The 112,933-nt window shown below is 60.1% G+C and carries 113 protein-coding genes and 1 pseudogene (1 of these 114 cut by a window edge); 43 read left to right on the top strand and 71 right to left on the bottom strand.

The window, feature by feature from the left end:
* The 11 genes from PH562_RS11835 to PH562_RS11785 all read right to left on the bottom strand — a co-directional run.
* Positions 1–658: the 5' portion of a class I SAM-dependent methyltransferase gene (locus PH562_RS11835; protein WP_285173185.1), read on the bottom strand. It extends 173 nt beyond the left edge of the window; the window shows 658 of its 831 coding nt (coding positions 1–658); it begins with the start codon at positions 656–658; its stop codon lies beyond the left edge, outside the window.
* Between the two features lie 41 nt (positions 659–699).
* On the bottom strand, positions 700–1,743 hold the full coding sequence (locus PH562_RS11830) for a Gfo/Idh/MocA family protein (RefSeq protein WP_285173184.1): 1,044 nt from the start codon (positions 1,741–1,743) through the stop codon (positions 700–702).
* A gap of 8 nt (positions 1,744–1,751) precedes the next feature.
* On the bottom strand, positions 1,752–2,537 hold the full coding sequence (locus tag PH562_RS11825; protein ID WP_285173183.1) for a ThuA domain-containing protein: 786 nt from the start codon (positions 2,535–2,537) through the stop codon (positions 1,752–1,754).
* Between the two features lie 164 nt (positions 2,538–2,701).
* Positions 2,702–3,043, bottom strand: coding sequence for a DMT family transporter (locus tag PH562_RS11820; protein WP_285173182.1), 342 nt, complete (start codon positions 3,041–3,043; stop codon positions 2,702–2,704).
* Positions 3,044–3,062: 19 nt separating this feature from the next.
* Positions 3,063–3,626 carry a TetR/AcrR family transcriptional regulator gene (locus PH562_RS11815; RefSeq protein WP_285173181.1) on the bottom strand — a complete coding sequence of 188 codons (564 nt, stop codon included), beginning with the start codon at positions 3,624–3,626 and terminating at the stop codon, positions 3,063–3,065.
* Between the two features lie 95 nt (positions 3,627–3,721).
* Positions 3,722–4,810: an ABC transporter ATP-binding protein gene (locus PH562_RS11810; protein ID WP_113230011.1), complete on the bottom strand. Its 1,089-nt coding sequence runs from the start codon at positions 4,808–4,810 to the stop codon at positions 3,722–3,724.
* Positions 4,811–4,902: 92 nt separating this feature from the next.
* Positions 4,903–5,778 (bottom strand): carbohydrate ABC transporter permease, encoded by an 876-nt coding sequence (locus PH562_RS11805; protein WP_113230010.1) that lies wholly within the window; start codon positions 5,776–5,778, stop codon positions 4,903–4,905.
* A gap of 1 nt (position 5,779) precedes the next feature.
* Positions 5,780–6,685 (bottom strand): carbohydrate ABC transporter permease, encoded by a 906-nt coding sequence (locus PH562_RS11800; protein ID WP_285173180.1) that lies wholly within the window; start codon positions 6,683–6,685, stop codon positions 5,780–5,782.
* Between the two features lie 71 nt (positions 6,686–6,756).
* The gene (locus tag PH562_RS11795; protein WP_285173179.1) at positions 6,757–8,025 is read right to left on the bottom strand and encodes an ABC transporter substrate-binding protein; all 1,269 of its coding nucleotides are present in this window, start codon (positions 8,023–8,025) and stop codon (positions 6,757–6,759) included.
* Positions 8,026–8,262: 237 nt separating this feature from the next.
* Positions 8,263–9,156: a sugar phosphate isomerase/epimerase family protein gene (locus PH562_RS11790; protein ID WP_069611663.1), complete on the bottom strand. Its 894-nt coding sequence runs from the start codon at positions 9,154–9,156 to the stop codon at positions 8,263–8,265.
* 4 nt (positions 9,157–9,160) lie between these two features.
* Positions 9,161–10,204, bottom strand: a complete 1,044-nt coding sequence (locus PH562_RS11785) for a Gfo/Idh/MocA family protein (protein ID WP_285173178.1) — start codon at positions 10,202–10,204, stop codon at positions 9,161–9,163.
* Between the two features lie 136 nt (positions 10,205–10,340).
* Here PH562_RS11785 and PH562_RS11780 point away from each other — a divergent pair, with 136 nt between their 5' ends.
* The 3 genes from PH562_RS11780 (at position 10,341) to PH562_RS11770 (ending at position 12,248) form a co-directional block, all read left to right on the top strand.
* Entirely contained in the window at positions 10,341–11,384 is a 1,044-nt protein-coding gene (locus tag PH562_RS11780) for a substrate-binding domain-containing protein (protein ID WP_285173177.1), read from the top strand.
* Between the two features lie 89 nt (positions 11,385–11,473).
* On the top strand, positions 11,474–11,863 hold the full coding sequence (locus PH562_RS11775) for a group II truncated hemoglobin (RefSeq protein ID WP_285173176.1): 390 nt from the start codon (positions 11,474–11,476) through the stop codon (positions 11,861–11,863).
* A 7-nt stretch (positions 11,864–11,870) separates the two neighbouring features.
* Complete coding sequence (locus PH562_RS11770) at positions 11,871–12,248, top strand: DUF423 domain-containing protein (protein WP_285173175.1); 378 nt, start codon at positions 11,871–11,873, stop codon at positions 12,246–12,248.
* 9 nt (positions 12,249–12,257) lie between these two features.
* Here the strand turns inward: PH562_RS11770 and hmuQ are convergent, their stop codons facing one another.
* The 5 genes from hmuQ to PH562_RS11745 form a co-directional block, all read right to left on the bottom strand.
* On the bottom strand, positions 12,258–12,572 hold the full coding sequence (hmuQ, locus tag PH562_RS11765) for a heme-degrading protein HmuQ (protein WP_285173174.1): 315 nt from the start codon (positions 12,570–12,572) through the stop codon (positions 12,258–12,260).
* Positions 12,573–12,590: 18 nt separating this feature from the next.
* The gene (locus tag PH562_RS11760) at positions 12,591–12,869 is read right to left on the bottom strand and encodes a hypothetical protein (RefSeq protein ID WP_285173173.1); all 279 of its coding nucleotides are present in this window, start codon (positions 12,867–12,869) and stop codon (positions 12,591–12,593) included.
* A complete protein-coding gene (locus PH562_RS11755; RefSeq protein ID WP_285173172.1) occupies positions 12,866–13,264 on the bottom strand; it encodes a DUF2325 domain-containing protein in 399 nt (132 codons plus the stop codon). Before PH562_RS11755 ends, PH562_RS11760 begins: the two co-directional genes overlap by 4 nt.
* Positions 13,265–13,386: 122 nt before the next feature.
* Positions 13,387–14,607, bottom strand: a complete 1,221-nt coding sequence (locus PH562_RS11750) for a TonB family protein (protein ID WP_285173171.1) — start codon at positions 14,605–14,607, stop codon at positions 13,387–13,389.
* Positions 14,608–14,637: 30 nt separating this feature from the next.
* Positions 14,638–15,090: a hypothetical protein gene (locus PH562_RS11745; protein WP_285173170.1), complete on the bottom strand. Its 453-nt coding sequence runs from the start codon at positions 15,088–15,090 to the stop codon at positions 14,638–14,640.
* A 191-nt stretch (positions 15,091–15,281) separates the two neighbouring features.
* Here PH562_RS11745 and hemP point away from each other — a divergent pair, with 191 nt between their 5' ends.
* The 7 genes from hemP to PH562_RS11710 all read left to right on the top strand — a co-directional run bounded on the left by hemP (position 15,282) and on the right by PH562_RS11710 (position 20,303).
* On the top strand, positions 15,282–15,455 hold the full coding sequence (gene hemP / locus PH562_RS11740) for a hemin uptake protein HemP (RefSeq protein ID WP_113230000.1): 174 nt from the start codon (positions 15,282–15,284) through the stop codon (positions 15,453–15,455).
* Between the two features lie 9 nt (positions 15,456–15,464).
* The gene (locus tag PH562_RS11735) at positions 15,465–16,520 is read left to right on the top strand and encodes a hemin-degrading factor (RefSeq protein ID WP_285173169.1); all 1,056 of its coding nucleotides are present in this window, start codon (positions 15,465–15,467) and stop codon (positions 16,518–16,520) included.
* Positions 16,521–16,529: 9 nt separating this feature from the next.
* Positions 16,530–17,465, top strand: a complete 936-nt coding sequence (locus tag PH562_RS11730) for a heme/hemin ABC transporter substrate-binding protein (RefSeq protein WP_285173168.1) — start codon at positions 16,530–16,532, stop codon at positions 17,463–17,465.
* Between the two features lie 19 nt (positions 17,466–17,484).
* Positions 17,485–18,576: a FecCD family ABC transporter permease gene (locus PH562_RS11725; protein WP_483315342.1), complete on the top strand. Its 1,092-nt coding sequence runs from the start codon at positions 17,485–17,487 to the stop codon at positions 18,574–18,576.
* Positions 18,577–18,583: 7 nt separating this feature from the next.
* Positions 18,584–19,375: a heme ABC transporter ATP-binding protein gene (locus PH562_RS11720; RefSeq protein WP_285173167.1), complete on the top strand. Its 792-nt coding sequence runs from the start codon at positions 18,584–18,586 to the stop codon at positions 19,373–19,375.
* A 163-nt stretch (positions 19,376–19,538) separates the two neighbouring features.
* Entirely contained in the window at positions 19,539–19,889 is a 351-nt protein-coding gene (locus tag PH562_RS11715) for a glycine zipper domain-containing protein (RefSeq protein ID WP_285173166.1), read from the top strand.
* 9 nt (positions 19,890–19,898) lie between these two features.
* Positions 19,899–20,303, top strand: a complete 405-nt coding sequence (locus PH562_RS11710) for a hypothetical protein (protein ID WP_113229994.1) — start codon at positions 19,899–19,901, stop codon at positions 20,301–20,303.
* Positions 20,304–20,401: 98 nt separating this feature from the next.
* On the opposite strand, the gene PH562_RS11705 is transcribed toward PH562_RS11710, so the two are convergent.
* On the bottom strand, positions 20,402–20,953 hold the full coding sequence (locus tag PH562_RS11705; RefSeq protein WP_004107036.1) for an RNA polymerase sigma factor: 552 nt from the start codon (positions 20,951–20,953) through the stop codon (positions 20,402–20,404).
* A 12-nt stretch (positions 20,954–20,965) separates the two neighbouring features.
* Entirely contained in the window at positions 20,966–21,172 is a 207-nt protein-coding gene (locus PH562_RS11700; RefSeq protein WP_113229993.1) for a NepR family anti-sigma factor, read from the bottom strand.
* A gap of 260 nt (positions 21,173–21,432) precedes the next feature.
* On the opposite strand from PH562_RS11700, the gene PH562_RS11695 reads away from it, so the two are divergent.
* The 4 genes from PH562_RS11695 to preA all read left to right on the top strand — a co-directional run bounded on the left by PH562_RS11695 (position 21,433) and on the right by preA (position 26,571).
* Positions 21,433–22,227: a response regulator gene (locus tag PH562_RS11695; protein WP_069611680.1), complete on the top strand. Its 795-nt coding sequence runs from the start codon at positions 21,433–21,435 to the stop codon at positions 22,225–22,227.
* 147 nt (positions 22,228–22,374) lie between these two features.
* Positions 22,375–23,406, top strand: a complete 1,032-nt coding sequence (locus PH562_RS11690) for a sensor histidine kinase (protein WP_113229991.1) — start codon at positions 22,375–22,377, stop codon at positions 23,404–23,406.
* Positions 23,407–23,885: 479 nt separating this feature from the next.
* Positions 23,886–25,244, top strand: coding sequence for an NAD(P)-dependent oxidoreductase (locus PH562_RS11685; RefSeq protein ID WP_285173161.1), 1,359 nt, complete (start codon positions 23,886–23,888; stop codon positions 25,242–25,244).
* 13 nt (positions 25,245–25,257) lie between these two features.
* Positions 25,258–26,571: an NAD-dependent dihydropyrimidine dehydrogenase subunit PreA gene (preA, locus tag PH562_RS11680; RefSeq protein WP_285173159.1), complete on the top strand. Its 1,314-nt coding sequence runs from the start codon at positions 25,258–25,260 to the stop codon at positions 26,569–26,571.
* Positions 26,572–26,719: 148 nt separating this feature from the next.
* Here the strand turns inward: preA and PH562_RS11675 are convergent, their stop codons facing one another.
* Positions 26,720–27,364 carry a TetR family transcriptional regulator C-terminal domain-containing protein gene (locus PH562_RS11675; RefSeq protein ID WP_015340820.1) on the bottom strand — a complete coding sequence of 215 codons (645 nt, stop codon included), beginning with the start codon at positions 27,362–27,364 and terminating at the stop codon, positions 26,720–26,722.
* A gap of 308 nt (positions 27,365–27,672) precedes the next feature.
* Between PH562_RS11675 and PH562_RS11670 the strand changes: the two genes are divergently transcribed.
* The 3 genes from PH562_RS11670 to hydA all read left to right on the top strand — a co-directional run bounded on the left by PH562_RS11670 (position 27,673) and on the right by hydA (position 31,227).
* Positions 27,673–28,926 carry a Zn-dependent hydrolase gene (locus tag PH562_RS11670; RefSeq protein ID WP_285173156.1) on the top strand — a complete coding sequence of 418 codons (1,254 nt, stop codon included), beginning with the start codon at positions 27,673–27,675 and terminating at the stop codon, positions 28,924–28,926.
* A gap of 206 nt (positions 28,927–29,132) precedes the next feature.
* Positions 29,133–29,564: an endonuclease domain-containing protein gene (locus PH562_RS11665; protein ID WP_483315341.1), complete on the top strand. Its 432-nt coding sequence runs from the start codon at positions 29,133–29,135 to the stop codon at positions 29,562–29,564.
* Positions 29,565–29,772: 208 nt separating this feature from the next.
* Positions 29,773–31,227, top strand: a complete 1,455-nt coding sequence (hydA, locus tag PH562_RS11660; protein WP_113229986.1) for a dihydropyrimidinase — start codon at positions 29,773–29,775, stop codon at positions 31,225–31,227.
* A 135-nt stretch (positions 31,228–31,362) separates the two neighbouring features.
* Here hydA and PH562_RS11655 read toward each other — a convergent pair whose 3' ends face one another.
* Entirely contained in the window at positions 31,363–31,776 is a 414-nt protein-coding gene (locus PH562_RS11655) for a cupin domain-containing protein (protein ID WP_285173153.1), read from the bottom strand.
* A gap of 124 nt (positions 31,777–31,900) precedes the next feature.
* Here PH562_RS11655 and PH562_RS11650 point away from each other — a divergent pair, with 124 nt between their 5' ends.
* The 7 genes from PH562_RS11650 (at position 31,901) to PH562_RS11620 (ending at position 41,022) form a co-directional block, all read left to right on the top strand.
* Positions 31,901–32,692, top strand: coding sequence for an ABC transporter ATP-binding protein (locus tag PH562_RS11650; RefSeq protein ID WP_113229984.1), 792 nt, complete (start codon positions 31,901–31,903; stop codon positions 32,690–32,692).
* Positions 32,693–32,701: 9 nt separating this feature from the next.
* A complete protein-coding gene (locus PH562_RS11645) occupies positions 32,702–33,037 on the top strand; it encodes a hypothetical protein (protein WP_113229983.1) in 336 nt (111 codons plus the stop codon).
* A 2-nt stretch (positions 33,038–33,039) separates the two neighbouring features.
* Positions 33,040–33,927 carry an ABC transporter permease gene (locus tag PH562_RS11640; protein WP_285173148.1) on the top strand — a complete coding sequence of 296 codons (888 nt, stop codon included), beginning with the start codon at positions 33,040–33,042 and terminating at the stop codon, positions 33,925–33,927.
* Entirely contained in the window at positions 33,924–35,057 is a 1,134-nt protein-coding gene (locus PH562_RS11635) for an ABC transporter permease (protein ID WP_285173147.1), read from the top strand. Before PH562_RS11640 ends, PH562_RS11635 begins: the two co-directional genes overlap by 4 nt.
* A 55-nt stretch (positions 35,058–35,112) precedes the next feature.
* Positions 35,113–36,081 (top strand): ABC transporter substrate-binding protein, encoded by a 969-nt coding sequence (locus PH562_RS11630; protein WP_285173145.1) that lies wholly within the window; start codon positions 35,113–35,115, stop codon positions 36,079–36,081.
* 391 nt (positions 36,082–36,472) lie between these two features.
* Positions 36,473–37,663 (top strand): efflux RND transporter periplasmic adaptor subunit, encoded by a 1,191-nt coding sequence (locus PH562_RS11625; RefSeq protein ID WP_285173142.1) that lies wholly within the window; start codon positions 36,473–36,475, stop codon positions 37,661–37,663.
* A 14-nt stretch (positions 37,664–37,677) separates the two neighbouring features.
* Positions 37,678–41,022, top strand: a complete 3,345-nt coding sequence (locus PH562_RS11620) for an efflux RND transporter permease subunit (protein WP_285173140.1) — start codon at positions 37,678–37,680, stop codon at positions 41,020–41,022.
* A 39-nt stretch (positions 41,023–41,061) separates the two neighbouring features.
* Here PH562_RS11620 and ureG read toward each other — a convergent pair whose 3' ends face one another.
* The 24 genes from ureG to PH562_RS11500 form a co-directional block, all read right to left on the bottom strand.
* Positions 41,062–41,673: an urease accessory protein UreG gene (gene ureG, locus PH562_RS11615; protein ID WP_285173138.1), complete on the bottom strand. Its 612-nt coding sequence runs from the start codon at positions 41,671–41,673 to the stop codon at positions 41,062–41,064.
* Positions 41,674–41,779: 106 nt separating this feature from the next.
* Positions 41,780–42,466 (bottom strand): urease accessory protein UreF, encoded by a 687-nt coding sequence (locus PH562_RS11610; protein WP_285173136.1) that lies wholly within the window; start codon positions 42,464–42,466, stop codon positions 41,780–41,782.
* 6 nt (positions 42,467–42,472) lie between these two features.
* Positions 42,473–42,982, bottom strand: coding sequence for an urease accessory protein UreE (gene ureE / locus PH562_RS11605; RefSeq protein ID WP_285173134.1), 510 nt, complete (start codon positions 42,980–42,982; stop codon positions 42,473–42,475).
* A gap of 78 nt (positions 42,983–43,060) precedes the next feature.
* Positions 43,061–43,921: a GGDEF domain-containing protein gene (locus tag PH562_RS11600; protein WP_285173127.1), complete on the bottom strand. Its 861-nt coding sequence runs from the start codon at positions 43,919–43,921 to the stop codon at positions 43,061–43,063.
* Between the two features lie 272 nt (positions 43,922–44,193).
* Positions 44,194–45,906: an urease subunit alpha gene (ureC, locus tag PH562_RS11595; RefSeq protein WP_285173125.1), complete on the bottom strand. Its 1,713-nt coding sequence runs from the start codon at positions 45,904–45,906 to the stop codon at positions 44,194–44,196.
* A 3-nt stretch (positions 45,907–45,909) separates the two neighbouring features.
* Positions 45,910–46,533, bottom strand: a complete 624-nt coding sequence (locus PH562_RS11590) for a Urease operon accessory protein (RefSeq protein ID WP_285173328.1) — start codon at positions 46,531–46,533, stop codon at positions 45,910–45,912.
* A gap of 17 nt (positions 46,534–46,550) precedes the next feature.
* Positions 46,551–46,982: a lysozyme inhibitor LprI family protein gene (locus PH562_RS11585; RefSeq protein ID WP_483315340.1), complete on the bottom strand. Its 432-nt coding sequence runs from the start codon at positions 46,980–46,982 to the stop codon at positions 46,551–46,553.
* 15 nt (positions 46,983–46,997) lie between these two features.
* Positions 46,998–47,303: an urease subunit beta gene (locus tag PH562_RS11580; protein ID WP_285173120.1), complete on the bottom strand. Its 306-nt coding sequence runs from the start codon at positions 47,301–47,303 to the stop codon at positions 46,998–47,000.
* 10 nt (positions 47,304–47,313) lie between these two features.
* Positions 47,314–47,568 (bottom strand): DUF1272 domain-containing protein, encoded by a 255-nt coding sequence (locus tag PH562_RS11575; protein ID WP_285173113.1) that lies wholly within the window; start codon positions 47,566–47,568, stop codon positions 47,314–47,316.
* Between the two features lie 7 nt (positions 47,569–47,575).
* The gene (locus PH562_RS11570; RefSeq protein WP_113229970.1) at positions 47,576–47,878 is read right to left on the bottom strand and encodes an urease subunit gamma; all 303 of its coding nucleotides are present in this window, start codon (positions 47,876–47,878) and stop codon (positions 47,576–47,578) included.
* Positions 47,879–47,909: 31 nt separating this feature from the next.
* The gene (locus PH562_RS11565) at positions 47,910–48,731 is read right to left on the bottom strand and encodes an urease accessory protein UreD (protein WP_285173109.1); all 822 of its coding nucleotides are present in this window, start codon (positions 48,729–48,731) and stop codon (positions 47,910–47,912) included.
* Between the two features lie 225 nt (positions 48,732–48,956).
* Entirely contained in the window at positions 48,957–49,652 is a 696-nt protein-coding gene (locus PH562_RS11560) for a class I SAM-dependent methyltransferase (RefSeq protein ID WP_285173107.1), read from the bottom strand.
* A gap of 121 nt (positions 49,653–49,773) precedes the next feature.
* Positions 49,774–50,742: a 2-hydroxyacid dehydrogenase gene (locus PH562_RS11555; RefSeq protein ID WP_285173104.1), complete on the bottom strand. Its 969-nt coding sequence runs from the start codon at positions 50,740–50,742 to the stop codon at positions 49,774–49,776.
* A gap of 146 nt (positions 50,743–50,888) precedes the next feature.
* Positions 50,889–52,010 carry a branched-chain amino acid ABC transporter substrate-binding protein gene (locus PH562_RS11550; RefSeq protein ID WP_095435602.1) on the bottom strand — a complete coding sequence of 374 codons (1,122 nt, stop codon included), beginning with the start codon at positions 52,008–52,010 and terminating at the stop codon, positions 50,889–50,891.
* Between the two features lie 185 nt (positions 52,011–52,195).
* Positions 52,196–52,549: a DUF6867 family protein gene (locus PH562_RS11545; RefSeq protein WP_113229966.1), complete on the bottom strand. Its 354-nt coding sequence runs from the start codon at positions 52,547–52,549 to the stop codon at positions 52,196–52,198.
* 24 nt (positions 52,550–52,573) lie between these two features.
* Entirely contained in the window at positions 52,574–53,302 is a 729-nt protein-coding gene (locus PH562_RS11540; RefSeq protein ID WP_069611708.1) for an ABC transporter ATP-binding protein, read from the bottom strand.
* Positions 53,302–54,174: an ABC transporter ATP-binding protein gene (locus tag PH562_RS11535; RefSeq protein WP_285173097.1), complete on the bottom strand. Its 873-nt coding sequence runs from the start codon at positions 54,172–54,174 to the stop codon at positions 53,302–53,304. The genes PH562_RS11540 and PH562_RS11535 overlap by 1 nt, the downstream gene beginning before the upstream one ends.
* A complete protein-coding gene (gene livM, locus PH562_RS11530; protein ID WP_113229965.1) occupies positions 54,174–55,598 on the bottom strand; it encodes a high-affinity branched-chain amino acid ABC transporter permease LivM in 1,425 nt (474 codons plus the stop codon). Before livM ends, PH562_RS11535 begins: the two co-directional genes overlap by 1 nt.
* Before the next feature lie 4 nt (positions 55,599–55,602).
* Positions 55,603–56,505, bottom strand: a complete 903-nt coding sequence (locus tag PH562_RS11525) for a branched-chain amino acid ABC transporter permease (RefSeq protein ID WP_095435606.1) — start codon at positions 56,503–56,505, stop codon at positions 55,603–55,605.
* 307 nt (positions 56,506–56,812) lie between these two features.
* A complete protein-coding gene (locus PH562_RS11520; RefSeq protein WP_285173093.1) occupies positions 56,813–59,239 on the bottom strand; it encodes a GcvT family protein in 2,427 nt (808 codons plus the stop codon).
* Between the two features lie 217 nt (positions 59,240–59,456).
* Positions 59,457–60,011, bottom strand: a complete 555-nt coding sequence (locus PH562_RS11515; RefSeq protein WP_285173092.1) for a sarcosine oxidase subunit gamma — start codon at positions 60,009–60,011, stop codon at positions 59,457–59,459.
* A 7-nt stretch (positions 60,012–60,018) separates the two neighbouring features.
* Positions 60,019–62,976, bottom strand: a complete 2,958-nt coding sequence (locus tag PH562_RS11510; RefSeq protein ID WP_285173091.1) for a sarcosine oxidase subunit alpha family protein — start codon at positions 62,974–62,976, stop codon at positions 60,019–60,021.
* A complete protein-coding gene (locus PH562_RS11505; protein WP_285173090.1) occupies positions 62,973–63,248 on the bottom strand; it encodes a sarcosine oxidase subunit delta in 276 nt (91 codons plus the stop codon). Before PH562_RS11505 ends, PH562_RS11510 begins: the two co-directional genes overlap by 4 nt.
* Before the next feature lie 13 nt (positions 63,249–63,261).
* The gene (locus PH562_RS11500) at positions 63,262–64,515 is read right to left on the bottom strand and encodes a sarcosine oxidase subunit beta family protein (protein WP_285173089.1); all 1,254 of its coding nucleotides are present in this window, start codon (positions 64,513–64,515) and stop codon (positions 63,262–63,264) included.
* A 328-nt stretch (positions 64,516–64,843) separates the two neighbouring features.
* On the opposite strand from PH562_RS11500, the gene cysQ reads away from it, so the two are divergent.
* From cysQ to PH562_RS11485, 3 genes are all read left to right on the top strand, one after another.
* Entirely contained in the window at positions 64,844–65,638 is a 795-nt protein-coding gene (cysQ, locus tag PH562_RS11495; RefSeq protein WP_113229960.1) for a 3'(2'),5'-bisphosphate nucleotidase CysQ, read from the top strand.
* A gap of 302 nt (positions 65,639–65,940) precedes the next feature.
* On the top strand, positions 65,941–66,216 hold the full coding sequence (gene sciP, locus PH562_RS11490) for a CtrA inhibitor SciP (protein WP_004107124.1): 276 nt from the start codon (positions 65,941–65,943) through the stop codon (positions 66,214–66,216).
* Between the two features lie 241 nt (positions 66,217–66,457).
* Complete coding sequence (locus tag PH562_RS11485) at positions 66,458–66,739, top strand: GNAT family N-acetyltransferase (protein WP_285173088.1); 282 nt, start codon at positions 66,458–66,460, stop codon at positions 66,737–66,739.
* 243 nt (positions 66,740–66,982) lie between these two features.
* On the opposite strand, the gene PH562_RS11480 is transcribed toward PH562_RS11485, so the two are convergent.
* On the bottom strand, positions 66,983–67,339 hold the full coding sequence (locus tag PH562_RS11480; protein ID WP_075851407.1) for a flagellar export protein FliJ: 357 nt from the start codon (positions 67,337–67,339) through the stop codon (positions 66,983–66,985).
* 441 nt (positions 67,340–67,780) lie between these two features.
* Between PH562_RS11480 and ctrA the strand changes: the two genes are divergently transcribed.
* Entirely contained in the window at positions 67,781–68,482 is a 702-nt protein-coding gene (ctrA, locus tag PH562_RS11475; RefSeq protein ID WP_069611718.1) for a response regulator transcription factor CtrA, read from the top strand.
* 140 nt (positions 68,483–68,622) lie between these two features.
* On the opposite strand, the gene PH562_RS11470 is transcribed toward ctrA, so the two are convergent.
* Together PH562_RS11470 and chpT are read right to left on the bottom strand one after the other, a co-directional pair.
* On the bottom strand, positions 68,623–68,982 hold the full coding sequence (locus PH562_RS11470; RefSeq protein WP_285173087.1) for a response regulator: 360 nt from the start codon (positions 68,980–68,982) through the stop codon (positions 68,623–68,625).
* Positions 68,983–69,183: 201 nt separating this feature from the next.
* Entirely contained in the window at positions 69,184–69,834 is a 651-nt protein-coding gene (gene chpT / locus PH562_RS11465) for a histidine phosphotransferase ChpT (protein ID WP_113229957.1), read from the bottom strand.
* 299 nt (positions 69,835–70,133) lie between these two features.
* Between chpT and PH562_RS11460 the strand changes: the two genes are divergently transcribed.
* Positions 70,134–70,745: a DUF1134 domain-containing protein gene (locus PH562_RS11460; protein WP_095435615.1), complete on the top strand. Its 612-nt coding sequence runs from the start codon at positions 70,134–70,136 to the stop codon at positions 70,743–70,745.
* A gap of 187 nt (positions 70,746–70,932) precedes the next feature.
* Positions 70,933–72,138 (top strand): coiled-coil domain-containing protein, encoded by a 1,206-nt coding sequence (locus tag PH562_RS11455; RefSeq protein WP_285173085.1) that lies wholly within the window; start codon positions 70,933–70,935, stop codon positions 72,136–72,138.
* A gap of 19 nt (positions 72,139–72,157) precedes the next feature.
* Here PH562_RS11455 and PH562_RS11450 read toward each other — a convergent pair whose 3' ends face one another.
* Positions 72,158–72,988: a TrmH family RNA methyltransferase gene (locus PH562_RS11450; protein WP_285173084.1), complete on the bottom strand. Its 831-nt coding sequence runs from the start codon at positions 72,986–72,988 to the stop codon at positions 72,158–72,160.
* 10 nt (positions 72,989–72,998) lie between these two features.
* Positions 72,999–73,376, bottom strand: a complete 378-nt coding sequence (locus tag PH562_RS11445) for a hypothetical protein (RefSeq protein WP_106998644.1) — start codon at positions 73,374–73,376, stop codon at positions 72,999–73,001.
* 49 nt (positions 73,377–73,425) lie between these two features.
* On the opposite strand from PH562_RS11445, the gene PH562_RS11440 reads away from it, so the two are divergent.
* Entirely contained in the window at positions 73,426–74,451 is a 1,026-nt protein-coding gene (locus PH562_RS11440; protein WP_285173079.1) for an RluA family pseudouridine synthase, read from the top strand.
* A gap of 366 nt (positions 74,452–74,817) precedes the next feature.
* Positions 74,818–75,726, top strand: coding sequence for an RNA polymerase sigma factor RpoH (rpoH, locus tag PH562_RS11435; protein WP_015340865.1), 909 nt, complete (start codon positions 74,818–74,820; stop codon positions 75,724–75,726).
* An 83-nt stretch (positions 75,727–75,809) separates the two neighbouring features.
* Here the strand turns inward: rpoH and PH562_RS11430 are convergent, their stop codons facing one another.
* The 4 genes from PH562_RS11430 to PH562_RS11415 all read right to left on the bottom strand — a co-directional run bounded on the left by PH562_RS11430 (position 75,810) and on the right by PH562_RS11415 (position 81,599).
* The gene (locus PH562_RS11430; RefSeq protein ID WP_285173077.1) at positions 75,810–78,191 is read right to left on the bottom strand and encodes a chromosomal replication initiator protein DnaA; all 2,382 of its coding nucleotides are present in this window, start codon (positions 78,189–78,191) and stop codon (positions 75,810–75,812) included.
* A gap of 61 nt (positions 78,192–78,252) precedes the next feature.
* Positions 78,253–79,548, bottom strand: coding sequence for an adenylosuccinate synthase (locus tag PH562_RS11425; RefSeq protein ID WP_113229952.1), 1,296 nt, complete (start codon positions 79,546–79,548; stop codon positions 78,253–78,255).
* A gap of 204 nt (positions 79,549–79,752) precedes the next feature.
* Positions 79,753–80,550 carry a class I SAM-dependent DNA methyltransferase gene (locus tag PH562_RS11420; RefSeq protein WP_285173075.1) on the bottom strand — a complete coding sequence of 266 codons (798 nt, stop codon included), beginning with the start codon at positions 80,548–80,550 and terminating at the stop codon, positions 79,753–79,755.
* Positions 80,551–80,741: 191 nt separating this feature from the next.
* Complete coding sequence (locus tag PH562_RS11415) at positions 80,742–81,599, bottom strand: GNAT family N-acetyltransferase (protein WP_285173074.1); 858 nt, start codon at positions 81,597–81,599, stop codon at positions 80,742–80,744.
* Between the two features lie 328 nt (positions 81,600–81,927).
* Here PH562_RS11415 and PH562_RS11410 point away from each other — a divergent pair, with 328 nt between their 5' ends.
* The 3 genes from PH562_RS11410 to PH562_RS11400 all read left to right on the top strand — a co-directional run bounded on the left by PH562_RS11410 (position 81,928) and on the right by PH562_RS11400 (position 85,104).
* Positions 81,928–83,250, top strand: a complete 1,323-nt coding sequence (locus tag PH562_RS11410; protein WP_285173073.1) for a UDP-glucose dehydrogenase family protein — start codon at positions 81,928–81,930, stop codon at positions 83,248–83,250.
* A gap of 71 nt (positions 83,251–83,321) precedes the next feature.
* Complete coding sequence (locus tag PH562_RS11405; RefSeq protein WP_285173071.1) at positions 83,322–84,326, top strand: NAD-dependent epimerase; 1,005 nt, start codon at positions 83,322–83,324, stop codon at positions 84,324–84,326.
* 4 nt (positions 84,327–84,330) lie between these two features.
* On the top strand, positions 84,331–85,104 hold the full coding sequence (locus PH562_RS11400) for an alpha/beta fold hydrolase (protein WP_285173070.1): 774 nt from the start codon (positions 84,331–84,333) through the stop codon (positions 85,102–85,104).
* Between the two features lie 73 nt (positions 85,105–85,177).
* On the opposite strand, the gene PH562_RS11395 is transcribed toward PH562_RS11400, so the two are convergent.
* The 5 genes and pseudogenes from PH562_RS11395 to PH562_RS11375 form a co-directional block, all read right to left on the bottom strand.
* Positions 85,178–85,717, bottom strand: a complete 540-nt coding sequence (locus tag PH562_RS11395; protein WP_285173068.1) for a flavin reductase — start codon at positions 85,715–85,717, stop codon at positions 85,178–85,180.
* A 181-nt stretch (positions 85,718–85,898) separates the two neighbouring features.
* Positions 85,899–86,626: pseudogene (locus tag PH562_RS11390) on the bottom strand (class I SAM-dependent methyltransferase).
* Between the two features lie 117 nt (positions 86,627–86,743).
* Positions 86,744–87,250 (bottom strand): VOC family protein, encoded by a 507-nt coding sequence (locus tag PH562_RS11385; protein ID WP_285173067.1) that lies wholly within the window; start codon positions 87,248–87,250, stop codon positions 86,744–86,746.
* Positions 87,250–87,639, bottom strand: coding sequence for a RidA family protein (locus tag PH562_RS11380; RefSeq protein ID WP_285173066.1), 390 nt, complete (start codon positions 87,637–87,639; stop codon positions 87,250–87,252). Before PH562_RS11380 ends, PH562_RS11385 begins: the two co-directional genes overlap by 1 nt.
* A gap of 61 nt (positions 87,640–87,700) precedes the next feature.
* Positions 87,701–88,597: a DMT family transporter gene (locus PH562_RS11375; RefSeq protein ID WP_113230130.1), complete on the bottom strand. Its 897-nt coding sequence runs from the start codon at positions 88,595–88,597 to the stop codon at positions 87,701–87,703.
* 246 nt (positions 88,598–88,843) lie between these two features.
* Between PH562_RS11375 and PH562_RS11370 the strand changes: the two genes are divergently transcribed.
* On the top strand, positions 88,844–89,269 hold the full coding sequence (locus tag PH562_RS11370; RefSeq protein WP_113229944.1) for a hypothetical protein: 426 nt from the start codon (positions 88,844–88,846) through the stop codon (positions 89,267–89,269).
* A 50-nt stretch (positions 89,270–89,319) separates the two neighbouring features.
* On the opposite strand, the gene PH562_RS11365 is transcribed toward PH562_RS11370, so the two are convergent.
* Together PH562_RS11365 and PH562_RS11360 are read right to left on the bottom strand one after the other, a co-directional pair.
* Positions 89,320–89,931 (bottom strand): alpha/beta hydrolase, encoded by a 612-nt coding sequence (locus tag PH562_RS11365; protein WP_285173065.1) that lies wholly within the window; start codon positions 89,929–89,931, stop codon positions 89,320–89,322.
* Between the two features lie 14 nt (positions 89,932–89,945).
* Positions 89,946–90,878: a VOC family protein gene (locus PH562_RS11360; protein ID WP_285173064.1), complete on the bottom strand. Its 933-nt coding sequence runs from the start codon at positions 90,876–90,878 to the stop codon at positions 89,946–89,948.
* 219 nt (positions 90,879–91,097) lie between these two features.
* Here PH562_RS11360 and PH562_RS11355 point away from each other — a divergent pair, with 219 nt between their 5' ends.
* Both PH562_RS11355 and PH562_RS11350 read left to right on the top strand, forming a co-directional pair.
* Entirely contained in the window at positions 91,098–91,352 is a 255-nt protein-coding gene (locus PH562_RS11355; RefSeq protein ID WP_285173063.1) for a type II toxin-antitoxin system Phd/YefM family antitoxin, read from the top strand.
* Positions 91,352–91,762 carry a type II toxin-antitoxin system VapC family toxin gene (locus PH562_RS11350; protein ID WP_285173062.1) on the top strand — a complete coding sequence of 137 codons (411 nt, stop codon included), beginning with the start codon at positions 91,352–91,354 and terminating at the stop codon, positions 91,760–91,762. Before PH562_RS11355 ends, PH562_RS11350 begins: the two co-directional genes overlap by 1 nt.
* Here PH562_RS11350 and ung read toward each other — a convergent pair.
* A complete protein-coding gene (gene ung, locus PH562_RS11345; protein ID WP_112415417.1) occupies positions 91,756–92,457 on the bottom strand; it encodes a uracil-DNA glycosylase in 702 nt (233 codons plus the stop codon). The two genes, PH562_RS11350 and ung, sit on opposite strands and share 7 nt — an antisense overlap.
* A 65-nt stretch (positions 92,458–92,522) precedes the next feature.
* On the opposite strand from ung, the gene PH562_RS11340 reads away from it, so the two are divergent.
* Positions 92,523–93,227 carry a P-loop NTPase family protein gene (locus PH562_RS11340; protein WP_285173060.1) on the top strand — a complete coding sequence of 235 codons (705 nt, stop codon included), beginning with the start codon at positions 92,523–92,525 and terminating at the stop codon, positions 93,225–93,227.
* 47 nt (positions 93,228–93,274) lie between these two features.
* On the opposite strand, the gene PH562_RS11335 is transcribed toward PH562_RS11340, so the two are convergent.
* Together PH562_RS11335 and PH562_RS11330 are read right to left on the bottom strand one after the other, a co-directional pair.
* Positions 93,275–95,722, bottom strand: a complete 2,448-nt coding sequence (locus PH562_RS11335; protein ID WP_285173059.1) for a GcvT family protein — start codon at positions 95,720–95,722, stop codon at positions 93,275–93,277.
* A 9-nt stretch (positions 95,723–95,731) separates the two neighbouring features.
* On the bottom strand, positions 95,732–96,610 hold the full coding sequence (locus tag PH562_RS11330; protein ID WP_285173058.1) for a choline/ethanolamine kinase family protein: 879 nt from the start codon (positions 96,608–96,610) through the stop codon (positions 95,732–95,734).
* 313 nt (positions 96,611–96,923) lie between these two features.
* Between PH562_RS11330 and PH562_RS11325 the strand changes: the two genes are divergently transcribed.
* Positions 96,924–97,733 (top strand): DeoR/GlpR family DNA-binding transcription regulator, encoded by an 810-nt coding sequence (locus PH562_RS11325; protein WP_113229936.1) that lies wholly within the window; start codon positions 96,924–96,926, stop codon positions 97,731–97,733.
* A 21-nt stretch (positions 97,734–97,754) separates the two neighbouring features.
* Here PH562_RS11325 and PH562_RS11320 read toward each other — a convergent pair whose 3' ends face one another.
* Positions 97,755–98,636: a LysR substrate-binding domain-containing protein gene (locus PH562_RS11320; protein WP_285173057.1), complete on the bottom strand. Its 882-nt coding sequence runs from the start codon at positions 98,634–98,636 to the stop codon at positions 97,755–97,757.
* 116 nt (positions 98,637–98,752) lie between these two features.
* Between PH562_RS11320 and PH562_RS11315 the strand changes: the two genes are divergently transcribed.
* Positions 98,753–99,775, top strand: coding sequence for a YeiH family protein (locus PH562_RS11315; RefSeq protein ID WP_285173055.1), 1,023 nt, complete (start codon positions 98,753–98,755; stop codon positions 99,773–99,775).
* 26 nt (positions 99,776–99,801) lie between these two features.
* On the opposite strand, the gene PH562_RS11310 is transcribed toward PH562_RS11315, so the two are convergent.
* The 6 genes from PH562_RS11310 to PH562_RS11285 form a co-directional block, all read right to left on the bottom strand.
* Positions 99,802–101,571, bottom strand: coding sequence for a bifunctional diguanylate cyclase/phosphodiesterase (locus tag PH562_RS11310; RefSeq protein WP_285173053.1), 1,770 nt, complete (start codon positions 101,569–101,571; stop codon positions 99,802–99,804).
* 145 nt (positions 101,572–101,716) lie between these two features.
* Positions 101,717–103,501 carry an IlvD/Edd family dehydratase gene (locus PH562_RS11305; protein WP_285173327.1) on the bottom strand — a complete coding sequence of 595 codons (1,785 nt, stop codon included), beginning with the start codon at positions 103,499–103,501 and terminating at the stop codon, positions 101,717–101,719.
* Between the two features lie 7 nt (positions 103,502–103,508).
* The gene (locus PH562_RS11300; protein WP_285173052.1) at positions 103,509–104,393 is read right to left on the bottom strand and encodes an NAD(P)-dependent oxidoreductase; all 885 of its coding nucleotides are present in this window, start codon (positions 104,391–104,393) and stop codon (positions 103,509–103,511) included.
* A 273-nt stretch (positions 104,394–104,666) separates the two neighbouring features.
* A complete protein-coding gene (locus PH562_RS11295) occupies positions 104,667–107,864 on the bottom strand; it encodes an efflux RND transporter permease subunit (protein WP_113229931.1) in 3,198 nt (1,065 codons plus the stop codon).
* Positions 107,865–107,984: 120 nt separating this feature from the next.
* A complete protein-coding gene (locus PH562_RS11290) occupies positions 107,985–109,175 on the bottom strand; it encodes an efflux RND transporter periplasmic adaptor subunit (RefSeq protein ID WP_285173049.1) in 1,191 nt (396 codons plus the stop codon).
* Between the two features lie 170 nt (positions 109,176–109,345).
* Positions 109,346–110,158 carry an alpha/beta hydrolase fold domain-containing protein gene (locus PH562_RS11285; protein ID WP_113229929.1) on the bottom strand — a complete coding sequence of 271 codons (813 nt, stop codon included), beginning with the start codon at positions 110,156–110,158 and terminating at the stop codon, positions 109,346–109,348.
* 231 nt (positions 110,159–110,389) lie between these two features.
* On the opposite strand from PH562_RS11285, the gene PH562_RS11280 reads away from it, so the two are divergent.
* Positions 110,390–111,301 (top strand): LysR family transcriptional regulator, encoded by a 912-nt coding sequence (locus tag PH562_RS11280; RefSeq protein ID WP_095435644.1) that lies wholly within the window; start codon positions 110,390–110,392, stop codon positions 111,299–111,301.
* 53 nt (positions 111,302–111,354) lie between these two features.
* Here PH562_RS11280 and PH562_RS11275 read toward each other — a convergent pair whose 3' ends face one another.
* Positions 111,355–111,813: a carboxymuconolactone decarboxylase family protein gene (locus PH562_RS11275; RefSeq protein ID WP_285173047.1), complete on the bottom strand. Its 459-nt coding sequence runs from the start codon at positions 111,811–111,813 to the stop codon at positions 111,355–111,357.
* 134 nt (positions 111,814–111,947) lie between these two features.
* Between PH562_RS11275 and PH562_RS11270 the strand changes: the two genes are divergently transcribed.
* Positions 111,948–112,832 (top strand): sigma-70 family RNA polymerase sigma factor, encoded by an 885-nt coding sequence (locus tag PH562_RS11270; protein WP_285173045.1) that lies wholly within the window; start codon positions 111,948–111,950, stop codon positions 112,830–112,832.
* The last annotated feature ends 101 nt before the right edge of the window (positions 112,833–112,933 follow it).

Genomic DNA, 112,933 nt, shown 5'->3' with positions numbered 1-112,933 from the left:
CGAGAGCACTACGATCCTGCTCAAGCTCAACCGTGAAGCCGGCTTCGTCAAGCAGATGGCGATATATATCGGGGCTGCGGACGAAGCTCGTTTCCAACTCCATAGCCCAGGGCATCGGAAAGGGGAGCGTTCCCTCGCGCATCTGCATGATCTCATAAAGCCCGAAACGACCGCCGGGCTTGAGAATGCGCCTGACCTCGGAAAACAGTCTCGCCTTGTCCTCTATATTCATGCCGACGTGAATGAGCGTCGCACGATCGAAACTGCCGCTCTCGAAAGGCAATGCCAACGCGCTGCCCTGCCGGAAGGAAACCAGATCCTCCAGACCGCAGCGGGCCGTCAGCGAATTGGCGACCTGAACGAATTCTTCGGTGAGATCGACGCCCGACACGATGCATCCGTAGGAGTCGGCAAAATGGCGGGCAGGCCCGCCGAGTCCGGAGCCGATATCGGCAAGACGCAGGCCGGCGGAAAGATCCAGATCCCTTGCGAAATCCACTGTGGCCGCGTGACGACCCAGATGGAATTCATCGACATCAGCCAGATCGCGGATGCGAAGATTATCGATATCCTTACCATCGGCGGCAAGCGTTTGCAGGATCGCCGTTTCCAGCGATCCGTGCGTATAGTGGCTGGCAACTTTTTCCTCGGTAGACATGCGTGCACTCCCAAGGCCTTGCCTGAAGGCTGCCTATGATATCAGACCTTCAGTTCGCGCCGTTCAACTTCAGTCACCATGGCAAGATCCAGCACGCGCTGCAAGTTCGCAGCGTGTCTGAAGCTCGGGTCCTGGCTGCTGCCGGTCATGACAGCATCAGCAAAGCGCTGATAGTTGGTCTGGACCGGCGGCACATCGAGAACACGCCACGTCGCCGTTTCCGTGTCATCGCCGAGGCAACCGCGCAGTTCGGAACCATTCGGGCTATGCGACACTTCCAGGCCACCGCGCTCGCCATAGATGCGCAGCTTCAGCTCGTTCAGGTGCCCCGTCGCCCAGCGGCTCGCATGCACGACTCCGAGCGCGCCGTTGGCGAAATCGACCGACATCGAGAAGCTGTCATTCGCATCGAGCGTATATTCGCCGATGCGCTCGCCGGGAGCCTTCGCGAAGGTCTTGAGACGGGCAAAGACGTGATCGATATCGGTCGCGGCGCCATAGGCGGCGAAATCGAGGATATGGATGCCGATATCACCGAGAACGCCGTTCGAGCCGTGGCCCGTCGACAGACGCCAGAGCCACTTGGACTCGCTGCGCCAGTCGCCCCAGGCCTTGGAGACGAGCCAACTCTGGAGGTAGGACGCCTCCACGTGCTTGACCGTGCCGATCTCGCCCGAAATCACCATCTCGCGCGCCTTCTGCAGCTGCGCGACATTGCGATAGGTCAGGTTGACCATGTTGACGACCCCTGCCCTTTCGGCAGCTTCCGTCATTTCAAGCGCCTTTTCATAATTCTCCGCGAGTGGCTTCTCGCATAGAACATGCTTGCCTGCGGCAAGCAGCGGCAAGGTCGTCGGATGGTGCGCCTTGTCCGGCGTGACGTTGGTCGCCGCATCGAACTCACCCCAGGTGAGCGCCTCGTCGAGCGACGAGAAGCGCTTCTTGATATCGAACGTGTCGCAGAAGGCGGTGAGCCTCGTCGCATCCGTATCGACGGCGCCGACGATTTCGACGCCAGGAATGCGGGCGAAATGCTCCACATGGTTCTTCGCCATGCCGCCCGTGCCAACTACTATGAGACGCATCTGATACCTCAGCGATAACCGGCTTCGCCGGCCTGGTGCAGTTTCGGGCCGCGTTCGACGATCGGCTCCAACGCTTTTTCAACCGGCACATTCGGCGCATCATGGATGCTGGCCTGGGTACCGAGCGGGTTGTGGGCCCACTTCACGGAATTGATCAGGACCTTCTGAACGGTGCCGTTGTGATAGGTCGGGTAGGTCTCGTGGCCCGGACGGAAATAGAAGATGTTGCCGGCGCCGCGACGCCAGGTCATGCCCGAACGGAAGACCTCGCCACCCTGGAACCAGGAGATGAATACGGTTTCCAGTGGCTCCGGAACGGAGAACTGCTCACCGTACATCTCCTCGTTCTCAAGCTCGAAATGCTCGCCGAGGCCGGCTGCGATCGGATGGCGGGGGTTGATGACCCAGAGGCGCTCCCGCTCGCCGGCTTCGCGCCACTTCAGTGCGCAGGGCGTACCCATTAGGCGCTTGAATACCTTGGAGAAATGGCCCGAATGCAGGACGATGAGGCCCATACCCTCCCAAACACGCTTGGCGACGCGCTCGACGACCTCGTCCTTGACGGCGCCGTGATCCTTGTGGCCCCACCACAGAAGGACGTCGGTATCCTTCAGACGGGCTTCGCTGAGACCATGCTCCGGCTCCTGCAACGTTGCAGTGGTTGCCTCGATACTGGGATCGGCATTCAGCGCCTTGGCGATGGTGTTGTGCATGCCTTCCGGATAGATCTCGGCGACGACCTTGTTTGTTTGCTCATGAATGTTCTCGCCCCAAACGACGGCACGAATAGTCATTACGGCACTCCTCTAATACCATTAGGATTGAATAGGTTATGCGATCCAAAGCGCTTTGGGAAAGCGCCGCATTTCAAGCCTTCATCAGCCCGTTGGACCCAAGACATAATGGGTTCAAAGCGATTTGACAAAGGCAAAAACGACCATGAACAACACCTCTGTTTTCAGTGCGACACGGACTTTGAAAAGAGGTTGACGACGAGCACTCCGGCGATGATCAACGCAAGACCGATGATCGCGGCGAGATCGAGCTTCTGCCGGAAAAGCACGACGCCCACCATCGAAATCAGCACGATGCCGAGTGCGCTCCAGATAGCATAGGCGATGCCCACCGGAATGACCCGCAACGTTACCGAGAGGCAATAGAACGCCGCCGTATAGCAGATCACCAGAACGACCGTCGGGCCGAGGCGCGTAAACTGCTGCGACATCTGCAATGCCGTCGTGCCGATCACTTCAAGCACGATCGCGACCAGCAGCATTGCATAGACCGATGCGTTCGCCATTCCATTATCTCCGATAGGGCTAGAGCTGAGTGAGCTCGATCAGCCGGTCGATCAGCCTTTGACGGGCACTCTCGTCCATGTCGTGGCTGCCGAGCAGGTCGGCAAGCCAGATCCCATCGGCCGCCAATCTGACGATCGCCGCATCCACCGAGGAGTCCGTGCCGACATATTCTTCGCTGCGCTCGCGTACCCATGCGTGCCACCGCTGCCGCAATTGCGGTTCGGTGAGCAGCACCATCGTCACCTGTGCCCAATCCTTGGTGCCCTGCGGTTGGTCCCGCAGCGCCAGGCAGGCATGCAGATAAGCGCGTGTAAAGCGGCCATGCGGCAACGGATCGGCCCGCATTGCTTCCTCGATTGCAGCGTCCAACCGCTCCAGCAGGCTGTCGAACAACGCTTCCAACAGCATGTTCTTGCTGGGGAAGTGATGCAGCAATCCACCCTTGCTGACACCGGAGGCGCCGGAAACGGCATCCAGCGTCACCGCCGTCATCCCTTTTTCGGAAGCAAGCCGTGCGGCGACTGCCAGCAACTGCTGACGGACGAACAAAGGTTGCTTCTTCCTATGGTGCGCAGTGGACATGGCGACATAACATACCAGTTGGACGGTTTCGTCAACGCTCTAATCGATAGTGTCTAGGCCTAATTGTTTGTGGATGATCTCGTGTTGTTTCCTCCTCAGTTTACGGAATGATGAGCCGCATCCTTTTCATCGAAGATGCTGACCTTCGTTGCCTCCACCACGAAAGCGATCGGCGAGCCGGTGGTGATCGTCGTCATGCCGGGATCGGTACCGATGATCTTCGAACCATCCTTGAGCCGGACGTGAACGAGCGAACGGTCGCCCAGGCGCTCCACGGTTTCGACTTGGCCGCCGATATCGCCCTTTTCGGCCGTCGTAACGACCAGATGCTCCGGCCGGATGCCGAGCGTCAGTCCTGAATTCGAGAGACCATTGAGCGCTATCGCCGTTTTGATGACAGAGCCATCCGGCAGCGTTGCCGTCGCCAGCCCGCCTGCCTCGCCAACGCCAGCTATGTTGATAAAGTTCATGCCGGGTGAGCCGACGAACTGGGCGACATAGCGCGTTGCAGGGCGCGTATAGATCTCGACGGGGGTCGCCACCTGCTCGATCTTCTTGTTGTTCAAGAGCACGATACGGTCGGCGAGTGTCATCGCCTCAACCTGGTCATGCGTCACGAACACCATCGTTGCGCCCAGCCGCTCGTGAAGCTGCGCCAGTTCCACGCGCGTACGTGTGCGCAGGCCGGCATCAAGGTTGGAAAGCGGCTCGTCGAACAGGAACACATCCGGCTCGCGCACGATGGCGCGGCCGATCGCGACGCGCTGCCGCTGGCCGCCCGAGAGCGCCGAAGGCTTGCGATCCAGCAGATGCGGCATTTCCAGGATCTTCGCGGCTTCCTCGATGCGTCTTGCGATCTCGTGCTTGGGCGTTTTGATATTTTTCAAGCCGAAGGACATGTTGTCGCGAACCGTCATGTGCGGATAGAGCGCGTAGGATTGAAAGACCATCGACACTCCGCGCTCACCGGGCGGCAGCTGATCGACTCGGCGGCCGCCGATCCAAATCTCGCCGCTGGTGATGGTCTCGAGACCCGCAATCATGCGCAGCAAGGTCGACTTGCCGCAGCCCGAGCCTCCAAGGAAGACGACGAACTCGCCGCGCTCGATCGTCAGATCGATGTCGTTCAGAACCTGCACGGCACCGAAATGCTTGGTGAGGGATTTGATATTGATACCTGCCACGTTACGCCTCCTGCGGAAAATCGAATTTATCGAACTTGCCATTCGTCGCGCCCCCGCCCGACGGCTTTCGCCGAACGGGGCTTCCGCATTGGTTATTTGACGGCACCGACCGCGACACCGCGCGTGAGGGTCCGTTGGAAAATAAGGAAGAAGATGATCGTCGGCGTTATGCCGAGCAGCGAAGCCGCGGCAATTGCCGTCGGGTCCTGGGTATTGGCGCCCGACAGCACGCCCATGGCGACGGAGACCGTCTGGTTGTTGTTGGAAACGAGGAATACCAGCGGGATCAGGAATTCGTTCCAGGTCCAGATGAAGAAGAAGGTTGCAAGCACCGCAAGCGTCGGCCTCAGCACCGGCACGATCACCATCCACAGGATCTGCCAGCGGCTGGCATTGTCGATCTGCGCCGCCTCGATGATCTCGCGCGGGAAGGTCGCCAGCACCGAAGACAAAAGATAGGTTCCGAATGCGGTATGCAGCACGCCGATGATCAGGATAACCGAGAGCATCGAGTCGAACAGGCCGACCTGCTTCGACATATAGTAGAGCGGATAGACCAAAGCCTCCTGCGGCGCCATGATGGATATTAGCAGCAGGACGAGAAGCCCTTGCCCGCCGCGCACCCGGCCTATGCCGATGGCATAGGCATTCAGGAGACTTAGGACGACGGCCAGAATGGCTGTGCATCCGCTGATGAGAACGCTGTTGAAGAGCTTCCGGGGAAAATCGACGGTCGCCCAGAAGTTCTTGAGTGCCGTCAGATCGAAGCTGTGCGGAAGAGCAAGCGGGCCATTGGCGGCATAATCGGAGGGTGTCTTGATGGCGTTGACTGCCGCGAGAAAGAACGGAAAGAGAGTGCCGGCAAGGAAAACCAGGAGAATGCCCAGAACGACCCAGCGGCCGAATCCGCTTCTTACGCGATGCTCCGCCGAAACGGTGCTTGTGGAAATCGAGGATGCCGTGGCCATCTCAATGTCCTCCTTCGGCCTGCTTCGACTGCATGCGCAGGAAGAGGATGCCGAGTATGATGGTCATGACGGTCTGCAACGTCGCGATGGCTGCCGCATATCCGACGCGGTTCGTCGTGAAGAAATGGTAGTATGACAGATAGGATGGAACCGTCGTCGCATTATCCGGCCCACCTGACGTCAGAACATAGATCGGCGCAAAGACCTTGAGCGCCGCAATTAGTGTCGTGAGTGCAACGACAAAGATTTCGGGCATTAGCATCGGAATGGTGATGGCGCGGAAACGCGCGAACCAGCTCGCATTGTCGAGCTCGGCGGCCTCGTAGAGCGAAGGATCGACGCGTGCCAATCCGGACATGAAGACGACCAGGCAATAACCGACCTGCACCCAGACGATGACGGCCGAAACCGCCCAGAGCGCATAGCTTGCATCCCCCAGCCAGTTCTTAGCCATGAAATCGAGGCCGATCGCCTTCAGCACCGCATTGATGATGCCGATAGGATTGAGAATCCATGCCCACAGCACGCCGGCTGCGGTCAGCGGCAGGATCTGCGGCAGGTAGAAGCCTGCGCGAAAGAAGCTCGACCATGTCTCGCCGAATTGCGCACTGATATAGTCGAACAGCACGGCCGCCAGCACGAGGCCCAAAAGGATGGGCACGATCGTCATCGAGATGATGAACAGAAGCGTATGCTGAATGGAGCCCCAGAAAGCGGTATCCTGAAGCAGCCTGGCATAATTTTCCAGACCGACATAACGCGGCGGGATGACGCCGCCCTTCCACGTGGTGAAGCTGATCGCGAAATTGGCAATCAGCGGAACAAGCACGATAAGAACAAACCCCAGCACGCCCGGGATCATGTAGAGATAGTACCCCGCCCTGCCGGCGCTCTTCGACTTATCCATCGAAATCCTCCAGTCCGATACGGCAAGGCGGCATGAAAGCCGTCTTGCCGTTGTGATTGTCGCCGATGGTGCTATTGCGCTGCCTGCACGTCGTCGTAAGCCTTCTTCAGGCGCGCCACGAACTGGTCAGGCGTGGTCGAGCCGTTCACCAGGCCGGTGGTCGCCTGGATCAGCAGTTCGTAGTAGCCGGGCACCGGCCAGTCCGGGTAGAAGCCGAGACCGCCCTTGCTGGAGATCTGGTTGAAGAGTTCGACATTGCGCTTGCCGACTTCGTCGGTGACCGTGGCCGGATCGGCGGCGATGGCAACGCCACCGAGATTGGCCTGCAGGTTCTGGTTTTCCTTGCTCAGGACGAGATCGATGAACTCGTAGGAGAGATCCTTGTTCTTGGCACTCTTCGGCACCATGAACAGGTTGCCGGTCGAACCCACGCTGTACTTCGGGGTCGGGAAGATGAACTGGCTCCACTTGAAGGTCTTGATCGAACTTGCGAAGTTGCCGTTATTCCAGGTGCCGCTGACAAACATCGGAGCTGTGCCCGAGGAGAAGAGATTGTCAGCGCCGCCGGTACCCTTCAGGCCGGTCGAATCCTTCGAAATATAGCCTTTGCTCACCCAGTCGGCGATCTTCCGGGCGGCGAACAGGAAGGGTTTGGTATCGAGCGGTGCCTTGAGGCCCTGATAGTTCTTGACCCAGGTGTCGTCAGCCTGCGTCAGCGCCAGCGTATAGACCAGATGCTGTGCGTTGGAATCCACCGTACCATAGGCAAGCGGCGTAATGCCCTTCTTCTTGAAAGTGTCCAGCGCAGCTTCGAACTCGTCCAGCGTGGTCGGCACTTTCACGCCATTGGCCTGGAACATGTCGATATTATAGAAAACCGAAACGAATTCGCCGTAGACGGGAATGCCGATGATCGGGCCGGAACCGTAGATGCCGTTCCCATCGTATTTGCTGAGCTGGCTGTTGGTTTCGTTGAGGATCTTGTCCCAGCCGCGCGATTTGAATTGATCGTCGAGCGGCGTCAGCAGGCCCTGCGAGGCGACGAGACCTGCAGTGGCATTGCCCTTGTTGTATTCAAGCACATCCGGCGCCTGATCCGAATTGAGGATGAGGCTGCCAGCCTTCTGCAATTGCTCGAATGTCTTCTGTTCGAAATTGATCGTGACGTCGGGATGCTTGGCTTTCAGCTCTTCGAGCGCCTTGGTCCATGCCTTGGCCTGCGAAGTGTCCGGCAGTTCGAACCACCAGACGTTAAATGTCTTGCTCTGGGCTTGCGCCACACCGGCAGCCAACAGAAGCGACATGCCGGCTGTGATCGCCAGCTTCGAAAAAATATTCATATATTCTCCTCCACCATGCGAACCGTGACGGTATCTGTCCGATGACATGGCCCGCGCTGCCATCGGCGTTTTCCTCTTATCTGCACCAAGCGCCCGCCTGTCACATGGGACAAGGAGCGGACGCTCGGCAGTTCCTCCGTTTGGGTACCCGTCCTGCCCGAAAACATCAGACGCTCCGGGCACTTCATTAACGCACAACTCGCCTCCTAAATCGATGCAGATTCGCAAATGCGCGCTTTACTCGACGAAATCACCACCCCGGCTTGCCTTGAGATAGTTCAGGCCGTGAACCTGGCCAGTCATTTCGAGCGCATCGCGATAAACCGGGTCATGCCAGCCCTCGATATCGATGGAACCGGACCAGCCGGCCAAGCGCAGCTCGGAAATGATGTCGGTCCAGTTACTGTCACCAAAGCCCGGCGTGCGCATGAAGACGAATTTCTCCTTGCCGAAGATGCCGTGCTCCTTGATGACATCCCAACGGATCGTCGCATCCTTGCCGTGGACGTGGAAAATCTTTTTCGCCCATTTGCGGATCTGCGGCAGCGGCTCGATCAGATAGACCATCTGATGGCAAGGCTCCCATTCCAGGCCGAGATTGTCGTCCGGGGTTTCGTTGAACATCAGCTCCCAGGCGTCGGGATTATGCGCGATGTTCCAATCGCCGGTTGCCCAGTTGCCGTCCATGGCGCAATTTTCGAAGGCAATCTTGATGCCCTTGTCGGCGGCCCGCTTGGCAAGCTCGCTCCAGACCTGCTTATAGCGTGGCAGACTATCGGTGAGTGGTTGGTTGCGGATACGGCCGGTGAAGCCGGCAACGCAGGTCGCACCAAAATGATGGGCGTTGTCGATGCAATCCTTCCAGCCCTGCAACGTCTGCAGGTCCATCTCGCGCTCTTCAAGCGGATTGCCGAACATGCCGAGAGTAGAGATCGTGATGTCGCGGTCGCCGATGGCCTCGCGGCAGCGCTTGCCGAGCTCCGCAAGATTCTGGCCGTTGGTGCTCTGCCAGAAGAAGGGCTCGAAGCTTTCGAAGCCGAGATCGGCGATCTTGGCGATGTTCTGGGCGGCATCCTCGTTCGTTGCCCTGATCATCGTGCCGATGCGGATGGCCTTTGCCGGATTTGTCATGATGTCACTGTCCTTGTGCTGAAATGTCGACGCGCCGGCCGGTCTTAGCGCTCTCGATGGCGCCTAAGACCATGGCAAGGCTGCGAATGTTGTCGGAGCTCGCCGTTTCCGGCGTCTTGCCGGTTTTGATCGCTTCGATGAAGGAGGCGATAACGCTGGCGTGGCCATGCGTCTCCTCCTCATGCTTCGGTCCGGGAACCTCGATCGGCGTGAAACCATGCAGCAGCCCCGGCTCGTTGCCGGCAACACCAGCCTCGAAATTGTCCTCGCCGTCCCAGGTCAGCATGCCCTTGCTGCCGGTGAGCCGCCATTGGCTCTCCCAGCTCGTGCGCCGACCCTCGGCACACCAGGAGCCGCGATAGCTGAAGACGACATCATCGGAAAAGTCGAAGAGCGCATGCGCCGATGCGCCATGCTTGTACCAGGAGCCTACCGGATTCTTTTCGACGCAATAGACCGAAAGCGGCACCTTGCCGGAGACGAAGCGGGCGGCATCGAAGGTGTGGATCGCCATATCGAGCAGCAGAACATTGTCCATTTCCTCACGGAAACCACCGAAATGCGGACCGAGGAAGAAATCGCAATGAACGCCTGTGAGCGCGCCGATCGCCCCCTCCTCCACGAAACGTCGCAGACGACGGATGCCGGAGATGAAGCGGCGGTTCTGGATGATAGCATGGACCTTGCCAGTTTTAGCGGCTAGCTCGATCAGCGCAGCGCCCTCGGCGAGCGACGTCGCCATCGGCTTTTCGCTCAAGACATGGCAGCCAGCCTTCAACGCTGTCGACACGACATTAAAGCGTGCAGCGGGAATGACGATATCGAAGACGAGATCCGCTTTGGTCGTCGCAATGACCTCGGCGAGATCGGAGCCGATGATGGCGCCTTCGAGAGAGAATTCTTTCGCAAGATTTTCCGCGGTCGCTCGGTTGAGATCGACCAGACCGACAATCTGAATAGATTCGGCAAGCGCCGGCGTCGAGGTGATGGCCCTGAGCCAGCCCTTGGACATAGCTCCGCACCCGCACAAAATGGCATTAAATTTCACGATGTCCTCCAGCGGGCGGTGCGTAAACCCCTCATGACACGCGCTCCGTAAACGTTTACGATACTATGCGAAAAGATTTTCCTGTGTCAATAGAGGAGGACTCTGGAAAATGGCGCATGGAGGAAAACTGCGGCCGATGAAGGGAATTCGTCAGCTTGCCGAGCATCTCGATATCTCGATCGGCACAGTATCACGCGCGTTGAACGGCAAGCCTGATGTCAACGAGGAGACCCGCAAGCGCGTTCTCGCCGCCGCCGAGCAGCTCGGCTATGTCGCCAACCAATCCGGCCGCAGCCTGCGGCAGGGCACAACGAATGTCATCGGCCTGATGATCCAGTCCAGCCGTGAGACGGTCGAAAACAGCGACAATTTCTTTCTGACGGTGACGGGTGGGCTGCAGAGCGTATTCTCCCGCCACAAGCTCGATCTCATCATGCTCCCTTGCCCGCATGACGAGGACCCTTACGAATATCTGAAGCGCATGGTGGCGAGACGGATCGTGGATGCGCTGATCATTTCGGAGACGCAGCGCGTCGACAAGCGCTTCGACCTGCTTGCCAAGGCGAAAATCCCCTTCGCAGCGCTTGGCCGCAGCCTGTCAGGCACCCAGCATCCCTGGGCCGACCTCGATTTTGACGGCGTCGCCAATGCCGCCGTCGACCGGCTCGTCGCGCATGGACATCGCCGCATCGCGGTCAGCGCACCCTCAAGCGACATCAATCTCGGCTTCATCTTCGTCGACGGCTATCGCCGGGCGCTGGAGCGGCATGGCATCGCCTATGATCCCGCGCTCGTCATTCGTGCCAAATCGAGCGAACAAGGCGGCTATCAGGTTGCCGACGAGTTGCTGGGCCTTGAAAACGGGCCGACGGCTGTGATCCTCATCTACGAATTGATGGCGATCGGCTTCTACCGGCGCGTGATGGAAGCCGGCATCATCCCTGGGCGCGATATTGCGGTCGTCAGCTTCCGTGAGGCGCCGCGCGCCAAATTCCTGCAACCGGCGCTGACCTGCTTTCGTACCTCGGTGCACGATCTTGGCGTCGAACTGGCGGAAATCCTGCTTTCCAGCATGCCCGCCTATAGTCAGGAATACCCCAGGAAGACACGCCAAACGGTGTGGCCGCTCGAGCTCATTCCTGGGGAAAGCGACGCTTTCCACCTGAAGACCGCAAAATAGGCAGCGCCGAAACGCCGCACCGGCCACTCCGACGGTTGCGACACCACCCATCAATTGCCATGTAGGACATCGCAAACAGGAACCCGGGCTTGAGCGAAGAAACCATCACACTTTACGAAGCGATCGGCGGCGACCGCACCGTGCGGACGCTGACATCGCGTTTTTATGAACTGATGGATACGCTGCCGGAGGCGGCCAATTGCCGTGCCGTGCATCCGCCGAGCCTCGAAGGCTCGCAGGAAAAATTCTACGAGTATCTGACCGGCTATTTCGGCGGGCCGCAGCTCTATATCGAGAAGCGCGGCCATCCTCGCCTGCGCAGCCGGCATTTCGCCGCCGCCATCGGCCCGAAGGAGCGCGACGAGTGGTTGCTATGCTTCCGCCGCGCCATGGAAGAAACCATCGAGAATGAAAAGCTGCGGGCCATCATATGGGAGCCGGTCGAGCGTCTGGCTTTCCACATGCAGAACCGCGAATGAGGAAAACATGAGCATCGGCTCCATAATCCGTCCGGCCACCCTGTTTATCGCCGGCATTCTCGGCGGAGGCGGTGTCGCGCTGGCCGCAGCCGCAACTCATGGCGGCGACACGCATTTCCTCGGTGCAGCCTCCACCATGAGCCTCGCTCACGCCCCTGCCCTCTTGGCGCTCTATGCCGGTTACGGCCGTATCCGCACCGCACCGATCGCGGCTGTCTTGTTGGGATTGGGAACGCTGATCTTCGCCGGTGATCTCATCAACAGGCATTTCGGCGGCGGCTCGCTCTTTCCGATGGCCGCTCCGACGGGCGGAATCGGCATGATCGCCGGCTGGACGGCGATAGCGCTCGGTGCCTTTTTCAGGACGAGTTCGGCAAAGGTGTGACCCTGGCGCCTAAATGCCGGGAACGACGGCGAAGCCCTCGAATTGCGGCGGCCCCCAATAAAGCCGCTTGTTATCGGCCGCATTGCGATGCGCCATGCGAAAATGCTCGGATTTCGTCCAGTTGATGAACGCCTCTTCGCTGTGCCAGGTCGTGTGCGAGGAAAACAGCGTATAGCCCTCCTCTACGCTTGATTTTCCGCGCAGGAGACGGAACTCGAGAAAACCCGGCACCTCCGATAGGCGGGAATCGCGCCCGCGCCAAACCTCTTCGAATTCGCCCTCCAAACCGATGACGACCTTGAAGCAGTTCATGGCGATGTACATGGCAACCTCGTTCGACGATCAGACCTTCTTGCGACGGGCGACAGTCTTATCCGCGTCGGGCGCAAAGGCAACGACATTTGCGCCATTGCGGCTCGCTGCGTCGAGCGGCTGCTCCGGCGCCTCCCCCGGCAGCCGCGTCTTCCAAGCCGGAAATGTCGCGACATTGGCCGCCCGCCGTTGTTCCTCGGCGCGACGCATCAGCAATTCATAGAGTTCGGGCACGAGCCCGTCACCGTTCTGTGCGGCCAGCTTGTGCAGGCCGATCAGCATAAACCCGTCAGGGCCGTTATCGATCATTTTGAAGCGTCTCGTTCTTTCATGGTCTGCAGCGCCCGCTCGAGGCTGGATTTGCTGCCATTGCGCAAGGGAATGAAGGCCTTTCCGAACTTCTTGCAGCCCGTCTTCACGCGCAGGCAGGCATCATGGCTGATGCAATCGATCGGGCAGAACACGCAGTCGACCGATGGCAGCACGGTGTCGATGCGAGAGACCGCCTCGCGAAGGCCGCCATCGTGGTGGATCAGTTCGGCACCGAAGTTGCTGGCGATCTGGCGAAGATGCGCCACCTGGCAATCACGGCCACCCACATAAAGGAAGCTGCGCACGTCGAGAGTGGATTTTCCGGAACCCTGCGCCGGTGTCTGCGCTTCGCGGCTCTCGCGGTCAAAATCCTTCTTCCCCTTACGCGCCATGCATCACCCGTTTGCTGATTGCTCTTCCACGCTCGATTCCATCGAGCGTGAAGCGACCTTAGTAAACATGAGTTTTGTAGTAAAGTATAAAGTTGATAATTTTTATCATATTTTATGGCCAGTCAGCCACGTATCAAGAATGGGATCGTAAATGGCATGCTCGAAACACCAAACTCGCTAGGAATGGGAGAGCACGACCCAACACCCCGCAACGCGACGAGCACCGCCTGGTCGACATTCGAATTGCCCGAGCTGACTGAAATTGTGGGAGACGACACGCGACCAGATGCATCAACCCTGAAGCGCGTTACCACCGTCGCATTGTTGCCTCTGGCTGAAATCCCTCTGATTGCGCGCCTGATGCAAGCTTGTATTTTGCCCGCATAGTCGGATCTGGCAGCGCTACCTGCACCGGCACGCCGCGCGCTTGCCTGTGAATTATTATCCGATTGCACCGCTTCGGTCCCGTCGACAGAGCCCTTCTTCGAATTCTCGGCGCTCTCGCCTTGCGATCCCGATTTCACCTTCCCGACTTTTGCGACCGGCTTCTTCACTTCCTTCGGCCGTTCAACTGGCTTCGGCTTCTCCACCGGCGTCACAACCTCAGGCGGAGGCTCTATCGGCTGAGCTTCGGCAACCTGACTATCAACAGGGCGCACCGGTTCGGCGGGCTGGATGACCGCCGTCTCGGCCGGCGCCTGCGTCGCCAAAATCTGCGGCTGCTCGGGTGCGACTGCAGTGGGCTGGGTCTGCTCAATGGGCTCGACGGGCTCGGCCGTTTGAACCTGCTGCGTCTCCACTGCTTGCGGCTGAACGACATCCGGCTGCGGCGGTTGCGCCTGTTCGGGCGTGACTTCGGTCGGCTGCACCGTCTGCGGCTGCACGGCTTCGGCGGTCACCTGTTCTGGCTCAGTCTGCGGGGTTTCCTCACCCGCAGCCATCTGATCGGCATCGGAATTGCCGATCATGATGACACTGACGGTATCGCCCGCCTCTTCCTGCGCTTCTTCCGGCGTGGCGACGAAGGTAAACAGCAGCGCAATAACGATAACGGCATGGAACAGGCAGGATCCCACGCCGGAGAAAAGCAGCGACGTCTTGCGCTCGGCAACCGTTTCTCGCGCCCTCTCAGGCAGCGCGTCCATCGGCAGGTGCTCCGCCGCCTCAACCGGCGAAGCCTCCGCCGGATGATCCGGATAGGAGCTGATCTGAGTGAAACGACTGTAATGCGCCACAACCTCGGCCGCCGGTGGTCGGGGCACGCCCTCGAGGCCGGTCAGTTCGTGGCCCGGCAGCACGCTCGGATAGTTGTCATTCAAGCCGCCGTTGGCACGGCGTTCCATGGAAACTTTCGCCGAGCGCATTGCCATGGTTCAGCCTTCGAAAGGAACAGATGTCTGCGAGCGCGTAGCTAGAGCGGCCTTGCACTCACCCGCCGCCGGACCATCGCAGACCGGCGTGTCATTGATGATGATGCGGGAAACCGTTTCGCACTTGACGCCCGGCATATCGAATTGCCGCACCCGCTTCTTGCCGAGTGGCAGGTCGCGGAAATCAAGCACCGTAACCCGGTCGACGGCATTCTTGTCGTTGAAGAAAGCAAGCTCGAAAGAGATCTTGGTGATCGGCGTCGCCATATCGTTTTCGGCAACGAATGTCATCATGCATCCCTTCGGCGAGGGAGCCAATGCATTGAGCTCGACGGTGAGCTTGGGCGCAGTCGATGTGGGTGCCGCGGAACTTGCATCCTGAGCAAAAGCAGAAACAGAAGATGCCGCGGCAAACAGCCCGGAGGCGACGAGCGCCAAGATCGTTTTCGTCAGCATCGACATGTCTCCTGTATGTGTTGACGCCGCTAGCCCGACCAGCGTGGCCTTGGCGTGTATCGTCGAAATTTTAAACTTGACTCTTTAGGTATCCTATTGTGTGTTTATGAAACCATGAGTAAGAGAGTCAAGATAAATTTGGCCGCACGACGGTTCGGCCCCCGATGAATTTTCAGGCAAAACTAAACAGGATGATTGCTGAGAAGACCCCTACGCCGCCGGTACAGTGCACGGCCGCACCGCAGGTAAGAATTGTCGAGAGCACGGATATTTTCCGGGGCCAGACCGAAATCATGATCAAGCATGATGGCGTCATCTATCGCATGAAGATTACGCGCCAAGGCAAGCTGATACTCAACAAATAGGCATGACAGATGAATAAAACGACCCGCCCGACCCCCGCCGAAATTCGCGCTTTCCGCGCCGAGAACCCGAAGATGCGCGAGCGCGACATCGCTGCTCGCCTCGAGATTTCCGAAGCGGCGCTCGTCGCGGCCGAAGTCGGCATTTCGGCCGCCCGCATCGATGCCAGCGTCGATCGCTTCCTGGAGCGGATCGCTTCGCTCGGCGAGATCATGGCGCTGTCGCGCAACGAAAGCGCCGTGCATGAGAAGATCGGCATCTATGAAAACATGAAATTCGGCGCGCAGGCGGCGATCGTGCTCGGCGAGAATATCGACCTGCGCATCTTCCCGAAGCGCTGGGTTCATGGCTTTGCCGTCACCAAGACGGATGGCGACCAGAAGAGGCTCAGCCTGCAATTCTTCGACAAGGCCGGTGATGCCGTCCACAAGGTACATCTGCGCCCCGATTCGAATGTCGAGGCCTATCACGCCATGGTCGCCGAGCTGCGCATCGAAAACCAGTCTCAGGAATTCGCCGAGGATCGTTCAGGTTACGACAATGGCGCGACGGACGGCGATGTCAGCCGCGACGAGCTGCGCGACCATTGGAGCCGGATGACCGATACGCACGAATTCTTCGGCATGCTGAAGAAACTGAAGATCGGCCGCCAGGACGCGATCCGTACCGTCGGCGACGATTATGCGTGGAAGCTGGATACCGGCGCCGTCGCAGAGATGATGCATGCCTGCGTGCGCGAGGGTCTGCCGATCATGTGCTTCGTCGCCAACGAAGGCACCGTGCAGATCCACTCCGGCCCGATCTACAACGTGCAGACCATGGGTCCCTGGATCAATGTCATGGATCCGACCTTCCATCTGCATCTGCGTCAGGACCACATCGCCGAGACATGGGTCGTGCGCAAGCCGACCAAGGATGGCCACGTCACCTCGCTCGAGGCCTATAATGCCAAGGGCGAGATGATCATCCAGTTCTTTGGTAAGCGGAAGGAAGGCTTCGATGAGCGCCGCGATTGGCGCGCTATCCTGGAAAACCTGACGAGATCGGGCGCCAGCGTCGCCGCATAAGAGATGCTCATGACGATGTTTAAGAACTTGAAGCACATCAGGCCGGGGGAAATCGCCCTGACCATGGTGGTGATGGCCTTGCCGCTCATGCCTGCCAATCCGATCGCCGGGCTCGGCAGCTTCGTGCGGCACGCACACGCTGCCGAGGCGGCACCGAAGATCGATACCTCGCGCCTCGTCTCCATCGGCGGCGATATCACGGAAATCGTCTATGCGCTCGGCGAGGAAAAGCGGCTCATCGCCCGCGATTCCACCAGCCTTTATCCGAAGGAAGCGACCAAGCTGCCCGATGTAGGCTATATGCGCGCGCTATCGCCGGAAGGCATTCTGGCCGTCAATCCCACAGCCATCATCGCGGTGGAAGGTTCCGGCCCGCCGGAAGCCTTGGCCGTGCTGCGCAATGCCAGCCTCCCTTTCGAGACCGTGCCGCAGACCTACGATCGCGACGGCATCCTGAAGAAGATCGAAGTCGTCGGCGCGCTGCTTGGCGTGCCGGATAAGGCCAAGGTCCTGGAAAGCAAAGTCGCCGCCGATCTCGACGCAGCCATCAATGATTCCGCCAAGCGCCCGGAGGCCGAGCGCAAGCGCGTCCTTTTCGTGCTCAGCAACCAGAACGGCAAGATCATGGCTTCGGGCAGCGACACGGCCGCCGACGGCATCATCAAGCTGACAGGCGCCATCAATGCGATCAATGGCTTCTCCGGCTACAAATCGGTGACGGACGAAGCGATCATCGAAGCCAAGCCTGACGTCATCCTGATCATGGATCGCGAGGGTCCGCTGTCGATGTCGAACGAGGATCTCCTGAAGCAACCCGCCATTTCGCTAACGCCGGCCGCGAGCCACAAGGCAGTCGTGCGCATGGACGGCCTGCATCTGCTCGGCTTCGGACCGCGTACGGCCAGCGCGATCCGCGAGCTGAACGCGGCGATCTACGGAGGCTGACGTGGCATTCAACGATGCCATGGCCGGGCTGAAGCAAATGTCGCAAACCACAGCACGCCGCCACGAAGGGGATCGCACCGCACTTGCGATCCTCGTCATCGCCAGCCTCGTCGCGATTTCGGCCGTTGCCTTTCTGTTTTCGATCACGACAGGCGCGTCGAATGCTTCGGTCATCGACCTAATAGCGGACATGGTGAGCGGCAGCGCGGAAAGCACGCTCAGCATCCGCGACCGCATCGTCATTTTCGATATCCGCCTGCCCCGCGCCGTCCTCGGCTTCCTGATCGGCGGCGGGTTGGCGGTTTCGGGTGCTGTCATGCAGGGCCTCTTCCGCAATCCGCTCGCGGATCCCGGCCTGATCGGCGTATCTGCGGGTTCCAGCCTCGGCGCCGTTGCCATGATCGTCCTGGGCGGTGGCGTGCTTGCTCCTGTCGCGCACCTCCTCGGCATCTTCGCTCTGCCCGTCGCCGCCTTCATCGGCGGCCTGGCAACGACGATATTGCTTTATAAGGTCGCGACCCGGTACGGACAGACATCGATCGCAACCATGCTGCTGGCCGGCATCGCGCTCGGTTCGCTTGCGCTGGCGGCAACCGGAATCCTCGTCTACATGGCGGACGACCGGCAGTTGCGCGACTTGACCTTCTGGAGCATGGGATCGCTGGCGGGCTCGACCTGGAGCAAGGTCGCAGGTGCCGGCCCGATCATCGCCCTTTCGCTTCTTCCCCTTCCCTTCATGGCGCGCGGACTGAACGCGCTGACGCTCGGCGAGGCGACCGCTTTCCACATGGGGATATCAGTGCAGCGGCTGAAGAATATCGCCATCGTCAGCGTGGCCGCGGCGGTCGGTGCATCGGTCGCCGTCAGCGGCGGTATAGGCTTCGTCGGCATCGTCGTCCCGCATATCCTGCGCATGGTCATCGGCCCCGACCACCGTTTCCTGCTGCCGGCTTCGGCACTGCTCGGCGGCTCGTTGCTGGTCGTTGCCGATGTGGTTGCCCGCACCATCGTTTCCCCGGCGGAGTTGCCGATCGGCATTCTGACGGCAGGTGTTGGCGGTCCCTTCTTCCTGTGGATGCTGCTCAGGCAGCGCTCGCGCCTCAGCCTGTGAGCTTGCGATGATTAATGTTTCCAATCTGAGCGTCCGGCTTGCCGGTAAGCCGGTCGTGCAGGATATATCCTTCACGGCCGAGGCTGGAACGCTGACTGCCATTTGCGGGCCGAACGGCTCCGGCAAGACTACGACGATGAAAGCCGTGTCGGGCGAACTGACCTATAGCGGCTCCGTGCATATGAACGGCGCCGAAATCGGCAGTCTGGTGCCCTGGCAGCTTGCCGAAATGCGTGGTGTCCTGCCGCAGGCGAGCTCTATATCCTTTCCCTTCACCGTCCGCGAGATCGTTCGCATGGGCCTTGCAAGCGGGCGCAACCGTCATCCGGAGCAGGCCGACCGCACCGCGACCGAGGCGCTCGCTGCCGTCGATCTCGGCGGCTTCGAAGGCCGCTTCTATCAGGAGCTTTCCGGCGGCGAACAGCAGCGCGTCCAGCTCGCCCGTGTGCTCTGCCAGATTTCCGAGCCTGTCATCGAGGGCAGGCCCTGCTGGCTGCTGCTCGACGAACCTGTTTCCAGCCTCGATGTCAGCCACCAGCTCACCATCATGACGCTTGCACGGCAATTCTGCCGGCGTGGCGGCGGCGTCATCGCCGTTATGCATGATCTCAACCTGACCGCGCTTTTTGCCGACCGGATGGTCCTGCTCAAGAACGGCCAGCTGCAGGCCACGGGATCGATCAAGGACGTGCTGACGGACCAGAACCTGCAGCATGTCTTTGGCTGCAACCTGCGCGTCAACCGCGTTCCCGCCAATGGCGCTCCCTTCGTTCTCGCCCATAGCGCGCTGGCCGACTGACGCCGCACCTGCCCCATATCCGGAACTTTTTGTTGCATCCGCGCGTTGAGATGAAGCGATCGGAATCGATGTTCCGAGCGTGGAGTGTTCTGGTGTGTCGGAGAATTTCCGATCATCACAAAAACAGGTGCCCCAGGGGCGTCCAAGCGAAAGGGAGCTGAACATGGCCACATCCTTCCTCCATTCGACGCGCGGCAAGCGTAATGGCGGCAGCCTGCACGATGTCGAAGCAACCATCGAAGAACAGATCGAGTCGCTACGCGAAGAAGTTGCGGCCTTTGCCAAGCTGATCGGCGAGAATGGCGCAAAGCAAGGCAAGAAATGGCGCGCAAGCGCCGAGTCGGGACTTGATGATCTCGCGGTCCGTGGCGAAGAATTGCTGCAGGATCTGCAGCGCGGCTATGCAAGGGGCTCGCGTGAAGTACGCAGAACCGTACGCCAGCATCCAGTCGCCACCATCGGCGCGGCTGCAGCCTTCGGCCTTGCCGTCGCCCTGCTGCTGTCTCGCCGCTAGGGTGGTGGGATGATCGCTCCGATCCTCGGCCTGCTGCTGTCAGGCACATTCAACCGTACCGTTGCGCGGACCAAGCGCAACGGTATTTTCATTGCGATTGCCGTCCTTCTGCTGCTGACGGCCTATGCTTTCGCCTTGATCGCGGCTGCCATCTGGCTTGCGACGATCTACGGCGCTGCGGTTTCGGCGTTGCTGATAGCGGCAGGCGCGCTCTTGCTCGGCCTGATCGTCCTCGTCATCATGGCAATCATCGACAAGCAGGAACAGCGCAGAGCCCGCGAACGTCGATTGGCAATGGAATCGATGGCAGCCGCTGTCTTCGGCCTCGTGCGCAAGCAGCCGCTGATGACCGCCGCCGTTGCCGCCGCCCTCCTCTTCGGCAACCTGTTTTCATCGAGTGACGAAGAGGATTGAGCCGCTGGGCGTGAACAAACGGCCGTGCCGCGACTGACAAAAGAGAAGCGGCACGGATTGTTGATTGAAAAGCCTGGTCGAAAGACCGGGCTTCTTTGTTAGAAGGCGAATGCCTTTGATGTCAGTGGCGCCGAAGTGGCATCCGGGCCAAAATCGGCCTCACCGGAAATATCCAGCAATTCCTGCAGCCGCTGGCGCGCGCGGTTGACGCGGCTCTTGATGGTGCCGACTGCGCAGCCGCAAATCTCGGCTGCCTCCTCATAGGAAAATCCGGATGCACCCACCAGAATGATGGCTTCGCGCTGATCGGGCGGCAGCTGGTCCAATGCCTTGCGGAAGTCCTGCAGGTCGACGGCGCCATATTGCGAGGGATGCGTCGCCATCGATTCGGTGAACACGCCGTCGCTGTCCTGCACTTCACGGCCGCTCTTGCGCATCTGGCTATAGAGCTCGTTGCGCAGGATGGTGAAGAGCCAGGCCTTCATATTGGTGCCCATCTCGAAATGGTCCTGCTTCGCCCAGGCCTTCATGATCGTATCCTGGACAAGATCGTCCGCCCGGTCATGACGACCGGTCAGCGAAATGGCAAAAGCTCGGAGGCTTGGCAGTGCGGCGAGAAGTTCGCGCTTGAAGCTCGTTTGCGTTTCCATGGCGCGCACCTCCTATTCGGAGACCTTTGCCGAGGCCAGACTCTCAGCCCGATCGAGCTTCTCTAAAAGGTCGAGAAAGCGATCGGGAATGGCCTCGTCCTGCACGGCGGCATAGAACGAGCGCAATCGGTTGCCGATCTGATTGTTGGGGTCGAGGATATCCATCGCGCGCAGATCAGAAGTCTTCTTGTCTGCATCCTCGTGATTCTGGATAGTCATTTGGCCTGCTCGCTTCTCAATTGTCTCGCGTTCATGGATAAGGGGCGCCCTTGCCTCCCGTCCGGGAGAGCGGTTGACCTCATTCAAAACAGTTGCCTAACGAATCGTAAAGGTTGAAGTCGACCGATTGTAAGCATTGTAATGCGACTGCCTAAAAAAAGTTCCGACAAAGAGGAACTTTTTTACTCAACTGACGTTTGTTAGTCATTGCGGCCTCTGGGCTGTATTTAATTAGAATTTGATAAAGGCGGGAGCCATTGATGACACTTTCCACACGCATTGCGCCGCATCTTCCTTATTTGCGGCGTTATTCACGTGCTTTGACCGGAACGCAGACGTCGGGGGACGCCTATGTTGCTGCGGTTTTGGAAGCCATCATCGCCGACATATCCATCTTTCCGGACACGGACAGCGACCGCGTCGCCCTCTATAAACTGTTCACGAAGCTGTTCGGTTCCGTGACACTTCAGATTCCTGAACCGGCCTCTCCTTTCGCCTGGGAACAGCGCGCATCCGTAAACCTTTCCAAGGTCTCGCCGCTTGCACGACAGGCTTTCCTGCTCGCATCTGTCGAAAGTTTCCGCCTCGGCGAGATCGCCGATATCCTCGATGTCTCCGAAAGCGATGCCATGCACCTGCTCGATACCGCCTCCCAGGAAATCTCGCGCCAGGTGGCAACGGATATCATGATCATCGAGGACGAGCCGCTGATCGCCATGGATATCGAGCAGATGGTGGAAAGCCTCGGCCATCGCGTCACCGGCATCGCGCGCACGCATGCCGAGGCGGTCGCGCTCTACAATGCGACAAAGCCGAGCATGGTGCTTGCCGACATTCAGCTTGCCGACGGCAGCTCGGGCATCGACGCCGTCAACGACATCCTCAAGACCGCCAGCATCCCGGTGATCTTCATCACCGCCTTCCCCGAGCGGCTTCTGACCGGTGAACGGCCGGAGCCGACCTTCCTCGTGACCAAGCCTTTCAATCCAGACATGGTGAAGGCTCTCATCAGCCAGGCACTTTTCTTTAACGAAACCACAAAGGTGGCCGCCTGATTCAAGTGAAAACCCCGTGGCGGAACAAAGACTTTAACCGGGCGTTTGGGTTCGAAACGGCCGGTTTACCGACTGTTATCCGGGGCGATTCTATAGGTCGGTTCAAGTTGTTACGAGTGAGAATGCCCTATCGGCGGGGTTCTCGAAATGCGTGTGAAAGGCAAGCCGGTGAATACGTCTGAACCATTACCCGGCGCGCCTTTGAGTTTGGAAGGCAAAGCCGCTCTGATGGAGCGGGCGCTTGCGAGCGCCAGTGTGTCCATCCTGTTCCAGGATGTAAATCTTTCGATCCGCTATGCCGACAATCTGCCGGACCACCTGCAGTCGTCTGTCGTCATAGGCGGCAATGACTCGCATCTCTTTGGAGAAAAGGATGGCGAGCATCTTTTGCGTTTGAAGCGGGGCGTGCTCGAAAGCGGCAAGCCGGCAACCGCCGAGGTTGAGATCGCCAGTGGGGACGGCGCACGCGTCTACGAGCTGAAAATGGAGCGCATCGGCGGGCGCAAGCCGCAGGGCGTGTTGTCCGTTATCTCCGAAATCACCGAGAGCCGCCACCGCGAAAAAGTGCTGAAGTCGCTGCTGCGCGAGCTGTCGCATCGCTCCAAGAACCTGCTCGCCATCATTCAGGGCATCGCCACGCAGACTGCCCGCCACACGCTTTCCGTCGATAATTTCCTCATCAAATTCCGCGGCCGCCTGCAATCCCTGTCTAATTCGCAGGATCTCATCACTGATTCCAGCTGGCGCGGTGCATATTTGTTCGAACTGGCGGAAAAGCAGTTCGCCCCCTATTGGCCCGATGCAGGCGTGCCCATGCCGATCTATGGCATCAATGCGCATCTGACACCCAATGCTGCCGTGCATTTGGGGCTTGCTCTGCATGAGCTCATCGTCAACTCCGCCTCGCATGGCGCCATCTCGACCGGCGCCACCAGCATCACGCTGAATTGCAAGGAAGCGGAGCTCGACGGCAAGAAGGCGATTGAAGTCGCCTGGTCTGAACGTTTCTACGCGCCTGCTGACCATGAATTCGAGGACAATAGTTTCAGCCGCACGGTGCTCGAGCGCGTCGTGCCGACGTCCATGAATGGCCGTGCAGACTTTGCCATTGACGACGGCAGCATCGGCTATCGGCTCACCATTCCCGAAACTGAATATGAAATCCTGAGACGCCGCTGAAGCGGGCGGCGAGAACAAAATAAAACAGCCAGTGCGAGGGCGGCGCACTGGCTGCTTTGCACTCATCGGGAGGGGACCGTGAGTAGAGTCCTGAGACGTATTGGGCGTGCATCAGGAGATGCGATCATCATCAGGACATCGACATAACGATGCTGCAAAGCCTTGGTTCCACCCAGATTCAAAAAAATTCATCGGCTTTTTACATTTCAGCGCAACCTCTGACATGGCGGCCCTCCGATCGCAGCCGGGCGCTCGCAGTCATTGTGAGGTTTCAAGCCCTTGCGAGCCTTCTACAGAGAAGAAGAAAAACTATTTAAATCATAGCTTTAAAACAAAAACGCCAGCGACGAAAATGTTCTCGTTCCCCAACAGGAGGGCGTATCGAAGCACGCTTTGCGATCAAAATTTTACCGTTTGATAAATTTTTTAAGCTGAGTTACCGTTCCAGCACTAGCCGTTTACTATAAGAGGGAACTTCAATGGGACGACTGGAAACTGGGATTCATAAAGGCAGGCTCACGCCCGCCGAATATGATGCAAACTTTTCCGATCTTCATCCGCGCCTCAACAAACACGAGGCGCTGGTTGCATCCGACCGATGCTATTTCTGCTACGACGCGCCGTGCATGACGGCGTGTCCCACCTCCATCGACATTCCGATGTTCATCCGCCAGATCTCGACGGGCAATCCGATCGGCTCGGCCAAGACGATCTTCGATCAGAACATCCTCGGCGGCATGTGCGCCCGCGTCTGTCCCACCGAACAGCTCTGCGAGCAGGCTTGCGTGCGCAACACCGCCGAAGAGCGTCCGGTCGAGATCGGTCGGCTTCAGCGCTATGCAACCGACACGGCGATGGCTGAAAACAAGCAGTTCTATACGCGCGCCGCTTCCACGGGCAAGAAGATCGCCGTCATCGGCGCCGGTCCGGCCGGACTTGCCTGTGCGCATCGTCTCGCCGTCAACGGTCATGACGTCACCATCTTCGATGCCCGCGAGAAGGCCGGCGGCCTGAACGAATACGGTATCGCCACCTATAAGGCAGTCGACGATTTCGCGCAGAAGGAAGTCGACTACGTGCTCGCCATCGGCGGCATCGAGGTGAGGAACGGCCACGCGCTCGGCCGCGACTTCAGCCTTTCCGATCTTTCTCAGCAATATGACGCCGTATTCCTCGGCCTCGGGCTTGCCGGCGTCAACGCGCTGCGTGCCGAAGGTGAGGATCTCGATGGCGTCGCCGATGCTGTCGCCTACATCGCCGATCTGCGTCAGGCTGGCAGCAAGGCCGATATCGCCATCGGCCGCCGCGTTGTCGTTCTTGGCGGCGGCATGACCGCGATCGACGCAGCCGTGCAGGCAAAACTGCTTGGCGCCGAAGAGGTGACGATCTGCTACCGCCGCGGCAAGGAACACATGAACGCCTCGGAATTCGAGCAGGATTTGGCCGCCTCCAAGGGCGTCATCATCCGTCATTGGCTCGCCCCGAAGCGCATCCTCGAAAAGGACGGCAAGGTCGCGGGTATCGAGGTCGAATATACCGAACTGCGTGACGGCAAGCTTGTTGGCACCGGCGATGTCGGCGTCATCGTCGCCGACCAGATCTTCAAGGCGATCGGCCAGACGTTCGAAGCATCGGGCCTCGGCGCGCTGCGTATGGAATCCGGCCGTATCGCCATCGATGGCGAAGGCCGAACCTCGATCGACGGCGTATGGGCCGGCGGCGACTGCGTGCTTGGTGGCGACGACCTGACGGTCTCGGCCGTGGCACAGGGTCGCGACGCGGCCGAATCCATCAACCGTGCGCTCGCTGCCGCCACGCCGGCCGCTGCAGTCGCCTGAAAGGAGAACCGATATGGCTGATCTCCGCAATAATTTCGTTGGCATCAAGTCTCCGAACCCGTTCTGGCTGGCCTCCGCGCCGCCGACCGACAAGGCCTACAACGTCGAGCGCGCTTTTAAGGCGGGCTGGGGCGGCGTCGTCTGGAAGACGCTCGGCGAAGAAGGACCACCCGTTGTCAACGTCAACGGCCCACGCTACGGGGCGATCTGGGGCGCCGACCGCCGTTTGCTCGGCCTCAACAACATCGAGCTGATTACCGACCGCGACCTCTATACCAACCTGCGGGAAATGAAGCAGGTGAAGATGAACTGGCCGGATCGCGCCTTGATCGCCTCAATCATGGTGCCTTGTGAGGAACAGGCCTGGAAGGCAATCCTGCCGCTGGTCGAAGAGACAGGCGCCGACGGCATCGAACTCAACTTCGGCTGTCCGCATGGCATGTCCGAACGCGGCATGGGCTCCGCGGTCGGACAGGTGCCGGAATATATCGAAATGGTTGTGCGCTGGTGCAAGCAGTACACCCGCATGCCCGTCATCACCAAGTTGACGCCGAATATCACCGATATCCGCAAGCCCGCCCGTGCCGCCAAGGCCGGCGGCACGGATGCAGTGTCGCTGATCAACACGATCAACTCGATTGTCTCGGTCGATCTCGACAACTTCGCCCCGAACCCGACCGTCGGCGGCAAGGGCAGTCACGGCGGCTACTGCGGCCCGGCCGTCAAGCCGATCGCGCTGAACATGGTGGCCGAGATCGCCCGCGATGCGGAAACCTATGGCCTGCCGATATCAGGCATCGGCGGCGTCACGACCTGGCGCGATGCGGCGGAATTCCTGGTGCTCGGCGCCGGCAACGTGCAGGTCTGCACGGCGGCCATGACCTACGGCTTCAAGATCGTTGAGGAAATGATATCAGGCCTTTCTGATTGGATGGACGAAAAGGGCCACCGCAGCCTGGACGACATCACCGGCCGCGCCGTACCGAATGTCTCCGACTGGCAGTACCTTAACCTCAACTACATCGCTAAGGCCAAGATCGACCAGGACGCCTGCATCAAGTGCGGCCGTTGCTATATTGCCTGCGAGGATACCTCGCATCAGGCAATCACCAATATGGTCGACGGTGCAAGACATTTTGAGGTGATGGACGAGGAATGCGTCGGCTGCAATCTCTGCGTCAGCGTCTGTCCCGTCGAGAACTGCATCACCATGGAAGAACTGCCGGCAGGCAGCCTCGACAAGCGCACCGGCAAGATCGTCGACCCCAACTATGCCAACTGGACGACCCATCCGAACAATCCGATGGCACGTCAGGCGGCGGAATAACTGCGGCAATATCGGCAAGCATTCAAAAGGCGGTCGCAGCTTGCTGCGGCCGCCTTCTTCGTAACCGAGATCTGCACGATCGAATTAGAGAACTTTAACTCGTTCACCTGCGATATGCAGCGCTATGCTTCCGAGATCGCGCCACCGTTCAGCTATGACGAATCCGAAGCCCGTCGACGAAAAGCTGCTCCAGGTAGCGGGCGGCGTCCTCGAAGCGTCCCTCACCCGAATGCTCGTCGCCAAGCACGGCGCGCACCTGCACATCAAAGTCGGCGTAATGCTGCGTGGTAGACCAGATCGAAAAGATCAGGTGATAGGGATCGCATTTGGCGATCTTGCCGGCTTTTGCCCACGCGCGGATAACTTCCACCTTCTCGTCGACGAGCGCCTTTAGAGGTCCGCGCAGCTCGTCCTCCACATGCGGCGCCCCCTGCAGCATTTCATTGGCAAAAAGCCGGCTTTCGCGGGGAAAATCTCGTGCCATTTCGAGCTTGCGGCGGATATAGGAACGGATCTCGCTTTCGGGGTTGCCGTTGGCATCGAAAGCGCGCAACGGCTCCAGCCAGGTAAACAGCACCCGGTCGATCAAAGCCCGATGCATCGCCTCTTTTGTGCGGAAATAGTAGAGCAGATTGGGCTTCGACATGCCAGCGACTTCGGCGATCTGATCGATAGTCGAGCCGCGGAAACCGCTGACGGAAAATACATCCAGCGCGGCTTCCAGTATGATTTCCTCTTTCTCTTCCTGGATTCGGGTGCGGCGCTGTGTCCTGGCGGCTCTGGGGATGGCCATGTCTGCTCTGTTTCTCCTTGAAATCCAAGCCTTTCGGCCGTTCCCTCATTCACCCTGTCGATGCATCCGATTTGGGCAATCGCCTGAAATTTTATCGGAATTTTTCGTGCTTTTCGTCTTGAGCCGCGCCACGGAAGTTGTAATGTTTACCAATCGGTCAAATTATCCGTCAGATGTTCGCTAAAGGCAACTGGCGATTTCCGGGCAAGAAAAACAAGACGACGCTCCGGAATTTGAAATAAGGCCAACGGGAACAATTTCGGGCATGCACCTTGCATGCCCCAGGACAAACAGGTGAGGATTGCATCATGGTGGCAGCGCCAGGAGAAAACATGCGTATCAATGGCGATCGCCTTTGGGATACGCTGATGGACATGGCGAAAATCGGCCCCGGCGTTGCCGGCGGCAACAATCGCCAAACGCTGACCGATGCCGATGCCGAAGGGCGCAGCCTTTTCAAGAGCTGGTGTGACAAGGCCGGCCTGACCGTCGGCGTCGACAAGATGGGCACGATGTTCGCGACCCGCCCCGGCACCGACCCGGATGCGCTGCCCGTCTATGTCGGTTCGCATCTCGACACCCAGCCGACCGGCGGCAAATATGACGGCGTCCTCGGCGTGCTCGCGGCGCTCGAAGTCGTCCGCACGATGAACGATCTCGGCATCAAGACCAAGCACCCGATCGTCGTCACCAACTGGGCCAACGAGGAGGGTGCGCGCTTCGCACCCGCCATGCTCGCCTCCGGCGTCTTTGCCGGCGTGCACACACTGGACTACGCCTATGGCCGCAAGGATCCGGACGGCAAGACCTACGGTGACGAGTTGAAGCGCATCGGCTGGCTTGGCGACGAAGAGGTCGGCGCGCGCAGGATGCATGCCTATTTCGAATACCACATCGAGCAGGGCCCGATCCTCGAGGCCGAGAACAAGACTATTGGCGTCGTCACGCACTGTCAGGGCCTTTGGTGGCTGGAATTCACGCTGACCGGCAAGGAAGCGCATACCGGTTCGACGCCGATGGCCATGCGTGTCAATGCCGGCCTCGCCATGTCACGGATCATCGAGACGGTGCAGAGCGTCGCGATGGAAAACCAGCCGGGCGCCGTCGGCGGCGTCGGCCAGGTCTTTTTCTCGCCAAATTCGCGCAACGTGCTTCCCGGCAAGGTGGTTTTCACCGTCGACATCCGCACGCCCGACAAAGAAAAGCTCGATCGCATGCGCACCAAGATCGAAACCGAAGGCAAGAAGATCGCCGATGCCCTCGGCGTCGGCTGCTCGGTCGAAGCCATCGGCCATTTCGAACCGGTCACCTTCGATCCGAAGCTCGTCACCTCCGTGCGCAACGCGGCCGAGAAACTCGGCTACAGCCACATGAACATCATCTCCGGCGCCGGTCACGATGCCTGCTGGGCCGCCAAGGTCGCCCCCGCCACCATGGTCATGTGCCCCTGCGTCGGCGGCCTCTCCCACAATGAGGCCGAAGAAATCTCCAAGGAATGGGCAACCGCCGGCGCGGATGTGCTGTTCCACGCAGTCGTCGAGACAGCGGAGATCGTGGCTTGATCACGGCTCGCGCCCAATCATCCCCCTCATCCGCCCTTCGGGCACCTTCTCCCCGAGGAGAGAAGGGGGAATTTGCTGCGATTGCCGACACGACATACGCGATCCTGGCTGAAAAGCTATCGTTTCACATGGAAGGTGCGGCAGGAATCCCCTTCTCCCCTCGGGGAGAAGGTGGCCCGAAGGGTCGGATGAGGGGGGCGGCACGGATGCCGGACAACGACGACATCACCAAACGCCGCCCCGGCAAAACCCAGCAAGCTCGCCGCCTTCGAAAAACCAACACCGAGGAAGAATATCGCCTCTGGAGCGATCTGCGTGACCACAGGCTGAATGGACACAAATTTGCAAGGCAGATCCCGCTCGGACCCTACGTGGTTGATTTCCTCTGTCGCGATAAATCGCTGATCGTCGAGATCAACGGCTTCCAGCATGCCAGATCCCCTTCTGACGCCATTCGTACGCGTTGGCTCAACATGCATGGCTATTCGGTGCTGAGATTTTGGAATCATGAGATCACCAGCGAGCGGCGAGCGGTTCTTGAGACGATTTTGGCTGCACTTGACGGGCGGATATTCGAAAGAGACGACATTCTGCGCTTCTATCCTGCGATCAAGCCGACGGGGGAAATAAGCGAGTGACATATTCGAACCATGCCCCCTCATCCGCCCTTCGGGCACCTTCTCCCCAAGGGGAGAAGGCGGGAACAACGGTCTTCGCTGATCGGCTCTTGTTTGACATCAAAGGTACGGCAGAAATCTCCTTCTCCCCTCGGGGAGAAGGTGGCCCGAAGGGTCGGATGAGGGGGCGCCGAGGATGTCAGAATCTCAAAAACAGGGAACAAACACCATGAGCACAGTCATCAAGGGTGGAACCATCGTCACGGCCGACCTGACCTATAAGGCGGATGTGAAGATTGAAGGCGGCAAGATCGTCGAAATCGGGCAGAATCTCTCGGGCAAAGAAGTGCTGGATGCTTCCGGCTGCTATGTCATGCCCGGCGGCATCGATCCGCATACGCATCTCGAAATGCCATTCATGGGTACCTACTCCTCCGACGATTTCGAGAGCGGCACCCGGGCGGCCCTTGCCGGCGGTACGACGATGGTGGTGGATTTCGCACTCCCCTCGCCCGGCCAGTCGCTGCTTGAAGCCCTGACCATGTGGGACAACAAATCCACCCGCGCGACCTGCGACTACTCCTTCCACATGGCGATCACCTGGTGGGGCGAACAGGTCTTCAACGAGATGGAAGCCGTCGTCCGCGACAAGGGCATCAACACCTTCAAGCACTTCATGGCCTATAAAGGCGCGCTGATGGTCGATGACGACGAGATGTTCTCCTCCTTCCAGCGCTGCGCCGAACTCGGCGCACTGCCACTCGTCCACGCCGAAAACGGCGACGTCGTTGCGCAGATGCAGGCAAAGCTGCTGGCCGAAGGCAATAACGGCCCGGAAGCGCATGCCTATTCCCGCCCGGCCGAGGTCGAAGGCGAGGCAACGAACCGCGCCATCATGATCGCCGACATGGCCGGTTCGCCCGTCTATATCGTCCACACCTCCTGCGAACAGGCGCACGAAGCCATCCGCCGTGCCCGTCAGAAGGGCATGCGTGTCTATGGCGAGCCGCTAATCCAGCACCTGACGCTGGACGAAACCGAATATGCCAATGCGGATTGGGACCATGCCGCCCGCCGCGTCATGTCGCCGCCCTTCCGCAACAAGCAGCATCAGGACAGCCTCTGGGCCGGCCTGGCCTCCGGCTCGCTGCAGGTGGTCGCGACCGACCACTGCGCCTTTACGACCGAGCAGAAGCGCTTCGGCCTCAACGACTTCACCAAGATCCCGAACGGCACCGGCGGCCTTGAGGATCGCCTGCCGATGCTCTGGACCTATGGCGTCAACACCGGCCGCCTGACGATGAACGAATTCGTCGCCGTCACCTCGACCAACATCGCCAAGATCCTCAACGTCTATCCGAAGAAGGGCGCGATCCTCGTCGGCGCCGATGCCGATATCGTCGTCTGGGATCCGAAGCGTTCTAAGACCATCGCCGCCAAGACGCAGCAGTCGGCGATCGACTACAATGTCTTCGAGGGCAAGGAAGTCACCGGCCTGCCGCGCTATACGCTGACGCGTGGCGTCGTTGCCATCGAGGAAGGCACGGTCAAGACCAGGGAGGGCCACGGCGAGTTCGTCAAGCGCGAACCTTTCACCGCCGTCAACCGGGCGCTTTCCACCTGGAAAGAAGTCACCGCACCACGCAAGGTGCAGCGCAGCGGCATCCCCGCCAGCGGGGTATGACGCTTGGGCACGGCGCTTCGGCTCATCGGCCGCCTAGAGCAATTCCAGGAAAAGTGCGTAGCGGTTTTCCGTCCGGAATTGTATAAAAACAAAGAGATAGAGCATTTTTGCGATTCGAAGAAAAGCGAAACAGCTCTAGCGCGGCACATACCGCTCCAGATCGGGCAGCAGCACGACGCTTTCCTGCTCGTTCGGGTCGGTGCGGGCGATGACCGCCGTCGCCGGCCGGTCGCTGAGATTGGCGGGAAGATGCGGAACGCCGGCCGGAATATAGAACATCTCGCCCTCGTGCACGATGACATGCTCTTCCAGCTCGTCGCCGTACCAGCAATGCGTCTCGCCGGAAATCGCGTAGATCGCCGTCTCATGCGAGGCGTGAAGATGCGCCTTGGCGCGGGCGCCCGGCGGGATGGTCAAAAGATGCATGCAAATCCCCGTCGAGCCCACTGTCTCGGCGGCAATCCCTTCGAAATAGCTGAAGCCCTGTTTTCCGGCATAGGTGCCGCCGGGCCGCACGATACGGCAGGTGGGCTTCGATGAGACACTCATGGCATTGCTCCCCTCGGTCCAGCAGCCACAAGGCGCCCTCGCCTTTCCGGACTGCGGCAATGCCAAACAGGATAACACGCAATCCGCCCCAACCATGCGGCGAAAACAGGACTGGTAGGTGTTAATGACGTCATCCGCTTCCTCCGTCGTCTCCGCGCGGAATCTCTGTCTCACCTACAATACGAACGACGGGCCGGTGCATGCGCTGAGCAATGTCGATCTCGATGTTCGCAAGGGCGATTTCGTCTCCTTCATCGGCCCTTCCGGCTGCGGCAAGACCACGTTCCTGCGCGTCATCGCCGATCTCGAGCGCAAGACATCGGGCGATATCAGCGTCAATGGCATGTCGCCGGAAGATGCCCGCAAGGCTCGTGCCTACGGCTACGTCTTTCAGGCCGCAGCCCTCTATCCCTGGCGCACGATCGAGAAGAACATCGCCCTGCCGCTCGAGATCATGGGTTATGACAAGCAAGAGCAGGCCAAGCGCATCGCCCGGACGCTGGAACTCGTCAATCTTAACGGCTTCGAACATAAATTTCCCTGGCAGCTTTCCGGCGGCATGCAGCAGCGTGCCTCGATCGCCCGTGCGCTTGCCTTCGATGCCGATCTGCTGCTGATGGACGAGCCCTTCGGCGCGCTTGACGAAATCGTCCGCGACCACCTGAACGAACAGCTTCTGAAGCTGTGGAAACAGACGAACAAGACCATCTGTTTCGTCACCCACTCCATACCGGAAGCGGTCTACCTCTCCACCAAGATCGTGGTGATGTCGCCGCGACCGGGCCGCGTCACCGATGTCATCGAATCGACGCTTCCGGCGGAGCGACCGCTCGGCATTCGCGAAACACCGGAATTTCTCGAAATCGCCCACCGCGTCCGGGAAGGCTTGCGGGCCGGACACAGCTACGAGGAATAGGATTAAGCCATGAACCCGCAATTCCTCCTCTGGCTTTTCGGCGCGATGGCGATCTTCATCAGCGGTGCAACCGCCTCGCGCGCCTATATCGCCAACAACAACATGTTGGTGCTGGTCCTGTCGCTCGCGCTCTATTGCGTCGGCAATCTGATGATGGTGCGGCTGATGCGCGAAGGTGGGCTTGGCCTGGCGATCTCTGCCTCTTCGATCGCGCAGCTCGTCGTCGTCAATGTCATCGCCTTCATTGTGTTTGGCGAACGGCTGAGCCTGCAGCAGCTTGCCGGCGTGGGTCTCGGCATCATCGCCATGATCCTCATGCTGCTTCCCGCGCAAGGAAGGGCATGAGCATGGAAAAGGAACAGTTCTTCAGGCACAAATTCCTGCCGGTCACGGCGATCGTCCTGGCGATCATCGTGCTCTGGTACCTCTTCGCTATTATCCTCAACGCACCATTCCAGCGCGATCTCGACCGGCGCGGCAATGTCAACCCGACGACGTTGGAATTCATCGGCAAGACGCTGACGCAGCCGAAGCCGACCCTGCCGGCTCCGCATCAGGTTGCGCAGAATGTCTTCGAAAACACCTTCCTGCGAGTACCCACCAGCAATCGCAGCCTCGTCTATAATGCGTGGGTGACGCTGGCGCCGACGGCGGTCGGTTTTGCCTTCGGAACGATTCTCGGCGTCCTCTTTGCAGTCGGCATCGTTCATCTCGTGGCGCTCGACCGCAGTCTGATGCCCTGGATCATCGCGTCGCAGACGATTCCGATCCTCGCCATCGCGCCGACGATCATCGTCGTCTTCAGTGCGCTTGGCATAGACGGGCTGATCCCCAAGGCGCTGATTTCCACCTATCTGTCGTTCTTCCCCGTCACCGTCGGCATGACGAAGGGCCTGCGCTCGCCGGAGATCATGCATCTCGACCTGATGCGCACCTATAACGCCAGCAGCTGGCAGACCTTCTGGAAGCTGCGCGTGCCGGCTTCGATCCCTTTCCTCTTCACCTCCATGAAGGTCGCGATCGCCGCAAGTCTCGTCGGAACGATCGTCGGCGAGCTGCCGACGGGCGCGGTCGCCGGCATCGGCGCAAAGCTGCTCGCCGGCTCCTATTACAGCCAGACGATCGATATATGGGCCGCTCTCGTCGCAGGCTCTGTGCTCGCGGCCGTTCTCGTCGGTATCGTCGGCATTGCTGCCCGCATCGTCGAGCGCTCGATGGGAGGCAGAACGGCATGAGATCCTTTCATTTCTCCTGGCAGGGCGTGCTTGCCATTCTTCTCTGTCTGTTGGCGGTCCCCGCCTTGCCGCTGCTTGCGGCGGATGCCGCGGCACCCGTCAGCAGCGGAACGACCTTCGTCATCTTCATTCTGATTGCCGCAGCGGCCGCCCTCTCCTTCATGCGCCTATCTGCGGACCTGAGCGCGGCGACCCTCTTCTTCGGCGCGCATGCGGCGGCATGGCTGCTGCTTGCCGGCATTTCCGGCAATGAAGGCAAGGCGCAAGTGTCCTTCTTCATTCTGATTGCCGCTTCATGGTTGCTGGCTTGGCGCTGCGTTTCCGTCCTGTCGTCGATGCGTTCGCATTCGACCGCCGGCAACTATACGCTGCGGCTGCTGATCCCGGCGATCTTCGGCATATGGATATTGATCATCTGGGAAGCCGTCACTCGCGGCGCCGGCGTTTCTCTGGTTCTGCTGCCGCCGCCGAGTGCCATCGGCTCCAGGATCGCCAATTCGATTCCGACATTGTGGATCGATGTCCGCCAGACGATCCTCACCGCTGTCCTGATCGGCTACATCATCGGCTGCGCCAGCGGCTTCATCGTCGCCATTCTCGCGGACCGCTTCGCGTTCCTGCGCCGCGGTCTGCTGCCCATCGGCAATTTCGTTTCGGCCTTGCCGATCATTGGCGTCGCTCCGATCATGGTCATGTGGTTCGGCTTCGACTGGCAATCGAAAGCAGCCGTCGTCGTCATCATGACCTTCTTCCCGATGCTGGTGAACACGGTGACGGGCCTTGCCGCTGCCGGCAACATGGAGCGCGACCTGATGCGCACCTATGCATCGAGCTACTGGCAGACGCTGTTCAAGCTGCGGCTTCCGGCCGCCGCCCCCTTTATTTTCAACGCGCTGAAGATCAACTCGACCCTGGCGATGATTGGTGCCATCGTGGCGGAGTTCTTCGGTACGCCCATGTCGGGCATGGGTTTTCGTATTTCAACCGAAAATGGCCGGTTGAACCTCGATATGGTCTGGGCCGAGATCGCGGTTGCCGCGATCGCCGGCTCCGTCTTTTACGGTATCGTCGCCATCATCGAACGAATGGTGACGTTCTGGCATCCGTCTATCCGTGGTGGGCAGACGTAATCCAGGATCTCTTTCAAGGGATCAAGGCATAACTTCAGAGGGAAAGGGTGAAGACATGAAAAAAATAATGTTTGCATTGATGGCAAGTGCCATGACGCTTGCCGCTACCCAGGGCGCGATGGCGGCGGATAAGTTGACGCTGCAGCTGAAATGGGTGGCCCAGGCTCAGTTCGGCGGCTATTTCGTCGCCAAGGACAAGGGCTTCTACAAGGAAGAAGGCCTCGATGTCGATATCAAGGCGGGCGGGCCTGATATCGCTCCGGAGCAGGTGATCGCCGGCGGCGGCGCCGACGTGATCGTCGATTGGATGGGTGGAGCGCTGGTCGCCCGCGAAAAGGGCGTGCCGCTCATCAACATCGCGCAGCCCTTCGAAAAATCCGGTCTGGAGCTGATCTGCCCGAAGGACGGCCCGGTCAAGACGGAGAAGGATTTCAAGGGGCACACCCTCGGCGTCTGGTTCTACGGCAACGAATATCCCTTCTTCGCCTGGATGCACAAACTCGGCCTGAAGACCGACGGCGGCAAGGATGGCGTCAACGTGCTGAAACAGAGCTTCGACGTGCAGCCCCTCGTCCAGAAGCAGGCCGATTGCATCTCCGTAATGACCTATAACGAATACTGGCAGGCGATCGATGCCGGCTTCAAGGCCGAAGACCTGACCGTCTTCAACTACACCAAGCTCGGCAACGACCTTCTGGAAGACGGCCTTTACGTCAAGGAAGACAAGCTGAAGGATGCGAAGTTCAAGGCCGATATGGTGAAGTTCGTCCGCGCTTCGCTGAAGGGCTGGAAATATGCCGTCGAGCATCCAGATGAGGCCGCGGAAATCGTCATGGACAATGGCGGCCAGGATGAAAACCACCAGAAGCGCATGGCGGGCGAAGTCGCCAAGCTGATCGGCAACGGCAAGCTCGACATGAAGACCTATGACCGCACCGTCGAAGCCCTGCTCGATCAGAAGATCATCAACAAGAAGCCGTCCGGCGCCTATACGCATGAGATCACGGACGCTGCTCTGAAATAAGCTCGGAGCACTCACAGAGACGAAAACGCGCGAGGTTTCCGGCCTCGCGCGTTTTTTTCATTTTGTAACAGCGGCAACAAAAGGCTGGCTTTCTCGCAGCAATTGCCTGAAAAGCCCTCGGCTATCAATTATTCGAATGCTGACATCACAATGCCGTGATTGCTTCGCATGGTTGTAAACGATAGAAGTGCCCGCGAAATCATTTTCTCGTGATCTTGCGAGAATTGAAAACCGCTCCCATCTACTAGGGCAATTTTAGGATGAGGATCTGCAAGGCATGACAGACGGATATTGATCCGCCGGGGGAAGCCGGCTCGCATGCAGTGATTCCCCGTGTTCGCGACGGAAAACAGCGAAATCCCTTTGACAATACCGAACTGGAACTGGACGCATGGCCCTCACGCCGTTTAGACTTCTGAGCACGACTGCCATCCTGCTTTCCCTGCTGGCCGCACCGGCCGCCCTGGCAGAAGAGCCACCGGTTACCACGCCGAAGCAGAACCTGCCCGCAATCGTCATCACCACCGCCACGATGCGCCACCTGACCGACAAGGTCGTCGCAACCGGCACGGTGAAGGCCGTCGAGGAGGTCTACATCCAGCCGCAGGTGGACGGCCTCTCGATCCGCTCGCTCAATGCAGATGTCGGTGACAAGGTGACGGCGAACAGCACTCTTGCCACGCTGAACGATGATGCTCTGGTTCTGCAGAAGAGCCAGATGCAGGCGACGCGGGCCAAGGGCGAGGCAAGCCTTGCGCAATTGCACGCACAGCTCACGGAAGCCCGCGCCAATGCCGAAGAGGCCGAATTGCAGCGTGTTCGCGCCGTCACGATGGGCGCCAAGGGCACGATGTCGACCTCCTCGGTGGAACAGGCGAATGCCGCCGCCGCTGCCAACAAAGCGCGCGTCGTTTCCGCCGAGCAGGCGATCGCCGTTGCAGAAGCCGATCTGAAGGTTACCGACAGTCAGATCGCCGATACCGACCTGAAGCTTGCCAGAACTGGCATCAAGACCCCCGTCGCCGGCACTGTCGCCTCGCGCAATGCCCGCGTCGGCGCCATCGCCAACGGCAATGGCGATCCGCTCTTCACCATCATCCGCGACAGCCAGCTCGAACTGGTGGTCGATGTGTCCGAGAGCGATATCACCAAGATCACGAACGGACAGAAAGCCTTGATCGCGCTTTCCGGCCGCCGCGAGAAACTCGCCGGAACTGTCCGTCTCGTCGCCCCGATCGTCGATGCCGTCACCCGCCTCGGCGCGGTGCATATCACGATCGACGATGGCGAGAAGGCTCGTGCCGGCATGTATGGAAGCGCCGAGATCATCATTCGCCAGGAGGATGGCGTCGCGCTGCCGCTGACGGCAGTCAACAGCGAGGAAAACGGTTCTTCCGCCCGCAAGGTCGAAAACGGCGTGGTCAAGTTCGTGAGCGTTGAAACCGGTATCCAGGATGCAGGCTATGTCGAGATCCTCAAGGGCCTGAAAGCCGGTGATGATGTCGTCGCCAAGGCCGGCGCCTATGTTCGCGACGGCGACCACATCACGCCGGTTCGCGATACGTCGCAAGCCTCCAACTGAGCGAGAACGACAAGATGAACTTCTCCGCCTGGTCCATCCGAAATCCGGTCGCCCCGCTCCTCGGCTTCTTCCTGCTGATGGTGGTGGGCGCGCACGCCTTCTTCAATCTGCCCATCACCCGCTTCCCGAATATTGACGTGCCGATCGTCAATGTCACCGTGACGCAGAGCGGCGCCTCGCCGGCCGAGCTCGAAATGCAGGTGACGAAGGAGATCGAAGACGCCGTTGCCAGCATCAACGGCATCGACGAGATACAATCGACGATCACCGACGGCCAATCGCAGACTGTCGTCGTCTTCCGATTGGAGGTGCCGACTGAGCAGGCCGTTCAGGACACCAAGGACGCCATCGACCGCATCCGCGGCAACCTGCCATCGACCATCGATGAGCCGATCGTCTCCAAGGTCGATGTCGTCGGCCAGGCGATCCAGAGCTTCGCCGTGTCTTCGCCGAACATGACGCTCGAAGAACTGTCCTGGTATGTGGACGATACGGTCAAGCGCGCGCTGCAGGGCAAGGCGGGCATCGGCCGCGTCGACCGCTACGGCGGCGCCGACCGTGAAGTGCGCATCGAGCTCGATCCCAACAAGCTGAACGCCTATGGCATAACAGCGCTTTCGGTGAGCCAGCAGCTTCGCAGCACCAATATTGACCTCGGCTCCGGCCGCGGCCAGGTTGCAGGCAGCGAGCAGGCGATCCGCGTGCTCGGTGATGCCCGCAATGTCGCCCAGCTCGCCGATACAACGATCGCGCTCACCAACGGCCGTTTCGTCAAGCTCTCGGACCTTGGCGCCATCAAGGATACCTATCAGGAACCGAAGTCCTTTTCGCGGTTCAACAGTGCTCCCGTGGTCACCTTCGGCGTATTCCGCGCCAAGGGTGCCAGCGAGGTGAGCGTCGCCCAGACTGTTACCGACACGCTCGACAAGGTGCGTGCCGAAAACCCGAACGTGTCGATCGAGATGATCGACGACTCCGTCTACTACACCTATGGCAACTACGAATCGGCGATGCACACGCTGATCGAAGGCGCCATACTGGCCGTCATCGTCGTCTTCCTGTTCCTGCGGAACTGGCGCGCAACGCTGATATCGGCGGTTGCTCTGCCGCTCTCCGCGATCCCGACATTCTGGATCATGAACCAGATCGGCTTCTCGCTGAACCTCGTCAGCTTCCTGGCGCTGACGCTGGCGACCGGTATTCTCGTCGATGATGCCATCGTCGAAATCGAGAACATCGCCCGCCACATCAAGATGGGCAAGACGCCTTATCGCGCCGCCATCGACGCCGCGGACGAAATCGGTCTGGCCGTTATCGCGACGACTTTCACCATTATCGCGGTCTTCGTGCCCGTCTCCTTCATGCCGGGCATTCCGGGCCAGTATTTCATTCAGTTCGGCCTGACGGTCGCCTTCTCGGTGTTCTTCTCGCTGCTGGTAGCGCGTCTGATAACCCCGATGATGGCCGCCTATCTGATGCGCGCCGAAGATGGCGTCGACGACCATCATGACAATGACGGCCGTTTCATGCGCGGCTATAGCTGGCTGGTGCGGCTGACGACGAAGAAGTGGTACACGCGTTATCCGACGCTGCTTGCCGCCTTCGCCTTCTCGATCGCCTCGGTCTTCGCTCTCATCATGTTCGTCCCCGGCAGCTTCATCCCGCCGGAAGACTCCTCGCGCATCGTTCTGTCGGCGGAACTGCCGCCGAACGCCCGGCTCGATGATACGGAACAGGCGACCAACGAGATCTATCGGCGCGTGAAGGGTATCGATGGCGTTGAAAGCGTCTTCGTGCTCGGCGGTGCCTCGCCGAAAGGCGATCTGGAACTGCGCCGCGCCACCGTGACGCTGACACTCGGCAAGCTCGACCAGTCGCTGACAAAGAAGCTGGTGAACGACGTCCTCGGCTCGATCCCGGTCATCGGCCCTCATCTGCCGAAGGTCGCCGTCCATGGCCGCGTGCGCCCACAATGGGACATCGAAAAGGAAGTCTTTGCCAAGCTGCGCTCGATACCCGACGTCCGCATCACCAAGCTGAACGATCGTGGTGACCGCGACCTGACCTATAACTTCCTCTCGCGCAACGAAAAGGATCTCAATCAGGCAGTCGGCATTCTAGAAGCCAAGCTGCGCGCCGATCCGGCGCTTGCCAATGTCAGCGCCGATGGCGCGCTGCCGCGGCCCGAGCTGCAGATCTTCCCGCGCAAGGATGAGGCGGCACGCCTTGGCATCACGCCACAGATGATTTCGGATACGATTCGCGTAGCGACCATTGGCGATATCGACGCTTCACTTGCGAAGATCTCGCTCGATGATCGCCAGATCCCGATCCGCGTTCAGGCCTCGCTCGGCATGCGCCGAGATCTGGCAGCGATCCGCGCGTTGCGCATCAAAACGTCCATGGGCACCACCGGCCAGGCATCCGCCGGCACCACCGTGCCGCTGTCGAGCGTGGCAGACATCGACTATTCGGAGGGCCTCTCCTCCATCAAGCGCAACAACCGTTTCCGCGTCGTCGCGATCGGTGCCGACCTGCCGCAGGGTGTGGCGTTGGATACGGCATCCGAACACTTCCTCAATATCGTCAACAACGCCAAGATCCCGGCAACCGTGCATCTGGCCGAAAGCGGCGATACCAAGGTTCAGAAGGAGATGCAGCAGAGCTTCGGCAATGCCATGCTGCTCGGCCTCATGCTTGTTCTGACCGTGCTCATCCTGCTGTTCAAGGATGTAATCCAGCCCTTCACAATCCTGCTCTCGCTCCCATTGGCGATCGGCGGCGTGGCGCTGGCCTTGATCATGACCGGCAATGCGCTGTCCATGCCCGTCATGATCGGCATTCTAATGCTGATGGGTATCGTGACGAAGAACGCCATCCTGCTCGTCGATTTCGCCATCGAAATGATGCACCAGGGCATGCCGCGACTGGAAGCGGTCGTCGAGGCCGGCCGCAAGCGTGCCCGTCCGATCATCATGACCTCAATCGCCATGTCGGCCGGCATGTTGCCATCCGCGCTCGGCGTCGGCGAAGGCGGCTCCTTCCGTGCACCGATGGCAATTGCCGTGATCGGCGGCATCATCGTCTCCACGGTGCTCAGCCTTGTGGTCGTGCCGTCCTTCTTCCTGATCATGGACGACCTGTCGCGCCTGCTTGGCTACCTCTTCGGCAGGCTTGTCGGCAGCAAGGATGCGGATGACGAGGTGGTGACCAAGGAAGGCCTGGCGGCGGCCCTTAATGAAAACCGTCAGTCGCTGACCACCCTGGAAGAGCGGCTTGAAGCCATCGAGAACAAGGATGGCAGAAGCAGGTCCGTGGGCACGAACGTGCTAAAGCTGCCACCCTTCGCGGCAGAATAAAACAGTCTCAGCGGATATGGGAAATAAGGACGGGGCGGCTCAGAGGCCGCCTTGTTCCTTCAGGAAATCGACGATCTTGCTGACGCCCTCGCCCCGCTTCATGTCGGAAAAGACGAAGGGGCGAGCCTGACGCATCCGGGCGGCGTCGCGATCCATCACCTCGAGATCGACCTCGACGAAAGGCGCCAGATCCTTCTTGTTGATGACGAGCAGATCCGATTTTGTGATGCCGGGGCCGCCCTTGCGCGGGATTTCCTCGCCCTGGCATACCGAGATCACGTAGATGGTGATATCGGCAAGATCGGGTGAAAAGGTTGCCGCCAGATTGTCGCCACCGGATTCGATGAAAACCACGTCGAGATCAGGAAGCCGCTCGTTCAGGGCGGCAATGGCCTGCAGATTGATCGTTGCATCCTCGCGGATCGCCGTGTGCGGGCAGCCGCCCGTTTCGACGCCGACGATGCGATCCGAAGGCAGCGCCTGCATGCGCACCAGCGCTTCCGCATCCTCGGTCGTATAGATATCGTTGGTGACGACGGCGACGGAATAGTCATCACGCATCGCCTTGCACAGCTTCTCCGTCAACGCCGTCTTGCCCGAACCGACGGGGCCGCCGATGCCGACGCGCAAGGGTCCATGTCTCGATTTCATGCTCGCAACTCCGATAAAGTGATAGCATAGCTAAGCGTCGGGCGGCCGCACAGCGGCGAATGACGTAGGCCATGCTTCGATTGCAGTATTTTTCCGATGGCGCCCATCATGACCTGAAGAGGCGCGTGCCTTGGGTCTCATGGCGCAGGCTCGCAATATCCGCGTGCACGGTCGCCGCCCCAAGATCGTCGAGGCTGGATTGGGCTGCCCGCCGCGCGACATCTGCAAAGACACCTTCCAGCCGCGCCAGAATGGCGACACCATCTTTTTGCCCGCTGACGCCGAGCCGAATGCCGGCAGATACCATCTGCGATGCCAGCGCATGCAGGAAGGCGGCAGCCGCCTTCTCGGCGGCGATGCCATGCGCACCTGCGACAGCGCCAATCGCAACCGGATAGGCTGTCCTTGCCGGGAGCATGGAAAAGATCGCATGCGGCCAGGCGGCTGCGGCCGAAAGAAAGGCATCTCCAAGCAGCATGGTCTCGTTGTGGCGCTCCTTTGAGCCGGCCAGCGCCTCGGCAAGCTCTGCGACGGCCGCAAGCCGCGGCCCATCCGCGTCAGCCCGATGCGCCTCGACCAGTAGCACTGCATCATTCCACGCGGAGCCATGCTCGATGAGCGCAGCAATCCACTCGCTGAGGCCGGTGCTGTCGCGCACCAGCCCATCGTGCACCGCACGCTCCAGACCGCCGGAATAGGCGAACGATCCCACCGGAAACGCCGGCGACAACCAGGCCATCAGCCGCAGGAGCGCCTGCAGATCGCCGTCATCCGAAACCGCATTGCCGGTCATCACGGTTCAATCATGCGAATGATTGTGATGATCGTGTCCGTGGTCATGACCATGATGATGGTCGTGGCCATGCGAATGGCTGCCATGGGAGTGATAGGCGCCGCGCGCCGGCTGGAAAGGCTCGCTGACTTCGGTCACGACAGCCCCCAACCCCTCGAGCATGGACCGGATCACATGATCGCGCAGGATCAGGATACGCTCCTCCTCGATCTGCGCGGAAAGATGGCGGTTGCCGAGATGCCAGGCGAGCTCGATCAGATACCTGCGATCACGCGGGCGGATCTCGAAAAGCTTTTCGTCTGCTGCAACGATCTCGATCAGCTCGCCATCCTCGCGCACCAGCAGATCGCCGCTGGCAAACAGCACGGGTTCCTTGAGGTCGAGCATGACCATCTCGCCATTTTCAAGATGCAGGAGCTTGCGGCGCAGATGCCTGAGATCATGCGGCAGGACGACACGATCGATTGGATTGGAGGAAGGGGTGCCGGCCGGCAGATAGGAAGTGACGCGTAGCATGACTGTTCCAGTTTAATACTTTCTCAGAGCATGCAAAATAGTCGCCTCCCGCGCAAGCATCAATGGCGCGTGAACGCTTCACATCCGCTGCACATAGCGCTGCAATTCCCTGACATCCGTCGTTGCCTCCTGTTCCTGCTCCGTGGCGCAGCGATGCCAGACCTGCGACAGACGCTCGCGCTCGTGCATGACACGGTTGCGGCCAAGCGTCTTGGCAAGATAAAGTGCCTTGTCGGCGGCAGCGTAAACGGTCTCCGTCTTGCGATCCCCGCCGATGTCGGCAATCCCGGCGGAAATGGTGATCTTCACCGATCCGCCTTCAATGGCGATCGAATGTTCGGCGATCTGCTCCTTGATCTCCTCAACGCGCGCGATACGCTCGGCCGTATCGCCGCCATGAATGATGACGCCGAATTCCTCACCGCCAAGCCGTGCAATCACGTCTTCTCCGGTGAAGGCAGCGGAAAATAGCCGCGACACCGCAACAATCACCGCATCACCGGATGCATGTCCGAAACGATCGTTGATCGCCTTGAACCGATCCAGATCGAAAATCACCAGAGAAGCGCCGTCTCCGGCCATATTCAACGCCTCGGTGAAAGCACGGCGATTGAGCAGGCCGGACAGCATATCGGTGCGGCTCAACCGCTCGAATTCGGCACGGGAGACCGCGAGCCTGTGGATGGAAAAACCTGCCAGCACCGCGAGCGCGCCGGACACGGTGCCGCCGATGATCCATGCCAGCAAAACACCAAAGCGCATCGCCTCGAAAATCGGCAGCGGCAGAAGATCAAACCATTGCATCACCAAAAGCAGCACCAGGATGATGGCAAGCGACATGATGACCGCGACGAAACTCATCTTAAGCGCGAAAATAAAAATCGCACGTCGCTGCTGAAAGTTACCGAGTTCGGCCTGCAGCGAAATCCATTGCTTCATGCGATTCACCTTCCTCAGCCCACTATTTCAATCATGTGAGATAGGGGTGAAGACGCTTCCAGGTCTTTAATGGAATGATTAAAATGCGGTGCATTTCCCAAGTTGTGAACAGCCGAAGGTACATCCACAAAATCCGGATTGCCGGCAGAAATGCGCGATGGCGGCGCCACCCTCTCATGTCATTGATATTGCTGCGCCTAGTACGCAGCATGAGAAAACCCCAGAAAAACCGGGGCTTTCATATCTGCTGATGATCGGCGTCCGAAATATCCTCAGAAAAGAAAATAGCGCTGCGCCATCGGCAGCACGGTTGCCGGCTCGCAGGTCAGAAGCTCGCCATCAGCACGCACTTCATAGGTTTCCGGGTCCACCTCGATGTGCGGCGTCAGGCTGTTGTGGATCATCGATGCCTTGGAAATGCCGCCGCGCGTGTTCCTGACGGGCAGCAGCGTCTTGGCGACACCAAGCTTGCCGGCAAGCCCGGCATCGAACGCCGCTTGCGAAACGAAGGTCACGGAGGAATTCGTCCGGTTCTTGCCATAGGCGCCGAACATCGGCCGGTAATGCATCGGCTGCGGCGTCGGGATCGAGGCATTCGGATCGCCCATCGGCGCTGCGGCGATCGAGCCGCCGATCAAGACCATTTCCGGCTTCACGCCGAAGAAGGCCGGGCTCCAGAGCACCAGATCGGCACGCTTGCCGACCTCGATCGAACCGACCTCATGGCTGACGCCGTGCGCGATTGCCGGGTTGATCGTATATTTGGCGATGTAGCGCTTCGCACGGAAATTGTCGTTGTCGCCGGTCTCCTGCGCCAGGCGGCCGCGCTGGCGCTTCATCTTGTCGGCGGTCTGCCAGGTACGGATCGCCACTTCGCCGACACGGCCCATGGCCTGGCTATCGGATGAAATGATCGAAAAGGCACCGATATCGTGGAGAATATCCTCCGCGGCGATCGTCTCCTTACGGATGCGGCTTTCCGCGAAGGCAATATCCTCAGGAATCGACGGCGACAGGTGATGGCAGACCATCAGCATATCCAGATGCTCTGCGATCGTATTAACCGTATAGGGCCGCGTCGGATTGGTCGAAGACGGGATGACGTTCGACTGGCCGCAGATCTTGATGATATCAGGCGCATGGCCACCGCCCGCGCCTTCCGTGTGGAAGGCGTGAATGGTGCGACCCTTGATGGCGCCGATCGTATCCTCCACGAAGCCGCTTTCATTCAACGTATCCGTGTGGATCATCACCTGCACATCATATTCGTCGGCAACGCTGAGGCAGCAGTCGATCGCCGCCGGCGTCGTGCCCCAATCCTCATGCAGCTTAAGCGCGCAGGCTCCGCCGAGCACCATTTCCTTCAGGGCGGCAGGCACAGACGCATTGCCCTTGGCGGACAGGCCAATATTCATCGGAAAAGCATCGAAGGATTCGATCATGCGTGCCAGATGCCATGGCCCCGGCGTGCAGGTCGTTGCCAGCGTTCCATGCGCCGGCCCCGTGCCTCCACCGAGCATGGTGGTGACGCCCGACATCAGGGCTTCCTCGATCTGCTGCGGGCAGATGAAATGGATATGGCTGTCCATGCCGCCGGCAGTGACGATCTTGCCCTCGCCGGCGATTGCTTCCGTGCCGGGTCCGACGATGATGTTGACACCGGGCTGCATGTCCGGATTGCCGGCCTTGCCGATTGCGACGATGCGGCCGTCCTTCAAGCCGATATCCGCCTTCACGATCCCCCAATGGTCGAGGATCAGCGCATTGGTGATGACGGTATCGACCGCGCCATTTGCTCTCGTCACCTGGCTCTGCCCCATGCCGTCGCGAATGACCTTGCCGCCGCCGAACTTCACCTCCTCGCCATAAGTGGTGAAATCCTTCTCCACCTCGATGAACAATTCGGTGTCGGCCAGACGCACTTTGTCGCCGACGGTCGGTCCGAACATGCTGGCATAGGCGGCGCGGGAAATCCTGTAGGGCATCAATCAATCTCCTTGGGAGGCAGAGAGGAGGTTCGTGTCGGCAAGTCGCCTCAGGCGGCCGAGGGATATGTAAGCGTCCACCAGCCGTTTTTCGGCGGCGAAGGGATGCTCTTCCCAGCCCGTGTGGCCGAAACCGGTAATGGCGATATCGTCGTCAGGATGGCGCGCCATCACCTCGGCAATCACGATCAGGCCGCTGCTCGGCACCACGTAAGAGCCGGGCTCATGTTCTGCGAGTGCAGCATCGACACCTTCGTGAATGGATTGACCGATCACGACATGTCGCTTGCCGGTTGCCTGACAGAAGGCGGTGAACTGGTCGGTATAGTCGTCACAGAAATCGTCGAGTTCCGGATGTGAGATCGCAAGCGGCGCACGCAGCGCCGCGAATTTGATCGGATCGCGCACGCTCCATATCTCGGATGCGGAAGCAACGGCGGGGCTCTTGCGCCATTCTGCCGAGCCGAGCATGGCGCGCGCCGGCCGGCCGGTGTTGCACACTGCAACGACGTCGGTCCGGCTGCCGCCGGCCCCCATCGAGCGGCAATCGTTGAAACGGATCACAAGATCGCCAGCATCGATGACAGCTGCGGCACCTGCCGCAACCTCACCATTGCCGACGATCATCACGCTACGCCTGGAACTCACTGATTGCCCTCCGGTCCATCGGCGAGATCCTTCAATTCCTTGGTGCGCTTCTTCGTCAGGTCCGCCTTGCAACCGGAGACGAGCATGGGCTCCATCGAGCCGCCCCGCGCCTGGAACCCTTGGGTCTCGCATTCGCCGTCGCGATAATCCACCCAGGCTCGCTGCGCCTTGATAAGCGCCTTTTCGGCGCCCTTCATGTCGTTGTCGAGATCCGCGTCGATGGCGACCATCGCCGCGCGCGTTTTCTTGTATTGCGCATTCAACGCCTTGTCGGCCTCACCGAATTCGAGCACAGCGCAGACGTTCATGTCCGTCTGCGTCTGTGCATTGGCGCAATCGCCCCCGGATCTGCTCACGGTTTTCTGCGCAAAAACTGGGCCGCAAACGAGAACGGCGACAAGAGCGGCAGCGGACGCAAGCAATTTCATCGACATCCCCCAGAACTAAAGCTTGCCCATGACCTGCTGACGGAAGCCGTAGACCTCGCGCTTGCCCGACAGCGGGATCAGGGTGACGGAGCGCGTCTGCCCTGGCTCGAAGCGCACGGCTGTTCCGGCGGGAATATCGAGCCGCATGCCCCTTGCCTGGTCGCGGTCGAAAGAAAGCCCGGCATTGGTCTCGGCAAAATGATAATGGCTCCCGACCTGCACCGGCCGATCGCCGGTATTGGAAACCTCAAGCGTCACGGTCGGCGCTGCGGCATTGAGTTCAATGTCGCCACCTGCGGCGATGATTTCACCTGGGATCATGGTTCTCTCCTCATGCGGCCCGGACGGGCGCGCATCCCTCAGCTTTCAGAACACGCTTGGTCGAAGCGGGATATTTGACGAGCAAGGCTGCCGGGCGGATTGGACGCCGCGCGAAGTCACCGCCACAGTTCGGGCAGACACCGTCCAGCACCGTATTGGCACAATCGGCGCAGAAGGTGCACTCGAACGTGCAGATCATCGCCTCTTCGCTATCCGGCGGTAAATTCCTGTCGCAGCATTCGCAATTGGGTCTCAGTTCCAGCATTTCAGCCTCACCGGATGGGCTCGTGGACGGTCACGAGTTTGGTGCCGTCGGGAAATGTCGCTTCGACCTGAACATCATGGATCATCTCGGCGACGCCTTCCATCACTTGATCGCGGGCGATGACATGGGCGCCAGCCTCCATCAGCTCGGCGACAGGAAGGCCGTCGCGCGCACCTTCGACCACGAAATCCGTGATCAGCGCGATGGCTTCGGGATGATTGAGCTTGACGCCACGCTCCAGCCGCCGCCGCGCCACCATCGCCGCCATGGAAATCAGCAGCTTGTCTTTTTCTCTCGGAGTGAGGTTCATCGCCTACCTATGTGATTGCTGTTTGCTCAATTTACAGGTTCCAGACTTTCGGCACAGGCGCTCCATTGCGCAAGGCGGAAATGATCGGGATGAGGATTTTTCTGAGTGCGAACCCGTCGGCAGCGACTAGGCGCACGACGAGCTTCTCGCCCCAGTGGCTGGCACCCCCCATATGGGTTTCGAGGAGGGGCCTGATTCGGCCGAGATAGGTTTCGGCCAGCGGGCCGACATAGAGCAATGTCGCGAAAGCAACCTGGCCGCTCAGAGCAGCCGCCTTGCCCGTCAATGCAGCCACATCGCCGTCCAGACGCAGCTCCTCGGCATGAACCAGCCGTCCGCCGCGGCGGATGCGCCAACGATCGCGAAACAGCCCCTGCTCCATCGCTTCGCCCATGGCTTTCCGCCCGAGCAGGATCGCCTCGACGGCAAGGAACTCGGCCGTTTCGTCAAGCTCGACATTCAATGCCCGTGAAAGCGAGGCGCGATCGAACAGGATTGTCTCCTGCGGCAGCCAATCGACCCGAGCGTCGCGACCGATCCTGATCGAGGTTTCAACCTCGGCCGTACCCATCGAAGCCTTGTAGATTTTCTCGCAAGCCTGTGTCGTTACATCGATGCGCGTGCCCGGCCCGGCAACGACACTCCAATCCATCCGGTCGCCGCCGGTGAGACCGCCGGCGGTGTTGATGATGACCGCCTCCATCGAATGATCGAAGGTTTCCGGCAGCCTGATCTTGGCCGCCCCTTCCTGGAAGAGCTCGGCAAGACGCGTGCGGCCGCCAAGCGACTTCGCCGCAAGATGGCCGCGACCCCGCGCCCGCTGCGGTCTCGTGCCTGCCGCCATCATTGCCATCAGCCTCTCCACGCATCACATCATTCCAAAGCCGACCATTGAAGCCCGGCAAGGAATAAATGCAAGCAATTCCTGTGCCTTATGCGATCTCCCGCGATATTGGCCTGCAACTAGCCACATCAGCTGCATTTTCCGTCAAATGCCGAAAAGAAAGGCAGTAAATTTCAAATGGGTCGAACAGGTATCGGAAACAGGTCTACAGAAAGCTCCGCCCGCGAAGCGCATCTATCCCTTCACTGCCGAAAAGAAGAGGAAGCGCGGCTTGGTCGTCAGGCTCTGGTATGCCTCCGGGAAAAGGCTGCTGACCTTGGGATCCGGCTGCGGCTCGCTCACGAGATCGATCCGAAATCCAGCTGATTTCAGCGCATCAAACATGGCATGGAGCGGCCGGTGCCAAAATCGCATGGTGATGTCCTTGCCGCCTCGGTGCCACGTCTCGCTGAAGTTATAGGTCTCGAAATAGTTTTCTCCGCTGGCCGGATCATGATCCATGAACGGATGATGCGTTGAAAAAATCAGGCGGCCGCCATCGGACAAGACACGCCTGAATTCCGAAAGAGGGCGTGACCAATCGTGCAGATAATGCATGACCAAGGAGGCCATGACCAAATCGAAAGCGCCGTCTTCGAAAGGCAATCGCTCGTTCAAATCGGCCAGCAACAAATGTGCCCGTCCTTCTAGGCGGCACCGCGCGATTTCGAGCAAGCCCGCGCTCGCATCGACGCCGGTCAGGGCCGCTCCCCGATCGACGAGGGCTGCGGCATGAGCCTCGCCTCCGCAACCCGCATCGAGAACCCGAAGTCCGGCAACGTCACCGGCGAGCGAGAGAATTGCAGGTCGCTCGTAATAAGCATTCCAGGCATTGTTCTCATTGTCGGCCTGATAGGCGGCTGCGAACGCATCATAGTCATTCTCAGACACTGTTCCTCCTTGCCGGAAAACGGCTCACATGATGGCACTTCAAGTGGTTGACGCCGCCACCTCATGGACGCGCCGCCTATCCGGCAACGACGTATCGCAGTCTGGGTTTCTGTATTTCTGCCTAGACCACGCGGTCCGGCGGCTCTCTCCCGGCAAAGAAGGCAGTGATATTATCGACGACTTTCATGCCCATGGCCGTGCGCGTCTCTTCCGTGGCGCTGCCGAGATGCGGCAGAAGCACGACATTCTCCATGTCCCGCAGCCGTTCGGGAACATGTGGCTCCGCTTCATAGACATCGAGACCGGCGCCGCGGATCGTTCCCCCCTCCAATGCCGATATCAGCGCCGCCTCGTCGACCACATCGCCCCTTGCCGTGTTGATCAGGAAGGCCTCTGGTTTCATGGCTGCAAGGCGAGCCGCATTCATCAGATGGCGGTTCTCGGCACCGCCCGGGCAGTGCAGCGAGACGAAGTCGGAGACTTCCAGAACATCCTCGACGGTCTGCAATTGCATGGCGCCATAGCGCGAAGCTTCCATCGGATCTATTGCCGAGCGATTATAGAAGACGACATCCATGCCGAAGCCGAAATGACAGCGCTGCGCGAAGGCACGACCGATACGGCCGAAGCCTATGATGCCGACAGTCTTGCCCGTCACCTTGGTGCCGACGAGATGCGTCGGCCGCCAGCCGGTCCAGGCGCCGGCTCTGACCTCCCGCTCGCCTTCGCCGCCGCGTCGGGCAACGGAAAGGAGCAGCAGCATGGCAATATCAGCCGTGCAATCCGTCAGCACGCCCGGCGTGTTGGTGACGGCTATGCCTTTTTCCTTGGCCGCGGCGATATCGATGTGGCTGAAGCCGACACCGAAATTACCGAGGATCTTTGAGCGGATCGCTCCCTCGAAAAGCGCGGCCGGAAGCTTGTCGGAAACGGTCGGCAGGACGGCGTCATAGGTGAGCAGCGCCTCGCGCAGCTGCCCCGCATCGAGTGCTGCGTCATCCCTGTTCAAAGTGGTGTCGAAACGCTCCGAAAGTACCGCCTCAACCGCCGATGGCCAGCGCCGCGTCACGAGAATACGGGGTCTGCTCATGCTGTGATCCTCCTGCCGATATCAGGCAGATTTAAAGCAGCCTCGGCATGAAGGAAATGGCGAACCGATATCGCGGATGTGAAAAAGCCCGGCCGATGGCCGGGCTCCCTAATCTTGACTATGCCGGAAAACCGGCGTCGCAAAGCTTACTTCGAAATTTCGGCGTAGTTGTACTTGCCGTCGGAACCCTTGGACCACTTGTACATAACGTAGTCCGGACGGGTGATGTCGCCCTTGGCGTTGAAGCCGAGGTCGCCGATAGCGGTCTTGAACGGACCCTTTGCCTTCAGCGCATCGGCAACAGCCATCGGATCGTTGGAACCGGCAGCCTTGGCGGCGGCAGCGATAACCTGCAGAGCCGAGTAGGAGTAGAGCGTGTAGCCTTCCGGCTCGTAGCCGGCGGCGCGGAACTTGGCGACGAGATCGGCGGAAGCCGGGTTCTTGCGCGGATCCGGTGCGAAGGTCATCAGCGTGCCGTCGACGGCGTCGCCGGCGATCGATGCCAGCTCGTTCGAGACGATACCGTCACCCGACATGAAGTGAGCCTTCACGCCCTGGTCGGCCATCTGGCGCATGATGAGGCCAGCTTCCGTGTGCAGACCGCCGTAATAGACGAAGTCGACACCAGCCTGCTTCATCTTGGCGATGAGGGCCGAATAGTCCTTGTCGCCGGGGGTGATGCCTTCATAAAGAACTTCCGTCACGCCAGCGGCATTGAGGTTCTTCTTGGTCTCGTCAGCCAGGCCCTGACCATAAGGGGTCTTGTCATGAACGACGGCAACCTTGGCGCCCTTGAAATTATCGGCGATGTACTTGCCGGCAACTTCACCCTGCTGGTCGTCACGGCCGCAAGTACGGAACGTGTTCCACAGGCCGCGTTCGGTGAACTTCGGGTTCGTCGAAGCCGGCGTGATCTGCAGAATACCGTTTTCGGCGTAGACTTCCGAAGCCGGAATGGAAACGCCCGAGTTGAAGTGACCGACCACGAACTTCACGCCGTCAGCAACGAACTTGTTGGCGACCGAAACACCCTGCTTGGCATCGGAGACGTCGTCGCCGAGTTCGATCTTGATCTTTTCGCCATTGATACCGCCGGCCGCATTGATGTCTGCAGCTGCTTGCTCTGCACCCTTCTGAAGCTGCGCGCCAAACGCAGCATTCGGGCCCGTCAACGGACCACCGACGCCAACGATAATGTCGGCCTTCGCAACGCCGCCGAAAGCGATCATCGCCGACAAAGCCACCGCCGACAGAAGATACTTCTTCATATTATTACTCCCAATTTTTAAGCGGGTTCCGTTTGATCTGCCCTGCGCGATACCCACCAATCATCACGCCGGTAACGCTTGCATTCCGAACTCTGGAAGCATGACCCCTGCCCGTTCCCGTCTGTTTTTATGGGCTGGGTGACGCTCTTGGTTGTACGCAGACTGTGCCTAGTTTAGGCGCACTGTCAATTCTTCTTCTTCCAGGAAAAGGCCGAGGTCTTTTCATAAAGCCAGTAATAATTATTCACCATCTGATCGGTACGTCGATACCGGTATCCCGCCGTCGCAAAAACAAGCAGAAGCGCGACATCGATGATGTAGATGGTGACGTCGAAAACCGGGCCATTGAACAGCGCATGGTGCAGAAACTGCAGGCCAAGGCCGATCAGAAAGCTGTAGATAACGACAAGCGGATAGGTTTCCCAGCTGGAGGCAACGGCGCGGCCAGCGCGCCATGCGGTCCAGAAACCGAGAATGACGATAACAGCGCGGATGACCATGCGGCCGCCGGTATCGGTGTCGAAGAGAAGTCCCTGCATCTCAAATTCTCCGCGAAACGAAACTCAATGGTGACCGCCTTCAAGATAGGCGGCGCGCACCTCCGGATTGGCGAGCAGTTCCTTGCCGGAACCGCTCATCGTCACCCGGCCATTGACCATCACATAGGCGCGGTCGGAAAGCTTGAGTGCCGCAAAAGCATTCTGCTCGACGAGGAACACGGTCAGCCCCTGGGTCTGGTTCAGGACCTTGATCGCCTCGAAGATGCCCTTGACGATCAGCGGCGCCAGGCCAAGCGACGGCTCGTCGAGGAGCAGCAGCTTGGGACGCGCCATCAGCGCGCGGCCGATCGACAACATCTGCTGCTCGCCGCCCGAAAGCGTTCCGCCGCGCTGCGACTGGCGCTCCTTCAGGCGCGGGAAGAGCGTGAAGATCTTCTCGACGTCCTCGTTGAAATATTTGAGCTTGTCGAGACTCGCGCCCATCTGGAGGTTTTCATAGACGGTCATGCGCGGAAAGATGCGCCGACCCTCGGGCGACTGCGCGATGCGAAGCCGCGCGATCTCATGCGTCGGCATGCGCGTGATATCGCGACCGTCGAAGGTGACCGAACCGGTGCGCGCCTGCGGGCTGCCGCAGATCGTCATCATCAGCGTCGATTTGCCGGCGCCGTTGGCGCCGATCAGGCTGACGATCTCGCCGCTGTTGACTTCGATATCGACGCCGGCAAGAGCGCGGATATTGCCGTAATAGGTTTCGACACCCGCAACTTTGAGAAGTGGTTGCCCCGCCATCAATGTTCACCCTCTTGGAGGTGCTCGACTTCGGCAATCACCTCTTCCACTTCCTCATCCTCGACGCCGAGATAGGCGGCGATCACGCGAGGATCATTCTTGACCTCATCCGGCGTGCCATCGGCGATCTTCTGCCCATATTCGAGCACGATGACATGGTCGGAAATTTCCATGACCACGGACATGTCGTGTTCGATCAGCAGGATGGATGTGCCGGTGTCCTTGCGGATACTGCGAAGGAATTCGTTGAGGACCAGAGACTCGCGAGGATTGAGACCGGCAGCCGGCTCGTCCAGGCAAAGCAGTTCCGGCCCCGTGCACATGGCGCGCGCGATTTCCAAGCGGCGTTGCGCGCCGTAAGGAAGATCGCCTGCAGGATCGTCGGCGCGATCGATGAGATCGGCCTTTTCGAGCCAGAAGCGCGCCAATTCGATCGCATTCTTGGCCTCGGAACGATAGCGACCGATGCCGAGCAGGCCGAGGATCGTGTAGCCGGAGGCACGCATTAGCTTGTTGTGCTGCGCCACCAGCAGGTTTTCGAGCACCGTAAGGCCCGAAAACAGGCGGATATTCTGGAAGGTACGCGCCACCTTGGCTTCGCGCGTGATCCGAAAATCCGGCAGCCGTTCCAGGAGATACTCCTTGCCGCTCTTCTGCTGTAGCGTAAGCATGCCCATCGTCGGCTTGTAGAAGCCGGTGATGCAGTTGAACACGGTGGTCTTGCCGGCGCCGTTCGGCCCGATCAGCGCGGTGATATCGCCACGCTTGGCCTCGAACGAGAAGTCGTTGATGGCCATCAGGCCGCCGAACTTCATCGACAGGTGATCGACCTTCAAGAGGACGTCGCTGGGGTTTGCGGTCACAGCGTTCATCAGCCGTGGCCCTCCTTGGTAAAGCTGCCTGAAACCGCTTTTCGCTCCTTGAGGAAAGCGGTCGGCTCGCGCGTGCCGACAAAGCCGCGCGGCTTGAAGATCATCACCACTACCATGGCAAGACCGAAGATCAGCATGCGGTAGAGTTCCGGTGTGAAGTCCGGTCCGAAACCGGGAATGATCGTCGTATCGCCGAAGACCAGCCCGGTCTTGAGGAAGCTCATGTTGCGCAGCAATTCGGTGCCGCCAATCATGGCGATCGCGGCAATCGCGATGCCCTTCAGCGACCCCATGCCGCCGAGGACGACGATCGCGAGGATCACAGCGGATTCGAGGAACACGAAGGATTCCGGCGAGACGAAGCCCTGACGCGCCGCGAAGAAGGAGCCGGCAAAGCCGCCGAACATGGCTCCGGTGGCAAAAGCCGTCAGCTTCGTGGTCACCGTATTGATGCCGAGCGAACGGCAGGCGATTTCATCCTCACGCAACGCTTCCCACGCACGTCCGATCGGCATGCGGCGCAGCCTGATGGTGACATAGGCAGTCAGCATGCAGAGCAGCAGGATCACGTAGAACAGGAAAACCTTATACCAGGCCGACGAGATCGGCAGACCGAAACTGCGGACGAAGTTGTGCGGGTCCTTCATATCGAAGGTATACAGGCCAAAAAGCGATGCCTTGGTGATGTTGGAGATGCCGAAGCTTCCCTGCGTCACGTCGGTCCAGTTGGTCAGCACGATGCGGATGATTTCACCGAAGGCAAGCGTGACGATGGCCAGATAGTCGCCCCGCAGACGCAGCACCGGAAAGCCCAGAATCATGCCCCAAAGCGCGGCAAGAATGCCCGACAACGGCAGCAGCAGCCAGAAGGACAGGCCGAAATGCGTCGACAGCAGAGCATAGGAATAGGCGCCGACCGCATAGAAGGCGACATATCCCAAGTCGAGCAGACCGGCAAGGCCAACGACGATATTCAGACCCCAGGCAAGCATCACATAGATGAGGATCTGAATGCCGAAATTGTCGACATAGGTCAGCGCGCCTTGCGGCCCAAGGATTGCCACCGCCGCCAGCGGATAGATCAGCAGAAGCACAAGGGCAATCGTGTTGAAATGCTTGGAGACGAAGCTTGGCTCGCCCTCCACCTGCACGACCTTGGCCCTGGCTGCCTTTCGCGCCGCCAGATACGGCTGGACGAAGACCGTCATGATGAAGCGGCCGACAGCGGCGATCGCGACAATGGTTGCCAGAAGGCCCCAGCGCTGCACGATGATCAGCTTGTTGTCCATATTCTGATCGGTCTTGAGACCGATATAGAGGACGAACATGCCGAAGGCGATGATCGCAGTCCAGAAGGCGTCCGTAATCCCTTTCTGGACAAGGCCGGGCGCGGTCTTGCCTGCAACGAAGTTTGAATTTGCCATGGCGTTATACCTTTTCGACTTCCGGCCGACCGAGAATACCCGTCGGCTTGAAGATCAGCACGTAGGCAAGGATGCCGTAAGTGGCGACATCCTTATACGCGATGGGAAAATTGCCAGACCAGAACGACTCGATGAAGCCGATCATCAGGCCGCCGAGAACAGCACCTGGAAGCGAGCCGATGCCGCCCAGGACCGCCGCCGTGAAAGCCTTGACACCAGGCACGAAACCGTCCGTGAAGTTGGCGACACCATAATACATCAGATACATCGTGCCGGCGACAGCAGCGAGAGCGGCACCCATGATGAAGGTGATGGAGATGGTGCGGTCGACATTGATGCCGAGCAGTGCCGCCATCTTGCGATCCTGTTCGGTCGCCCGCTGAGCACGCCCAAGCGCCGTCTTGTTGACGATATACCAGAAGGCGACGAGCAGCACCACGGTGACGATGAAGACGATGATCTGCTTCAGCGACAGCGAGACGCCGCCGAAGTTGTAGACATCACCCACCAGTGTCGGGATCGGCTTGTTGCGCGGCCCCTGTGCGACCTGGATGAAGTTCGACAGAACGATCGACATGCCGATCGCCGTGATCAGCGGCGCGAGGCGGAACGAACCGCGCAGCGGCCGATAAGCCACCCGCTCGATCACCCAGTTCCACAGGCTCGTCATCAGCATGGCGACGATCAGCATGACGAGCAGCATGATCGCGACCGGCAGGCCGGCGAAGAGCGAAACGAGAACCAGATAGGTGATGAGAGCGGCAAAGCCGCCAAGCATGAAAACATCACCGTGGGCAAAATTGATCATGCCGATGATGCCGTAAACCATGGTGTAACCAATGGCGATCAGGCCGTAGATCGACCCGAGAGTCAGCCCGTTTAAGAGCTGCTGGATAAAATAATCCATATATCATTTCCCCTGGATGCGGCGTCATACGACCACATCTCTTATTACTTTTTTAGGTTCCTTCTAGAGGCCTATGGCCGCGATTCCATACTGGTTTCGAAGGAAATGTGAAGCCAAAAAGGCGAGAAATTGACAAATTCTTTTCAAATCGCCGTGCGCTGATGCGAATCCGACCAAAAATGGCACGAAAGCGGCAGGCCATGGCTCAAAATTAGCCAAAACCGTCAAGCGACGCCTGCACTCTGAAGAGCTCTTGTCAGAGGCGGGCCTCGTCAGGCCCGCCATGATGGTCGTTTGAACCGCGACGTTACGCCCGCATCCTGGCACCATCCGCATCGAACAGCGGCTCGGCCTGCAGCCTTGCCGGCAAGAGCTCACCGAGCAGTTCGATCGACCAACCCTGCGCCTCGTCGGCGATTCCCTTCGGCACGTAGCCCACAGCGACGGAAAGACCGGAAGCATGAGCGTAGCCACCTGACGTCACCCAGCCACAGACCGCACCGTTGTGATAGATCGGCTCATCGCCGATGACATCGGCATCCCTAGCCGAGAGGATGAAGGTCCGCAGGCGCAGCGTGCCGCCCTCCGCCTTTTCCTTGGCGGCCGCCGCTTTGCCGATGAAATCGGCCTCCTTGGACAGCGCCACGAATCGGTTGAGGCCGGCCTCGAACGGCCCGTAGAGGGGCCGGTATTCGCGCGCCCAGCTGCCATAGGATTTGTCGAGGCGCAGCGCGTTCAGCGCCCTCAGGCCGAAGAGACGAATGCCGAATTCGGCGCCCTCCTCCATCAACCGATCAAAAATGTAACGCTGATATTCCGGCTTCATCCAGATTTCATAGCCGAGATCACCCGTATAGGAGACGCGGCCGACGATCGCAGGCGCCATGCCGATATCCATGCGGCGGATCGACATGAAGGGGAAGGCGGCGGTCGAGAGATCCTGATGGGTCAGCTTCTGCAGCAACTTGCGGGCATTCGGGCCAGCGATCGAAAGGCCGAGGAGCGAAAGCCCGAGTGCCTGGAGCTCGACGGAGCCGTCCTTCGGCAACAGGCTTTCGAACCAGCGCATATGATAGGCTTCGGCGATGCCGGAGCCGATGAGGAGGAAATCTCCCTCGCCCAGCTTTGCGAGCGTGAAATCGCCGATCAGCTTGCCGTCATGCTTCAACATCGGCGCCAGCGTCATGCGACCCACGGCCGGGATACGGCAGGTCAGTAACCTGTCGAGGAAGGCTTCAGCGCCCAGTCCCTTGACCGAATACTTGGCAAAGCCCGATGTTTCCATCAGACCGACGCTCTCACGCGCTGCCTTGGCTTCGGCGCCAACAACATCGAAGTCGTTGGAGCGACGCCAGGAGAATTGATCGACCTCCCCTTTCGGCGCGAACCACAGGGCTTGCTCGAGACCATAATAGGCGCCGAATACGCCGCCAGCTTCCTTCAGTCTGTCGTAGATCGGCGTCGTCAGCAGCGGACGAGCGGCCGTCAGCTCCTCATTCGGATAGCGGATCGAGAAGCGGCGGGCATAGTTTTCGCGCACCTTGGCATTGGTATAGGCGAGCGTGGCGTAGTCGCCATAGCGGGAAACATCCATGGCAAAGACATCGAAGCCCGGATCGCCGTAGATCATCCAGTTGGCGAGCGCGAGACCCACACCGCCGCCCTGGCTGAAGCCGGCCATGACGGCACAGGCCGACCAATAGTTCCTCAAGCCGCGCACCGGGCCGACGAGCGGATTACCATCGGGCGAGAAGGTGAAGGGACCGTTGATGATCTTCTTGATGCCGGCATTGTTGAAGGCCGGGAAATGGCGGAAGCCGACTTCCAGTTCCGGCGTGATGCGCTCGATATCCTCGGCCAGCAGTTCGTGACCGAAATCCCAGGGCGTCGTCAGCGGCGACCATGGACGGCAGGCCTTTTCATAGGTGCCCATCAGCATGCCCTGCCGCTCCTGGCGCAGATAGATCTCGCCGTCGAAGTCGACGCAGTGCATCAGCTCCTTGCCCGTGGTCTTGTTGAAGTCGATGACTTCGGGCATGTCCTCGGTGATGAGATACATGTGCTCCATCGCAAGCACCGGCAGCTCCAGCCCAACCATGCGGCCGACTTCGCGCGCCCAGAGGCCGGCGGCGTTGACGACATGCTCGGCGATGATCTCACCCTGATTGGTGATGACGCGCCAGGAACCATCCTCGCGCTGCACCAGCTCTTCGACCTTGGTATGCAGATAGATTTCCGCTCCGTTCTTCTTGGCGGAGCGGGCATAGGCATGCGTGGTACCATAGGGATCGAGATGACCTTCGACGGGATCGTAAAGAGCGCCGACGAACTGATCGGGATCGAGGAGCGGCATCATCTCATGCGCTTCCTTCGGCGTCAGCAGCGTCGCTTCAAGGCCATTGTAGCGGCCCTTGGCGAGAATGGATTTCAGCCAGTCGAAGCGCTGCGGGGTGGCCGCCAGCATCAGCCCGGAAGTCAGGTGCAGCCCGATATCCTGGCCCGAATACTCTTCGATCTCCTTGTAGAGCTCGACCGTATATTTCTGCAGCTTGGCAACGTTCGGATCGCCGTTGATCGTATGCATGCCGCCTGCCGCATGCCAGGTCGAGCCGGATGTAAGCTCGGAGCGTTCGAGCAACACCACATCCGTCCAGCCGAATTTCGTCAGGTGATAGAGCACCGAACATCCGACGACACCGCCACCGATGACGACGACCTTGGCATGGCTTTTCATTGGGAATCCCCTGTTTTCGGCGCGAAGCCGCCGGGTGTCTTCCCGCGCGACCGGCCTTATTTGAGAGGAAACCTAGAGACTATCCGATAGGCCAAATAGCCCGAACTGCGAAACCGATATGTCTGTTTGCGCCATCGCAATTGTTCGGATCGCGCCATCCGCTATGGGCAGCGCAAGCCGGCTGGCAAGTCATTGGACATCGGCAACATAGGGATTCTCAATCGGCGAAACCGGCCGTGAGCGCAAACTCCCGCCCCATCTCCATGATCTCTTCGAAGACGCTGCCGGCATAGGAACGCGGCACGATGATTTCGAAGTGATCGGGACCGGTGCGGGCAACATTCGCGCTGACATGGCAGCACAGCATGTTGGCAGACTGCCCCTCAGCAAAGACTTGCGGATGCAGATCGACAGCCACGCATTTGGCAAGAACACGGCGGACGCTAGGGCCGGAAATGCGCAGCAGCACGCGGCCGTCGCTTTGCTCGAAGAAAGAGGCCCGGGCGGGATCGAGCGTGAAGAGATCCCGCGCAACGCTATCGGCACCAAGCGCGTCCGACACAACGAACCATTCCCTCGGCCCGACATCGCGAACCGATACATCCTTCAGCGCCTTGAGGCTCGCCAAAACGCTATCCCGCTCCCCGGCCTTCGCGAGCACTGAGAAGATCGCCGGCCGGCGCACGACGGCGAGATGATTCGGATTTGCGGCAGCCTCGAAACCGGAAATATGATCTTCCAGCACATGCCTGTTCTGAAACGCAACGCTCATCGATCTCTTACCCCAGAAGCTTCTTGTTGTCGGGATCGATGAAGACGGGGCTGCAGACCTCTGCTGCCACTTCCTCACCCCGCAATCCATCCCAGACGACCACGCGCTCGCCGATGCGCTCCCGGCCCGACTTCAGGAAAGCGAGCGCAATGGAATGACCGAGCATCGGCGAGAAGCACGCCGAGGAGACATGCCCTTGATCGTTCACGGTCGAAGGCCTCGCGCCCTCCTTCAAAATATGCGCTCCGGCGAGAATTTCCTTGGCCGTATCGATCGGCTTCAGACCCACAAGCTGGCCGCGGTCGGCGGCGGTCAGACCAAAGCGGGTGGACAGCCGCTTGCCGATGAAATCCGGCTTCTGCGTCGACATCATGCGGCCAAGCCCGACATCGTCAGGCGTGGTGCGGCCATCGAGTTCGTTATGGGTGACGTGCCCCTTCTCGATACGCAGCACGTTGAGCGCTTCGACGCCATAGGGGCAGATACCATGCGCCTTGCCGGCTTCCATAACGGCGTCGGCGACCGCCTCGCCGTAGCCGGCCGGGACCGCGAGTTCATAGGCGAGTTCGCCCGAGAAGGAGATGCGGAACAGACGCGCCCTGAGGCCGCCCTTCAGCATCACTTCGGCAGCGGCAAGGAACGGGAAGAACGCGTCCGAAATATCGTCCTCGACAATCTGCTCCAGCACCAGCCGCGCCTTCGGGCCGGCAATCGCCATCTGCGCCCACTGGTCGGACGAGGACACGAAACGAACGTCGAGATGCGGCCAGAGCGTCTGCGCTGCGAATTCCATATGCGCCATCACCTCGCCGGCCATCGCCGTCGTGGTCGTCATGAAAAAGTGGTCGGGCGTCAGCCGGCTGGTCGTGCCGTCATCGAAGACCATGCCGTCCTCGCGCAACATGAGGCCGTAGCGGGCTTTGCCGATCGGCAGCTTCAGGAAGGCGTTGGAATAGACCCGGTTGAGAAACTCCGCCGCATCCTTGCCGAAAATCTCGATCTTGCCGAGCGTCGACACGTCGCAGATGCCGACATTGTTGCGGACGTTCAAAACCTCGCGGTCCACGCTGTCGCGCCAGCCCTTCTCGCCCGGCCGGGCAAACCAGGACGAACGATACCAGAGGCCGGCCTCGACAAAGCTGGCGCCGTTCTTCTTCGCCCACCCATGCAGCGGCGATTCCCGAACCGGCTGCGCATGCTTGTCGCGCGCGGTTCCCGCCAGCGCGCCGAAGGACACCGGTGTATAGAACGGCCTGAATGTCGTCGTGCCGACGGCGGCCGGGCTGACGCCGCGCATGCCGGCAATAATGCCGGCGGCGTTGACATTGCCGAGCTTGCCCTGATCCGTCGCCATGCCGCTCGTCGTATAGCGCTTGGCATGTTCCACATGGCCGAAACCTTCACGCAGCGCGAGGCCCAGATCCTTGCTATGGACGTCGTTCTGGAAATCGACGAATGCCTTGTCCTTCGCGCCCGGTACATGCCAGATCGCCGCGAAGGACGGATCATATTCGCCTTCGACCTCAAGCAAATCTTCCGCATGAGCCGTGCGGCCCAGGCTTTCGATGACTACCCGCGCCTTCTGCGCGCCATCGGTAAGGCAGCCGGAGACGCTCTCGATGCCCGCAGCCGAACCGGCGATTTCCAGCTCGCCGCCGACGATCGGCGCCACGAAGGCCTGCTTCTCGTCCGACCAGACCGGCTTGGCGCCCCGCTGGCAGGCAAGATGGATAATCGGTGACCAGCCGCCCGACATGGCCAACGCATCGCAGGCAATCAGCTCATCGAGCCCGCCGCGATCGGCGATGAGACCGCTGATGCGATACTTTCCCTTGGTCGCATGGACGGTCGCTCCATGGACCACGCGAACGCCCTGAGGGGCCGCATCGGCCGATGCAGCGCGCGTGTCGAGAATGGCCGAAATCTCGACGCCCACAGCGGCGAGGTCAGCCGCGGTTCGATAGCCCGAGCCGCCATTGGTGAAGACCGCCACCTTCTGCCCGGCAACGACGCCATAGCGATTGAGATAGCTGCGCACGGCGCCAGCCATCATCACGCCGGGACGATCATTACCGCCAAACACCAGTGGCCGCTCTTCGGCGCCTGAGGCTAGAATGGCGCGCTTGGCGGCAATGCGCCAGAGACGCTCGACCGGCAGATCGGGCGATGGCATCGCCACATGTTTCTGCACCTTCTCGACGGCGCCGAAAACATTGCCGTCATACCAGCCGAACACGGTCGTGCGCGGCATCAGGGTCACGTTCTCGAAGCTTTGCAATTCCTCCAGCGTTGCCTGCACAAAAACATCAGCGGAAGCGGCGCCGATCGTCAGCTTTTCCGACAATAGCGAGCCGCCGAGGCGGAACCCTTCATCCGCCAGTACGACACGCAAGCCGGTGCGAGCGGCGGTCAGAGCGGCCATCAGGCCTGCCGGACCGGAACCGATAACAAGCAGGTCGCAATGCGCCCAGGCTTTCTCGTAGCGGTCCGGATCGGCTTGCATGCCCGCCTTGCCGAGACCGGCGGCGCGCCGGATGATCGGCTCATAGACCTTCTCCCAGAAGGCAGCCGGCCACATGAAGGTTTTGTAGTAGAAGCCGGCTCCGAGGAAGGGCGAGAGCAAGCTGTTGACCGAGCCGAAATCGTGCTTCAGCGACGGCCAGCGGTTCTGGCTTACAGCCGCCATGCCCTGATAGAGCTCGGCGACAGTGGCGCGCGTATTCGGCTCGGTGCGCCCATCCTTGCCGATGGTGACGAGCGCGTTGGGCTCGGCCGAGCCGGCCGTGAGGATACCGCGCGGCCGGTGATATTTGAAGCTGCGGCCAACCAGCAGCTGGTCGTTGGCAAGCAGAGCGGCGGCGAGCGTATCGCCTTCCAGGCCCTTCATTTCCTTGCCGTCGAACTGGAAGGACAGGGGGCGGCTGCGATTGACGAGGCCGCCGGTCGACAGACGATAGGCCGTCATCGCGCCGCCTCCTTCGCCTTGTCCTCGGCATCGGTAACGGAAAAGACCTCATGGGTGACATTGCTGCGGTCGACGACCAGCCAGCGGCGGCATCCGGCGCTATGGTGCCAATATTCCTCAATCCGGCCGCGCTCGTTGTCGCGGATGAAGACATAACGGTTCCAGTCCTCATCCGGCGCCGTCGGCGCCGGGCGGGCAACAGACGCGCCGCGAATAGAGAATTCTTCCTTGGGTCGCACGCCGCAATGCGGGCAGTTGATCAAGCTTGCCATTGGTATTGTGCCCTCAATGCAGGTTCGGCTGCGGACCCTTGCCGCCTTCGTCGATCGCAAAGCCGCGCTCGAAGCGGTCAAGACGCAGAAGGCGGCTGACATCGTGGCTTTCACCCTTGGCAATCAGATGCGCGAAGCAGAAGCCCGAGGCCGGCGTCGCTTTGAAGCCGCCATAGTTCCAGCCGCAGTTCAGATAAAGATTTTCGATGGGCGTGCGATCGATGATCGGCGAGCCGTCCATGCTCATATCCATGACGCCGCCCCAGGTGCGCAGCACCCGCACGCGCGACAGGCCGGGAATGAGTGACATCCCCTCCTCCATCGTATGCTCGACGGTCGCAAGATTGCCGCGTTGCGCATAGGAGCTGTAGTAATCGATATCGGCGCCGAAGACCAAGCCGCCCTTGTCCGACTGGGATATATAGAAGTGTCCCGCGCCATAGGTGATGACATTGTCGATAACAGGCTTCAGCCCTTCGGAAACGAAAGCCTGCAGCACATGCGTTTCGATCGGCAATTCCAGATCGGCCATCTTGCCGAGGATCGATGTATGGCCGGCGGCGGCAAGCGCCAGCTTGTTGCAGCCGATGAAGCCGCGATTGGTCTCGACCCCCGTCACAGCACCGCCCTCGTCGCGGCGGATTCCGAGCACTTCGCATTGCTGGATCAGATCGACGCCGCGGCTGTCGGCGCCGCGCGCATAACCCCAGGCGACCGCATCGTGCCGCGCCGTGCCGCCGCGCCGCTGCAGGAGGCCACCGAGGATGGGAAAGCGGGCATGGTCGAAATTCAGATAGGGCATCATCCGACGAACCTGCTCGCGGTTCAGAAGCTCCGCATCGACACCGTGCATGCGCATGGCATTGCCGCGCCGGGCATAGGCATCGCGCTGCCCATCGGAATGAAACAGATTGACGATGCCACGCTGGGACACCATGGCATTATAATTGAAATCCTGCTCCAGCCCTTCCCAGAGCTTCATCGAGAACTCGTAGAAAGGCTCGTTGCCGGGCAACAGATAATTGGAACGGATGATCGTGGTGTTGCGGCCGACATTGCCCGAGCCGATGTAGCTCTTTTCCAGCACTGCGACATTGGTAATGCCGAATTCCTTGGCGAGATAATAGGCCGTTGCCAGGCCATGCCCGCCGCCGCCGACGATGATCACGTCATAATGTGGTTTCGGCTCCGGCGTCCGCCACACCGGCTGCCAATGGCGATTGCCTGAAAACGCCTGTTTTAGAAGCTGATAAGCCGAATAACGCATGCATTCATCCTGATCATTACCCGGCCGCACATTCGCATATGCAATAAAAACGACAAGTCCCGAAAGAGCGAAAAAGCTTCGCAAACAGAACACGATCTTTTCCGAATGCGCAGTGACGGACAGTGTTTGCTCTCGGAAGAATACCTCGCCGACCTGCCGAAAAGCCCACCCGTTCGGAAGCCATGCCGAGCGCTGTTGCTAAACCTTTGCTCAGGCGTTAAGGCGAAGGAAGCCGGGCATCGGAAATCTAAACTTCGCAATCGCAACTTCTTATATATAATGTCCGGAGAGTTCAGGCGCGGACGGCGCGCGGAAGACGAAGAAGCAGATGCTTGCAACATTCGAAAAGGCGGCGCTCGAAGCAGGAAAGGCCATCCTGGAGGTCTATCGTGCCGGCTATTCGGTTGCCTTGAAACAGGACATGAGCCCCGTCACGCTGGCCGACGAACGCGCTGAACATATCATTCTCAGGTACCTCGAGCGCGACTTTCCCCATATCCCGGCCATTGCCGAAGAGCAGGTTTCAGCCGGCAAGATTCCGGATGTGCACGGCCGCGCCTTCTTTCTGGTCGACCCGCTCGACGGCACCCGAGAATTCATCGAGCATCGGGATGAGTTCACCGTCAACATCGCCTATATCGAGGACGGCATCCCCGTGATCGGTATCGTCTACGCACCGGCGCTCGGCGTCGCCTTTACCGGCGAGCCCGGTAGGGCACGCAAGCTGATGGTGGACAAGTATTTTGCCATTACCAGCCGCGTCAATATTGCAGTGCGTGAACCTCCGGCCAAGCTGACGGCGCTTGCCAGCCGCTGCAACAGCAATGCGAAAACCGAAGGCTTTCTCACCGACAATGCGGTTTCCGGCTGCACGTCGATCGGTTCGTCGCTGAAATTCTGCCTGCTCGCCGAGGGCAAAGCAGATGTTTATCCGCGTTTCGGCCGTACCATGGAATGGGATACGGCGGCCGGCGATGCGGTCCTGCGGGCGGCGGGCGGCAAGACGGTTACCATCGAGGGTAGCCTTCTGACCTATGGCAAGACCGACCAGAGCGCGGATGCCGACTTTGCCAATCCGCACTTTATCTGCTGGGGCGGACAGAAGCACGGCGTGTCGGCGTAAGTTTATTTTTGCAAGGAAAAAACAATTCTTGCACCTGCTCCCGAGCCTGAGAGCAGCATACGAGCTTCTGCGATTTCGGCTCGGAAGCGTAAGTTTTTACTGACGAAAAATCATAGAATGATTGCGATTTACCCTGAAATAACAGGGGCTTTCGGGTGATTTGCTCAGGCAGGACATACGCAAATCAGCCCTCCGCCACATTGATTAAAATTATTAGCAAAGTCTTACCATGTGCTTAGGCAATTTTTAAATGTGGCAAGCTAGAGTGCCACACGTGGTCTTGAGTGTGTGTAGAGAGTCCAATGACCGAAATGATACGTCCCCGAGTGAAGTATGTCATCGGCCCCGATGGCAGCCCGCTGACGATAGCAGACCTTCCGCCGCCGAATACGCGCCGCTGGGTCATTCGTCGTAAAGCTGAGGTTGTCGCCGCCGTGCGTGGTGGTCTGCTCAGCTTGGAAGAAGCCTGCGAACGTTATACGTTGACCGTCGAAGAGTTCCTCTCCTGGCAGTCGTCCATCAATACCCATGGCCTGGCTGGCCTCCGGACGACCCGCATACAGCAGTATCGCCACTGACAGCAGCGACAGCACCACCTTTATTCTACTTTGTGTTCGGGCCTCTTTTCTGAAAAAGGAGGCCCGAATTATTTGTTGAAGTGCACCCCTAGCGTCCCGCCCGGCTAGCAGTAAAGGGCTTGGCCGGTCCGTATTTCGGACATCAACTTAAGCGGAGACGATCCGTTAACAATCTCGATGGTTGGCAGATGCCGGAGCACATGCAATCCTCGTTGCATCAGACGCAACAAGGAAGAAAATCATGGATATCCGCAACGAAAACAACGCATCCGGCGGCCGTTATGTCGCAACCATCGAAGGCCACGAGGCGGAGATGACCTTCTCCCGCACGTCTCCCAAGCTGATCATCGTCGATCATACCGGCGTGCCAGATGCCCTGCGTGGCAAGGGTGTCGGCCAGGCGCTGGCGCTTCACGCCGTCGAGGAAGCACGGCGCGGCGGCTGGAAGATCATTCCGCTCTGCCCCTTCTTCAAGGCTCAAGCGCAACGTCATGACGACTGGCGTGACGTCGTCAATCTCTGAAGGAATTGCTTCAAGCAAGGAGGTACGCGTTCACGCGCAAAGAACGGGTGGATGTGCAGGCAATAATCCGTCCACCCAGTCGGATTATTCCTAAAAATGCAAAAGCTGCGCATGGCCGGCCCCGTCACGGCCAGTCATGCGCAGCTTTCATATGCTGCCGTCATACCCCTTCGCATTCCGAAGATGGACCCCGCATCGGAACGCAATAATGCTTGATCCGAAGGAGAAGACGGAATTGCGATCTCAGGCGCGTGCCCGCGCCGGACCCGAACCATCACGCTCTTCGAGCGCTGCGGCCTTGGCATATTCGGCCTGCATTTCCTCGAGCGAATTTTCCAGCGCCTCCTCCTGAACCTGCAGCTCCCGGATCGACACCTGCAGATTGTCCGCACGCTGGCGGGCAGCCTTGGCAAAGGTCGGGTAAGCAAAGTGGCTCGGATCGGAAATGCCGGACTTCTTCTCCTCGACGACGATCTGGCTTTCCAGCTCCTTCGTCATGCGGTCAAATTCCGCCATCATCATCTGCAACTGCTGCAGCTGACGGCGTTTTTCGTTCACCTGAAACTCTTTCAGGCGAACAAGGCTCTCACGTGACTTCATACGCATTACTCCCGTGATGCGAGACCCCGGCTCTCGATATTCCCGTCCGCCGAACCGCTTTGAGACGGCTTGGTTAAAAAAATTTCCAGCGATCTTAATAAAAGCCTACCGCTGGTAACCTTTCGTTTACGGGCATCGTTAATGATAGGCGCAATGATTTAAGGCTCGGTAAATGTTGTGGTCGGAATTCGACATGTCGGCATTGGTGAGTCGGATGAATCACTTGGCGTTGGTTGTTAATGCAATACTTTAGGAGTCAATTTTACTGATTGTCGTTGGAAAACAGTGCAATGGAAAAATTATTTAATAAATTCGATACGACTTGCCAGAGTGAATCAGAATTTGTTAACCATTACATGGCAGCTTCCAAATCAAGCAGTGATTTGATCGGTATCGCGTTAAGGGGCTGACGACCTTTCGGCGGCGGTAAAGGGGACAATTATGCGGGTACTACTCATTGAAGACGATAGCGCAACAGCGCAGAGCATCGAGCTGATGCTCAAATCCGAAAGTTTCAACGTCTATACCACCGATCTCGGTGAGGAAGGCGTGGATCTCGGAAAGCTCTACGACTACGACATCATCCTTCTCGATCTCAATCTCCCCGATATGTCTGGCTACGAAGTGCTGCGCACGCTGCGCCTCTCGAAGGTCAAGACGCCGATCCTCATCCTCTCCGGCATGGCCGGCATCGAGGACAAGGTTCGCGGCCTCGGCTTCGGCGCCGACGACTATATGACCAAGCCTTTCCACAAGGATGAGCTGGTCGCCCGCATTCACGCCATCGTCCGCCGTTCCAAGGGCCACGCCCAGTCAGTGATCATGACGGGCGAACTGATCGTCAATCTCGACGCCAAGACCGTCGAAGTCGGCGGCCAGCGCGTGCATCTGACCGGCAAGGAATATCAGATGCTGGAACTGCTCTCCCTGCGCAAGGGCACGACGCTCACCAAGGAAATGTTCCTCAACCACCTCTATGGCGGCATGGACGAGCCGGAACTGAAGATCATCGACGTCTTCATCTGCAAGCTCCGCAAGAAGCTGGCAAACGCCGCCGGTGGCGCCAACTATATCGAAACCGTCTGGGGCCGCGGCTATGTGCTGCGCGAGCCCGACAGCAGCGATTTCGCCGAAAGCGCCTGAGCCGCATCCCCGCCTTTACCGCCGAATATGCAAAAATCCCGCCCTTCGAGGCGGGATTTTTGTGCCCACCCCCGATGAAAATTAAAAAAAGCCGCCTAAAAAGGGCGGCTATCGGTCGTTGCAGTGATATCCCATTGAGATCAGGCGGCGGCGCGATTGCCGAATATGGCCGTCAGGATCTTGCGATCGAAGGGCTTCAGCAGAAAATCCGTCGCGCCCGCGCGCTTTCCGGCCATCAGCTTGCGAAGATCCGCCTCGATTACGCAGTAATAGATCTTCACGTCCTTGCCATCGGGCATGGCGCGGATGCTGGCGATGAGCTCGAGCGCCCCTTCCATGCCGGCATCGACGAGCAGATAGTCAGGCATTTCGGCCTGGCAGCGCATCAGCGCTTCGCGCGCGTCTCCAGCTTCGCTCACGAGAAAATCCAGCTCGGACAGGATTCGTTTGCCGACCTTCCGTACGACATCCGATGTATCCGTTATCATGAACCGCTGCATGTGTGAGCTCCCTGGCATCAGCCGCCATCATCCGATGTCGGCTTCAAATTGAAACGATAGGAGCAGCAAGCTAAGGATTCGTTACCGCTACATTATCAATTGAACGAACAACCTCAAGATTGCACGGAATTTTCGATACACGAAAAAATAAACCCGCAGCCGGAGAACGACTGCGGGCGAAAACGCGGATGGAATGAACCATTATTGAGCGGTAGCCATGGTCGCCACGAAGGTCAGTTCCTCCGGCGTCGCATTGTAGGAAAGCTCCATGCCGCTCTCGTCGGCAAGAAGAACCGTGTAGTAGGGCTGGATCGAATGTGCGTCGATCGCCTCCTCCAGCGTGCCTGAGCAGATTTCGGCGAATTTCGGCGGCACGCGCATCAGCCGCCCCTTGACGGCGATCGTGAACTTGGCGTCGAACTCCGGATTTTCGAGTGTCACCTCGATATTGCCGCCGCGCGGAATGGCGCCATAGGCAACGAGGAAGAGATTGAGCAGCAGCTTCACGCGGTTCTTCGCGATGATCGCGCGCGGACCGACCCAGCTGACCTCGGTCTTCTTCTCGGCGGCGGCGAAATCCTTGGCGGCCCGCTCCGCTTCACCGGTGTCGATCGACGCGCCGACCGAGCCAGAGGCGCCAAAGGCAAGACGTGCGAATTTCAGCCGAACGGAAGCGTTGAGTGCGCTGGTACGGATCAGATCCATCGCATCGGCGTCGGCACCACCCTCGTCGAGCAGCTCCAGGCCATTGTTGATCGCCCCGACCGGCGAGATCACATCATGGCAGACGCGGCTGCACAGCAGCGCGGCCAGATCCGGTCCGGTCAGAGTGAGATTGTGATTTTTCGACATTCATTGTCTCCTGAATGCTGACAGGGCAAAGCGAGTAGTTCCACCTTGCCACGGTAAGGTTGCCCGAGGGTTTCGCAGCCAGTGTACCGCGCGCCATAATGACACCATATTTGGTAAACCGATTGTTAAGACCATCGACGCAAAATGCATTCATCACCATCAGACTTTTTCGCACGCGATTCGTCCTGCGATAGATGGGCGGAATGGTCTGAAATGGGGGCGTGCCATGCGTGGCGCATTCAGGCGAATGCGTTGCCTATTCGTCCCTGTTGCACCGACATGATGAACGGAAGACTTCCATGCGCTATGAATTCCTGAAGAGAATGCCAAGCCCCGGCACCAGAACGCTCGGCCTCGGCCTGATTCTGGCCATTGTCGCATTCGTGAGTTTCGCGTTGCCGGTCCGTCAGGCCGCTGCCGCGCCCACCAATCAGTATTCGGCACAGGAAATCGTCGATGCCGGCCACTCCTTCTTCGGCTCCACCAGCGGCGGCCTCGCCAAAGTGGTCGAACGTGCCTTCCAGCAATATGGCCTGCCGAATGGCTACATCCTCGGCCAGGAAGGCTCCGGCGCATTCCTGGCAGGCCTGACCTATGGCGAAGGCCAGCTCAACACCAAGAATGCCGGCGAACATCCGCTCTACTGGCAGGGGCCGTCTCTCGGCCTCGACTACGGCGGTCAAGGCACCCGCGTCATGATGCTGGTCTACGATCTGCCGAGCATCAACAGCGTCTATACCCGCTTCGGCGGCGTCAGTGGTCAGGCTTTCGTGGTTGCCGGCTTCGGCATGACGGTTCTGAAGAACAACAACATCGTACTCGTTCCGATCCGCACTGGCCTTGGCGCACGCCTCGGCATCAACATGGGTTATCTGAAGGTCACGCCGAACCCGACCTGGAATCCTTTCTGAACCGATCCTCTGATACGATCTCCCAAGCAGCACACGCCTTGGCCCGCTTCAGTTGCGGGCCTTTTCTTTCCGTAAATCCGGCTCCCTGCCGATAAACCATATCCGCGTTAAACGCTTGCCCGCATGGCTAACCCATGATTAATCATTTTATCGATATCGAACATAACTCCAGGATACTGGCTGCGTCGTGATTCAATTTGCTCTCTTGTTTGGATTGGGCTTTCTGACGGCCGCTCTACTGGTCTTTCTCATCGCGCCGGCAATCCATCGCCGCATCGTCTGGTTCACCGAGAAACGTCTGAAGGCGACCATGCCCTTGAGCCCGCAGGAAGTGCGGGCGCAGAAGGATATGGCGCGCGCCCTCTTCGCAGCAGAAAACGCCCGAACCGAACATGCCCTGACGCAGGAGCGCGACAAGACCGTCGCGCTGCAGATCCAGAATGGCAAACTTCAGCAGGAAGCAAGCCGTCTTTCCGCCGCAGGCGCGGAATTACAGACGCGCATCGACGATCTGGAGGTGGAAGCAGGCGAATTGCGCTCGCGCCTGCGCCACGAAGAGAGCTATATAAGCCAGCTGAAATCGAGCATACACACCGCCGAGCAGGCTAGCGCCGAGAAGGAAGCCGATATCGACAGCTTGCGCAAACGGATGACGAAAATGGGCGCCGATGCCGACAATCTTAGGATCGACCTTGCAACGCGCGAAACCGAGATCGAGAGTCTGAAGCTGCGCATCAACACATTGCGGGACGAGCGCGATACGCTGCGCCAGGAGCTGAACGCGGCAAGCCTGCGCGCCGCGGATGCCGAACAATCGCTGCGTCAGGAAAACGATAAGAACAAGCGGCTTGAGGAACGCCTCAATCGCGAGATCGCCGGCAGCGCCGACAAAGAAACCGCGATCGAACGCCACGCCCAGGATGTCGTCCGCCTGAGGGAGCGGCTGGAGGCAGCCATCAAGGAATCGAAGGAAGCCGGCAAGGCGCTGCGTGCCGCCGGCCTGACGCCGCCGAAAAAACCGGCACGAATGCCGAAGCTCGCCGCAGCATCGATAATCGCCGGAAGCGTCGATGAGGAAGGCACAATAACCAAGCCGCCGCAGGCGGTGGAACCGGAACAAACAGTGGAAGACGAAATCGCTCAGATGACGGAAGAAGTTCGCAACCGGGCGGCAGCCCTATCGGACCGCCTGCTGAAGGCCCGCACGCCGGCCCATGACGACGCTATGCGCGAGGAGATTGCCAAGATCGCCGCCAACATGGTGGCGCTGACGGCACTCAAGGAAGGCGATAACTCACCGATCTTTGATCTCCTGCCGAAGGATCGGGAGCCCGCCGACGCGCGCATCAGCCTCGCCGACCGCGTTGCGGCGATACTTCCGAAACACCCTTAAGCTCTAAGGAGCAACCTGCTCAGATGCGCCCGTTCTTCGCGGCCATCTCGAAAAGGGCGATGCCGCTCGCCGTTGCGACATTGAGGCTATCCAATCCCGGCGCCTGCGGAATCCGCACGCTGCCGAAGGCGGAGAGAATGCTTTCAGGCAGGCCATCCCCTTCCGTGCCGACCACAAGCGCCATGCGCTCCGAAGCCGGAACATCGCGAATATCGACCGCACCTCGCGGCGACAGGCTCCAGATCGCAAACCCGCGCTCGGCAAGCCCCGCAAGCAGCTGAACGCTGCCTGATTGCCGCCGATAGGGCACGGTCAGGATCGAGCCGACCGAAACCCGCAAAGCCTTGCGATAGAGCGGATCGCAACAGCTTTCGTCCAGCAGCACGGCAGCCGCGCCAAAGGCTGCGGCATTGCGGAACATCGAGCCCATATTGTCATGATTGGAAATGCTGCAGCCGACGAGCACGAGCGCCTGCTTTGGGAGGCGGTCGAGAAGGCCGCTCATCCGGTCTTCAGCTGTTCTGCGCCCCACTGCCAGAACACCGCGATGGAGATGGAAGCCGACAATGCCGTCGAGCACCTCGGCTTCGGCGACATAGATCGGGACGTCCGATGGGAAGGTCTCGATGATATCGCTCAAGCCAGCTACACGGTTTTTGAGCAGCAGCACTTTCTCAGCCAGGAAATCACCCGCCGCTGCATGCGCGCCGGCGAGAAGCCGCAGCACGACGGTTCCTTCCGCTATGAAGCGGTTCTCTCGACTCGTCAGATCGCGTTCGCGGATATTGCGGAATTCGGCGATACGCGGATCGTCGGGATGCGTAATCTCGATGAGTCGCGCGCCCGTCATCGCGACGCCGTTAGTTCGATAGCGATATGGTCGCCACGATGCGGCCGATACCGTAGTCAAAGACGATGGCCTGGCGCTGGCCACCGGCAAGCGTGCCGTAGAACAGCACCTGATTGCCCGACAGCGCCGTGGACTGCACCGTAAAGCCCGCCGGCAGCAGAGCCGTCACGGCAACCGGGGCATCGGACGGGATGCCGGACGCCGCCTGGCCCGCAGGCTTGGCTGCCGGTTTCATCGTCTTGTAGACAACGGCGCCGAAGACGGCCATAAGGCTCACCACCATGACGGCCGCAGAGACGATCTGCAGGCGGATCATCTTGCGTCGGACTTTCTCCAGGGCCGGATCGAGGGGCTTTTCCTCTTGATCGTCTGGCTCGAGATTCGTCATCGATGCGTCCTTGCTTCCAATAGAGCGCTTTGTGCGCCGGAGAATATGTTTGAGCGACCCCTTTAAAGAAGCCGCGGACAATAGAAAAGTCCTAACCGCCGATGAAAATGCCGAAGGACGGCTGGATTCATGGCTAACGGCGGAGATTGGCGAGGAATTTTCCCGCAGCCGCGTGCAGGGACTCATCAAGGACGGCGCCGTTACGCTCAAGGGCGCTGCGGTGACAGACGCCAAGCGCAAGGTGCGCCCCGGCGACGTCTATCAGATCACCCTACCCGAGCCGGAAGACCCGACGCCGCAGGGCGAGGACATTCCACTGGACGTGCTCTATGAGGACGACGATGTCATCGTAATCTCCAAGCCCGCCGGCCTGGTCGTCCATCCCGCCGCCGGCAATTGGACGGGCACGCTGGTCAATGCGCTGATTCACCATTGCGGCGACAGCCTTTCCGGCATCGGCGGCGTTCGCCGCCCGGGCATCGTGCACCGGCTGGACAAGGATACCACCGGTGTCATGGTCGTCGCCAAGAACGATGTGGCCCACCGGCATCTCTCCCTGCAGTTTGCCGATCACGGCCGCACGACCTCCTTGGAGCGCGCCTATCAGGCGATCGTCTGGGGACGTCCCCGCCAGCTTGTCGGCACCATTGATGCACCCCTCGGCCGGTCGAGCAGCGACCGCACGCGCCGCGCCGTCAAGCGCCCGGATTCGCAGGATGCCGACGAGGCGATCACGCATTACGAGGTGCTGGAGCGCTTTCACGAGACACCGGATGCGACCGCGCTTGCCTCACTGATCGAGTGCCATCTGGAAACCGGCCGAACGCACCAGATCCGCGTGCATATGGCCCATATCGGCCACCCACTGCTCGGCGACGCCGTTTACGGCGGTGGCTTCAAAACCAAGGCCAATCTCCTGCCGGAAGCCGCAAAACAGGCCGTCCATCGCTTCACGCGCCAGGCACTGCATGCCTATATGCTGCAATTCGAGCATCCCCGTACCGGCGAAGTCATGCATTTCGAGGCACCTTTGCCTGAGGATATGGAAGAACTGGCGGCGGCGCTCAGAGGATAGGCGCCGAACATCACAATGACTGGACGGCCGTCCCCTTCCGCCCTATAATATCGTGTATGAAGGACCGATGTCCGAGCGCCTGTGCTGACCGAAAACGCGACTGCGTTTGGGAGGTCGACGTGGTTATGCCGCATGGCGCTGGATTGTTCGGGAGGATAATCCCAAGGGCGATGTTCCGGCGAGACCTGCGGTCACGCCGAGATAATACTTGCGTGACCGCATCCTTGAATCACCGTTTCGCCGTACTTATCTTTACATTGGTTAAGTGCGGGGTCCCAGGACCCGTACGCCTTGGTCCGCTTCGCAGAAGGCGCTCAAAATACGCCCCCAGAAGGAACCAAATCTCGAATAGGAGGGTGCAAGATCATGGCCCGTAATACCTTACCGTCCATTGCTGCCGGAGAAGCCGGCCTCAATCGTTATCTCGACGAGATCCGCAAGTTCCCCATGCTGGAGCCGCAGGAAGAGTACATGCTCGCCAAGCGCTATGCGGAACATGCCGACCGTCAGGCTGCGCATAAGCTCGTTACCAGCCATCTGCGCCTCGTGGCGAAGATTGCTATGGGCTATCGCGGCTATGGCCTGCCGATCGGCGAAGTCGTATCGGAAGGCAATGTCGGTCTGATGCAGGCTGTCAAGAAGTTCGATCCGGAACGCGGGTTCCGTTTAGCAACATACGCCATGTGGTGGATCAAGGCCTCGATCCAGGAATATATCCTGCGCTCGTGGTCGCTGGTGAAGATGGGCACGACGGCCAACCAGAAGCGCCTGTTCTTCAACCTGCGCCGTCTGAAGGGCCGCATCCAGGCCATCGACGATGGCGATCTGAAGCCGGAACACGTTACCGAGATCGCCACCAAGCTGAACGTCTCGGAGGAAGAGGTCGTTTCGATGAACCGCCGCCTCTCCGGCGACGCTTCGCTGAACGCGCCGATCAAGGCTTCCGAAGGCGATTCAGGCCAGTGGCAGGACTGGCTCGTCGATGACCACGACAGCCAGGAAGACGTGTTGATCGAACAGGACGAGCTCGACACCCGCCGCCGCATGCTGGCACGCGCCATGGGCGTGCTGAACGACCGCGAACGCCGCATCTTCGAGGCACGCCGTCTCGCCGAAGAACCGGTAACGCTGGAGGACCTGTCGTCCGAGTTCGACATCAGCCGCGAACGCGTCCGCCAGATCGAGGTCCGCGCCTTCGAAAAGGTACAGGAGGCCGTCCAGAAGGACGCTCTGGAACGCGCCAAGGCGCTGCGCGTCGTCGAAGCGACGGCGTAACGATCTCTGTTCTGCACATTTGAAGTCTAAAAAGAAAGGCGGGCCAAAAGCCCGCCTTTTCCATATGATCGATTTAAGACGACTTACTGGCCGCTCGAAGCAACCCCGCCAAGCGCCTGCCACTCCGAAATCGCCTTGTTGAAGGCATCCGTTCCGGTCGGTCCCTTTTCCATGGTCAACAGCGCCCGGCGACCGTTGCGATAGACCACCGGGATATCGATCCAGTTGCGGCTCTTCAAAAGATCGAGATTGGTCTTGCGCGCATCCGGGAAATCGTTGAGCGCGACCATATAGACATCGTCGGTAACCTTAGCCGGAACCGCGATCAACGCATCGCCGCGATCCTGCTCGGTCGCCTTCAGCGCGACGCGCTGGACGTTATCGATCGCGCCGCCTTCGAAATTCGGCGGCACCTGGAAGGCGAGCTCGATCAGATGGCTGGCCGGCAGCGAGGAATCCGAATTCCGCGAAACGGTGATCGTTGCGGTCAGGCCGCGATCTGGGACCGTGATGAGCCCCTGCACCGAAGGCTCCGGCCGGCCGTCAGGCCCCTTGCCTTCCTGCAGCGACCAGCTGACCGTGCCCTGGAAAGCCGTGGGCGATGTCTGACCGAGGCGCTCCTCATAGAGGAAAACCTTCTGTCCGTCGGTTGCCGGAGCCGTCTGCTGCGTCACGGGCGGCGGCTGGTTGGCGGCCTGTTGCTGCTGATTGGCGGCAGGCGCCTGCTGGTTCGTCGAGGCAGATGGCGTATTCGGTGCGGCGGTTGCGGGCGCCTGGGTTTGCGGAGCAGCCGTAGCGGCATTGCTGCCGGCAGGCGGCGTTGCCGTGGCGGCGGGTGCAGCAGAGGCAACATTCTGCTCGGCTACGGACTTGCCTTCGACAATGCCGGGCTGCCCGTTCGGAGCCGGCCCTTCGTCCTCTTCCGTACCGTTGGCCAGAAGACGCTGGGTGAACTTCGTATTGACAGTATTCGGGTCGCTACCCAAAGCCGCAACATCCGTGTTGCCGGCGCCTGCCGGCTGCTGAGCGGCCGTGTTGGTCTGCTGCGGCGCAGCCGCCTGCTGGCCAGGAGCTGCAGCATTGCTGTTGCTCGGTGCCTTGCTGCTTGCCGTATCCGACGTCGAGGGCGCCGTCGCATTCTTAGGTGCGGAGCTGACGAGCTTCGTCACCATGTTATTAAGCGCATCGCGGTTCAGCCAGGCTGCGTAGCCACCGCCTCCAACGACCGCAAGACCGACGAGCGTGACGATGATACCGGTGACATTGATCCGGCGACGCTTCGGCTCCATGCGGAAGCTGCGACCCTGCAGCTTCGCCGCCATGGCCTGATCGAGATCGGGCGAAACAGCAGAGCCGCCGCCACGTTCGTCGTCAGCGCGCTTATCGAAACCCGCAAGCTCCTTGAGCTCACGCCAGCCGTCGTTGTCGGCATCGGCTTCGGGCGCCGTCTTCTTGGACGGATGCACATCCGCAAAGAGATCGACATCGTCAAAGGCGTTTTCGGGCATTTGCCGAGCTGGCTGCTGCGCGGGCTTGGAGGCTGCCGATGCGGGCTGCATTTCCTCGAAGACATCTGCATCCCAGGCAAAGCCGGTGTTGGTGGCTGCCGCCTTCGCGTTGACGGGCCCCTCGACGGGCTGGCCGAAGGGTGCTTCCGCAAAAGCCGCGGCCGGCATGACCGGCTCGTTGTGATGGGAGGCGGCCGGCTCGGGCGCAGCATGAGAAGCCGGTGCATCCACCTCCGCCCAGATCTGCTCAACCTGGCTTATGACATCGTCAGCCGGCGACGGCACGCGCGGCGCGGGGACAGGCTCGGCAGCGGCTGCCGGTGCCTCTTCCGCATAATGCTGGGGCTCGTTGCCATCACCCTTGGGCTCTTCATGAGAAACCGGCTCAGGGGCCGGCTCCTCATGAACTTCGGCATGGTGTTCGACGCCGGCATGTTCAGCGGTCGGAGCATAGGGCTCCTCTTCGTGATGCGGTTCCCGCCATTCCTCTGCCGGCTGGTGCTCATGCGCATGATCCGGCTCGGCAGGTGCGGTCGGCTCCTCATAGGCGTGCTGCTCGTGCTCGGCTTGTGCGACGCTGGGTTCTTCAGGGGCATGCACCTCGGCAGGAGCCTGTGCAGGCTCTTCTGCATGCGGTTCCGCGTGCACTTCCTCGGCCGCATGATGGTCCGGAGCGGGCTCGGCAGCGGCCTCTTCGTGCGGCACGGGCTCTTCGGTAACCGATGGTTCCTCCTCGCCCGGCAAAGCCTCGGCATGTTCGGCCTCGACCTCGACGATCGCTGCCTCGAGCTTGTCGAGCTGGCGGCGCAGCATTTCCTCGGGCGGGCGCGGCTTCATGCTCTCGAGCTGCCGTTGCACGGCACCACGAGCTCGATCGTAAACCTTGACCCGCATCTCGGGAGTATTGTCCGTCAGGCCGTCAACGGCCCGTCGAATAACTGCTACAAAATCCGCCATCAGTGCTTTCTCATGATACCCGGTGTGCAGCCGGGCCGGGATTCGTCATAGATACGCAACTTTAGCCCTCAAAGGGGTCAGTCACAAGTATGGTGTCCTCGCGCTCCGGGCTGGTCGAAAGCAGCGCTACTGGCGCACCAATCAGCTCTTCCACCTGACGCACATATTTGATCGCCTGCGCCGGCAGATCGGCCCACTTACGAGCGCCGACGGTCGATTCCTTCCAGCCCTCGAGCGTGATGTAGACCGGCTCGACGCGGGCCTGCGCTGCCTGGCTTGCCGGCAGATAATCGATTTCCTTGCCGTCGAGCTTGTAGCCGACGCAGATCTTCAGCTCGTCCAGGCCGTCGAGCACGTCGAGCTTGGTAAGCGCGATACCGGTAATACCAGAAGTCTTCACGGTCTGGCGCACCAGTACGGCATCGAACCAGCCGCAACGGCGCGGACGGCCGGTATTGACGCCCACTTCGCGGCCGACGGTCGACAGGTGCTTGCCGATCTCGTCATGCAGCTCGCAGGGGAACGGTCCCTCGCCGACGCGGGTCGTATAGGCCTTGGTGATGCCAAGCACATAGCCGAGCGCCGTCGGGCCGAGGCCAGAGCCGGCAGCCGCCTGGCCAGCAACCGTGTTGGACGAAGTCACGAACGGATAGGTGCCGTGGTCGTTGTCCAGCAGCGCACCTTGCGCACCTTCGAAGAGGATGCGGGCGCCGGCTTTGCGCTGCTCGTCGAGCAAACGCCAGACCTGGTCGATATAGGGAAGGATATGCTCCGCAACAGAGCTCAGCTCCTCGTGCAGAGCATCGAAGGAGATTTCGTCGACGCCCATACCGCGGCGGAGCGCATTGTGATGCGTCAGCAGCCGGTCGATCTTGGCCGGCAGCGTTTCCGGCTCGGCAAGGTCGATGACGCGAATGGCGCGGCGGCCGACCTTGTCTTCATAGGCCGGACCGATGCCGCGGCGCGTGGTGCCGATCTTCGTGCCGCTATTGGAAGCAGCATCTTCGCGCATGGCATCCAGATCGCGATGGAGCGACAGGATAAGCGGAGCGTTCTCGGCGATGCGCAGAACATCAGGCGTAACGGCAATGCCCTGGGCGCGCAGCTTTTCCACTTCGGCGACGAAGTGATGGGGATCGACCACGACGCCGTTGCCGATGACGCTGAGCTTGCCGCGCACGAGCCCGGAGGGCAGCAGCGCAAGCTTGTAGCTGACGCCATCGACGACAAGCGTATGACCGGCATTATGGCCGCCCTGAAAGCGTACAATCACATCGGCGCGTTCCGAAAGCCAGTCGACAATTTTGCCCTTGCCTTCGTCACCCCATTGCGAGCCGATCACTACAACATTCGTCATTTATCCATTCCCGCTTCCTGCGCGCGGCGGCGCACCTTGCTCAAACCCGCGCATCTATAAAGCTTTGTTTTTGGGAAAGCGACCCTGTTGTCTCAGGAGATTCGGCTTTTTGCATGACGAATCAGCGCCTCCAACAGGAATTTTCCCGGCTATCGGCCAGACAGGGCCTCCAGATTACCCTTATCTGGCCGATGGCCTTGCCTGTCAAAGGCCCGGCTTGTGGGCGACGACATGGAAATATTCGTGCTCCGACGCCGCCGCCGCACCGACCGGCTTGCCATCGAGATCCAGCAGCAGCACCGGCATGGCAAAGCCCGCGTCGGCAAGCTGTGAGCGCACCTGCGCCGGCGTCGTCGCATAGACCATGACGCCGAAATCATGGGCGCCATGCAGCAGGATCGCATGTTCGCCATCTCGCTCTTCCAGCGGCCTGAGCCGGCGCTGGCGCAGCGTTCCGGAAATGCGGCCTTCGACATAGCGCAGGGTTCGCAGCCCGAGACGCACCGGATTGGACGTCCATTCCAGCCGGCGATAGTCGACGCGGTGATCGAAGCCACCCCAGCCGCGATGGAAGGTCGAAAACACGAAAGCACCGCCCGAAACAAGAACCCGCGCCACCTCGTTCAGGATGACCAACCTCCCTGCCGCATCGACGGAATCGATGCCGTTATAGCTGAAGACGACCATATCGAAACTGGCATCTTGGAACTCCGAAAGATCGCGTGCATCCCTATGTTCGAACCGAAGATCTGGATGCTTCTTTCGGCAGAGCGCGACCATCTCCGGCGTGTAATCGATGCCTATGTAGTCGCTTGCGAAATCCCGTAAGAGCTGCGCGGTGCGGCCCCCGCCGACACCGATATCGAGAATGCGCCCCCTGCCCGTCTGCGGGGCAGCGATAGCAAAGGCGGCACGCTCGCCTTCGTTGAGATAGCCGCTGCTGCGGCGATAGTCGCGCAAGGCCCAGGGATTACGCCAGGTCTGCCGGTTAATACTTTCCATGACATGCATAGCCGACTCCAACAGAAAATGAACAATCATTGTTCAACTTCCCCTTGGCGCCCCCGTAGAATTTATATAGCGGCAGAGTCGAAGAAGCAGCCCGTTAAGGCTGATTAAACCTCCGACGGGATCGTTATTCGTTTGTTAACGTTAATGTTGCGGTCTGCTACCAGCGGTGGGATGAGCCAGACCTAACCGAGTTCGAGCGTGGTGACGCCGAACACGCGATCGAGCCGGTTTTCCGGCGCCTTGCCGCGATACATGCGCGCCGTCTCGAACACCGGAGACAGACCGCAATCTTCCGCAAGCCGGATCGCCTGGACATTATCAACAGGCACATCCAGATAGACGGGTTCTCCCTTGGTCTTGGCAAGCAGCTTGCTCATCAACGCAAGCGCGACTTCCGGCTTGTTGGCGAAGAGCGGACCGATCTTGTAGCCCTCGAAACAGCGGCGGATCGTGCCATAGCCGCGAACCCTGCTGCCGCCGCCGACGATGAAGGATGCGCGCCGTTCGGGCGCACCGCACCAGGCCCGGATGAAGGAGTGACGCAGGCCAGGGAAGATTTCCGCATCATAGTGCACCAGCCCGTCGAGCTTGCCGCCCACAACCGGCACCACCTGCTTTGCCTGCTGTTCATCCACCTCAGGCACTTTGGGGATGCCGCCATACCGCAGCGTCCGATAGGCCGTCTCGAAACCGTGCCGCCGGTAGTTTTCCTGCTGCGCGACGACGCCATCCAGCCCGACAATGCGATTGCCGGCAAGCATCATGCCCTTGTTCCATAGCTGCTTGCCGTATCCGCGCCCACGCAACTCCGGATGCAGTATGTAAAGGCCAAGAAAAGCGAAAGCCTCGCCATAACGAACGACGGATATACAGCCGACAGGCACCTCGCCGATGGCGCCGATCAGAAACCCGGCCGGGTCTGCCTCCCAGAAGGCGAGCGCATCGTCAATACCGGGATTCCACCCTTCTTGCCGAGCCCATTCCAAAGCAAGCTCCAGCTCGCCAGCCCGCATTGTCCGCACGGCAAAAGTCGATTTCATGCAATAGTCCCAAACCGCCCACTACACCGCCGCCCCTGCGGAACGACCGCGCCCAAACTCATCATGTGACAACATGCTGCCAATCACAAGCAATGGGGATGATAAGCTTAAAGTGCAAAGGCTTCGTTTCACTTGGAAAACAAGGCGATCACGCGAATAGAACGGCAGGAAATCAACCAAGACTCTGTGACACTTCTGTCGCAATTCCCCTAAAGCCGGCATCGCATATAGGCGTCACCGGCGATCCTGTGTATAAGCGCAGACGATCGCCCATGCCGACTTTGCGTTTCGACGCGAAGCCCGGCGCCAGCAAAAGGATTGAAATTTCATGCGCATCACGATGATCGGCTCGGGTTATGTGGGGCTTGTGTCGGGTGTTTGCTTTGCCGATTTCGGCCATGATGTCATTTGCGTCGACAAGGACACGAGCAAGATCGAAGCGCTGCGGCGCGGCGAAATACCGATCTTCGAGCCGGGCCTAGAGCAGCTCGTGGGAGACAATGTCCGCGCCGGCCGCCTCTCCTTCACGACAGAAGTGGAGGCGAGCGTTGCTGCGAGCGACGTCGTCTTCATCGCGGTCGGCACCCCTTCCCGGCGCGGCGATGGCCATGCCGACCTCTCCTACGTCTATGCCGCTGCTCGCGAAATTGCCGAGCACGTCAACGACTTCACCGTCATCGTCACCAAGTCGACCGTGCCCGTCGGCACCGGTGACGAGGTGGAGCGCATCGTGCGCGAAACCAATCCTGATGCCGATGTCGCCGTTGTCTCCAATCCGGAATTCCTGCGAGAAGGTGCCGCCATCGAGGACTTCAAGCGTCCCGACCGCATCGTCATCGGCCTCAACGACGAACGCGCCCGCGGCGTGATGACCGAAGTCTACCGCCCGCTCTATCTCAACCAGGCGCCGCTGCTCTTCACCTCCCGCCGCACGTCCGAGCTGATCAAATACGCCGCCAATGCCTTCCTCGCCATGAAGATCACCTTCATCAACGAGATGGCCGATCTCTGTGAAAAGGTCGGCGCCAATGTGCAGGAAGTCTCGCGCGGCATCGGTCTCGACGGCCGCATCGGCTCGAAGTTCCTGCATGCCGGGCCGGGCTACGGCGGCTCGTGCTTCCCGAAGGATACGCTGGCGCTCGCCAAGACGGCGCAGGATTACGACAGCCCCGTGCGCCTGATCGAAACCACCGTGTCGATCAACGACAACCGCAAGCGCGCCATGGGCCGCAAGGTGATCGCGGCCATGGGCGGCGATATCAGGGGCAAGGCGATCGCCGTTCTCGGCCTGACCTTCAAGCCGAATACCGACGACATGCGCGACAGCCCGGCGATCTCGATCATCCAGACGCTGCAGGATGCCGGCGCCACCGTGACGGGCTACGATCCGGAAGGCATGGAGAATGCCCGGCTGGTGATCGACAACATCGCCTATGCAGAGGATGCCTATGGCGCAGCACGCGATGCCGATGCGCTCGTCATCGTGACGGAATGGAACCAGTTCCGCGCGCTGGACTTTGCCCGGCTGAAGTCCGTCATGAAGGCGCCAGTCCTCGTCGACCTAAGAAACATCTATCGCCATGACGAGGTCACAAAGCACGGTTTTGCCTATACAAGCGTCGGCAGACCCTCGAGCGACGCCGCATTTTAGAGCGTTTACGCGTTCCGAACGGAAAAACGCTGCGCACTTTTCCTGTAAATGCTTTAAGCAAAGGCCGATCCATGCGTTATCTCATCACCGGCACTGCCGGCTTCATCGGATTCCACCTTGCCAAGCGCCTGCTCGACGAGGGCCATTTTGTGGTCGGCTTCGATGGGATGACGCCCTATTACGACGTCAGGCTCAAGGAGAAGCGCACCGCCATCCTAGCCCGCTCCAACGGCTTCAAGGCCGTCACAGGCATGCTGGAGGACAAGGCGGCGCTGGATCATGCAGCCGAACTCGCCGAGCCTGACGCCATCGTCCATCTCGCCGCTCAGGCGGGCGTCCGCTACAGCCTCGAAAATCCGCGGTCCTACGTCGATTCCAACCTCGTCGGTTCGTTCAACATTCTGGAATTGGCGAGAGACCTGCAGCCGAAGCATCTGCTCCTGGCGTCGACCTCTTCGGTCTATGGTGCCAATGAAAAGATCCCCTTTGCCGAAAGCGATAAGGCGGACGAGCAGATGACGATCTATGCGGCGACCAAGAAGAGCATGGAGCTGATGGCGCACAGCTACGCCCATCTCTTCAACGTGCCCACGACCGCTTTCCGCTTCTTCACTGTCTATGGCCCCTGGGGCCGGCCGGACATGGCACTGTTCAAATTCGTCGATGCCATCAAGAACGACAGACCGATCGAGATTTACGGCGAAGGCAGGATGAGCCGTGATTTCACCTATATCGACGATCTCATCGAAGGCATCGTGCGCCTCATCGGCGTCGTGCCGTCGGAGGAAAACCGGATCGTGTCGGAGACGGTCATCGACACCCTGTCGAAGAACGCTCCCTTCCGCGTCGTCAATATCGGCGGCGGCCAGCCCGTCGGGTTGATGACCTTCGTTGAGACGATCGAGACGATGCTCGGCAAGAAGGCGATCCGCAAGATGCTGCCTATGCAGCCCGGCGACGTGCACAACACATATGCCGTACCGGATCTGTTGGTGACGTTGACCGGCTTCAAGCCGCAGATCGAGGTCGACGAAGGCGTAAAGCGCTTCGTCGAGTGGTATCAGGAAAATTACTGATAAAATGGCAGAGATCGCGGAAACGGAATATTGGATCGAGAGCTCCGGCGGGCGCCTCTATGCGAAATCATGGACGCCAGCCGTCCTGAGATCGCAGCAACCGATCATCCTGTTTCACGATTCCCTTGGATGCATCACGCTTTGGCGGGATTTCCCGGAACAACTCGCCCACTCCGTTGGTCGCCGGGTCATCGCCTATGATCGGCTGGGCTTTGGCCGATCCGATGCCCGTGACGATCTTCTGACCCAGGATTTCATTGCATCGGAGGCCGAGCGTTTCGTGCCGCTTCTTTGCGAGCAATTGTCCATTCGAGACTTCATCGCCTGCGGGCACAGCGTCGGTGGCGGCATGGCGGTGGAGACGGGGGCAAGGTTTGGCGAAGGCTGTCACGCCGTAATCACCATCGCCGCCCAGGCTTTCGTAGAGGAGAAGACCCTGGAGGGTATCCGGATCGCGCAGCAGGAATTCAAATCGGCCGAAACCTTCGCCCGGCTTACCAAATATCACGGCAGCAAGGCCGACTGGGTGCTGCACGCCTGGATCGACACCTGGCTCGCTTCCGAACGCGCCGGCTGGAGCCTCGATCCGGCACTTGAAAGGCTTCATTGTCCGGTGCTCGCCATCCACGGAGACCGCGACGAATATGGCTCCGAAGCCCATCCACGCCGCATCGCCGCCGGGCATGGCTCGGTCTATATCATGCCGGATACGGGGCATGTGCCGCACCGCGAGCACCCTGCCCTGGTCTTAAAGGCGATCGAAGACTTTCTGGCGTGAACGTCCTGTTCGCCGCAAGGCGACGAAGACCTTGGCAGCGTAGATAATTTCGGAAAAGGCTTGGACGACAGGCCTATTCAGCCTGACCAGCGGGATGATAGCCGCGGTCGAAATAGATGAGCCCCTGCCCCTCGTCACGTTGACGAATAGCATCGACTTCGCAGAGCAGAATATCATGCGTGCCGCCATCGGCCTGACGGACGATGCGGCAATCGAACGAGACGAGAGCATCCTCAAGCACCGGAGCGCCGGTCGAGAGTTCCGACCATGCGGCCGCAGCAAAGCGCTCGGCAACCGGGGTCTTGCCGCCGAAAAGCCGCGACAGATCCTGATGCGCTTCCGATAGCACATTGACGCAGAGCACACCATTTTGCGTGACGGCGGGATGAACGGAGGCTCCGCGATTGAGGCAGACAAGCAGGGTCGGCGGGCTATCGGTAACGCTGCAGACAGCGGTCGCGGCAAAGCCGGCGAGCCCCGCGGGGCCATTGGTCGTGACAATATTCACGGCCGCCGCCATCCGCGCCATGGCATTGCGAAACTCGGTGCGCGCAATATCGGGATCGGCGACAGGCACCGCCTTCTCGATTGCCACGGACGTTTTCATGTTCATCGCACTCTTCCCTAAATCGCGCCGACAGCCTCACATTATCGATGGGAAGGATGCGCCTCAAGAAACGACATTTTGCGGAAGTAGCTCTTCGCGAGCAATTAATTTTCTATAAAATCTATCAACAAAAAGAAAAATAGATCGACTCAGCCTTCTCGGCCGTCACGGCATGCTGAAGCCTGCCTCAGGTCCGGGTGGAGATCAGGAGAAACATCGGCCGCTCGCGCTCGATTACCCAATCGCGATGCACTGCGAGGTCGTCATCACTCGGCGACCATTCTTCGACATGGGCGATGGTGAAACCGGACTTGATCAAGAGGTTGAGCGTCGTGCCCATCGTGCGATGCTGCTTGATGACGCCCTCGGCGAGCCAGTTCGTCACCCGCGGTCCTTCGATCTGATAGGCGCTGAGCGGCCAGATCTTGCCGCCGTCGGCATCATCAAGCCATTCCGGCCGCCGGGGCGCCATATAGATCGGATGCTCGATGGAAAAGATCAGCCGACCGCCTGGCTTCAGCGCCTGACGGATCGTTGTCAGCAATCCGGCAAAGCTTTCGATATAATGGAAGGCGAGCGCGCTGTAGACGAGATCGAAGCTCGCTTTCGGAAGCTGAAGCTTCTCGAGGTCGGCCCGATCATAGCGAACCCGAGCATCCGCCGTTTCCGTTCGCGCGCGTTCCAGCATTTTTCCGAGACATCGAGCCCCAATACGCTGGCCGCCCCGTGCTCGACGGCCCAACGGCAGAACCAGCCGAAGCCGCAGCCGAGATCGGCGACAGCGAGACCCTTCAGGTCAGGCATCAAGGCACGGATGGCCGGCCATTCGGCCGCACCGGCCAGCCCATCGACGGATCGCTGCAGGCGGCTATAGCCTTCGAAGAAACCCGGATCGTCGTAGATATTCTGCGTCATGTTGTTCCTCCATGCTTCTGCGCGCCCTGGAACTGGCCGTATCGGAGGTATAGCTTCGCTTGGACCATAAGCAAGCCGACGAAAAGCCGGTTGAAACGGCGGTCTGGCCGGTGCCGGTCAAACTGCCGGCTTCGGCCGCGACAACCATTGCGAATAGGGCTTCACTCCGAAATCCGGATCGGCCGCCTCCTCAAGCACATGGATGAATTCGATCGAATGCCCGTCGGGATCCGAAAAATATTGCGAGACGGCCGGCATCCAACCGACAACGACCGGCTCATCGAGGGGCTCGCCATTGAAACCCTTCGGCTGAACGCCATGAGCCTTCAATGCGGCGGCGGAGCCGATTACATCGGCGAGAGAGGTTCTGAAGGCAATATGGAGGCGCATCTTGAGAGGAGAACTGCCCGTTTCCCAAAGGCCGAGCATGCCCATCCGCTTATCGTCGATCCACAGGAAGGCAACATTCCTGCTCTCGATGACGGTCCCGACTTCCAGCTTCAGAACATCGCGATAGAAGGCGATCGAGCGCTGAAGATCGGCAACCGCCAGATGCGTCTCGTAAAGCCCCAGAATGCGCGGCATAGACGGATCGGCCGGACGTTCGGGATGGCCGGCCGTCATCACATCACCTTCGCCGCCGTGACCTCGACCTCGACCAGAAATTCGGACCGCGTAAACCCGCCGACGATCAGCAGCGTGGAGACCGGTGCGGGATTTTGGACATAGCGATCGCGCACAGCCATATAGGCTGGAAAATCCTCGCGCGTGGTCACGAAACCGCTGATGCGGATGACGTCGGCAAACCCCATGCCGGCTTCCTCGAGGATAGCGCCGATCGCCTTGAAACACAGCTCGGCCTGGCCGGTAACGTCAGGCGGAATGCGATCGTCGATACCGATGCCGAGCTGGCCGGAGGTGACCAGCAGGCTCGCGCCCGGCGGCACCAGCAGGCCGTGATTGTAATTGCCGAAAGGGCGGCGGACAGATGCGGGATTGAAGACCTTTTTCATCGATTCCGACTCCTGATGACCATGCCGATATCAGCATTTTGTGATGGAAGGGGCAAGTCGGTCAGTGGGCCTGAGCCGATGTCACCGCTCGATTCCGCCGCACTTCCAACAGGATATGTCCGAAAAGTGCTGCAAGCACGATCGGCCCGCCGATGAGCGTCGCCGTCGAAGGGTGCTCGGCAAAGATCATCCAGACCCACAGCGGCGTCAGCGGCACTTCGAGCGCCGTCAGCAGGGCGGCATCCGACGCCGGAACCAGCCGCGAGCCGAAGGTATAGAGGCTGAGACCCATGGCGTTCTGGATAATGCCGAAGGCGATGATCAGCCCGAGATCCTGCCCGGAGATCGAAAGCGGCGAGGCGAACCAGAAGGTAATGGAGGAACACAGCCAGGCGGAAAGCGCCATCGCCGGCAGCATCGGAACGTTGCGGTGCTGGCGCATAACGACGGCAAGGCAGGCGACCGTCAGCGTCATGACGGCGGCAAGTCCCTTGCCGAGCCAGCTGCCGCCTTCGCTTGCATGGCCGGAAAGCATGACGAGCACGCCGATGAAGGCTACGCCGCTGGCAATCAGCGTCCTCATGTTGGGGCGTTCGCGGATGAAGAGAAAAGCGACCCCCGCGGTGACAAAGGGCACGGTCGCATAGATGACCATGGCATCGGCGACCGACGTATAATAGATCGAGCCGATGCCGCTGATCATCGAGGCGGTGGAAAAGATCGTCGCCGCCAGCGACGGGCCGCGCATGGAACGCAATATGCGAAAGGCATTACGCCGCTCGATATAGAAAAACAGCGCGAACACACCGAGACCGGAGACGATTCCTCGGCAGAACAGAATGGTCATCAGATCGGCATGGATCGCCCGCACGAAGAGACCGGAGGTCGACCAGGCGAGCGCCGAAAGCGCCACATAGACTACGCCCAGCCTGTATTGCTGCTGTTCCGCCAGCGTCACGATGAAATCCTCCGCCCTCTCGCGGCAGAGCATTAGCGGGCGGCAATGATGTCTACAAGCAAAGCTTGCGCCGTTGCGTATCGCGGATGCCGGAAGATGGCAAGGGTTGCAGGAAGGTCACGCTACACTCTGCCGTGAGCAAACAAGGAGCGCGGTCTCACCGTTGCTGTTGGCAAGATCACATTGATCTTGCACATCTTTACGATCATTCTACGGTTCCGACGACTTTGGCGAAGGAGAATCAAATTGCGCCTGCTGTCGGCCACCTTATTTGCGTGCGGCTGCGTCAGCCTGGTAGACGGTCCCTTATGGCCGCCGGCGCAAACCTATGTCGACAAGATGGTCCAATGCAGCCAGAGCAGCAATCCAGCCCGTTGCGAGCATACACGCGACAGCTGGAAGGCCGATTATGAGGAAGCCATCGCGGGCGGATATCGGGCGCAGAAACACGTCGCTCTATGCCTGAGCACAGGCTGCGATCAGGCAATCCAACCCGACAAGATGCTCGGCTGCGCCTGGCGCATGGTCATTGTCGAAACAAGGCATGCCCAACCGGACAGCATGGATTTTGCCAATCTGAACCGCTTCTGCGGAACGGACTATATCGACCAGAAGGGAAAACTCGCGGCTGCCTCTCAAGCGAAGGCGATGATGCGCCTGATCGGCAAATAGCAGGCTGCGCAGCATAGTCTCTGCCGCGCAGCCGGTGTTTTTGACAATTTCTAAGCGTAGGGCGCCAGGAAATTGCCAATAGCCTCGATTTCGTTGGGCCTGATATCGTGGCCGCCCGGATGCCATTCGAGCGTAACCTCCACATCCTGTCGCGCAAAATAATCGGCGAGCGCCTTGGTGACCGGCGCCGGCGCGATCGGATCGCGCTCACCCGCCGTGATCAGCACGCGCTTGCCTTCAAGCCTGGCATTGTCCTTCGGCTGGAAGGGGATCAGCGGATGCATCAGTACGGCCGCATCGAACAGATCGCCATGCTCGATCAGGACGCTGGCGAGGATATTGGCCCCGTTGGAAAAACCGAGGCCAAGCACCTGCGATGCGCCATATTCGGCCGCCAGCTCCGAGACATAGGCTGACATCTTTGCCGTGGCGCGGGCAAGATCGCCCATATCATAGACGCCCTCGCCCGTCCGACGGAAGAAGCGCGCCGCACCATATTCCGAGACATCGCCGCGCGGCGAGACGATGGTTGCATCCGGCAGCAGGCGAGCGGCAAAATCGAAGAACTGGTTCTCGTCGCCGCCAGTGCCGTGGAAGGTAAAGAAAATAGGCTTCCCGGATGCACCGGCTTTCAGCCGGTGCACATAACTCTTATCCATCATTGCTTTCTCTCCGATTAGCCTTCCAGCGGCTCCAGATGCTGCTCGATCAGGCCGCGCAGATGCGCGTGCTGTTCGGGCAGCTTCAGTGCTTCGCCGAGATGGGCCGTATCCTCGTCACGGTCGAAGCCGGGTTCGTTGGTGGCGACTTCGAACAGCACGCCGCCCGGCGTACGGAAGTAGATCGCCCAGAAGTAATCGCGGTCGATGACCGGGGTGACCTGGTAGCCCGTGTCCATCAGCGCCTTGCGCACCTCGAGCTGCTTTGCGCGGTTTTCGACGGCAAAGGCGACATGGTGGACGGAGCCCGCACCCGGAAGCGCGCGATTGATGTTCGGCATCGTCTCAAGGTCGACATAGTCGGCACCGTTACCGCCGGGAATGGCAAGCCGCTTGACGCCTTCATGCGTATCGACAACTTCGTAACCCATGTATTTCAAGAGCTCGGCCGTGGCGCCTTCATCCCTGAGCCGCATGGCAACGGAATGGAAGCCCCTGATGGCATGTTCGGCATCGACCCCGTTATGCGTCCAGGGCTGACGCTTGTCGTCCTTGACCCCGACGAGCGCGAAGCCATCGCCATCCGGACCGGCAAAATGCAGGCGCTTCTGGCCGAAGGATTCGTCAGCCTTCAAGCCTTCGATACCGCGCTGGCCAAGCCGCTCGGTCCAGTACCCGATGGAGCCTTCGGGAACGGAATAGACCGTATTGCCGACTTCACCAGTACCCGGGCGGCCGCGCGCCATCTTCGGGAACGGGAAGTAGGTCATGATCGTGCCGGGCGTGCCGACCTCGTCACCATAGTAGAGGTGATAGACATCGGGAGCGTCGAAATTCACCGTCTTCTTGACGCGGCGCAGGCCAAGCGTATCCGTGAAGAACTTGTTGTTGGTCCGGGCGTCTTCCGCCATCGAGGTAACGTGGTGAAGACCTTTGATCTGGTTAAGCATCTTAAACCCCTTCTCGCCTGCACCGGCAGGCGTTTCTCATGGGCAGAAGATGGTCTTGTGGGCGGTATTTCGATAGCCCTCAATAGCCAAACGGATTGTCTTCAATGAGTGAACGATAAATTCGGATCGTTCACAGCAAAGCGATATCGCTCTTATCTCTTGATTCCAAACAAGAGCGATATTACTTTAAGCTAGACAGTCTAGCCAGAGAGGCTTTCGATGGATTGGCCATTACAGGATGCAAAGAACCAGTTTTCAAAAGTCGTGCAGAAAGCACGCAGCGAAGGGCCCCAAATTGTCACCTTGCGCGGCGAACGGGCGGCTGTCGTCCTGTCTGCCGAAGACTATGATGTACTTCTGGCCGGCAAACCAAGCCTTGCCGACGATTTGCTGTTGGGGCCTGCTTGGGACGACGAATTGGCCGAAGCCGTATCTAAACGAGATAAAACGCCAAGCCGGGATGTCCTTTTCTGATGTATCTGGTCGATACCAACGTCGTCTCGGAAATCCGGCGCGGTAATTCCCAAGCGATTACGTGGCTGCGCTCGGTCGACCCCTCCACCATCTATCTCAGTGTCATCACACTTGGAGAGATCATGCGCGGGATCGCGCTCAAGAGAAAATCGGACCCGCGTACTGCAGCACATCTGGAGGAATGGTTGCGTAAGCTCCGGCACGACCATCGCAATCGCATTCTTCCGATTAGCGATCAGATTGCCGTCGAATGGGGCCGCATCGCGGCACAGCGGCCACGTGGTGACGCCGATGGTTTAATCGCGGCAACGGCGATCGTTCATGACCTTATCGTCGTCACCCGCAACGTCGGAGATTTCGACGACACCGGCGCTTTGATCAGCAACCCGTGGGACGAGACACCTTACTGAGCCTCAGGATTGCTCGGCAGCGCCCAGTCGATCGGCTCCCGGCCATGCTCGGCCAGATAGGCATTGGCCTTGGAAAAATGCCGGCAGCCAAGAAAGCCGTTATGGGCCGATAGCGGCGAAGGGTGCGCCGCCTTCAGCACCAGATGGCGCTCGGTATCGACGAAAGCGGCCTTCTTTTGCGCATAGGAGCCCCAGAGCATGAAAACGACGCCGTCGCATTCGTCGTTAACCCTGCGGATCACCGCATCGGTGAAGCGCTCCCAGCCCTTGCCCTGATGCGAGGCGGCCTGGGATTCCTCCACCGTCAGCACGCTGTTGAGCAACAGCACGCCCTGTTTCGCCCAGCTTTCGAGAAAGCCATGGCGCGCCGGCGGAATGCCGAGATCGGTTTCCAGTTCCTTGTAGATATTGACCAGCGACGGCGGAATGCGCACGCCGGGGCGCACGCTGAAGCAGAGCCCATGTGCCTGGCCGAAACCATGATAGGGATCCTGCCCGAGAATGACCACCTGCACCTCGTCAAGCGGCGTCAGATCCAGCGCCCGAAAATACTCGCTGCCACGGGGAAAGATCACCTTGCCGCGCTGCTTCTCCTCGACGAGAAAAGCCTTGAGCTGCTGCATGTAGGGGCTTTCGAACTCCGGAGACAGCGCCTCTTTCCAGCTCTCCTCCAGCTTGATGTTCGCTTCCGCCATCGTCTTCCGCCTCCATCTGTTGCCAGCATGCCGATTGAGGACGAAAGCAACGGCATGTCAAGAAAATGGCGGACGCCGCGGTAGGGAGATCACAGTTTTCGGGAGTTGATCTGGCCTGCTTCCAGGTTTGTCTCGCAAATCACGCAATAATAGCAGCAGGACACGCAAGCGTTGACAAGGTGGTTCGCTTCGGCCATTGGAAACCACCCCAATTTTCCGACCGGTGCCCCATGCTTCCCTTGCATTCCCTTGGCGAGCGCATTGTCGTGCTCGGCCCTTCCAATGCCGGTAAGTCAACCCTGGCGGTTGCACTTTCCAAAAAGCTTGGCTTTCAAACGATCCATCTCGATCAGCTTCATCATCTACCCCATACCGATTGGCAACAGCGCCCAGAAGCAGAATTCGCAGCACTTCATGATGCGGCCATTCTTGGCGAGCAGTGGATCATGGAAGGCAATTATACGCGCCTGATGCCGCAACGTTTGGCCCGCGCTACCGGCGCCATCCTCATCACCTCCAATCATTGGCTGCGCTTTTCTCGCTATCTCAAGCGGACCCTGATCAACCGCTCAGATCGAGCAGGCCATCTCGAAGGCGCCAAGGACAGCATCAAATGGGAGATGATTCACTGGATACTCGTAAAGACCCGCAACAGCGGCGCCAAATACGCAAATATCTTACGGGAAGCAGAATTGCCGATGGTGGAATGCCACACGGCCGAGGCTCTCAATAACCTTTATCGGGCATGGGATCTGCCAAGCAGACGATAGGCTTCATACCGAAATGCTCGCGTTGAGTTAACGCGCGCGGCCACCAATCACCCCTTGATCCGCACCATTTGCGGATCATAAAGCGGCTTCAGCGACACTTGGCACGGCACGCGCTGTTGCGCGACATCGAGCTCATAGCGTCCGGAAAGCACGAAATCCTCCGTTACGCCGTCGGGATTGCGGACATAGCCGTAGCCGATGGCCTTGCCGATCGTGTAGCCGTAGCCGCCGCTCGACAGCCAGCCGACGCGCCGCCCGTCGCGATAAATCGTCTCACGGCCGAGAAGCACGGTTTCGGGATCGTCGGGCACGAAACAGGCGAGCATCTTCTTCACGCCCGAGGCCAGCTGCCGCTCGATCGCCTCTCTGCCGCGGAAGGCAATGTCCTTCTTCGTCTTCACCGCCCAGGCAAGCCCGGCTTCGATCGGAGTGTGATCCGGCCCGATATCCGAGCCCCAAGCGCGATAGCCCTTCTCCAATCGGCAGCTTTCGATCGCGCGATAGCCGGCATTGACGAGACCATGTTCGCGGCCGGCGGCCATCAGCACGTCATAGACACCAGCCGCATAATCTACCGGCACATGCAGCTCATAACCGAGTTCGCCGACATAGGTGATGCGCAGCGCCCGCACCGGGCAGCCGGCGATACCAACGGTCTTCACTTTGCCGAAGGGGAACGCCGCGTTCGAAACATCGGCCGACGTCACGGCCTGCAATATCTTGCGCGACTTCGGCCCCATCAGCGACAGCACCGAATAGGCAGAGGTTACATCGACCAGCTCCGCATGCATTTCGGACGGAATGTTGCGGGCGATCCAGTCGAAATCATGGGTGGCAAAGCCGGTGCCCGTGGTGATGTAGAACTCGTTCTCGGCGATGCGGGCGACGGTGACGTCGCATTCGATGCCGCCCCGATCGTTGAGCATCTGGGTATAGGTCAGGGCGCCAACTGGCTTGGCGACGTCATTGGAAGCGATCCAGGATATCGCCGCCTCGGCATCCCTGCCCTTCAGCACGAATTTAGCAAAGGAGGTCTGATCGAAAATGACGGCCGCTTCGCGCACCGCCTTGTGCTCCCGGCCGACAGCATCGAACCAGTTCTGCCGTCCATACGTGTACTCATCTTTCGGCTCCTCGCCAGCAAAGAGATCGGCAAACCAGTTCGGTCGCTCCCAGCCGAGCTTTTCGCCGAAGCAGGCACCTTGTGCCTTCAGCCTGTCGTAAAGCGGCGACTTGCGGCAGGGCCGGCCGCTGGAATGCTCCTCGAAGGGCCAGGCCATGGTGTAATGCTTGCCATAGGCTTCCAGCGTGCGGGTGCGCACCCAGTCGGTATCGAAATGCGGACGTCCGAAGCGTCTGATATCGACAGGCCAGAGATCGTAAGGCGGCTCGCCCTTGGCGACCCATTCGGCAAGCGCCATCCCGGCGCCGCCGGCAGAGGCGATGCCGAAGGCATTGAAGCCTGCGCCGACGAAGAAATTCCTCAGCTCAGGTGCCTCGCCGAGAATGAAATTGCCGTCGGGGGTAAAGCTCTCCGGCCCGCAAAGCAGCTGCTTGACGCCGGCCGTCTGCAGCGCCGGCACGCGCACCAGCGCCTGCTCCATGATCTGCTCGAAATGATCGAAATTGCTGTCGAGCAAGGTGTAATGGAAATCCCTAGGGATGCCATCGAGCGCCCAGGGAATGGGATTGGGCTCATAGCCGCCCATGACCAGCCCGCCGACCTCCTCCTTGTAATAGGTCAGCCGATCCGGATCGCGCAGAGTCGGCAGGTTGGAAGGCACGCCGAAGGATTCGGTGATGAGATATTGATGTTCGACCGAGACGAGCGGAACGTTGACGCCGAAGCGGCCGGCAAAAGTCCGAGTCCACTGCCCTGCACAGACGACGACACGCTCGCATTCGATGCGGCCTTTCTCGGTGATGACGGCACGAATCCGGCCCTTGTCGATCTCTAGATCGAGGACCTCGGTATCCTCGAAGATCGACACGCCGCTCATGCGGGCGCCCTTTGCCAGGGCCTGGGTGATATCGGAAGGATTGGCCTGGCCGTCGGTCGGCAGGAAGGCGGCACCGACGAGATCATCGACATCCATCAGCGGCCAGAGGTCCCTCGCCTCCTGCGGCGTCAGCAGGTGCATCTGCAGGCCGAAGGACTGTGCCGTCGTCGCCTGCCGCTTCACCTCGGTCCAGCGCTCCTCGTTGCAGGCAAGGCGCAACCCGCCATTCATCTTCCAGCCGGTGGCAAGCCCCGTCTCCGCCTCGAGTTTCTTGTAGAGATCGACGGAATAACCGAGCATCTGCGTGATGTTGGCGCTGGTGCGCAGCTGGCCGACGAGACCGGCGGCATGGAACGTCGTGCCCGAGGTCAGCTTCTTGCGCTCCAGAAGCACGGTATCGGTGAAGCCGAGCTTGCCGAGATGGTAGGCCGTCGAGCAACCGATGATGCCGCCGCCGATGACGACGGTCTTTGCGGTAGCAGGCAGTTCCTTCATCGTGTCACCTCAAGAATTGCGAAAATCCTGCCAAGCGCGCTCGAAGCGCCTGAGATTTTCAGCTGTATAGGAAGAATAATCGAAATCGATGTCGGAATGGATTTCCGAAACCATGCTCCACATCGTCTCGCGCAGGAGCGAAGCACATTTCATCGCCTGATAGCGCCGGCGCAGATCGTCACCGACGGGAGCCTCGAAATAGACCTCCAGCATCGCCTCTTCCTGCGCTTCCGAGAATTCATTGTTGGAGGCAAGGCCGCCGAGATCGAAAAGCGGCGTGTTGAAGCCGGCATAATCCCAATCGATCAGCCATAGCCGCTTGCCGTCATCGAGGAAATTCGCCGCCAGCAGATCGTTGTGTCCGAAGGCGATTTCGAAAGGACCGGCTTCGCGTTCGAGCCGTTCGGCAATCTCCAGAAAGGAAGTCAGCAACGGCTTGTGTCGACTGTCACCGGCCTCCAGCAGAGCCGCATAATCCCGGACCACATGAAAGACCCAGAAGATAGCCGCCGGTCCGCGAAAATGCCGGGCGACGTCCCGATGACAGGACCGGACGAGCGGCACGACCCGGCTCATCATGACTGGATTTCTTATATCATCGGCTGACAGCGGCCTTGCGTCGATATAGTCCAGCACCAATATGCCGGGCTCATGATGGATCACGGCAGGCGAAAGACCGGCAGCATGGGCGGCCCTGCTCGCAGCCACCTCGTTTGCGCGGCTGATGTGATGAACGGGAATGTCCGATCCGAGCCGCACGACGAAGCGGCGGCCATCATTGCCGACCAGATAGTTGCGATTGGTAATGCCGCCCACCAGCGGTTCGATGTCGATCGGCCCGCGCCAGATGCTGAGAGAATGTATCCTGTCTTCCGCCGTCGCAGTCATTCCCCCCTCCGGTCCTGCTGCTGAGCATCCATCGGATATCGAAGGTTCCCCACAAACGTAAGGCTGTCAAGAACCGGCCCACAAAATGAAACGAATATTTGGCTTTTTGTTGGAATCGAGCAACCATCTCCAATCGGATGAGCTATGGATATCCTAAAGACTGCGCTTCACCGTAGGTGAGATTTGTCTTAAAAACTCAGGCGCGAAGCAACCGGATAAGGGCTGCGTGCATTAAGGCTTGCGCCAGCAACGGAACCGGCCAGTCGAAAGCCATGCAAGTTTGGGATCAATACCCTCAATAGGATCAGGAACCATGCCGGGCACATCCCAGCCACCGCTGCACTCCAACCATCGCGAGCGCGAAATTCTCGAGGAATTGCGGTTAGCTGGCGGCGCCAGCCGCATCCAGTTCCTGGCCGAACGGCTCGGCGTTTCCGAAGAAACCATCCGCCGCAACATCCGCAGCCTGGAGGCCAACGGGCTTGTGACCAAGGTGCATGGCGGGGTCCATATCAAGGACTCGATGATCGAGCCGCCGCTGCATCTGCGCATGAACGAAAATGCCGAGGCCAAGCGGATGATCGCCGCCTCGGTCGCCGCCATGATCGAGGATGGCGATGCGCTCTTTCTCGATGTCGGCTCGACCACCGCCTTCATCGCCGTCGCGCTGCAGAAGCATCAGAACCTCTTCGTCGTCACCAACGCCGTCGCGGTTGCCCATGCGCTCGCGACCCGCAATGGCAATCGTGTCTTCTTTGCCGGCGGCGAGCTGCGGGGCCATGATGGCGGCACGTTCGGCATGGAGGCCGCCAATTTCCTGCGCCGCTTCAATGTGCGCCACGCGATCCTTTCGGTCGGTGCCATCAACGCCGCTTCCGGCTTCATGCTGCATGATCTGGAAGAAGCGGAATATTCGCGGGAGGCGGCCAGCCGCGCCGAAAACCGCATCGTCGTCGCCGATAGCGCCAAATTCGGCCGCAGCGCGCCGATCGTCCTCAGCGAACCTGCGACCTACGACGTACTGGTCACCGACGACACCCCACCGGCCGATATTCGCGCCATGCTGGAGCGCAACGAGATCAAGCTGGTGATCGCCAACCGGCAACGGGACGAACGACGGTAACAGGACCGTCAAATCAGGCACTTAACCTTTGCACATCGCCTCCAGCGTCAGTGCCGCCTTGCTCGCGTGGCGCTCCTTATGGCGTAGCAGCCGGAAGCTCCGGACCGGCAGATCGAATGCCGCCCGAACCAGCAGCCCCTGCCCGAGATAGGCGCTTGCCGCAGCACTGGAAACGGCCGCCGCACTTTGGCCGGCGCAAACTGCCGATAACACTGCCTCATTCGAAGGGAGAACGAGCGCAACATCGAGTTCACGCGGCGAAGCCCCGAGCCTGGCAACCGCATTCTCGAATTCGGAACGCGTGCCCGACCCCTCCTCCCGCATCACCCAGGATGTGCCGCTTGCAAGATCGGCGGCGGTGAGCTGCCGACCATCGGCCCAGGGATGATGCGGCGGCACGACGATGACGAGCGCATCCTGTGCGACGATCTTCATCGACAGCGCCGGCGCATCCACTTCGCCCTCGATGAAACCCAGTTCGGCCGCACCGTCGATAACGGCTTCGGTTACGGTTCGCGTATTGCCGATCGTAAGATCGAGCTCGATACCGGGATAGTCGCTATGAAACCGCATCAGCAGGGGTGGCAGCCAGTAGCTGGCGATGGTCTGGCTGGCATAGAGGCTGAGGCGGCCGCGCTGCAGCCCGCCCAGTTCCGAAAGCATGAGTTCGGCTGAGCGCACACGTGCAAGAGTCGTCCTTGCTTCTCCTAGGAAGGATCGGCCCGTCTCCGTCAGCTCGATCCTTCGACCGACGCGATGAAACAGCTCCACGCCGTAATAGGCCTCAAGGTTCTTGATCGCAGAGCTGACGGCGGATGGCGTCAGCTTGATGGCTTCTGCGGCATTGGTCAGATGTTCTCGCTCGGCGACAGCGACGAAGATTGCAAGTTGCTCGAAGGTCATGGGAAATCATTCTAATTTATCGAATGAAACATAGGATAATATTCGATGGATGTCGACATCGGCAGATGAGACTTTCCAGCCGTCACCAAATCACAAGAAACGAATGACGGCGCCCCATGTCCATCGCTCAACGAACAAACAAGATCCTTCCCGGCCTCGCACTCACCTCGGGCGTCGCCCTTCTGGCCTATGCTGCGGAGCATGTTGAGGTGGGCCTCCTTGGTGGCCGGTGGATCGAAAGCCTGGTGCTTGCCATCGCCCTCGGCATTGCGGTTTGCACGATCAAGCCGCTGAAGCCGGCGATGAAGCCTGGCATCGATTTCAGCGCCAAGCTTCTTCTGGAAATCGCCATCGTCCTTCTCGGCGCCTCCATCAGCCTTTCGTCGATCCGCGGCGCCGGCGTCTGGCTGATTGCCGGCATCGCCATCGTCGTCCTGCTGTCAATCACGGCCACCTATCTCATCGGCCGGGCGCTCGGCCTGCCGCCGAAGCTCGCGACCTTGATCGCCTGCGGCAACTCGATCTGCGGCAATTCGGCAATCGTGGCCGTTGCGCCCGTGATCGAGGCCGACTCGCAGGAGATCGCCGCAGCGCTTGCCTTTACCGCCGTCCTCGGCATTGCCGCCGTGTTTCTGCTGCCGCTTTTCTATTTCCACTTCAGCATGAGTGTGCCGCAATACGGAACCCTTGCCGGATTGACGGTCTATGCCGTGCCGCAAGTATTGGCAGCGACCGCGCCCGTCGGCCTGCTCGCTGTCCAGACCGGCACGCTCGTCAAGCTCGTCCGCGTCCTGATGCTGGGCCCGGTCATCTTCCTGCTCGGCATCATCACCAAGACGGAGGCGACAGGAACGGATGGACGCGGCGGCCATCACCATTCTCTGGTCCCCTGGTTCATCTGCGGCTTCCTGGGATTGATGGCGCTGCGCTCCTTCGGGCTGATCCCGGATACGCTGGCGGCACCGATGGAAACTGTTTCCGGCATTTTGACCGTCATCGCCATGGCCGCACTCGGCCTGTCGGTCAATATCCGCTCCGTCGCCCATGCCGGCGGTCGGGTGATTGCCGCAGCGACGCTATCGCTATTGACGCTGGGCGCCATCAGCTACGGTCTGATCCTCGCCCTGCAGATTCAGTAGCATCCGCCGCAAAGATTGGCCGAGGATCAACTCAGGCTCGATGCCTCGGCTGATTTCAGCAAAGCCGCGGTCTCGCTTTCGCAAGAAGGATAGCCGATGGCATAGCCTTGAAGCTCGTCGCAGCCGACCTCGGCGAGAACGCGCGCATGATCCTCTGTCTCGACCCCTTCGGCGACCACCTCGACATTCAATGTGCGTGCGATTTCGATGATAGAGCCGACGAGGCGACGCTGCTCCTCAGACACCGTAACCGCAGTCACCAGCTGACGGTCTATCTTCAGCCGCTTCGGTTTCAGCTTGACGAGACCGATCAGCGAAGCATGACCAGAGCCGAAATCATCGATCTCGATATCGATTCCCATCTCCTTGATACCTGCGATATTGGCAAGCACGGCCTCGTCGGGCTCATCCAGAAAGATGGTCTCCACCAGCTCGAAGGCGATGGCGTGGCGCGGTATTCTGAGCGCCTTCAAACCGTCGATCAGGTCGGGATCGGCAAGCCGGCGACCAGAGATATTCACAGCAATGCGCGGCGGTGAAAGGCCCTGCGAAACCCAGGCTGCCCGATCCGCCAGTGCGCGCTTCAGCACGGCCGCATCGATCTCTGCGGTAAATCCATATTCATCGGCGACCTTGAGGAAGGCCACGGGGCTCAGCAATCCCCTTCCCGGATGCCGCCAGCGTGCCAGCGCCTCCAATCCGACGATGCGGCGGCTCTGCGCATCCACCTGAATCTGATAGAAGGGTTCGATCTGTCGCAGCACTGGCGCCAATCGCAACTCGTCGGCTAGGCGGCGTTCTGCATGCAGATCGGACTGGAGCTGCGGCGTGAAGAACTCCACCCGGTTGCGGCCAAGTTTCTTGGCCTGAAAAAGGGCGACATCGGATTCTGCCAGCAGATTGCCTGCGCCGCTCGTCTGGCCTATCGCCCCGCCAATGGACGCGCCGATCTTCAGCATCTCGTTGCCGAAACGCACTTCGCGGCGCAATCGGGATAGAATGTCGTCGGCGATCGCTTGAAGCCTTTCGACACTGCCGATATTGACCAGCACGGCCACGAACTCGTCGCCGCCGATGCGGGCGACGATGTCGTTGGCGGTTATCGCTCCGGAAATGCGGGCGGCAGCGCTCTGCAGCGTGGCGTCACCAGCCGCATGACCCCATTTGTCGTTGATCTCCTTGAACCCATCGAGATCGATATGGAGGATCGCAAGAGTCCCGATAGACGCATCGTTGCGCAACTCGGCCAGACGCCGGTCGAAATAGCGGCGGTTTGGAAGGCCCGTGAGATAGTCGTGATCGGCGGCATGTTCTATTCGCGCGCGACTGTGCTCCAATGCAACGGCACGCGCTTCGGCGATCGCTTTTTGACCACTCAGCTCGCGATTGAGCAGGACGTCGGCGGTGACGTCCCATTCCGCGCCGATGAAAGAAGGCGCCCCGTCGGCATCCTCATAATAATGCGCGCGCGAGCGCAGATGACGCACCTCGCCTCCGGGCAGGATGATGCGGAACTGGGAATTGTAGAAACCCTTCCTGGCCAGCGCGACATCGAAGTCGCGGATAGCCCCTTCGAGGTCCTCGGGATGCAGCGCATTCATCCAGACGTCTGACGAAACCCGGTGCTCATGAAGTCCGGTCCCGTAGAGCTTGTGCATCTGCGAGTCCCAGAGCAATTCCTGCTCGTTGACATTATGCTGCCAGACACCGATTTGAGACGCCTCCAGCGCCAGCTCCAGCCTCCTCAAAAGGTCCTGGAACTCTTCTTCGCTTCGTCCTGATGTCGTCTCTGCCAAAGAGCACTACCCCCTTCGGAAACTGAAGAGACCAACTAATCGCAGCCAATTATAGTTGCACTACTCCCTTTCGCGAACTTTAATGCCTGCGCAAGCTACCCAAATTAATAGCAGCACTGCAATCCCTGCCAACGGCCGGCGCCTCTCAATGGTTGTGCCGCGGCGGATTGGCAGCGATGCCGCGGAAATCGGCGGCGCCATCCAGCACGGCTCCGTCGGAAAGCTGCGTGACCGAACGGCGATAGATGCGCTGCCATGGCGTCGCATCCGGCGGCACCGCCGGAATGCCGTCGCCCTTGCGACGCGCGATCTCCGCCTCGTCCACCAGCATGTCGCAGCGTCCCTGATTGAAATCGATGCGGATGATGTCACCGGTCCTGAGCCAGGCAAGGCCGCCGCCGGCCGCACTTTCCGGCGAGGCATTCAAAATGGAGGGGCTGTCGGCCGTGCCAGATTGGCGCCCATCGCCGATCGTCGGCAAGCTCTTGATGCCCCTTTTAAGAAGATGATCCGGCGGCTGCATGTTGACGACTTCCGCCGATCCCGGCCAGCCGATCGGCCCAGCGCCGCGGATGACGAGAATGGTCCTTTCGTCGATGCCGAGATCGGGATTGTTGATGCGCTTGTGATAATCCTCGGAGCCGTCGAAAACAACCGCCCTCCCCTCGAACACGCCTTCGTGGCCCGGCTCCTGCAAGTAGCGGCTGCGGAACTCCTCTGAGACGACGCTCATCTTCATGATGGCGAAATCGAACAGATTGCCTTTGAGCACCAGGAAGCCGGCGCGCTCCTTCAGCGGCTGTGCGAAGGGACGGATGACCTCGCGATCTGTCGCCTCCCGGCCCTTCAAATTCTCCGCCATCGTCCGGCCGGTGACCGTCGGACAGCTGCCATCCAGCTTGCCGGCCTGCAGCAACTCCCACATGATGGCCGGAACGCCGCCGGCACGATGGAAGCGCTCGCCGAGATAGGCGCCCGCCGGCTGTACATTGGCAAGCAGCGGAATGTCGAAACCATGCACCTGCCAGTCGTCGGGATGGAGCTCGACGCCGGCGTGCTTGGCCATGGCGGCCAGATGCGGCTGCGCATTGGTCGAGCCGCCGATCGCGGAATTGACCCTGATGGCATTGAGGAAAGCCTCGCGCGTCAGCACATCCGAGGGCTTGATATCGGCAAGAACCAGCTCGACGGCTCGTCGTCCCGTGCGGTAAGCCATCTGTCCCCGCTCGCGATAGGCGCCTGGAATGGCGGCACAGCCGGTGAGCGACATGCCAAGCGCTTCCGCCATGGCATTCATGGTGGAAGCCGTTCCCATCGTATTGCAATGGCCGATCGATGGAGCCGAGGCGAGAGACGCCTCCATGAACTCCTCCTCGTCGATCTCGCCTGCCGCCAGCTTGCGGCGCGAGCGCCAGATCACCGTGCCGGAGCCGGCAAGCTCGCCTTCATGCCAACCGTCGAGCATAGGTCCGCCGGAGAGAACGATCGCGGGAATATTGACTGTCGAGGCCGCCATCAATGCCGATGGCGTGGTCTTGTCGCAGCCGGTCGTCAGCACGACGCCATCGAGCGGATAGCCGTAGAGCACTTCCACCAGGCCAAGATAGGCGAGATTGCGGTCCAGCGCCGCCGTCGGACGCTTGCAGTTCTCGAAGATCGGATGCGTCGGAAACTCGATCGGGATGCCTCCCGCATCGCGAATGCCGTCGCGCACGCGCTTGGCGAGATCGAGGTGATGGCGATTGCAGGGTGTCAGATCGCTACCGCTTTGGGCGATGCCGATAATCGGTTTGCCGGACCGCAATTCCTCCGGCGTGATGCCGTAATTCATGAAGCGCTCGAGATAGAGCGCCGTCATATCGATATGATCCGGATTGTCGAACCAGTCCTGCGAACGCAGACGACGCTTGGATGCACGCTGATCGCTCATCTCTTCCTCAAGCCTTTCCTCGGACATTCTTGTCTTCCAGATGCTGTAGCAGGCCGCTGTGATCCTGCTCGCCGCCGCCGTTTTCGACGAATTCGGCAAACTCGGCTCGGACGGCTTCGGTCAACGGCAGATGAAGCGACAGGTTCTGCGCCGCCGCCAGCACCGTATCGAGATCCTTCAATTGATTGCGGGCTGTGCCGCCAGGCTCGAAGTTGCGTTCGATCATGCGCTGGCCATGCAGCTCCAGAATCCGGCTTTCGGCGAACCCGCCGCGAATAGCGTCACGAAAAGCCTCGCGCGAACCGCCGCCGGCCTCGACCAGCAGCATCGCTTCCGCAACGGCTCCGATGGTTACGGCGACGATCTGTTGGTTGCCGAGCTTTGCAAGCTGGCCTGTCCCGCTCGGACCAACACGGGTTACGCGCCCGAGAGGCGCCATGATATCGCGCACGCTGTCGATGACGCCGGCATCGCCGCCAGCCATGATCGCGAGCGTTCCGGCAGCCGCCCCCACCACGCCACCGGAGACCGGCGCATCGATGTGTCGGATACCGCGCTCGGCAAGTTTGAAGGCATGTTCACGGGCAACGGCCGGCGATATCGAGCTGTTGTCGATAACGATCGCGCCAGCCTCCAGCACATCGGCCACGCCGCTGCCGAACAGGACTTCGCCGACAGCTCCGCCATTCGTCAGCATTGTGAAAAGCACCGCGGCTCCCCGCGCCGCCTCTACCGCCGTATCTGTGACGGTTGCGCCATCGGCAGCCAGAGGTTCCGCCTTGCTGCGATCGCGATTCCAGACGGTCACGGCAAACCCGGCGGCCAGCAAACGCCGCGCCATCGGCGCACCCATCAATCCCGTGCCGAGAAAAGCGATCTTCCTGCCGCTCATAGACTATCCTCCGAATGCGACGCACCAACCCCGAGGTATGCTATCGCCCTTTGGGTCCTTGCGCCAACCGGCCACTCCTCATGCCCGATGTACGTCAATCAAATCATCCAAGAGCTTGATAAACCTATGGTGCCAGCATGCAAAGAAAATCGGCGACCTAGCCGAAAATTCTTCGACCCTGAATTCGGAATAGGCCGCAGATAAAGGAAAAGGCGGGACCTTTCGGTCCCGCCCCTGGCCTGTCGAGGACTGGAGGTCGATTCGGCAAGGCCTCTATTCGGCGGCGATCGGGAGTACCTCCGCCGAATGTTCGTTGTCGTTGTGGTGATGCTGCTTGAGCGGACGATTGCCTGTCAGCCTGCGGATCAACACGTAGAACACCGGGGTCATGAAGATGCCGAAGAAGGTCACACCAATCATGCCCGAGAACACCGCGATACCCATGGCGGCGCGCATCTCGGCACCGGCACCGGTCGAGGTGACCAACGGCACGACACCCATGATGAAGGCCATAGAGGTCATCAGGATCGGGCGCAGACGCAGACGGCTGGCTTCGATCGCAGCCTGAACCGGCGTGCGGCCCTCGAATTCCAGCTCGCGGGCGAACTCCACGATCAGGATCGCGTTCTTTGCCGATAGACCGACGAGCACCACCAGGCCGATCTGGGTGAAGATATTGTTGTCTCCACCCGTGAGCCAGACGCCGGTCAGCGCCGCCAAGACGCCCATCGGCACAATCATGATGATGGCGAGCGGCAAGGCTAGGCTCTCGTATTGGGCGGCCAGCACAAGGAAGACCAGGAGCAGCGCCAGCGGGAAGACGACGACGCTGGAATTGCCGGCCAGGATCTGCTGGTAGGTCAAATCCGTCCATTCGAAGTCTATACCGGGCGGCAACGTCTCATGCAGAATCTTCTCGATCGCTGCCTGTGCCTGGCCTGACGAGAAACCGGGCGCCGGGCCGCCATTGATGTCAGCTGCCAGAAAGCCGTTATAGCGGTTCGTGCGTTCCGGACCCGTCGTGGCATCCACCTTCAGCAGGGCTGAAAGCGGGATCATCTGACCCGATGCCGAACGAACCTTCAACTGGCCGATATCTTCCGGCTGAGCGCGGAACTTGGCATCGGCCTGCACGCGGACACTGTAAGTGCGGCCGAAGGCGTTGAAGTCGTTCACATAGAGCGAACCGAGATAGATCTGCAGCGCCTGGAAGACGTCGGTGACGGAGACCCCGAGCTGCTCGGCCTTGGCGCGGTCGAGATCGGCAAAGAGCTGCGGCACGTTGATCTGGAAGCTCGAGAAGATGCCGGTGAGTTCCGGTGTCTGGTAGGCTTTGCCGATCACTGCCTTGGCCGCCTGATCGAGCGCCTGGTTGCCGAGACCGGCGCGATCCTCGATCTGCAGCTTGAAGCCGCCCGTCGTACCGAGACCGTTGACCGGCGGCGGCGGGAACATGGCGATGAAGGCATCCTGAATGGCGCCGAACTTCTGGTTCAGTGCCATGGCGATCGCCCCGCCCGAAAGGTCCGGCGTCTTACGCTCGTCGAAGTCCTTCAGCGTCACGAAAACGATGCCCGCATTCGAGGAATTGGTGAAGCCGTTGATCGACAGGCCCGGGAAGGCGATCGCATTGGCGACGCCCGGCTGCTTCAGCGCGATATCAGTCATGCGCTTGATCACGCTTTCCGTACGGTCGAGGCTTGCAGCATCCGGCAACTGTGCGAAGCCGATCAGATACTGCTTGTCCTGCGACGGCACGAAACCACCTGGAACCGTTGTGAACAGGCTATAGGTCGCTCCCACCAGCGCGAGATAGACCACCATGACGATGCTCTTGCGCGAGACCAGACGGCCGACGCCCTTGCCGTAATATTTCGAACCGGCTCCGAACGCCCGGTTGAAGCCGCGGAAGAACCAGCCGAAGACCGCGTCCATGACCCGCGTCAACCGATCCTTCGGCGCATGATGGCCCTTCAGGAGCAGAGATGCCAGCGCAGGAGACAGGGTGAGCGAATTGAAGGCCGAGATGACGGTCGAGATGGCAATCGTCAGCGCGAACTGGCGGTAGAACTGGCCGGACAGGCCGGAGATGAAGGCGAGCGGCACGAAAACCGCGACGAGGACCAGCGCGATCGCGATGATCGGACCGGAGACTTCCTTCATGGCCTTGTAGGTGGCGTCTCGCGGGCTGAGCCCGCTCTCGATATTGCGTTCGACGTTCTCCACCACCACGATCGCGTCGTCCACGACGATACCGATCGCCAGCACCAGGCCGAACAGACTAAGCGCGTTGATCGAGAAGCCGAAGACATACATCACCGCGAAGGTGCCGATGATCGACACCGGAACGGCGATCAGCGGGATGATCGAGGCGCGCCATGTCTGCAGGAAGAGGATGACGACGAGGACGACGAGCGCGATGGCTTCGAGCAGCGTGTCGATCACCTTCTCGATCGAGGCGCGGACGAATTTCGTCGTATCATAGACGATCTCGTACTTAACGCCCGCCGGCATGGCCTGCTGCAGCACATTCATGGTCGAGCGCACGTTGTTCGCGATCTCGATCGCGTTCGAACCGGGCGCCTGGAGAACTGCGACGGCGACCGCCGGCTTGCCGTCGAGCAGCGAACGCAGCGTGTAGTCTTCCGCACCGAGCTCGACGCGAGCGACGTCGCGAAGGCGGGTGATCTCGCCATTGGCGCCCGTCTTGACGATGATGTTGCCGAACTCCTCAGGTGTGCGCAGGCGGCCCTGGGCATTGACGTTGAGCTGCAGATCTACGCCCGGCCGGCTGGGTGAGGCACCGATGATGCCAGCCGCAGCCTGGACGTTCTGGGAGCTGATCGCATTGCTGATGTCGCTGGCGGCAAGATTATGCTCGGCCGCCTTCTGCGGATCGATCCACACGCGCATGGAATAGTCGCCGGCGCCGAAGACCTGCACCTGCCCAACGCCTTCGATCCGGGCGAGCCGATCCTTGATATTCAGGGTCGCATAATTTCGCAGATAGGTGATGTCGTGGTCGGCCCCGTCCGAGACGAGATTGACGACCATGATGAAGTCGGGCGAGCTCTTGACGGTCGTGATGCCGAGGGCACGGACTTCCGTGGGCAGGCGTGGCTCGGCCTGCGAAACGCGATTCTGCACGAGCTGCTGCGCCTTGTCCGGATCGGTGCCGAGCTTGAAGGTGACCGTCACGTTGAGAACGCCGTCTGATGTCGCCTGGCTGGACATGTAGAGCATGCCCTCGACACCGTTGATCTGCTCTTCGAGCGGCGTCGCCACCGTTTCGGCGATGACGGTCGGGTTGGCGCCCGGATAGGTGGCGCGCACGACGATCGACGGGGGCACGACCTCTGGGTATTCGGAGATCGGCAGCGCTCTGAGGCCGATCAGGCCGGCGACCACGATGAGGACCGAAAGAACACCGGCAAAGACCGGGCGGTCGACAAAGAATCTGGAGATGTTCATATCAAAGCCCCCTCTGGGGTGAGAACGGATGCAAAATTCCTGTCCGACGATTTGAGAGCCGTCGGCGGATCATGTGATTTCGGAATGTCGGCCTTCTGCCCACGGGCAGAAGGCGAAGTCTTATTGAGCGGTCGCGACCTTCTCTGCCAATTGCGGCGCGACGACTGCACCGGGACGGATGCGCTGCAACCCGTTGACGACGATCTTTTCGCCAGGTTTCAAGCCGTTCTCGATCACTCGCTGGCCATCGACCAGCGATCCGAGCTGGACCTGCCGGTAATTGACCTTGTTCTCGCCATCCACAACGAAGACGAACTTTTTGTCCTGGTCGGTGCCGACTGCACGGTCGTCGATGACGATCTTGTTCTCGGCCTTCGGCTGGCCCATGCGGACCCGCACGAACTGACCTGGGATGAGACGACCGCCCGGATTATCGAAAACGGCGCGAACGCTGACGGTGCCGCTTGCTGCGTCGACTTCGTTGTCGATCAGCTGCAATTTGCCCTTGATCGGCGTGCCATTGTCGCTTGCCGTGCCGACCTGAACCGGGATCTGCTCGACGGGCGGAACAGCGCCGCCGGTTGCCGGCAGTTCGGCCAGAGCCTGCGTTACGGTCTGCTCATTGGCGCTGAAGCTCGCATAGATCGGATCGACCGAAACGAGCGTCGTCAGTGCCGGCGACGACGAACCGGCAGCCACGAGATTGCCGACGGTGACGGCGATCTTGCCGACGCGGCCGGCGATCGGGGCGCGGACCTGCGTATAGTCGAGGTTCAGCTGCGCGGTCTGAAGGGCTGCCTCTGCAGCCTTCAGATTGGCCTCTGCCTCGGCAGAGTTGCTGGTGCGGGTATCCATGTCACTCTGCGAAATCGTCTTGTTGTCGAAGAGCTTCCGGCCGCGATCGACTTCGACTTTAGCGAGATCGAGCTTGGCTTTTGCTGCCCCGACCTGGGCTTGAGCTTGGGCAACAGCCGCCTCATAGGGTGCCGGATCGATCGTCACCAACAGGTCGCCCTGCTTGACCAGGGCGCCCTCGCGGAAATGCACCGATTGAATCGCTCCGGCGACACGCGGCCGGACCTCGACACGGTCGATGGCTTCCAGACGGCCGGAAAATTCCTGCCAGGGTGTGATGTCACGCGGCTCGACGGCCGCAACCGTAACGGGGATAGCCGGCTTTGCGGCCGGGCTCGCCGCCTCTGTTGCCTGCGCGCCGCGCGGCAGCTCCAGATAGAAGGCCCCACCAGCAACAGCCGCAGCAACACCCATGCCGGCGCCCCACAGGGCCCAGCGCTTATCGTTGGACTTCATGTCAGTCTCTCCTTTGGCCCCGTCTTGGGATACGGGACCTCAAATTCCTATCGTCTCAACAAAATCAGGGGCCGAAGCACCGCGCATCCGCGTGACCATCGCTCCGGTCTCATGCCTTCGACATCAGCCCAATCCGCGCTCATCCCTCGCGAACAGGATCTCCTAGTCGATCAAGCCTGCACGTCTTCGACAAAACCCTTGAAACAACAGCAGATATCTTGCTGCCATGAAGGTCTGTCCTTCGACTGCCCGCCATAGAGGGTGGGCCAGCCTGTCCCGGCGGGAAGGACTTGCTGGCGAACACGGACGCCAGCCGCTTTCAGCCGACTGCCGTATTCCATGCTCTCGTCGCGGAGCGGGTCGTCCTCGGCCGTGAGCACCAATGCCGGCGCGAGGCCCGAAAGCCGCGAACAGTATCGAGGCGCTGCATAGGGGTGACAGACACCGCCCAGGAAACCCAGGTAACGGTTCCAACCCTCCGTCCAGCGCTCGCGCATGCCGCTTTCCTCCGCCTGGAGGAAAGATTTCGATCCCATGAAGGGATCAAGCAAAGGCGATATCAAAACCTGTCCGTCCAACGAACCCGGCATCTGATCGCGCGCCTTTAAAGCGACGCCCGCTGCAACATTGCCACCCGATTCCTCACCGGCGACAAACAGCAGCGATTTTTTCGCTCCGCCCAGCGCAAGCATGTTCCGCTTGTTGCTGAGGTAGGCGAGAAGCCCGTAGGCGCATTCCAGCACCTTCGGAAAAGCATTCTGATTGCAGCTGGTATAATCCGCCGCAACTACGATGGCTCCGGCCTCAGCGAGGCTTGCCGCCACTGGCCTGTTGGTCGCGTGACAGGTATCGAGAAAGGCGCCGCCATGCAGATAAAGCACAAGGGGTGCCGCCTTCTTCAAACCTTCACCGTTGTAGATCCGCGCTTCCACCGGCCCCGTAGGCACGTTTTCCAGCACAACATCTTTCCACGGCGCACTCATCAACCCAAATCCCTGTCTGTTCGAGTGAATATGATGATGCAGCAACCGTTTAGCATGCTTCACAATCATATTCTCGATAATGCGGCTTTCAGCGCCCCCGTGCCGCATTGCAACAATCTTGAAAAGAACATATTGTTATTCCGCTTCGAGAATAAGTAGCCTATATTCGATCAGACTATTCACCATTACAAACAATCGACCTCTTTTCATCGGGTCGAGGGACATCATGGAATGGACCAGTTATCAGCAATGCGGGCATTCGCGCGTGTGGTGGAGACGGGTAACTTTACCCGCGCCGCAGCCGCCCTCTCCATGCCGAAAGCGACGGTGACGACGCTCATCCAGTCGCTGGAGGCGCATCTGCACGCGAAACTCCTCAACCGTACGACCCGCCGCGTCATGGTGACGACGGATGGCGCGCTCTATTACGAGCGGGCGATTCAGATCCTCTCCGAGATAGAGGAGCTGGACGGCAGCATCAGCAATTCGCAGAGCCTGCCAAGTGGCCGCCTGCGCGTGGAAATGGCCGGCGCCTTCGCCGAAAAGATCGTCATGCCGGCGCTTTGCGATTTCCACCAGCGCTATCCGGATATCCATATCGACCTCGGCGTCGGGGACCGGCTGGTCGACTATCTGGCCGAAAATGTCGATTGCGCATTGCGTGCCGGCATGCCGAGCGACCAGTCGCTGATCGCTCGCCGGGTCGGCGAGATCCATCTCGTCACCTGCGCCGCTCCGCTTTACATCGAGAAGCACGGCATTCCGGAGCGGCCGGAGGAGCTGGAAACCAGTCACTACGCGGTCAGCTATTTCCGCGCGCAAACCGGCCGCACGATTCCTTTCCTGTTCGAACGCGGCAACGAGTCGCTGGAAATCACTCCCCGCTACATCCTCTCGGTCAATGACAGCCGCAGCTATTTGCAAGCAGCCATGACCGGCCTCGGCATCGCGCAGGTTCCCAGCTTCATGGCGCGGGATGCCCTTGCCAAGGGCGACCTCGTGCCCGTCCTCTCCGGCTGGACCCGGCCGACGCTGCCCATGCACATCGTTTATCCGCCCAACCGGCATCTGAGCAACAAGGTACGCGTTTTCGTCGACTGGCTGGCGAAGCTGCTGGCAACCTCGCGGGTCGGCGAAGCTTGAGACGCACACCACCTTCTTCTCTCTGTGAAGAAGGTGGTGCCGATTGCGAACAATCAGTTCCAGGAAGCGCCTGCCTGCTGACGAACCGTCGAGTTCAGTCGGTTCCACACATTGTCGATCGCTATTGCAATGATGAGGGCGGAGAGCGCCTTTTCGTCGTAGTGTCTTGTGGCCTCGTTCCAGATTTCGTCTGTGACGGCATCCGGCCGGTCGGCAAGGCGGGTGACGGCTTCCCCAAGTGCCAAAGCGGCGCGTTCGGCATCGGAAAAGTAGGGCATTTCGCGCCAGGCGGAGACACCGACGATGCGCTCCATGGTCTCGCCCGCCTTCTGCAGCTTGCGAAAGCCCATGTCGGTGCAGACGCTGCAGCCGTTGATCTGGCTGATGCGCAGATGCACGAGGTCCATGATGTTTTCCGACAGGCCGCGATCTTTAATCGAATTGCTGACGGCCAAGAGCGCCTGCAGCGTTTCGGGCAGAACGAGGACCGGGTTCTTCATACGAGCTTGCATAATTCTTTCCTCTGATTGTGAGAGCCCTGTTGCGGCTCATCTCCCGACGATGCACTTTCCCGCCGATCCGATGTCACACCGGCCGGATTTCGTTCGTCATGGGTTTGACGGATGAGGACGAGGAGATGTGACCGATGGACGAAAAAAAGTGGCAGGCAGAGAAATTCGAGGCGAACCGGCCGCATCTGCGCGCCGTCGCCTACCGCATGCTAGGCTCGCGCACGGAGGCGGAAGATGCGGTGCAGGAGACATGGCTGCGCCTTGTCCGGAGCGACGCATTGGAGATTGAAAATCTCGCCGGCTGGCTGACGACTGTCACGGCGCGCATCTGCCTCGATCTGCTGCGATCACGCAAATCGCGCCGCGAGGAGCCGCTGACCATCCATGTTCCAGAGCCGGTGGTGATGCATGAGGCTGGAAACGGCACCGACCCGGAACAGGATGCCTTGCTCGCGGACTCCGTCGGCCTCGCTCTTCTGGTCGTATTGGAAAAGCTGAACCCGGCCGAACGGCTTGCCTTCGTCCTGCACGATATGTTCGACGCCTCTTTCGATGACATTGCCCCGATTCTGGGGCGCACGACTGTCGCGACACGCCAGCTTGCGAGCCGCGCCCGCCGCCGCGTGCAGGACACGCCATCAACGACGGAGGCCGACCTCACCCGCCAGCGCCACGTCGTAGACGCCTTCTTCACAGCCTCTCGTGACGGCGATCTGCAGGCGCTACTCGCCGTCCTCGATCCCGAAGCCGTCTTCCGGCCGGATGCGGTTGCCGCCCGCATGGGAGCGGCCGGCGAAATCCGCGGGCGCGTGGATGTCGCCAAGACCTTCCGGGGCCGTGCGCGGGGAGCCCGGTTGGCGGTCATCAACGGCGCGGTCGGTGCCATCGTCGTCATCGACGGACAGCTGCGCATCGCCCTGCGTTGCACCCTCAATGCAGATGGCATGATTACCGTTATCGACGCGATGGCCGATCCGGAAGAACTGCGCAAGCTGGAGATCGTTTTGATTGAAACCTGAGATTAGAGCAATTCCAGGAAAAGTGCGCAGTATCCGTCTTAGTCAAGCTTGTTGAGGCGTCCAAAAGCGATCTTCCCGGATGAGTGCGTTTGCCAGGACGA

This window comes from Rhizobium centroccidentale, assembly GCF_030182565.1.
Taxonomy (GTDB): domain Bacteria; phylum Pseudomonadota; class Alphaproteobacteria; order Rhizobiales; family Rhizobiaceae; genus Rhizobium.
Note: the sequence above shows the minus strand (reverse complement) of the source record. Positions and strands in the feature narration are given on the sequence as shown.

What these genes read in the sequence shown, in the direction of transcription:
- PH562_RS11830 (WP_285173184.1), bottom strand. Translation starts at nt 1,743, where the DNA reads ATGCGTCTCATAGTAGTTGGCACGGGCGGCATGGCGAAGAACCATGTG.
- PH562_RS11825 (WP_285173183.1), bottom strand. Translation starts at nt 2,537, where the DNA reads ATGACTATTCGTGCCGTCGTTTGGGGCGAGAACATTCATGAGCAAACA.
- PH562_RS11820 (WP_285173182.1), bottom strand. Translation starts at nt 3,043, where the DNA reads ATGGCGAACGCATCGGTCTATGCAATGCTGCTGGTCGCGATCGTGCTT.
- PH562_RS11815 (WP_285173181.1), bottom strand. Translation starts at nt 3,626, where the DNA reads ATGTCCACTGCGCACCATAGGAAGAAGCAACCTTTGTTCGTCCGTCAG.
- PH562_RS11805 (WP_113230010.1), bottom strand. Translation starts at nt 5,778, where the DNA reads ATGGCCACGGCATCCTCGATTTCCACAAGCACCGTTTCGGCGGAGCAT.
- PH562_RS11800 (WP_285173180.1), bottom strand. Translation starts at nt 6,685, where the DNA reads ATGGATAAGTCGAAGAGCGCCGGCAGGGCGGGGTACTATCTCTACATG.
- PH562_RS11795 (WP_285173179.1), bottom strand. Translation starts at nt 8,025, where the DNA reads ATGAATATTTTTTCGAAGCTGGCGATCACAGCCGGCATGTCGCTTCTG.
- PH562_RS11790 (WP_069611663.1), bottom strand. Translation starts at nt 9,156, where the DNA reads ATGACAAATCCGGCAAAGGCCATCCGCATCGGCACGATGATCAGGGCA.
- PH562_RS11780 (WP_285173177.1), top strand. Translation starts at nt 10,341, where the DNA reads ATGAAGGGAATTCGTCAGCTTGCCGAGCATCTCGATATCTCGATCGGC.
- PH562_RS11770 (WP_285173175.1), top strand. Translation starts at nt 11,871, where the DNA reads ATGAGCATCGGCTCCATAATCCGTCCGGCCACCCTGTTTATCGCCGGC.
- hmuQ (WP_285173174.1), bottom strand. Translation starts at nt 12,572, where the DNA reads ATGTACATCGCCATGAACTGCTTCAAGGTCGTCATCGGTTTGGAGGGC.
- PH562_RS11760 (WP_285173173.1), bottom strand. Translation starts at nt 12,869, where the DNA reads ATGATCGATAACGGCCCTGACGGGTTTATGCTGATCGGCCTGCACAAG.
- PH562_RS11755 (WP_285173172.1), bottom strand. Translation starts at nt 13,264, where the DNA reads ATGGCGCGTAAGGGGAAGAAGGATTTTGACCGCGAGAGCCGCGAAGCG.
- PH562_RS11750 (WP_285173171.1), bottom strand. Translation starts at nt 14,607, where the DNA reads ATGGAACGCCGTGCCAACGGCGGCTTGAATGACAACTATCCGAGCGTG.
- PH562_RS11745 (WP_285173170.1), bottom strand. Translation starts at nt 15,090, where the DNA reads ATGCTGACGAAAACGATCTTGGCGCTCGTCGCCTCCGGGCTGTTTGCC.
- hemP (WP_113230000.1), top strand. Translation starts at nt 15,282, where the DNA reads ATGATTGCTGAGAAGACCCCTACGCCGCCGGTACAGTGCACGGCCGCA.
- PH562_RS11735 (WP_285173169.1), top strand. Translation starts at nt 15,465, where the DNA reads ATGAATAAAACGACCCGCCCGACCCCCGCCGAAATTCGCGCTTTCCGC.
- PH562_RS11730 (WP_285173168.1), top strand. Translation starts at nt 16,530, where the DNA reads ATGACGATGTTTAAGAACTTGAAGCACATCAGGCCGGGGGAAATCGCC.
- PH562_RS11725 (WP_483315342.1), top strand. Translation starts at nt 17,485, where the DNA reads ATGGCCGGGCTGAAGCAAATGTCGCAAACCACAGCACGCCGCCACGAA.
- PH562_RS11720 (WP_285173167.1), top strand. Translation starts at nt 18,584, where the DNA reads ATGATTAATGTTTCCAATCTGAGCGTCCGGCTTGCCGGTAAGCCGGTC.
- PH562_RS11715 (WP_285173166.1), top strand. Translation starts at nt 19,539, where the DNA reads ATGGCCACATCCTTCCTCCATTCGACGCGCGGCAAGCGTAATGGCGGC.
- PH562_RS11710 (WP_113229994.1), top strand. Translation starts at nt 19,899, where the DNA reads ATGATCGCTCCGATCCTCGGCCTGCTGCTGTCAGGCACATTCAACCGT.
- PH562_RS11705 (WP_004107036.1), bottom strand. Translation starts at nt 20,953, where the DNA reads ATGGAAACGCAAACGAGCTTCAAGCGCGAACTTCTCGCCGCACTGCCA.
- PH562_RS11700 (WP_113229993.1), bottom strand. Translation starts at nt 21,172, where the DNA reads ATGACTATCCAGAATCACGAGGATGCAGACAAGAAGACTTCTGATCTG.
- PH562_RS11695 (WP_069611680.1), top strand. Translation starts at nt 21,433, where the DNA reads ATGACACTTTCCACACGCATTGCGCCGCATCTTCCTTATTTGCGGCGT.
- PH562_RS11690 (WP_113229991.1), top strand. Translation starts at nt 22,375, where the DNA reads ATGCGTGTGAAAGGCAAGCCGGTGAATACGTCTGAACCATTACCCGGC.
- PH562_RS11685 (WP_285173161.1), top strand. Translation starts at nt 23,886, where the DNA reads ATGGGACGACTGGAAACTGGGATTCATAAAGGCAGGCTCACGCCCGCC.
- preA (WP_285173159.1), top strand. Translation starts at nt 25,258, where the DNA reads ATGGCTGATCTCCGCAATAATTTCGTTGGCATCAAGTCTCCGAACCCG.
- PH562_RS11675 (WP_015340820.1), bottom strand. Translation starts at nt 27,364, where the DNA reads ATGGCCATCCCCAGAGCCGCCAGGACACAGCGCCGCACCCGAATCCAG.
- PH562_RS11670 (WP_285173156.1), top strand. Translation starts at nt 27,673, where the DNA reads ATGGTGGCAGCGCCAGGAGAAAACATGCGTATCAATGGCGATCGCCTT.
- PH562_RS11665 (WP_483315341.1), top strand. Translation starts at nt 29,133, where the DNA reads ATGCCGGACAACGACGACATCACCAAACGCCGCCCCGGCAAAACCCAG.
- hydA (WP_113229986.1), top strand. Translation starts at nt 29,773, where the DNA reads ATGAGCACAGTCATCAAGGGTGGAACCATCGTCACGGCCGACCTGACC.
- PH562_RS11655 (WP_285173153.1), bottom strand. Translation starts at nt 31,776, where the DNA reads ATGAGTGTCTCATCGAAGCCCACCTGCCGTATCGTGCGGCCCGGCGGC.
- PH562_RS11650 (WP_113229984.1), top strand. Translation starts at nt 31,901, where the DNA reads ATGACGTCATCCGCTTCCTCCGTCGTCTCCGCGCGGAATCTCTGTCTC.
- PH562_RS11645 (WP_113229983.1), top strand. Translation starts at nt 32,702, where the DNA reads ATGAACCCGCAATTCCTCCTCTGGCTTTTCGGCGCGATGGCGATCTTC.
- PH562_RS11640 (WP_285173148.1), top strand. Translation starts at nt 33,040, where the DNA reads ATGGAAAAGGAACAGTTCTTCAGGCACAAATTCCTGCCGGTCACGGCG.
- PH562_RS11635 (WP_285173147.1), top strand. Translation starts at nt 33,924, where the DNA reads ATGAGATCCTTTCATTTCTCCTGGCAGGGCGTGCTTGCCATTCTTCTC.
- PH562_RS11630 (WP_285173145.1), top strand. Translation starts at nt 35,113, where the DNA reads ATGAAAAAAATAATGTTTGCATTGATGGCAAGTGCCATGACGCTTGCC.
- PH562_RS11625 (WP_285173142.1), top strand. Translation starts at nt 36,473, where the DNA reads ATGGCCCTCACGCCGTTTAGACTTCTGAGCACGACTGCCATCCTGCTT.
- PH562_RS11620 (WP_285173140.1), top strand. Translation starts at nt 37,678, where the DNA reads ATGAACTTCTCCGCCTGGTCCATCCGAAATCCGGTCGCCCCGCTCCTC.
- ureG (WP_285173138.1), bottom strand. Translation starts at nt 41,673, where the DNA reads ATGAAATCGAGACATGGACCCTTGCGCGTCGGCATCGGCGGCCCCGTC.
- PH562_RS11610 (WP_285173136.1), bottom strand. Translation starts at nt 42,466, where the DNA reads ATGACCGGCAATGCGGTTTCGGATGACGGCGATCTGCAGGCGCTCCTG.
- ureE (WP_285173134.1), bottom strand. Translation starts at nt 42,982, where the DNA reads ATGCTACGCGTCACTTCCTATCTGCCGGCCGGCACCCCTTCCTCCAAT.
- PH562_RS11600 (WP_285173127.1), bottom strand. Translation starts at nt 43,921, where the DNA reads ATGAAGCAATGGATTTCGCTGCAGGCCGAACTCGGTAACTTTCAGCAG.
- ureC (WP_285173125.1), bottom strand. Translation starts at nt 45,906, where the DNA reads ATGCCCTACAGGATTTCCCGCGCCGCCTATGCCAGCATGTTCGGACCG.
- PH562_RS11590 (WP_285173328.1), bottom strand. Translation starts at nt 46,533, where the DNA reads ATGATCGTCGGCAATGGTGAGGTTGCGGCAGGTGCCGCAGCTGTCATC.
- PH562_RS11585 (WP_483315340.1), bottom strand. Translation starts at nt 46,982, where the DNA reads ATGAAATTGCTTGCGTCCGCTGCCGCTCTTGTCGCCGTTCTCGTTTGC.
- PH562_RS11580 (WP_285173120.1), bottom strand. Translation starts at nt 47,303, where the DNA reads ATGATCCCAGGTGAAATCATCGCCGCAGGTGGCGACATTGAACTCAAT.
- PH562_RS11575 (WP_285173113.1), bottom strand. Translation starts at nt 47,568, where the DNA reads ATGCTGGAACTGAGACCCAATTGCGAATGCTGCGACAGGAATTTACCG.
- PH562_RS11570 (WP_113229970.1), bottom strand. Translation starts at nt 47,878, where the DNA reads ATGAACCTCACTCCGAGAGAAAAAGACAAGCTGCTGATTTCCATGGCG.
- PH562_RS11565 (WP_285173109.1), bottom strand. Translation starts at nt 48,731, where the DNA reads ATGGCAATGATGGCGGCAGGCACGAGACCGCAGCGGGCGCGGGGTCGC.
- PH562_RS11555 (WP_285173104.1), bottom strand. Translation starts at nt 50,742, where the DNA reads ATGAGCAGACCCCGTATTCTCGTGACGCGGCGCTGGCCATCGGCGGTT.
- PH562_RS11550 (WP_095435602.1), bottom strand. Translation starts at nt 52,010, where the DNA reads ATGAAGAAGTATCTTCTGTCGGCGGTGGCTTTGTCGGCGATGATCGCT.
- PH562_RS11545 (WP_113229966.1), bottom strand. Translation starts at nt 52,549, where the DNA reads ATGCAGGGACTTCTCTTCGACACCGATACCGGCGGCCGCATGGTCATC.
- PH562_RS11540 (WP_069611708.1), bottom strand. Translation starts at nt 53,302, where the DNA reads ATGGCGGGGCAACCACTTCTCAAAGTTGCGGGTGTCGAAACCTATTAC.
- PH562_RS11535 (WP_285173097.1), bottom strand. Translation starts at nt 54,174, where the DNA reads ATGAACGCTGTGACCGCAAACCCCAGCGACGTCCTCTTGAAGGTCGAT.
- livM (WP_113229965.1), bottom strand. Translation starts at nt 55,598, where the DNA reads ATGGCAAATTCAAACTTCGTTGCAGGCAAGACCGCGCCCGGCCTTGTC.
- PH562_RS11525 (WP_095435606.1), bottom strand. Translation starts at nt 56,505, where the DNA reads ATGGATTATTTTATCCAGCAGCTCTTAAACGGGCTGACTCTCGGGTCG.
- PH562_RS11520 (WP_285173093.1), bottom strand. Translation starts at nt 59,239, where the DNA reads ATGAAAAGCCATGCCAAGGTCGTCGTCATCGGTGGCGGTGTCGTCGGA.
- PH562_RS11515 (WP_285173092.1), bottom strand. Translation starts at nt 60,011, where the DNA reads ATGAGCGTTGCGTTTCAGAACAGGCATGTGCTGGAAGATCATATTTCC.
- PH562_RS11510 (WP_285173091.1), bottom strand. Translation starts at nt 62,976, where the DNA reads ATGACGGCCTATCGTCTGTCGACCGGCGGCCTCGTCAATCGCAGCCGC.
- PH562_RS11505 (WP_285173090.1), bottom strand. Translation starts at nt 63,248, where the DNA reads ATGGCAAGCTTGATCAACTGCCCGCATTGCGGCGTGCGACCCAAGGAA.
- PH562_RS11500 (WP_285173089.1), bottom strand. Translation starts at nt 64,515, where the DNA reads ATGCGTTATTCGGCTTATCAGCTTCTAAAACAGGCGTTTTCAGGCAAT.
- cysQ (WP_113229960.1), top strand. Translation starts at nt 64,844, where the DNA reads ATGCTTGCAACATTCGAAAAGGCGGCGCTCGAAGCAGGAAAGGCCATC.
- sciP (WP_004107124.1), top strand. Translation starts at nt 65,941, where the DNA reads ATGACCGAAATGATACGTCCCCGAGTGAAGTATGTCATCGGCCCCGAT.
- PH562_RS11485 (WP_285173088.1), top strand. Translation starts at nt 66,458, where the DNA reads ATGGATATCCGCAACGAAAACAACGCATCCGGCGGCCGTTATGTCGCA.
- PH562_RS11480 (WP_075851407.1), bottom strand. Translation starts at nt 67,339, where the DNA reads ATGAAGTCACGTGAGAGCCTTGTTCGCCTGAAAGAGTTTCAGGTGAAC.
- ctrA (WP_069611718.1), top strand. Translation starts at nt 67,781, where the DNA reads ATGCGGGTACTACTCATTGAAGACGATAGCGCAACAGCGCAGAGCATC.
- PH562_RS11470 (WP_285173087.1), bottom strand. Translation starts at nt 68,982, where the DNA reads ATGCAGCGGTTCATGATAACGGATACATCGGATGTCGTACGGAAGGTC.
- chpT (WP_113229957.1), bottom strand. Translation starts at nt 69,834, where the DNA reads ATGTCGAAAAATCACAATCTCACTCTGACCGGACCGGATCTGGCCGCG.
- PH562_RS11460 (WP_095435615.1), top strand. Translation starts at nt 70,134, where the DNA reads ATGCGCTATGAATTCCTGAAGAGAATGCCAAGCCCCGGCACCAGAACG.
- PH562_RS11450 (WP_285173084.1), bottom strand. Translation starts at nt 72,988, where the DNA reads ATGACGGGCGCGCGACTCATCGAGATTACGCATCCCGACGATCCGCGT.
- PH562_RS11445 (WP_106998644.1), bottom strand. Translation starts at nt 73,376, where the DNA reads ATGACGAATCTCGAGCCAGACGATCAAGAGGAAAAGCCCCTCGATCCG.
- rpoH (WP_015340865.1), top strand. Translation starts at nt 74,818, where the DNA reads ATGGCCCGTAATACCTTACCGTCCATTGCTGCCGGAGAAGCCGGCCTC.
- PH562_RS11430 (WP_285173077.1), bottom strand. Translation starts at nt 78,191, where the DNA reads ATGGCGGATTTTGTAGCAGTTATTCGACGGGCCGTTGACGGCCTGACG.
- PH562_RS11425 (WP_113229952.1), bottom strand. Translation starts at nt 79,548, where the DNA reads ATGACGAATGTTGTAGTGATCGGCTCGCAATGGGGTGACGAAGGCAAG.
- PH562_RS11420 (WP_285173075.1), bottom strand. Translation starts at nt 80,550, where the DNA reads ATGGAAAGTATTAACCGGCAGACCTGGCGTAATCCCTGGGCCTTGCGC.
- PH562_RS11415 (WP_285173074.1), bottom strand. Translation starts at nt 81,599, where the DNA reads ATGAAATCGACTTTTGCCGTGCGGACAATGCGGGCTGGCGAGCTGGAG.
- PH562_RS11410 (WP_285173073.1), top strand. Translation starts at nt 81,928, where the DNA reads ATGCGCATCACGATGATCGGCTCGGGTTATGTGGGGCTTGTGTCGGGT.
- PH562_RS11405 (WP_285173071.1), top strand. Translation starts at nt 83,322, where the DNA reads ATGCGTTATCTCATCACCGGCACTGCCGGCTTCATCGGATTCCACCTT.
- PH562_RS11400 (WP_285173070.1), top strand. Translation starts at nt 84,331, where the DNA reads ATGGCAGAGATCGCGGAAACGGAATATTGGATCGAGAGCTCCGGCGGG.
- PH562_RS11395 (WP_285173068.1), bottom strand. Translation starts at nt 85,717, where the DNA reads ATGAACATGAAAACGTCCGTGGCAATCGAGAAGGCGGTGCCTGTCGCC.
- PH562_RS11385 (WP_285173067.1), bottom strand. Translation starts at nt 87,250, where the DNA reads ATGACGGCCGGCCATCCCGAACGTCCGGCCGATCCGTCTATGCCGCGC.
- PH562_RS11380 (WP_285173066.1), bottom strand. Translation starts at nt 87,639, where the DNA reads ATGAAAAAGGTCTTCAATCCCGCATCTGTCCGCCGCCCTTTCGGCAAT.
- PH562_RS11365 (WP_285173065.1), bottom strand. Translation starts at nt 89,931, where the DNA reads ATGATGGATAAGAGTTATGTGCACCGGCTGAAAGCCGGTGCATCCGGG.
- PH562_RS11360 (WP_285173064.1), bottom strand. Translation starts at nt 90,878, where the DNA reads ATGCTTAACCAGATCAAAGGTCTTCACCACGTTACCTCGATGGCGGAA.
- PH562_RS11355 (WP_285173063.1), top strand. Translation starts at nt 91,098, where the DNA reads ATGGATTGGCCATTACAGGATGCAAAGAACCAGTTTTCAAAAGTCGTG.
- PH562_RS11350 (WP_285173062.1), top strand. Translation starts at nt 91,352, where the DNA reads ATGTATCTGGTCGATACCAACGTCGTCTCGGAAATCCGGCGCGGTAAT.
- ung (WP_112415417.1), bottom strand. Translation starts at nt 92,457, where the DNA reads ATGGCGGAAGCGAACATCAAGCTGGAGGAGAGCTGGAAAGAGGCGCTG.
- PH562_RS11340 (WP_285173060.1), top strand. Translation starts at nt 92,523, where the DNA reads ATGGCGGACGCCGCGGTAGGGAGATCACAGTTTTCGGGAGTTGATCTG.
- PH562_RS11335 (WP_285173059.1), bottom strand. Translation starts at nt 95,722, where the DNA reads ATGAAGGAACTGCCTGCTACCGCAAAGACCGTCGTCATCGGCGGCGGC.
- PH562_RS11330 (WP_285173058.1), bottom strand. Translation starts at nt 96,610, where the DNA reads ATGACTGCGACGGCGGAAGACAGGATACATTCTCTCAGCATCTGGCGC.
- PH562_RS11325 (WP_113229936.1), top strand. Translation starts at nt 96,924, where the DNA reads ATGCCGGGCACATCCCAGCCACCGCTGCACTCCAACCATCGCGAGCGC.
- PH562_RS11320 (WP_285173057.1), bottom strand. Translation starts at nt 98,636, where the DNA reads ATGACCTTCGAGCAACTTGCAATCTTCGTCGCTGTCGCCGAGCGAGAA.
- PH562_RS11315 (WP_285173055.1), top strand. Translation starts at nt 98,753, where the DNA reads ATGTCCATCGCTCAACGAACAAACAAGATCCTTCCCGGCCTCGCACTC.
- PH562_RS11305 (WP_285173327.1), bottom strand. Translation starts at nt 103,501, where the DNA reads ATGAGCGATCAGCGTGCATCCAAGCGTCGTCTGCGTTCGCAGGACTGG.
- PH562_RS11300 (WP_285173052.1), bottom strand. Translation starts at nt 104,393, where the DNA reads ATGAGCGGCAGGAAGATCGCTTTTCTCGGCACGGGATTGATGGGTGCG.
- PH562_RS11295 (WP_113229931.1), bottom strand. Translation starts at nt 107,864, where the DNA reads ATGAACATCTCCAGATTCTTTGTCGACCGCCCGGTCTTTGCCGGTGTT.
- PH562_RS11290 (WP_285173049.1), bottom strand. Translation starts at nt 109,175, where the DNA reads ATGAAGTCCAACGATAAGCGCTGGGCCCTGTGGGGCGCCGGCATGGGT.
- PH562_RS11285 (WP_113229929.1), bottom strand. Translation starts at nt 110,158, where the DNA reads ATGAGTGCGCCGTGGAAAGATGTTGTGCTGGAAAACGTGCCTACGGGG.
- PH562_RS11280 (WP_095435644.1), top strand. Translation starts at nt 110,390, where the DNA reads ATGGACCAGTTATCAGCAATGCGGGCATTCGCGCGTGTGGTGGAGACG.
- PH562_RS11275 (WP_285173047.1), bottom strand. Translation starts at nt 111,813, where the DNA reads ATGCAAGCTCGTATGAAGAACCCGGTCCTCGTTCTGCCCGAAACGCTG.
- PH562_RS11270 (WP_285173045.1), top strand. Translation starts at nt 111,948, where the DNA reads ATGGACGAAAAAAAGTGGCAGGCAGAGAAATTCGAGGCGAACCGGCCG.